Below are 110,567 nucleotides of genomic sequence, written 5' to 3' on the forward strand. Positions count from 1 at the left end.
TGGCTAGGTTGTCCCGCCTCATCAAGAATCGTTGCTTCAAAGGTCTCCTGATTAACTTCCGGCTTTTGCCAGTAACCTGCAGTGACACTCTCACCTGCTAGCCAGATTTCACCGACTTCATGAGCCGCTACCTCTTTACGGGTATGAGGATTAACGATACGACAATCAATATGTTTCGAGATCTTGCCACAACTCACTACTTGCACGGCTGTCTGATCTTGGCTGGTCTGTACCAAATGGGCATTTAACTTGTCACGATCAAGTGAAATTGCATTGAGAGGGCCAGTTACGCCACTGACTAAGAGCGTCACTTCTGCCAAGCCATAACATGGCAAGAAAGTATCAAGTCGGAGCTTCGATTGTGTATTGAACTTCTCCATGAAGCGTTGCATGACATGGGCCTTGATCGGCTCGGCACCATTAAACAGCACACGCACACGGCTTAGATCAAGCGCTGCAGCCTCCTCATCAGTGATGCGATGTAGGCACAATTCATAGGCAAAGTTTGGTCCACCACTAATCGTGACGCCTTTTTCACTAATAAATTGTAGCCATTTAAGAGGTTTTCGAATGAAGTCCAGCGGCGACATGACATAACAAGTCAGTCCCACATATACGGTTTGCAAAACCGAGCCAATCAACCCCATATCGTGGTAAACAGGCAGCCACGTCAGGCCAACATCTTCTGGTTGTGTACCAAAAGCTTCGGCAATCATGACTTCATTGGCCATAATATTTTTATGAGTGACAATTACGCCTTTAGGCCAGCCTGTTGAGCCTGAGGTATATTGAAGGAAGCAGATATCTTTTTCAGTAATAAGCGGAAAATCTTTTTCCACCAAGTCACGCTGCAATTCGGCATCAACAGCATGTAATATCAAATTTTCATTTTGAGCTTTTAGTGTGATAAGACCTGCGAGCTCAAGAATCTTTTTTGTTGTGAGTACAATCTTAGGCTCACAGTCATTCATAATATTCAAAATATTAGAAAAACCATTACGGTTAAACGGTAAGCTGACTGGTACTGCAATAATTTTAGCTTTCAAACAGGCAAAGAACGATACGATAAAGTCCAATCCAGGTTCGAACAGCAATACGGCACGGTCACCACTGTCTACAATATTCATTAATATTTGGGCTTGATGTTGAACTCGCTCATTCAAATCTGCATATGTCAGAGATTGAATACCACCAGACTGGCGTCCCAAATACTCAAAAGCGATCTTATTTCCATTTAATTTTGCGTGGGATTCCAAAGTTGCAATGATATTATCCGTACACATTACAGCCATAACTTACTCCGATTAATTATAATTAACCTTTAAAATCTGCTAATTCAGAAACGACATTTCTTGCTAGGTTTCTTAATAAAAGAATAAATATACTTTTTATTTAAAATATAAATTCACATTATATTTTATGTATGAGTGTTACTTATTACACCTGTAAGTGTTTACAGGTTAGTGGTCTCTTATCGAAAATTAAGAAGCTAAATCCTTTATATGAATCATTTTTTGTTCAGTTATATATTTTTAATTTCTTATCATTATTTTAAATTAATGCCTCATCTATTCCTAATTTAGATACGTATAAGCCAAGATTTTGAAGGTTTTTTACTCTTAAACAGTTTCTTTTTTATTACTTTTAACTATAGAGTAAATATTTTCAAAAAATTTATAAAAAAATATAAATTAAAAATCAAACTATTATATTTATATAGGCACACATAAAAAATAAATATTTAAGAATACAACATAAATATAAAATTTTATTTTAATATTGAGATATACTTATTATATTTCCTTAAATTTAAAACATTTGATTAACTTAAATCAAACATATAAATCTTAAAATTATTTATTCCATTTAATTTTAATATTAAATTCCTATGTTATTTATAATCTCTACAAAAGCCCTAACATTACAGCTCGAATAGCTGCTGAAATTTTATTATTTACATTTAACTTTTGCATGGAGTTACTGAGATGGAAATTTACGGTTCTTTCAGTTACACCAAGAATCTGAGCTATTTCTGCTGACGTTTTGCCTTCAGCAGTCCAACGTAGCGCCTCTTTTTCTCTGTTCGTTAAATAAAGATTGAATTTAGCAAACTCTACATCATTTACTATTTTAGCAATGCTGGAATGCACTGTTTGAGTCAACCAATACATATTCGTATATTGTGCTTTTTGCTCTTTTTCTGATAACTGGTCATTGGATCTTGCCAGTGTTAGCATTCCTCGGGTCCCAATAAAATCACGGCTTGACTGAGCCCAACCGACATTTAAACCATAAGAACGCGCTTCCTCCCAAAAATCTTTTTCTGCCTGTGTCTTTGCAGATTGACTCGACCAAACAAGAGGTTGAAGTGATACCATACAATGCTGCACAGTTGGATCTATCTTCACATATTGCCGTTCCACATAACGTTTCTGCCATGCTTCTGGATAATTATTCAACATAATTGTTTTTGGTTCAGCAATAGATAAGGGTGATTGCATACCATAAGCGCAATAGTCAAATCCGAGCCTTGATGCGGTAGATTTAACGATCTCAAACAACTGGTATTCATTTTTTACCACCAAAAATGCTGATAATAAATCCTCTTGCCAACTTTCCATTTGCTCTCATTAGACTCCATTCACAGACTATTTTTTATTCGGTTGCATATTGTGAATCCAAGCAATCAAATTGAAGTGTAGGTCTAATCTTTTACCGTAATTTCCATAAAGTCCTTCAAAAATCTAAAAGATTCTGAAGTTGCTAAATATATTTTCGGTGCCTACTCTTCTATTAGAGCTCTCAATTAAAGATTTTGAATTCATTATCCAATTAACAACACTTTTAAGCCCGGAATGGTTGCAAATTATTCAGATAAACTAGATGTCTGAAAGCTTTCAAGGTTGTTATATTTCATGCGCAGATTATGCTTTAAAAATTAAAATTTACACGATGCATTTTATTCCAAAATATATATTTTTTTAATTTATAAAGAGGTCGACTACTTAATCTTTATAGTATGCTTTTATTAATTTAATTAAATAATATTGTCTATCAATTATTCGATATCTCCAATTTTCTTATTTTTTATATATAAAAACTAAAAATAATTATAATATTTTAAAAACCAATCAATTACTGTAGAAATCCCTATACTTGTAATTATTATTTGAGTAATAGCAATATTGACTATCTAATAAGCTCCAACGAAGGATTCTCTTTAAAAAAATAACTTTTTACCCGAAAATCTCTCTAATAAGAAGAGCTTAAAGATGTGCTAACAAATTACAGTTAACCTGTTAAATATAACAGTATTTTATTGGCAAAAATTTATGTTATTTATTCATTAAATCTTAATTTAGGGTACTTAAGCAGGTAGCATGGTTAGCATACCCCCTCATTTCTCTATCTCAACAGATGGTTTTATTCGAATGAACGAAAACCAACTCATGAGTTATCCTCTCCAACATATCATCTCTACCGTTGAATCTAGACATACTGAAGCGTCTCAAATTTTCTATTATGGTTTTACTGAATGGGCAACTTCACAAACTCCAGCTTTAAGTACCGGATGGGATTGGGAACTCATTGAGAATAATGGCATCACTACCGTAAAACGAGTGGGGTTACCTCGAAGCAATATCATGATTGTTGACGTATCTGGTATGGATATCGGATTTGATATTAATGAAACATTACTCGAGAAAAAAATAGATACTTTGTTCTGGGAACCGTTTATTTATGCCCAAATCAATACGTCATTAACCAAGTCTTCATTAAGTCAAACCTTCTCTTAGAAACCTGTAAATTCTTACAGTTACCGCCTTTCCAGCTGTTCAGTAAAGTCACTTGAAAAATAAGTGGAAGCACTTGTAATGAATATTATTGCTGGATTTCAAAACAATTTTTCAGAAGGCCTATATACCAAATTTAAAAGTTACCGCTACAGGGTATTTGTTGAATATTTGGGTTGGGAGTTGAACTGTCCAAACAATGAAGAACTAGATCAATTTGATAAAGTCGATACAGCTTATGTCGTGGCTCAAGACAGAGAATCCAATATCATTGGTTGTGCCAGATTACTACCCACCACACAACCCTATTTACTCGGGGAAATATTTCCCCAACTTCTCAATGGAATGCCTATTCCCTGCTCACCAGAAATTTGGGAATTATCAAGGTTTTCAGCCGTAGATTTTTCAAATCCGCCTTCCTCTAGCAGTCAGGCTGTGTCATCACCTGTCTCAATTGCAATTCTGCAAGAAGCAATCAAGTTTGCAAGAGAACAAGGCGCAAAACAACTCATTACGACTTCTCCTCTTGGAGTAGAACGTTTATTACGTGCTGCGGGTTTTCGTGCCCATCGTGCAGGTCCACCAATGACGATTGATGGATATTCGATGTTTGCATGCTTGATTGATATCTAATTTCTTATATAAGACTCATGCCTATCCATGGGGCATGAGTCCTAATTTTTACATAGCAATCTATACATATGACCGAGCAAGATGAGTGCATATCAATCAATCTTGGTTTTTAGATTTAAGTTTGCTTTCTTATAATAAGTCTCATCCTTTTTATAGCTCCAATCGCGCGGCATAAATGATGTCGATATAATCGCAACTACAGCCATACTTCCAATATAAAACATAATTAAATATGGATTGCCTTGCCCAATACTGAGTAGTTTAGTGGCAATCATAGGGGCTAAACCACCACCCAAAACACCTGCCAACTGTACCGAAATCGAAATACCGCTATAACGAATTTCAGCAGGAAATTGACGCGCAAAAAGCTGAGCTTGTGGCGCATACATAATCGGAAACACCACACCAATTGCCAAAACAATTGCCGTCCAGACCAGCACCGGATCTTTGGTATTGAGCATGCTAAAAAATGGATAAGAATAAAGTGCCAATACACATAGACCAAACATAAACATATTGCGTTGACCGACTTTATCAGACAAATGTCCGCATAACGGCGTCATAAATAAAATCACGGCTGCACCGCAAATAGTGGCAAACAAAATGTCTTGTCGTGGAATACCTAATTGTGTGGTGGTGTAAGCTAACGTAAAGGTTGAAGCAATATAGAACCATGCATTTTCGGCAGCGCGAGCCAAAATAATGGTGATAAGTTGTTTTGGATGGTTTTTAAAAACCTGAAAAGCCGGAACTTTGACTTCTTCGGACTGTTGTTTTACTTTTTCAAAGTCTGGTGACTCAGGCACTTTTACACGAATATACCAACCCACTGCCAGTAAAATAATGCTGGCAAGAAATGGTAAACGCCAGCCCCAGCTAAACAATGCTTGCTCAGGTAATAACGACACCAGTCCTAGTGCGATTGAGGCGAGCATTAAGCCCCCACCGGTACTGGCTTGAGGTAAACTTCCCCAAAACCCTTTACCACCTTCGGGTGCATGTTCTACTGCCATAAGCACGGCACCGCCCCACTCACCGCCCATGGCCATACCTTGAATAAATCGCAAGATCACCAAGCCAATTGCCGCCCAATATCCAATTGACTCGTAAGTCGGTAAGAGGCCAATCAGTACGGTTGGAATTCCCATGAGCATCAGCGTTAGCAATAACATTGACTTACGGCCAATCTTGTCACCAAAATGGCCAAAGACTAAACCACCAAGTGGACGGCCAATAAACCCAACAGCATAGGTTGCAAATGCTGCAAGCACACCTGTAAGTGGGTCCAGATTTGGGAAAAATAGTTTGTTAAAAATGAGGGCTGCTGCTGCACCATAAACAAAAAAGTCATACCACTCAATCGTGGTGCCGACCATGCTAGAGATGCCTGCTAATCGATGTGACGACTTTTTAGGATGTGAACCGTTTCCATGTATTGTTTGCATCGTAATGTCCTTTTTAGATTTTCTTGTTTTGTCTTTTTATGCTTATGATCTATCCTGACCATAAGCATGTTCAGGTCTCGCTTGATCTCCTTAAGCTTTTTATGTGTTTGAAAAATGGTTTAGCTTAGTTTTTCTAAAATTTGTTCCAGCTCAGGATTACGTTCTTGCCACCGTGGTTGTTTATCTTTATCAACAATGAGCGCACGAACGCCTTCAATAAAGTCACCATGCTCAAACCAGATATCCTGTAAATCACGCTCAAGCTGCATACACTGCTGTAGTGAAAGTCCACGGCCTAAATGTTGCAGTTTCAAGCTGGTTTGTTTGGCAATAAATGAACGCTGCTGCAAAATACTAAGCATTTTACTCGCCCAAGTCTTTAAGCTCTCATCCTTTTCATTTTCAAGGCTTTGTTCTATCTCATCTAAATGCTGAAATCCAAAATGTTTACGGATGCCTTCGGCAAGTTGTTTAAGCTCACTTTCAGCAGGACGAGTAATAAATCGGGTAATGATGTGTTCAATTCCCTCTTTGCTTAAACTTGGCGCTTCGACGAGAGCGTCTTGTAAAGCTTGTAACTGATCGCTTGGCACATGGTAGTCAATTAAGTCGAGATAGAGCGCATCACTACTGCTGATCTGCTCACCCGTAATTGCCATATAAACGCCAATATCATCAAGGCGAGACAGGAAATGAGTTGCGCCAACGTCCGGGAAAAAACCAATCGCTGTTTCAGGCATGGCAAATCTGGACTTTTCACTGCTTACCACAATGTGACACGCCTGAGCCAAGCCAAAACCACCACCTAATACATAGCCATCAAGCACAACGATGATTGGCTTTTCATATTCGCGCAGTGTATTGAGCATTTTATATTCGGCACTAAAGTAACCTTTGTAATCGGCTGTGCCATTTTTATAACTGTCATAGAGATAGCGAATATCGCCACCTGCACAGAAGGCTTTTGGGCTATTTGATTTAATTAAGATCGCCTGAACAGCAGCATCATTTCGCCACAACTCCAATTGGGCGCCAATTCCTTCAATCATATCTAACGACAATGCATTGAGATGAGTCACACGATCTAAGGTGATCACGCCAAGCTTACCTTGTCGCTCAATCATTAAGTGATTTTCTGTATTCATTTTATTGATCTCTTACTGATTTTTAAAATTTGCCTGCCGTTTTTCAACAAATGCCTGCATGCCTTCTTTTTGGTCCGCAGTTGCAAAAATGGAGTGGAACATGCGACGTTCAAAACGTAAACCTTCGGTAAGGTTCACCTCAAAAGCTCGGTTAATGGTTTCTTTGAGCATCATATTTGCAGTTAAAGACCGTGCTGCGATTTTTTCAGCGGCTTGCAAGGTTTGTTCAAGTAATTCTTCTTTACTAAACACACGTGCAACCAAACCACTTTGTTCTGCCTCTACTGCACCCATTTGACGAGCGGTAAGGCACATTTCCATTGCTTTCGCTTTACCAATGGCATGGGTTAAACGCTGTGTCCCACCAATACCCGGAATTACCCCTAAAGTGACTTCGGGTAAACCAAACTTGGCGTTATCAGCACAATAAATAAAGTCACACATGAGTGCTAATTCACAGCCACCACCCAATGCATAACCACTCACCGCAGCAATTAAAGGTTTACGGCGCTGTGCAATACGGTCTGCAAGATGGAAAAAGTCATCTAAATAAATATCGGGGAAAACCAAATCGGCCATTTCTTTAATGTCAGCCCCTGCGGCAAAAGCTTTTTCTGAGCCTGCCAATACGATGCAGCCAATTTCGCGATCTTTCTCGAGTTGATCTAATGCCTGATTAATTTCACTAATTAATTCACTATTTAAGGCATTGAGCGCTTGAGGGCGATTTAAGGTAATCAATCCAACCCCATTACGCTTTTCTAATAAAATACTTTGCCACTGCATTATTTATTCCTTGTTCTGGTTTTATAGACTACGTGCGATGACTAAACGTTGAATATCACTTGTGCCTTCGTAAATTTGACAAATACGGGCATCACGATAAATACGTTCAATTGGGAAATCTCTGAGATAACCATAGCCACCAAACACTTGTAAGGCATTTGAGCACACACGTTCCGTCATTTCTGAAGCAAATAGTTTGGCCATTGAAGCTTCATTCAAACACGGTTGGCCTGCTTCTTTGAGACGTGCAGCGTAGTGAACCAGTTGTCTCGCTGCTTCAATTTCAGTTGCCATGCTAGCAAGGCGAAACGCGATGGTTTGATGCTCAAAAATTGGTTTTCCAAAAGTAATACGCTCTTTGGCATAACGAGTTGCTTCTTCGAGCGCCGCACGTGCTAGACCGACTGCTTGTGCAGCAATACCAATACGTCCACCTTCTAAATTGGCGAGAGCAATTTTCAGGCCTTCACCTTCTTTACCCAGCATGAGACTTTTATGGATGCGTACATCTGTCAGCGCAATTTGGCAGGTATCTGAAGCATGCAGACCTAACTTTTCTTCTACACGAATCACTTCATAACCCGGTGTCTCGCGTGGGACTAAAAATGCACTAATCCCCTTTTTACCTGCGCTCGGATCGGTCACAGCAAACACGATAATGACACCGGCATTATTACCCGAGGTAATAAACTGCTTGGCACCATTTAAAATGTAATCGTCGCCATCTTTTACCGCACGGGTCTTGATGGCTGCTGCATCTGAGCCAGTATGCGGTTCGGTTAAGGCAAAAGCTCCTATCATTTCACCTTGTGCCAAAGGTTTTAAAAAGCGCTCTTTTTGCTCGTCAGTCCCAAATTTTAAAATAGGCACACAACCAACCGAGTTATGTACACTCATAATGGTCGAGGTTGCCCCATCCGCTGCTGCAACTTCCTCGAGTGCCAGTACATAGGCTAAGTTACCCGTGTCTGAACCACCCCATTCCTCTGAAACAAGCATTCCCATAAAACCGAGTTGTCCCATTTGAGTCAGAGTTTCTTTTGGAAAAGTTCCATCTCGATCCCAATCACTGGCATTAGGCTTGATTTGTTCTTGGGCGAAACTTTTCGCCATATCACGAATGAGTAATTGTTCTTCGGTAAATTGCATTATTATTTCCTTTACCCTGCTTTAGCTTGTTGTTTAGCAATTTCTTGATTACGCAATAAAAAGCGCTGAATTTTGCCACTTGGAGTTTTAGGTAATTCACTCACAAATTCAACTAATCGTGGGTAAGCATGAGCAGAAAGTCGTCTTTTAACAAACTGGCTGAGTTCTTCAGCAAGTGCATCTGAAGGTTGTACGCCCGCAGCTAAAATTACAAAAGCCTTAACCACTTCAGTGCGATCCGGATCAGGCACGCCTATTACTGCGGCTTCAATCACAGCGTCGTGTTCAAGTAGTGCGCTTTCTACATCGAAAGGTCCAATACGATAACCCGATGTGGTGATCACATCATCGCTACGGCCGACAAAGCTCATACTGCCATCGGCATGTAGCTCGGCAGTATCACCCGTTAAATAGTAATGACCAATGAAAGGTGATTTACGACTTTCTTTATAGCCACCAAACCACATCATTGGAGACTGGCTAATGTCGACTGCTAAAATTCCCGGTGTGTCTGGCGGAAGTTCTTCACCTTGTTCATTAACAATTGCAACACGATAGCCCGGACTTGGAAAACCTGCTGAACCAGCATGAATTTCATGTTTTAAACCATGATGATTACACACCACCATGCCCACTTCAGTTTGCCCATAATGGTCATAAATTGGAGCATCAAGGACTTGTTTAAACCAACGAATTACTTCTGGGTTAAGCGGCTCGCCTGCACTACTCACCACACGGAATTGTCCTTTTAACGGCGCCATTTGTGCCGGATCAGCCGCCATCATCATGCGGTAAGCCGTTGGTGCACCTGCCAAGTTGTTAACTTTATAATCTTTCACAATTTGGCATAGGCTATCGGTACTAAAACCGCCTTCATAGAACAAAGTGGCATGGCCTAAAAATAACGGTCCAGTAATCGCATAGTACAGACCATAAGCCCAACCCGGATCGGCAATATTCCAGAATGAATCCTCTTCGGTTAAACCAATGGCATCTTGCATATATCGACCAAAAGCAATCAATGCTTTTAGTGGCACTTCCAATGGTTTCGCTGGTCCTGTAGTGCCTGAAGTAAACATAAGCAAGAAAGGATCTTGGATGCTACGCATCACCAGATCACATTGATCGGACTGCTGCTTCACTTCATTCCAGAAATTAAAATCACCTGCTTTAAGCGGAGTACCTTGTGCGTCGGCCACTGTCATAATTGCAGGGCACTTTTCAATTTCGTCGAGCTTGCTACGGTTGCCCATATCGGTCACCACCAGCTTACTTTGAGCAAGTTGAATACGGTGCTCAATCGCTTTGGGACCAAAGGCAGTAAATAGGGGTTGGTACACCGCACCAATTCGCCAAGCTGCCAAAATGGTCACAATCAGTTCAGGTGTTCTCGGTAATAAGCCTGAAATACGGTCTCCCGCTTTCACACCTTGTGATTTTAAAAAGTTAGCAAACTGACTCGACCATTCTTTTAGTTCACGGAAGGTATATTGTTCTTTGCGACCGTCTTTTCCTTGCCAGTACAGCGCGATCTTGTCGCCATCTGCATGTCTATCACAACATTCATAACATGCGTTCAGTGCATCGAGTGAACCTGACAACATCTGTTTAGCAGTGCTTTCCAAATCGAAAGCCTGTACAGCATTTTGATAATCCATCATATCTTTTCCCTCAGTCCGGATTTGTTGTTATTCACGACAGGGTTTGATTTATTCGTTTAAAGCCATCCTTTGGCTTTACCGTTATGCCTCTTGTGGCAGGTATTGTTGAATAATGCTCGAGAAATCGAGATGAGCATTACCACGCATACACATTTGCTGATAAAGCTGTTGCACCATACCACCTAACAAAACCGGCTGTTTGACTTGGCCTGCGGCTTCTACAGCGAGTCCTAAATCTTTGAGCATTAACTGAGTTGCAAACCCATCTTGATAGCCTCGAGATGCGGGCGCATTTTCATTAATATGTGGCCATGGGTTACACACATCCGAACTCCAGCAACGGCCACTTGAAGTATTAATTACACCTGCCAATGCTTGTGGGTCGATGCCTAGCTTCACACCGAGTGCCATGCCTTCGGCCACCGCAGCCATTGAAATTCCTAAAATCAGGTTATTGCAAATTTTGGCAATTTGGCCTGCACCGACATCACCACAATGAACAATATTTTTGCCCATGTGACTGAGCACAGGTTTCACCTCATTAAAGGTTTGCTCATCGGCACCGACCATGAAGGTTAAGGTTCCTGCTTGAGCACCAATGGTTCCACCAGAAACGGGTGCATCACAAATTTTAATATTTTTGCTATGTGCAACAGCAGCAATGTCTTTAATAGTTTGCGGGTCAATGGTGCTGCTATCAATGCATAAGCTACCTGCTTTTAGCACTTCCAAGACACCATTTTCGCCTAAGTAAACCTCTTTAACATGCTTCGCCGCAGGCAACATGGTAATGACTACATCTGCTTGTTTAGCTGCGTCCTGTGGGCTGTCGCAAACCACACCACCTGCCTCGGCGAAGTGCTGAATCGCGACTTCACTGAGGTCGTAACCATAAACTTTGAGTCCGGCTTTTAGTAGGTTTTGGGCCATTCTGCCGCCCATATTCCCTAGACCGATAAAGGCGATATTCATCCGTGATCCCCTTAACGTAAACTAATGGTTGTATTTACACCACCAACTTCATGGCTATCTTCAAACCAGCGACTGGTAATCGTTTTGGTTTGGGTATAGAACTGCACAGCCTGTTTGCCGTATGGCCCCAAGTCGCCAAGTTTTGAGCCTCTTGAACCGGTAAAACTAAAGAACGGCACTGGTACAGGAATTGGAATGTTGATACCGACTTGACCAATATCAATAACGTTTTGGAAAGTACGTGCAATGGCACCGCTTTGTGTGAATAGACCTACACCGTTACCAAATGGGTTGGCATTGATCAAAGCGATTGCTTCATCGAGTGTATCTACACAAATAATTAAAAGTACCGGGCCAAAGATTTCTTCTTTATAAATACGCATATCGGTATTTACACCACTAAAAATCGTGGCGCCCACAAAGTTACCTGACTCATAATCTTGTACTTGAACATTGCGACCATCGAGTAGTAACTCTGCGCCTTGCTCAACACCGCTATTAATCAAGTCAATTACACGCGCTTTGGCACGTTTTGAAATCACTGGACCAATGTCAGTATTTGGTTCATGGCCTGCATTTACTTTTAGAGTTTTGGCTTTTTCAACTAACTCTTGAATCCACTGTTTACTGTCACCAACCATCACTGCAACCGACAATGCCATACAGCGTTGTCCCGCTGCACCGAATGCTGCACCTACTAAAGCGTTTAAGGTTTGTTCCTTATTGGCATCCGGCATCACAACCACATGGTTTTTTGCACCCATCATGGCTTGCACACGTTTGCCATGCTGCCCTGCAAGGTTATAAACATGTGTTCCAACCGCTGTTGAACCTACAAATGAAATTGCTTTAATGTCTTTATGGGTACACAAACGGTCAACCACTTCTTTACCGCCATGCACAACGTTCAGCACACCTGCCGGAATACCTGCTTGAATCGCAAGCTCAACCAACATCATGGTCGATAATGGATCTTGTTCTGAAGGTTTTAAAACAAAAGTATTGCCGCACACGATTGCCATTGGGAACATCCAAAGCGGGATCATGGCTGGGAAATTAAACGGCGTAATACCTGCACAAACGCCCAAAGGTTGCTGCAAGGTATAGGTGTCGACACCACGTGCTACACCTTCAACATATTCACCCATTTGTAAAGTACCAACTGAGCAGGCATGTTCAACCACTTCTAGACCACGTTGAATATCACCTTCGGCATCTGCCAAAGTTTTACCTTGTTCAGCCGTCAATACTTGTGCAATGTCTTTCATGTTGGCACGGATCAAGTCTTGTAGCTTGAGCATGATGCGCATACGTGCCTGAATTGGGGTCTGGCGCCATGAAGCAAAAGCATCTTGTGCAGCCTGAATAGCAGCGTCGACTTCTTCAACCGTTGCAAAAGGCACGCGGCCAATCACTTCCTGAGTTGCAGGGTTAACAATGTCTTGCCATTCTTGTGTTTTAGATTCGATAAACTGTCCGTTAATAAGTAATTTAGCGGTGTCCAATTCGATTTTCTGGATTGTGTTCATAACCTCTCCGTAGGTCATATTTTTATTGTGTTCAGTTATTAGAAAATACTTTTCTATGTATTTTCTTTATTCAGGTTTTATTTGAGACTAACAAAGAAATCTTTGACCACCAACGCAAATTCATGCACGATTGTTGTGCAAATATGCACAGGGACAATAACAAAAATGAAAGTGGATTGGGATCATCTACAGTTTTTTCTGGTTTTAGCACGCACTAAAACTCTAACCAATGCTGCACGTATTATCGGTGTCGAGCACAGTACGGTGGCTAGACGGATTCAGGCTCTAGAACTTGCTTTAGGTACTACGCTATTTAAACGTGAAGCAACCGGTTATGAGTTAACTCTCGAAGGGATGGCACTTGTCCCTCGAGTTGAACAAATGGAACAAGCTTTCTTACAAATTGAAAAACCGCACCAACCTTTGCAAGGTCGTGTGCGAATTGGCACACCTGAGGGCTTTGGAACCGCATTTTTAGCCCGCTTACTGGCTGAGTTCTCCATCCAGTATCCTCTGCTTACCATCGACCTGATACCCGTACCAAAAATGATTAAGCTCTCGCACCGTGAAGCAGATATTGTGGTGTCGATTGAACGCCCAACCTCAGGGCCTTATATCATTACGCGCTTGTCTGATTACTGTTTAAAAATTTACGGTAGCCAAAACTATCTAGCGCAAAACCCACCAATTCGCCGTCTGGAAGATTTAACCCATCACCGCTTTGTGAACTATATTGATGATCTGGTGTATAGCCCCGAGCTGTATTGTCTAGAACGCTTACCTTTGAAGCTTAACGCAAACTTTCGTAGTAGCAGCATTTTGGCGCAACAAATTGCGGTCAGCGCAGGCGCAGGTCTTGCAATTTTGCCCAAGTTTTTGGCAGATGATAAGCCTGAGCTCGAAGAGGTGTTAGAACAACAAGTTCGTTTTACCCATACCTTCTGGATGCTGACCTTCGTTGATTTACAGCATGAGCCGCGCATTAAACTGGTCTGGGATTACTTGCGTAAACAGGCCGATAAATACCAACATTTACTGGTTGATTAAATAATAAATAAAAAGCCAATCATATGATTGGCTTTCTGGTAAATCGAGACAGGTTAATTAAAAGATTTCTTGACCTAATTTTCTCATACGCGGCTTATAGAACGCATAATAGGTCACACTTAAAACTACTAACCATACTGGGCTAACGTATAACGCTTTTAAGGTATCTGGCTCTAATGCCAAAATCACCAAGGTAAACAAGAAGAATGCAATAACGGCATAAGCCATCAACACACCGCCCGGCATTTTGAAGGTAGATGCTGCATGTAACTCTGGGCGAATTTTACGATAACGTAAATAACACGCCATGATTAAAATCCACACGCTAATGAATAAAATCACACAGAGCGAGCTTGCCAAAGTAAATGCTTCCATCGTGTTTGGAACAAAGTACTGAAGCACCGCTCCGCCCATAATGAAAATACATGAGAAGATTAAGCCATTTGACGGTACAGCACGTTTTGATAAACGTCCCAAGACACTCGGTGCCTGACCATCTTTTGATAAACCAAACAACATACGGCTCGTTGAAAACACGCCACTATTCATCGAAGACATGACCGAAGACAGCACAACCAAGTTCATGATAATTGCTGAAATCGGAATACCTGCATTTAAGAACAATTCAACAAACGGGCTTTTATCTGCACGGATATGATTCCAAGGCGTCACTGACATCACGACAAAAAGTGCCAGCACATAAAACAGAATAATACGTACCGGAATCGCGTTAATTGCTTTTGGTAAGTTAGTTTGCGGATCTTTCGTTTCAGCCGCTGTGGTACCAATCAACTCAACACCAATAAAGGCAAACACTGCAATCTGGAATCCGGCTAAAAATCCACTTACACCTTTTGGAAACAGACCACCATGCGACCAGACATTACTGATGCTGACAACGTCACCATGAGGAGCTTGGAAATGAGTGAGAATCATGTAGCCACCCACACCAATTAAGCCAATAATTGCCAAAATCTTAATGAGTGCGAACCAGAATTCTACTTCACCAAACAACTTGACCGTAAGCAAATTAAGTCCTAAAACGAATAGTACACAGCCCGCACTAATCATGGCCTGTTGCATTGGTGAGAAACTGGCACCCTCGGGCAACCAGAAACTTAAATAATTAATAACTGCTGATAGATCGGCAATACCGACCAATACCCAGCCTAGCCAATAGGTCCAGCCAATATAATAGCCAGCCCATGGGCCGATTAAGTCATATGCCATATCAACAAATGACTTGTAATGTAAATTAGCAAGTAGTAATTCACCTAATGCACGCATAAGGAAAAAGAACATACCGCCAATTAACATGTAAATAACGAGAATCGAAGGACCTGCGAGGGAGATGGTTTTGCCCGAGCCCATAAATAGACCGGTACCGATTGCACCGCCAATTGCAATGAGCTGTAAATGGCGATTACTTAATTTCCGTTGTAAATGATCAGGGGAACTTGCCTCATCTGAATGATGAACCATTGTCATATTAGAAGTCCTTTTTATATTTGCTTAATTTCAATCAGCAACATATAGGGAGAAAACGAACCGTATATCGTGGGTTGCTGAGTCTATACATCGGGACAAGATGTTCAAGTATATTTTTTCCTTAATTGATCTATCTTTTATCCCTATTTTTTTAAATTGCATTATTTATGTACTGCCTTCACGGCAATTTTAATTATCCAATCTCAATTCACCAGATGAGCCGAAGTGTAGCATGCGATATTGTTCAATGTCGCTTTCCCACCCCCTTCAAAACTGCACTGATGACTCAAAAATAAACAATATTATTCCGATAAAAAACCTAAAGAAAATAAAAAAAGCCAATCATGTTAGATTGGCTTTTTAATAAAACTTAATGGTCGTTGACGAGTTCACGTCCTAGTCTTTTCATGCGCGGTTTATACAGCACATGATAAGTCACACCTAAAATGATCAACCATACTGGACTGACATATAGCGCTTTTAAGGTATCAGGCTCTAATGCCAAGATTACCAAAGTGAAAAGCATGAATGCCAAAACAACATAACTCATCCAAATGCCGCCCGGCATTTTGAATGTAGATTTTTCATGTAATTCAGGACGTAATTTACGATAGCGTAAATAGCACACCATAATGAGACTCCACACACTAATGAAGAGAATCACACAGAGTGAACTTGCTAATGTAAATGCCTCCATTGTGTTTGGAACAAAGTACTGAAGCACTGCCCCGCCCATAATGAAAGTACAAGAGAAAATCAAACCATTTGATGGGACTGCGCGTTTTGATAAACGTCCAAATGCTCCCGGTGCCTGACCGTCTTTTGATAAACCGAACAGCATACGACTGGTTGAAAACACACCGCTGTTCATTGAAGACATGACCGAAGATAGCACCACCAAGTTCATGATGATCGCAGAAACCGGAATACCCGCATTTAAGAATAACTCAACAAACGGGCTTTTATCTGCACGAATGTGATCCCACGGTGTTACCGACATCACAATAAATAACGCCAATACATAGAACAAAATAATACGTACAGGAATCGCGTTAATTGCTTTCGGTAAGTTCTTCTGCGGGTCTTTCGTTTCAGCAGCTGTCGTACCAACCAACTCAACCCCGACAAACGCAAAAACGGCAATCTGGAATCCTGCCAAGAAGCCTTCTGTACCTTTCGGGAATAAACCGCCATGTGACCAGACATTACTAATGCTGGCAACAGCGCCTTGCGGAGCTTGGAAATGGCTGAAAATCATGTAGCCACCCACGCCGATCAGGCCAATAATTGCCAGAATCTTAATAAGGGCAAACCAGAATTCAATTTCACCAAATAGACGTACTGTAAGGAGGTTAAGTCCCATCACAAACAACACACAGCCTGCACTAATCATGGCCTGCTGTATTGGTGAGAAGCTTGCACCATCGGGTAGCCAGAAGCTCAAATAGTTAATGACTGCTGAAAGGTCCGCAATACCGACCAGCACCCAACCTAACCAATAGGTCCAACCCAAATAGTAACCAGCCCAAGGACCAATCAGGTCATGAGCCATATCAACAAAAGATTTGTAATGCAGATTTGCAAGGAGTAGTTCACCCATTGCACGCATTAAGAAAAAGAACATGCCTCCAATAATCATATAAATAAAGAGAATTGAAGGACCTGCAAGGGAGATGGTTTTACCTGAGCCCATAAATAGGCCAGTTCCAATTGCACCGCCAATTGCAATCAGTTGTAAATGACGGTTAGACAGTTTTCGTTGCAGATGATCGGGAGAATTTTCCGTATCTGAATGACGAGCCGTTGTCATATTAAAATTCCTTTTTGAATTCCTTTGTTAAGATCAGCAACCTATGGCGAAAATTGAACCGTATGCCATAGGTCACTGAATCTGTTCACCAAAAAACGACTGGTTAAACCGTATCTATCTTCCTTCTGTTAGATACATCATCGTTTTTGGAGTAAAGCCGAATTACTTTTGTGCTGCCGTCACGGCAATTTCAATTAACCAATCTGGATTGACCAAATCGGCCTGAATTGTGGCACGCGATGGAGCAACACACCCTTTTAACCAGTCAACCCAAATTGCATTTACAGTTGAAAAGTCAGAAAGATTTTTCAAATAGAGCTGCGCAGAGAGCAAGCGAGATTTATCGGTATTGGCTAATGCCAAAAGTTCATCAATTGTTGCAAGAATTTCACGGGTTTGACCTGCCACATCTTGCTCGGTATTTTTAGGCACCTGACCTGACAAATAAACCACTTTGTTAAAAACAGTCACGGCGCTCATGACTTCGTTAGTGTTAATCTTTTGTATATCTGAATTAGACATTCGGATTTCCTTATACCTGATTAATAAATTGAACACGGGCGGTGACGGCACACATCAGTTCATAACCCACCGTACCGGATGAAACTGCAACATCGTCAATAGATAGAACGACGCCTGTACTTGACTGACCCCAGAGCACCACTTCACTACCAACTTTGGCACTCTCAATACCCGTTAAATCGACTGCCAACATATCCATACTGACGCGGCCAACTGTACGCGTGCGTACTGAGTCCACTAAAACTGGAGTACCTGTTGGCGAAATACGTTGATAACCATCGGCATAGCCGCAAGCCACAATTCCAATCGTCATGGGTTGCTCTGCGACAAAGTTTGAGCCATAACCTACACTTTCATTCGGCTCCAAATGCTGAACGGAAATAATTTCACTACGTAAGCTCATGGTTGGCTGCAAGCCCCAATCCGCAATACTATGGGTTGGGTAATCTGGCGAGCTGCCATAAAGCATGATGCCGCTACGGACATAATCTGATTTGAGCTGGTCTTGATAACGCAGAATTGCCGCACTATTACTTACCGATCTTTCACCCGGTAAATCCTTCACAATTTCTTCAAAGGCAGTAATTTGATAATCAATACCTTGCTGACCGAAACGATCGCCATCTGCATCCGAAAAATGCATCATGTGGGTAATCTTGGCGACATTTACCAAATTATTTAAACGTTCCCAAGCCTGCACATAATGCTGTGGTTTAAAACCAAGACGGTTCATACCACTGTTCATTTTCAAGAAAACATCAAATTGAGCAGGATAAGGATGCTGTTCTACCCACTCAATTTGCGCTTCACTATGAATGGTGAAACTAAGCTGATACTGCACACAATCAAATAAATCTTGAGGAGAAAAAACTCCTTCGAGCAATAAAATCGGGCCTGTCCAGCCTAGAGCACGAATTCGTTTTGCTTCTTCAATATCCAGTAAGGCAAAGCCATCTGCTGCTTTAAATGCTTCATAGACACGTTCAATTCCATGTCCATAAGCATTGGCTTTGACAACGGCAAAGACCTTACTATTTGGCATAGCTTTGCGTACCACCGCCAAGTTATTTTGTAAGGCTTGACGGTGGATCACTGCGGTAATAGGACGAGGCATGATTACTTTCCTAACGTCCGTTAAGCCGCATGTGCGTGTGAATAACGCTGAATTGAAAGGCCATCGGTACTGATATCAGTCTTATGATTCAATACGATGTCACTGATTAATTTTCCTGAACCGCACGCCATGGTCCAACCTAAAGTGCCATGACCTGTATTCAAGAACAGATTTTTAAAGCGAGTCGCACCAATAATTGGAGTACTGTCTGGTGTCATTGGACGTAAACCTGTCCAGAAAGATGCTTGTTCCATATCACCACCCGGGAACAAGTCTTGAGTCACCATTTGCAAGGTTGCACGGCGGTCTTCGTTTAGACCTAAATTGAAACCACTTAGCTCAGCCATACCACCTACGCGAATACGTTGATCAAAACGAGTAATCGCAATTTTGTAGGTTTCATCAAGTACTGTAGATTGCGGAGCAAAAGCAGGGTCAACAATAGGAATCGTCAACGAGTAACCTTTTACAGGATATACAGGTAACTGTAGATCAAGCGGTTTCAAGAAATCACGTGAATAGCTACCAAAGGCTAGAACATAACGATCTGCGGTTAAAACCTTGCCATTTACCTGTACGCCTTTAATTTGATCGCCTTCGACAATCAATTTTTCTACGTTCTGATTAAACTGGAAGTTAACGCCTAGCTCTTTAGCAATTTGAGCTAAAGCATTGGTAAATAAATAGCAGTCGCCTGTTTCATCATTTGGTAAGTGTAAACCACCCACGAGTTTATCTTGTGCATTTGCTAAAGCTGGTTCTACACGACCAAGCTCGTTGCCATTTAATAATTCGTAGCTTACGCCGCATTCTTCAAGCACGCTAATGTCGCGTTGAACCGCTTCCATTTGTGCTTCTTTACGGAATAACTGCAACGTACCTTTAGCGCGGTTTTCGTAGTGAATACCCGTGTCTTTTCTAAGTTCGCGTAAGCAGTCACGGCTGTATTCAGCCACACGCATCATACGTTCTTTGTTCACAGCATAACTTTGCGGATTACAGTTTTTCAGCATTTGCGCCATCCACTGTAATTGCCACATGCTGCCATCTAAATTAATCGCAAGCGGTGCATGGTGTTGGAACATCCATTTCACAGCTTTAAAAGGAATTCCTGGTGCTGCCCAAGGGGTCGAATACCCAGGCGAAATTTGACCTGCATTACCAAAACTTGTTTCTTCAGCAGGACCTGACTGGCGATCGAGAACAGTAACCTCGGCTCCTTGTCGAGCCAGATAATAGGCACTTGCCACTCCAATAACGCCGCTACCTAGTACAATTACGCGCATTTCCATTCCCTCACGCACACCAGTTTATTTCACTAGTATATTTCTGCTTCAATAGTTTATTTCACTGTTTTTCAGGCTATAATCTAGGTAAATTTATGTTTTTCTCGCGAGAATTTTAAAAAAAGAGGAAATATCTATGCGCCCCTTAGATCGTATAGATCGCATGATTCTGGATATTTTGCAGCGTGAAGGACGAATTGCGATTAGTGAATTGGCATCAAGAGTCAATCTCTCTACCACCCCCTGTTCAGAGCGTGTAAAGCGCCTTGAGCGCGATGGCATTATCATGGGTTATTACGCACGCCTAAACCCAGCCTACGTTGACCGTAACCTGCTTGTCTTTTTAGAAATTAAGTTATCTGCCAAATCTGGCGATGTATTTGATCAGGTGGCTAGAGACTTAGTTGAGATTCCTGAAGTGCTCGAATGTCACCTCATTTCAGGTGAATTTGACTACCTTGTAAAAGCGCGTTTAAAAGAAATGAGTGCATATCGTCGCTTGTTAGGAGATCTATTAAAGAAACTCCCAGCTTCGGCATCTTCACACAGTTATGTCGTCATGGAAGAAGTGAAAGAAACTCTATATCTCGATGTGAGCAAGTAAAGCGAGCATTACTGAACTCGCTTTACTCACCTTTTGAAAATTAGAAATATTTTAAAATCGAAATATGTTTATTTTGATGTTTAAATTTCGAGAACCATTTCACCGCTGGATAGAGTGCAAAAGACAGCACAATCGTAATTAGCCACAACATCCACACATGATTGACCGACAAATAGTTTCCGTAGTTAGCTCCCCACACACTGAGTGCCAACACATACATCAGTTTCAGCACATATAAATGCAATAAATAAAAGAACATCGGCACCGAGCCAAACACGACCAATGGTTTTAAAAACGAGTGCTGCTGCATACGTTCAAAAGCAACGAGCACAAGCAAACCAATTCCAACATTCAGCAAAATAAACAATAAAGACGGTGGATACTTGGTGAGGTTAAAAAAGCTCATGAGGCTCAGTTGTAATGACTCAAAATGTTGCCACTGCTGGTCGCCATAGACATTGATAAAACGGAGTAAAACAAATAACCCGACGCTTGCTAAACCAAGACTGAGTAAAGTGCGGCTTCTTTGCTTTGCTGAATATTTTGAACTAAAGAACTGACCTAATACGTAGCCTAATAAAATCACCCCAATCCAAGGTAAAACAGGGTAACTTGTACGAAGCTTGATACCCGCAAACTCAAGCCAGCCACGTTCATGTAAAACGAACCATATATTCTGTAGGATGCCTTGTGAGAAATACACAGAATCTAATAAGTTGTGTCCAAAAATAATCACCAACGCTACACCAGCAAGAACAGGCAAAGGCAAACTTACACAACAAGCTAGCACCACCATGCTAATACCAATCGCCCAGATCACTTGTAAATAAATGACTTCAGGCGGAAAAGTTGCCGTCCATGCAAAATTCACGAGGGTAAGCTCTAACACAATCAAAAATAAGCCACGCTTTAATAAAAAAGCACGTGTTTGCTGTAAATCTTGTTTTTTTGACTGAAATAAAAAAGCAGAAATACCGGTTAAAAGTACAAAAACCGGAGCACAAATATGGGCCAATAATCGACTGCCAAATAAAGCCGGTTCTGTTACTGTTACGTCCATTGGATCGGTAACCTGTTTATGTAAATAGAAAGTTTCTCTTACATGGTCGAGCAACATAATGATGATCACCAAACCACGCAATGCATCAATCGACTGTAAACGTTCAATATTCTTTTCTAAAGACATAGCAGTAATCAACAAAATAATGTAACGTTATACTATTACATTTAATTCCTTTTGTCTTTTTATGGCTGATTATTTATGCGACACAAATTAGGATTGTTGTCTTCGTTAGGTCTATCATTTATATCGACACTCACTTGGGGAGAGGAAACGTCAACGGTACTTGAAACCATACGTGTTCAGGCCGAAAGTACTCGAGAAGATGTGAGCCAAAATAGCTCGGCAACTAAATTTACTCACGATGTTTTAGATGTCCCTTTTAACCGTGCTTATCTTTCTAAACAAATAATGGAACAGCAAGACGTGCAACGGATTGATGATGCATTAACTTTAGTCAGTGGGGTTTTTCATCAAAATAGCTTTGGTGGTGGTTTTTGGGATAACTACTCATTTCGTGGCTTTAGTACCGACCCCAATTTAGGTGCGGCTATGATCCGTAACGGTTTGAGTGTTAACCGAGGAATTAGCGCTCCAAAAGATGTAGTGAATATTGAATCTTTAGAGTTTTTAAAAGGACCAATGGCGGCGCTATATGGTCGCGGCGAAACAGGAGGTTTGCTGAACCTCAACAGTAAAAAACCACAGTGGGAAAGCGAAAGTGAACTTAACCTACGCGCCAATACCCAAGAACAATATCGCATAAGTCTGGAACACACCGCGCCTATTAACGATGAACTGGCCTATCGTTTAGCAGTGGCTCACGAAGATAATCAAAGCTTTCGTGATCATGTTAGCAGTGAACGCTGGTTCTTTTCACCACAGCTCACATGGAAAATTTCAGACCAAACACAACTCGACTTTGACAGTGAATTTACAGAGCACAAAGGAACCTTTGACCGTGGTGTCAGCACAGTCAATCATCAGTTTGTGATGAACCCGAAAACCTTTACAGGTGAACCTGACGATGGCGACCTGAAAATAAAAGATTACTTTTACCAATTACGTCTGAGTCACGAGTTTAACCCTAACTGGAAACTAAACAGTGCGGTCAGTTATAAAGATGCACAAATGGTCGGCTTTGCAACCGAACCTCGTCGTATGCAAGCCAATGGCCGCACTCTAGAGCGCCAACGCCGCTATCGTGATTATACAAGTGAAGATGTGCTGGCTCAGACAGAGTTACTTGGCAAGATTGATACCTCATGGGCTCGTCATGAAATTTTACTTTCAACCGAGCTTGGTCAACTCGACTATAAACAAAACCAGCTTCGTCGCAACCACAGCACAGACTCACCAAACACAATTGATATTTATCAACCTGAATATGGCAAATATTTACCGAACCTTACTCCGTTTACCGACACCAAAGAGCGCCAGCGTTACTTTGCACTTAATCTACAAGATCAGATCTTTTTCAATGACCAGTGGAGCGTGTTACTCGGTAACCGTTTTGATCAGGTCGAACAAGACTTTAAAAATCATATAAAACAGACCGAAGACAACCAGACACTTCACCAGAATAGTCCACGTTTCGGAGTAAATTTTAAAGCGTCTGAGCAATGGGCGTTTTATACTAACTATGGTCGCTCATTTGCCATGAATAGTGGTATGAACCGAAATGGACAAACCTTCGCTCCTGAAAAAGGCGAAAGCTATGAAGTCGGTACCAAATATAAAATAAACGACCAAAGTGTGCTGAGTCTCGCTCTGTTTAAAATGAAAAAACAGAACGTGCTAACGACAGACCCAATCGACAAAGACTTTCAAACCGCAGCAGGCGAAGTGAGTAGTAAAGGGATTGAGTTTGATTTAAATAGCCAGATCAATGACCGCTGGTTCGTTAATGCCAACTATAGTTATACCGATGCTCAAATTGAAAAAGACCAAGACTTGGCAAAAGGCGCTCGTCTAAGCAATGTTCCAAAACACCAAGGCTCCGTAAGCACCAATTATGAGTTTCTACAAGACGGTGCAAGAAAAGCAGGTGTAGGTGCCAATCTCACTTATGTGGGTGAGCGCAGTGGACATAACCTTGATAATGGCTTTAACTTACCGAGTTATACGCTGGTCAATTTAAATGGCTACTATGCCCCATCTGACCGCTTACGCTATCAGCTGAATATAAATAACCTATTTGATAAGACCTACTATGTCTCAAGCTATAGCGATTTATGGGTTCAACCGGGCGAACCATTGAACGCCTCAATTTCGGCACAGTGGAAGTTTTAATTTATCTATAAAATAAAAAAGCCCGAATGATTTCGGGCTTTTCACTAAAACATACCATTTTCATTAACGAGTGGATCAGGCTGTATTTGCCCAATATCCCAAAACTCCGCAATTTTTCCATTTTCAAAACGGCATATATGAACCACAGCTAAAATTGTTAGCTTGTTATTCATTTGCATTTCCAGTTTCGAATGTACTGCAACTAAAGCGCCATCTTCAATGACATGCTGAACTTCAAGAACTTTGTTTGGAGTTTCAATTGCACTTTCACGCATCCCTTCCTTTAAAGAAATCTTATCACCAGCATAATAAGGATTGTGATGCTTAAAGTTTGGGGCGGTGTAATTGCCGTAGGCTTCATCGACCTCGCCAGCGGCAGCAAGCTCTAAAAAACGTACCGCAATTTCTTTTTGAGATAAGCTCATTGTAGAACCTCCCGGCTATATGTAGGCTTTACTGTAAAATGTCATCTTCTTCTTCGTCGAAGACATAAGCCATGCATCCCCACCCATCATATTCGCCGTTAAATTGCTCAGCGATTGTCGAAAACCACTGCTCCAGATCAACAATATCTGAATACTCTGGTTCCATCGTAACAAAGATGGTAATGATCCATTCATTCGGTTCAACGGAATCATCTTGGAAAAGAGAAATTTTTTGCTCTTGATAGAGTAAATGCATCGCGCATTGCTCTGCATTTTGCTGATCTTGAAATGCAATTGAAAATTCAATTTCATGAAGCTCGGTTAAATCATCCCCGTCTTCAACCATTTGCCAAAGTACATTACCGTTATCATCATCTGGAAATTGTTCGTAATCGCGGTTCATTAGATTGTCCTTGTTGTTGCTCTATTTGTATTATTCGGCATTAAGAATAACCGACTTTTATTGCAGTTTGGATATGTATTCAGTTGCGAATTGCATCAAATTTTAATTTTTTAAAAAGGCACTTGTGACTCAATCACCACATCTGTTCCCTTCAAGGGGTGTTGAAAAGCAAGATATGCAGCGTGTAAAGCCATACGATTCAAATGAAACCGTTTAGGTTCAGGATGATATAACTTGTCCCCCATAATCGGATGCCCAATATGCATCATATGTACACGTAACTGATGCGAACGCCCTGTCACAGGTTCCAGCAACACACGACTTTGATCTGTTGTTGCATCATAAACCAATGGTTGAAACAAGGTTTTAGCATGTTTACCTAATTCAAAATGTACAATTTGTCTTGGGCGATTTTCCCAGTCAGTAATGAGTGGAACTTCAACACTGCCCTCTTGTTTTACTTGGCCTTGCACCAAAGCAATATAATGTTTTTTGACTGTTCTGGCCTGAAACATTTTACTTACCGCAACTTCTGCATCGCGATGTTTGGCAAACATAAGTAAACCTGAGGTTGCCATATCTAAACGGTGCGTAACCTTTGCTAAAGGGAACTTTTCCAATACCCTTAAATACGCACTGTCATGATGTTCAGGTAACCGACCCATGACCGACAACAAACCCGCAGGTTTATCAACCACAATTAAATCGTCATCTTCAAATAAAATTGAAAGCGGATCTTGTGGTGGAGCGTAAACAAAGTTGTCGTTTAAAGGCATGGTCGTAGAAGCAGCAATGGAGCATGGCGGCAAATCATAAAGAAATTTCAGACCTACCGCAAAATAATCTATAGCGCCCTACTTATGTTCCACGTGAAACTCGGAAAATCTTTATCGTTTTTTATTCATTTCAGCTAAAAGATCGAGCTGAATTTCTTGAATATGTGCAAGCCTTTCCCACTGATGCGATAAAAGATGGTCCATTTTTTCATGTAAATGGCGAATCTCAAGCTCGGCTTTTAAATTAATTTGATAGTCATGTTGCGAACGCAAACGGTCTTTTGCTTCTTGGCGGTTTTGACTCATCATAATAATAGGTGCTTGAATTGCAGCTAAACATGACAACACTAAATTCAGCAAAATAAAAGGATAAGGGTCGACGGGACGGACCACCATCACAACCGTATTTAAAACAATCCACCCCGTTAAAAATAAAGCAAAACAAATAAGAAAAGCCCAGCTACCACCAAATGATGCGATTTTATCTGCCAGTTTTTCTCCAAACGTCCAGTTTTGATCAAAATCTGACTCTGTATTTCGGCTAATCAGTTCATGCCGTTGCATACTGCCAATCACTTCATTTTCTAGGTTAGATAACTCGCCCTTTTCCGAGCGTAATAATGACTGCACATATTTAATTCGATAATCTGCCAGATCGGCCCGACAAATAAAGCTTGAGTAGCTCCAATCTGGATGGTCTTTTAAAATTTCATCACTAATCACGTTACGGATGACTTCACCCGATACTAAATCTTTTAAAGGAAAGCTCTTTCCACATACGGCGCATTGGCGACACTGATTTTTATTCTCCATATTATCCAGCTCGCAATTGATCTTAAAATTAGTATATAAACGATTTTGATTGATCGCATCGTAAATAAAAATAGCGCTCTAACCTAAAATCTGTAAAGTCGCTGAAACTATTTTTCGGTGGGCAGAAATCACAGGCTTCATATAATGAGATTTAAATGTCAGGAGTAGCGCAGAAAGATTAGGCTTATTCATAAATTATATTCTTGTAAAATATCATTTTTATTATTGAGAATTTTTTAGGGTGTCAAGGGAAAACATCTATGGTTTACTTCAACAATCATAACTTTGTAAGTTATAACTTTGTGCCTATAAACTTTTGATCTATAGCGTCCTAAGCCGAATCGAGACCTTTTGGGTGAGTACACACTAACGTTATACGTTTCGGTGCATGCTACTCTTTTCGATCCCTATCACACCCTTGAGATATAGTTTAGCCAGCACTCTGCGGGATTGTTTTTCTAAGAAAAGCGAATTTTTATTATTTTTGGGAATTTTTACGCCATTAGGAAAATTTAAAAGAATATATTCCCATTTACCTATAATTAGTTAAATTTAAATTCCACTTTATTTGTATTTTTCGGTTTATTTTACCAGTCAAAAAATTTGTAGACCAAATTGGAAGTTCTTTCAACAGCCTATATTTAGCCGAATAACTCATGTAAAGCTGACTCCCTAATCCCCGCTTTTAAGCATTTTTATTCTTTGGGCACTATTCTTAGAGATAACTTTTGCGCTTGAATACATTATAAAAACATATTATAAACTATTTCTAACCAAATGATTGGTTTTTTGGAACTTTATAATGAATAACAATATTATAATTTTTGGTTATGGAACGGGTATTTCCCAAGCTGTAGCACATAAATTTGGTAAAGAAGGCTATAAAATCGGGTTAGTGGCACGAAACGCCCAAAAACTTGAAAAGGCTATTCTAGAACTTAAGGCACAAGGTATTGAAGCTTACGCTTTTGCATGTGATTTAGCTGTTCTTGAAGATATACCAAATCTTATTAAACGCATTAAAGATCGATTAGGAGAGATTAAAAATATTCATTGGAATGCTTTCCATGATATTGAAGGCAATATCTTAGAAACCCCTCCACTAGAGCTTACCAAAAGCTTTCATATTCGCGTGTCGAGCTATATTGCGACGGTACAGGCTTGTCTAGGCGATTTAGAGAAGAACCATGGTAGCATTTTATCGACAAACGGAATTTTTGCTTTCGATGCAGTGGGCATCGACTTGGTTGCCAAAGAGTATTCATCGTTAGCAACTACTGCTGCCGCTCAATACAAAACCACCAACTTGCTTGCCCATAGTCTTGCTGACTCAAATGTTTATGTGAGCCAAGTGATTGTAAATGGTTTCGTAGATGGCAGACCTGAAGCCAAAGATAAAACCTACACGGTACACCCAGAAACAGTTGCGGAGCAGTTCTGGTACTTACACCAACATAAACAAGAAACAGTTTCTCTTTGTGGAGAAGCCATTCAAGCTGCTTAAACTATTTCTGATGTGAGAAGAAGCGTAATCAGTTACGCTTCTTACAACTTATTGTACATAAGGCCAAATATCTGGGTCTATATAGCTCTCATCTATATGGTAACCCTCTTTTTTCATATTATTTTCTTCAGTTTTACGGGCTTTTTTATTATTAGCAACTTCAGTTTCAAATGCTTGCTTTAACTGCTCTGAATTCATCTTATCTGAATCAGAGATAGCATTTCGCCCTGCATATTTAAAGTTTTCAAAGCTGTACCTCACCATATACTGTTCTTTTTTATCATCTTTATAGGTCCGTCGAAGACTAATACCCAACTCCACATCCCCATTATACAAATTAAATACCAACCTATTTGTTTTCGAAAGCACATCCTGCCATTCTTTAAAATTTAAGATATAAGTTGGATCTATAACCTCCCCCATAGTTTCAGTCATATGCTTTAGATTATCTTGTTTATCAATTCGAGCACTAAAAGGTAAAAAATACTGCTTCCATTGTTTGTCATTAATCTGATGTACTAATTTAGTATAAGCAGTATAAGCCTCTTGGCTCGTAGTATATTCATTTGGATGCAAGCTAGCATTAATGTCCATGATTTGAATACCATCATTGCTTCGTCGAGCTACTTGTGTACCTAGCACACTGATTACATTTTCAATTTCTAAATTACTCTTTTCACTAAATACACGCACTCGACCTAGTTTCGGTGGAGTCCAATCTAATGATAAAAAATTCATCCCTGCAGGCTGACGATCAACTGGTGTAGTACTATTTTTACTAAAATCTTGCATCCCTTGTTCACCAAAATGGAGGGCTATTACATCTTGATTTTGGTTCATTCGGTTATTACTTGCTGGTTTACTACATGCAACTAAAAAGAGACATGTAGTGATCATAAGAAAAATAAATTTCAAAACAATTTTCCATTTATTAGAAAGTGTAATTTGATAGCACTATTAAATGATTGGATTTAATTTATAAAAGAAAATGCCCCGAAGGGCACTTTAGTTATTCTGTTTTATTTGTAACTTCCAAATACCAAATCGTTTCGCCCCAAGGGTTATCTTTAATCTCAGGCATGATTTCACCTTCTGCAAAGTAGCGCTTCTTCATATTATTTGCAGGGCTATACCATTCACCTGTTTTCGGGCAAATTTCACCGCCTAGTACCTTAATTGCATTTTGCTCTAGCAATACCGCATGAATTTTATTGACTCGTTTTCCTTCAGGCCAATGGCTATCCTCATCGAAACGAGCAATCCATTGCGGAGAGTTGTCTATATCAAATCTTGGATTTGGATCATCATCCCATGCATCTAAAGTCGTTAATTTTAAATCATTACAACGAATTGGCTTAATAAGTTCATTTGCCATCACCAGTAAATCTGGAACACCCTCTTCAATTGGATAAAGTGATAATTCTCCAAGTCGAATCCATAGACTGTATTTTTCAGGGTCTGCTGGATCTGGTAATTTGGTAATCTCGATTCGTGGATCATTGAGTTTTAGGCGGATTTGCTCCTCGCTTAACCCTAGCTTTTCTATCCAATAAGGTGAAAGCAAAAAACACCATGTTGGGGTTCTTATTCCTGCAGCTAAAGAAGGGGTATAAATAAGACCACTAGGATCATCATGAGAGAAACTCATATTACTTGGATGATCAATATCCAAACCATAGAAGTAATCACTAAAAATTCGCTCTACTGTTTCAAATTCAGGTGATACACAATTAAAGCTTTGTGGACTACCAATCTCATACCCACTATAAGCCTGAATCGGATTAAGTTTTATTAGACAATTTTCAACAAATGCATACCATTTTTTCTTATTTTCTCTAAACCACTTATCGCCAAATGAAATTTTTAGGCTAGTATATCTTAAGCCATTATCTCGAATAATTGCCTGTAAAGCCCAACGTGCACTTTGCCCCCCCGAATCCCCCGTTGTAGCCCCAATAAAATAAACAAAATACTTTTTATAACTCTCATGCATTTCATCTAACATTACTTGTCTTGACGGTCGCCATTTATTCGCATTTTTCCATACTCCCGTATCTCTGTATCTTAACTTAAAGGGCTTATCAATTATTTCATTTTCAAATTCTTCATACAGATCGATAATTTTATTAGCTACCTCATCTACTTCATTATCTTGATGATAAATATAAAAGGTAATGTATGGACAAATACCAAACTCTTGATCTTCCTCACCATAAATAATTGAAGTATCAAGTGGAATATCCCGTACTAACTCAAAAATCTCTTCATCATTTAAATACGTTTCAGAAGTACTCATGTAATATTCCTTAATTGGTTTTACGCTTTTTATTCATTGTAGCTGGCTTAGAGTCTTTAGCTTCTGTAGTTGATGCATCTTCAGGATAGCGGAACAATGATAGTTTAAAACCCTCACTTCCCGTAATCTTACCCGCATGCTTGACATCAGCACACTGTTTTTTCAAGTCGTTATAATTATTAAATTGTTTTTCATCAATCCGGTCATTCTGAAATTTAATTTCAACCAATGCAAAAATATTAGTCAAAGTTAAAGGCTCACCACGATATTCAGGAATAATAATATCTGCACCAATTACACCTTTACCTTTATAAGGCATTGGCCAAAATGGATTTAATTCTGAACCTACTCTTTTAATACGTGTCTGACCATCTAATTGAGGCGCTAAATATTTCCTAGTTTTTATATCATAACCGAAACATACTTCTGATTTTAAAGGACTACGCCATTTTAAAAGCTCATCCATAAACTCAAACATGAAGTTTACGGCAAGCTGCTTTAATCTAATAATAATATATTCATCAACACTTGCACCTGCTAATTCTTGAGCAGTCATCTTCAATAGCTTTGCGACGATATCCACCTTACTCTTCGGTATAACATCTTTTAATTTTTTACCTTTTTGTTTTCTTAACTGGATCATCGGCAAATGATCTGCTTTTTCACATATTTGACTAATAATAGGCCTAAAGGGAATTTTCTGCTTTATGGCAGCAGTAATTACATTACTTTTTACTTGTGGTCTTCCAGAAGCAGACTTTGTACTGTTAGTTTGTTTATCACCTGTGGTCAAGGTCGTTAATAATACTTTCTCACGTTGCCGATCAATTTTGTCAGTGATCTCCTTATCAAGATTTTTCATTATTTTCTTGATTTCTTCTTTTGCCTTTTTAATATTATCTTGATAGTTTTTGACCTCATCATAAGCATTTGCTGCTGTACGATATAATTCATATGCCGTTATTGCATATCCAGCTAGTTCAATTATTCCAATCACTACAGGAAGCATAATTATTTTCCTACTGAACTCATTTTATTAGCTACCTGTTCTAACTTTGCTTCCCAATTCTCAGTAATACGCTCACTTTCTCTCATTACAGATTTATAACCTATGATTCTTTCTTTACTCTCTGTCACTACTTGTTCAGTAAAACCTTGATTATCAGTAATACCTTGCTTTATTAAATTATTTTTTGAATCATGGATAAAATATTTATATCCTTGGAAATTTCTACCATCTGCTTTAAATAATTGATATTGAGCAGAATACGGAGATTGAGCAAACTCCAATTTAGGCAATGCAGGAACATTAGCATTCGCACTCCCGCCTCCCATAAACACATGCTGTCCAGCCTTCACCTCAAACTTGCCGCTTGTAGTCATAAAAATACCTGAACCAGTAATTTTGACTTGAGAGCCGCCTGCGGTAAGAACAATTTCTTTGGCTGCGGTCGCTTCGATTTTGTCTTCAGTCGAAATCACCTGAACAGCTTTACGGGCAATTAAATCAGCTCCATCGCCTTGCGCCTGTATTTCGACTTTACCTTTGCCTGCATACAGTCTCGCCCCTTGTTGCGCTGCAAAAAGGCTAATCTTATTTTGGGCATGTGCAATCAAGTTCTTTTGAGTAGACAGATTAATGCTATCTCCGGCAGTTTGGTTGAGCTGACCATCTGCACTTAAGTGAATGTCTTCGTTACTGGCTAGAGCAATACTGTTAGGCGCAGTTAAAATCATCAAAGCTTGCTTAAAAGCAGCAGCTTTGTCTTGATCTTTCTCTTCAATTTGCTCTATGAACGTTTTTAAGTTCTCAAGCATTTCCAATGGATCAGTTTGCTGATTTTTAGCAACTTCACTGAGTGCCTTGGCATTATTGAGGCCGCCTTCGATTTGTTCCTTGGCCTCGCTTGCATCAAGGTGTACACCTTGAGCCTGATCCTGTTTGTGGGTACTAACGAGTAAGCCGCTACCAGCTCGAACCGCGCCCCACTGGTCAGTTCTGAGTTCAAAACCTTCCCCACGACCATCGCTTTCCGCCTTGTCTTTTGGATAGCTTAAGTTACCCAAGTTTAGCTGGCTTGCGGCATGGCTACTTTGTAGCTGGGCACTGATTTGCCCTGTCGTGTCATCAAAACGGAGCTGGTTAAAGCCTTTGCCATCGACTTCCTCAGAGCGGATGCCGCTGAGTTTTTTAGTGTCAGGTAGCTGACCTTTCTGGTCAAACTGGGTCGGGTGGCGCTCGGCTTCGTGAATACGCCCCACCACAAACGGGCGGTCAATATTACCGTCAAAGAAGTCGATCACAACGATCTCGCCCACGCGAGGCAAGAAACGTGCGCCATAACCTGCCCCTGCCCATGGGGTCAGCACATCGACCCAAGCGGAGTCAGTGTCATTGTCGTTACTTCCTGCTCCACCATCATGACTGTGGTCATCAGCTCGGGTAAACAGGAAACGGACCTTAATACGTCCCCATTGATCGACATGAATGCTTTCACCCTCTAAACCCACCACTCTAGCGCGCTGTGGGTGAGCGGCTGGTCGGTGCTCTAGCGGGTTATATTCAGGCACAGCTTTGATGTTACGACGAACGACATTCAGCTCAGCAAAGTGGCGCTGCTCAGGGTTTTGACTGTCGAGTTGGGCTGCCTTGAGTTTGCCTTGTGGTAATAAGCGCTCAAGTTGCTGTTGTAATTCTTTCGGTAAATTATTCTGGTTATAGTAGTGTTTGCTTAAGATTAAGAACTCTTTATCAGCACTGTCATGTTGGTCAAGTTCTGGGTGGTCATTGAGTTCAAACCAATAACCTACCTGTGCATCACGGACATTCCCTGCAACGGTAAACTGTTTAGAACTCAAGTGATGGTAAGCATTGATGTGCTGGTTAAGTTGTTCAATCTGGCTATTGCCTGAAGCTGTGGCTTGATCTTCCCCGTTTAAATCCTGCATCCACGCTGGGCTAACATGCCATGCATCTTCAAGGTTCAGGCTTGCATTGTCATAGTGTTCGCTGTGCTTTTGGGTGCCTTGTACGCTGCCGCTACCTTCTTCTTGTTGCAAAGCATCGGCTTGCCAGCGTTGCACATGAACCGAGGTTGGTTGTAAACGACGCTCAGCTTTGACTTGGGTAATGGTATCGAACTGTTCTGTCGCACTGCTGCGTTGATAGCGGATGCTACGGCGTTCAAGTGCCTGATAATTTTGGTTATCGTCAATTAAACGTAAGACTTGTGGCTGGATAGAAGCATTCGGGTCAGCGACAAAAAGCTGTGACTCATCGACCAGCCAGTTAATGCCTTCACTACGCCACAAACGGGTTAAAAAGTCATAATCGCTTTCATTTGACTGCATCACAAATGGACGCACATCGTAGTCTTTGCTTAAACCAGATGTATCGAGCGTTATGCTTGAGGCAAATAACGGGCTTTTTTCCTGCCATTCCTTAAATAGAATTTCACTAATATCGCGCACGCTTTTATTCATAAACACGCGGCTATTACGGCGCTTATGCCAGAGTGCAGTTGGGTCTTTTAAAGTTAAATTATAAATAGTGAGTGAGCCGTCGCTTTGCCCTTGGCTGGCTTCGGTAATAATACCTGTCGTTCTAAAAAACTGGCCTGTATCGGTGACCTGATCGACGGCAACCTGACAACCAATAAACTGTTTTAATGCAATATGGGCGTTTGTCGACAGACACAATAACTCAGCAACGCTGCCCTGATTAAGCGTATGTTCGCCTTCAATACGTTGTAAGAAGACTTGCTGATTTAAAGACTGATTTGAGAATTGGATATGAACAGCACGATTTTGTGAAACAAGGCCTAAACGTTCCAATATACTCGACACACTCATCTGCATTTTTATTATCAATCAAACTTATATTTAAGCCATATTTTAATTAAAAAAAGACTAATCTGTCTATCTATACTCATTTTCAAAATGTAACTAGTCTAAATATGCAGTTTTACGTTAATTTCTTATTAAATAGGTATTTAAACCGTAAAAGTCGAACATTTTAAAGTACTATAAATCATAGAGGTATTATTAAATTTTTTAAATAAAAATCAATAATATAGTAAAAAATAAATTTTAAGATTAATAAAATTCAGGATGAGATATGAAAATAAAAAAGTCTGCTTTTTATATATTTACCATGATTTTTTCGCTTCATTCTTCAGCATTTGCTGAGCCGAGTGTTGCTGATGTTCAATATCGTGCACAGCAAGGACAACCGATTGCGCAATATCATCTTGGCATCATGCTTTTAACTGGTGAACAAGGTGTCGTTAAAAACTATGAACAAGCTTTTAAATGGTTAACTGCTGCTGACCAAAATGGAAGCGTGGGGGCAAAATATAGTTTAGGAATGATGTATTTCACGGGTACAGGCGTAGAAAAAGACATGAAACGCGCTTTTGAATATTTTGCTAAAGCTGCGGATAAGGGCCATGCCAAAGCGCAATATAACTTAGGGGTGTTATATGACAGAGGTGAAGGAACTGTGCAAAATTATGAGCAGGCTTTTGAATGGTATAGTCGTGCTGCAGAGCAGGGCTATCCGCCCGCAGAATATAATTTAGCTCATCTATATAAAAAAGGTCACGGCGTCGCTCAAAGCGATGAGCAAGCCCTTAAGTGGTACACCAAAGCAGCTGAGCATAATGAAAGCGATGCCCAGTACAACTTGGCCCAGATGTATTTAAATGGTGAAGGCTCGCCGAAAAACCTACAACTGGCAAAGAAATGGTTCCAGCAAGCTGCCGATGCAGGTGATTCGGATGCGAAAGAAATGCTTAAAAGTTTAGATTAAATAAGGCAGTCATTCCCACTTTCTAAAAACCAGACAAGTATTTACGCCACCAAAACCAAAGCTATTGCTCATCACTGTTTTTAGTTCGGTTTCTCGGCTTGTTTGAACAATATCAAACTTTTTAGCTTCTTCGCGCAGTTCGGTAATATTAATGCTCGGCGCGATAAAGCTATTTTGCAGCATTAAAATAGAATAAATGGCTTCGTGTACCCCTGCGGCCCCCAAACTATGGCCAGTCATCGACTTGGTTGAACTGAGCGGCGGGACTTTTTCACTACCAAAAGCTCGCTCTATGGCCAATAGTTCGGGAATGTCCCCTGCTGGCGTTGAAGTGCCATGCGTGTTGATATAGTCGATGGTGTCTGAACCGTTTTGCTTGGCTTCTGCGAGTGCCAGTTTAATGCACCGGGTCGCACCTTCACCGCTCGGGGCTACCATATCGACACCATCACTATTGGCAGCGTACCCAACCACTTCGGCCAAAATTTTTGCTCCGCGCTTTTGGGCATGGCTTAAAGACTCCAAAACCACCATGCCACCGCCGCCAGCGATCACAAAGCCATCGTTATCGACAGAATATGGGCGTGAAGCGGTTTCAGGCGCATCGTTATATTTAGAACATAAGGCGCCCATCGCATCGAATATTGCGGTTTGGGACCAATGGTCTTCTTCGCCGCCACCTGCCAGCATGAGATCCTGTTTGCCAGCGGCAATAAGGTGATATGCATAGCCAATTGCGTCGGCTGAAGTCGCGCAGGCACTTGCGATCGATTGGGATACGCCTTTTAGATTGAAAGCGCGTGATAAGTTAGAGCTAATGGTGCTGGTGAGGTAGCGTGGTGCTAAATCGGGTGATACCTCACTTGTGCCTTTTTCTTTTAGGGTATGCAGCATGTCGATGATAGATGCTGTTGAGGTGCCCCCTGTTCCCCCAATCACGCCATATTTTGAGTTGTTGGCAATGTCAGTTACATCAAGCTCGGCGTGTTGTAGCGCATCGAGTGCCGAGTTATAGGCATACATCGCGCAAACGCCCATGTGTTTTTTTAGCTCAGGATCAATATTTTCAAAATTCATTTCGGCAGTGGCGCTCACATGACTTCGAAAGTTTAGTTTTGCATAGACTTCGTTATAACGAATGCCAGAGCGGCCTGCTTTTAAGGACTCGGTTACTTTCTCTAATGTATTTCCAATACAAGAATTAATTCCCATACCTGTGATGACAACACGTTCCATTCTTATCTCTATAAAAACGACATAAATAGATCTTAACAACCAAGTTCTCTTTTGGAACTGGCAAAATATTTCTATATTTATTATTTTTCTCATCAAATATAAATAAAAAGTTAATAATAAAATTTTTATTTTAAAATCTATTTAGTTTTATTATTAAATCAAAAATATTTTAAATATTAAATTGACGTATTTAAAATCACCGATTATTATTCCGTTGCTGGCCTACATTGCCAGACGGTTTTGACAGACCGTAAGTCCATAGCGGGTTATAGTTCTACTATAAGTCGTTAGACCCTTGCGTCCCCTTTCTTTGCGGTAGGACGGAAGGGGGACGCCCCGTGCGTGCTGGTCTCTATGGACTCCAGTCTGTCAACCCTCTTTCGTTCTACCACCCTAATTAATTCGCGGTAATCTGGTGGTAGAACTCCATTTTTTAAGGAGTTGACTATGCCATTTTTCAAACTCATTTTCTCTCTTATTTAACTATTTTATTGATTTAAAATTTAGGTTTTTACGCCTTAATTTTTTAAATTTATAAACTATTTTTATTTTAAAATTTTAATTATTTTATTTTCCTGTATGCATTGGAGGATTAATTATTACCTAAAAAATTATTTTAATTTTTAAACAAATTATATTTTTTATTCTACTCATAGATACAAATCATTATGAGAATAATATGACAATTTATAAACCTTTTTTGGCTTTAAGTTTTGTTCTAGTGAGCTTGGGTATTTCAGGCTGTAACCTCCACACTCAGCAAGAATTTGAAAAAATTTGCCTATCGGGTGGGCATAGCAAGACCAGTTGCGAATGTATTTACCAGCAACTCGAACAAACCTACTCCCCAAAGCTTATGCAGCGCCTAGAACATGTCAGTTTGCAAAGTCCTGTTCTCCCACGGGACTTTGCCCCTACTTTTTTAAGCACCATGCAGCGATGTGACAAAAGTAGTCTGGGCTAAGCGTTGGCTTAGCGCTTTATCTCTGTGTTGCAATGGTTTATTACTTTAAATCAGCGCAAAAAATTAAAGTCTGTTGTGGAACAGAGACCTAAGCCGAATTCAAAATAAATAAACAGCGATCTTGTACGTTTTATCCTACAAACTTTTAAGGATTTTGCGGATTGGCGACACCCCTCTTTTTTCCTAATATGAAGTCATACAGGAACAGGATGTTCCGGAACACAAAACAACAATAATATGTTCAAGCACCAGGAGCGTGAGATACGACAGGAGTCATATCTAATCACCAAATACGAAAAAGCCCGACAGGATGTCGGGCTTTTTTTATTTACGTTAAAAATAATCTAAAAGAAAATTCTTATAGAGTTTTATACACCACATATCTTTGAACCACTTGATCGAGAGTAATTTCAGAATGAAGGTGGCCATTGTTTGCTTGAATGGTTTTTGCAGAAGCTAAATTAGATTTATAGCAATGTATATGTAACTCTGTTAAGCCTAATTTCCATGCTTCCTGAATTGTAAGCTCTAACAATTTCGAGCCAAAATTCTGTCCACGTTTAGAGGGACGAATACCTAAACCAATATGTCCACCACAATATTCAATCTGCTCATTGAGTTTAAGTCGCAAGTTAGACGCGCCAATAATTTCATTACCTTCTACTAACCAATATGTAATGTTGGGAACATGCCCTTCTTCTAGGAATTCCCCTTTTTCATAATCTCTCAGTTTATTCAAAAATAATTCAAAATTTGTATGGTCAAACTCCGTTGTCAAAGGGTGACGATCTTCATCTGCTAATTCATTAATATAGTTGTTATAGCTTTCTTTAAACTTTAAATGAGGTTTTACCAACATAACGGTCATTTATTTATTACTCCCGATAAAATTGTTCTTTTTACAACCAAACTTAAACATAACATATTGTTATCAATAACAACTCTTATTCTTCTCTCGACTCTAAATGGATAGATATAAAAGTGAAGCCACTCAACTATCACAACTACAAAATACCCCACACCACATTTCTAATGTACGTTTTATCCTACAAACTTTTAAGGGTTTTGCGGATTGGCGACACTCTGCTTTTTTCCTAATATGAACTCATACAGGAACAGGACGTTCCGGAACATAAAACAACAATAATACGTTCAAGCACCAGGAGCGTGAGATACGACAGGAGTCATATCTAATCACCAAATACAAGAAAGCCCGACAGGATGTCGGGCTTTTTTTATAGTCATTTAAAAATGATATTTACACTCACCTATAGCGGGGTATGCGCCTGTTCTTGCTTTTTATGGCGAATCCAACGCACCACCCAAATAACCGCAATCAGCACCACTATTGCAACAAGCGCAGGCACCAGCATAGCTGAAACCGAAAGTAAGATTGCTCCAATCCACTCACCTGTTGCCACAATAAAGTTCCCTAAGCCACCCGTGGTTGCTGTTGAAACACCACGTGCAGCGACAGTACTCATTTGCACCACACCTGCCGTACCACCACCGACAATAATGGCTGCTGCCCAACTGGCAAACTGAGACATTTCTCCACTACTGACCGCCATTGTCGCTAACGTACCCGCGATCATGGCCGCAGGGGTTGCGACTGTGTCTAAGGCATTATCGACCCACGGGATATAGTAAGCTGCAACTTCACACACCGTTGCCACACCTAAAGCCAAACACACCGATGGCAGAGCTAACCATTCAAAACCTTTGGATGGCTCAAACCAACCCATCATGGTGGCAATGCTCATAACCAGTAGCGGCACAAACACGCGAAAACCGCAGGCAGCGCTCAGGCCCACACCAATACATAAACCCAATATTGTTTCCATAACGGTTTCCTTCTTCACGCCCATCACGGGTCTTGTTATGTAAGTCTTATTTTTAAATTAACAAAAAGCCCCATCGGGTGACAGGGCTTTTTGTTAAATGCGAACGCAAATATTATTTCATTCTTAACGTTTAAATTGCGTGCAGTAGCATTTCGTGCAAGGTGGTAAAGGGTCGGTATTAATTTCTAAAAACACTCTATGTCCGCACTGAGCACAGAAATAGAAGCCTGTTCCGGGTTTTTCGCCAGCTGTTACCATGATTACATTCCTATAATCGTATATATATTAAACAGGAATATAACCCAGTTAGAATGAATGTCAATTGTCCATTTCGCCCGATGATGATGGCATAAATGCAAAAAATGTTATTTGTACGATTTATCTTACACAGATTTAGGGATTTAGCGGATTGGCTGTCCCCTGCTTTTTTTCTAATATGAACTCATACAGGAACAGGATGTTCCGGAACATAAAACAACAATAATACGTTCATGCATCAGGATCGTGAGATACGACAGGAGTCATATCTAGCAACCAAATATGAAAAAGCCCGACAGGATGTCGGGCTTTTTTTATTCTTATTTTTTCTTTTATATAAGCTCTAGTCTATTAATGGTTAATAACTATTTTAATCTTTTCTAAATTCATATTTTTTGATAAGAAGAGTTGATTTTAGTTAAATTATAAAATGGATGTTTTGCAAATACTTTCACTCTGAATAGCCCCCTATAGAAAATAAAACTCCTAAGTTTCTATTATTTTCCCATCAAATTAACTATATTTATAATTAATTTGATGTAAATATTTAATATAGTGAAAAACAAATAAACAAGAGGTAAGAATTTCAGCTATTTCAATTTGGGATGGTATCTTTTTTATTTTACCATTATGAGCATACTCATTACGTAACTTTCTCAATCTATTCAAATTACCTATAATCTGGTCAGAGATTTCTTCCATTCCTTTAAAACTTAAAAACATTGGTAATAAAATACTTAGTTGATATCCATAAGTAGCATTATTAGTTAAAAACTCCTCTACCTTTTTATTACTTGAGAATTCCTTCAAAAATTCATTCATTAAACGATATATTGTTGTTTCGATCGCAACATTAGCAGGAATAATCACTCCTAAATAATTACCATGGATATATTCTTCAAAAGCCTCAAATAAGTTTATGAAGGCATCATCAAAATCACTTGGTAAAAACCAACTAACTAAAACATTAACGATTGTGGATTTTGCCTCTGGCTCAAAAGAAGGAATAGGATAGATAAGTACTTTATTCTTTTTAAACCTTAATGTGGAAGTATTCCCATGCATTTCTACTGGGAATAAATTACCATCCTGCGGTGTATAGTTAATGTATAAAATTTCTGCATTTTGAGGAATTCCATAATTTTCAAAATTCAACTCAAAGGTGGTATTAGGTTCCATTGTAAAATTTAAAATAGAACTTTTGCATCCTATAAATCCTAGAGCAGCATTCTTCATAAAATTATCAAAGATTCCATTTTTAACAGTTTCAAACCAGTTAATATCATTTTGACATGATTCACATTTCATAGTTTTTTTTTGTATAAAATCTAGAATATTTGAAGTACTGAAATTAAGAAAATTATTACAATCTAGGCATAAAACAAATGGTGCTAATAAACCCTGCATTCTGTCACTCTAAAATTTTAAAAACCCCACTCTAAAGTAGGGTCTTTATTAAATAAAATCAACAGCTTTCAACTAAAGTATCAAGCCACTTGGCCTTCTAAAAAGTCTTGCGCAAAACGCTGTAATACACCGCCCGCTTCATATACAGAAACTTCTTCTTCTGTATCTAAACGGCAAGTCACAGGCACTTCAAGAATCTCTTCTTTACCATCCGCTGTGGCACGTTCAATCACTAAAGTTAAAGTCGAACGCGGCGCAATATTACCAATCACGCTATAAAGCTCCGTACCATCTAGCTTTAAAGTTTTGCGATTTACACCCGGTTTAAACTCAAGTGGTAATACGCCCATACCCACCAAGTTAGTACGGTGAATACGCTCAAAACCTTCTGCCACAATCGCTTCAACACCTGCAAGGCGTACACCTTTTGCAGCCCAGTCACGGCTTGAACCCTGGCCGTAGTCAGCACCCGCAATAATAATTAACGGCTGTTTACGGTTCATGTAGGTTTCAATTGCTTCCCACATACGCATCACTTCGCCTTCTGGCTCTACACGCGCTTTTGAACCTTGCTTAATGGTACCGTCTGAACGGCGAACCATTTCGTTATAGAGTTTCGGGTTGGCAAATGTTGCACGTTGTGCAGTCAAGTGGTCACCACGGTGCGTTGCGTATGAGTTGAAGTCTTCTTCTGGTACGCCCATTTTGTGAAGGTATTCACCCGCAGCCGAGTCCATCAAAATCGCGTTTGAAGGCGATAAGTGGTCGGTAGTGATGTTATCACCCAAAATCGCAAGCGGACGCATGTTCGCCAAAGTACGTGGTGCAGCCAACGCCCCTTCCCAATATGGTGGACGGCGGATGTAAGTACTTTGCGGACGCCAATCGTAAAGTGGGCTCTTCGCTTGTTCAACTTCGCCCAAGTCAAACATTGGAATGTAGACTTTACGGAACTGTTCAGGCTTCACGGCTTGCTTAACTAACGCATCAATTTCAGCGTCAGATGGCCAGATGTCTTTGAGGTAAATCGGGTTACCTTCTTTGTCATAACCTAACGCATCTTTTTCGATATCAAAACGAATCGTACCTGCAATTGCATATGCCACAACAAGCGGTGGAGATGCCAAGAACGCTTGTTTTGCATAAGGATGGATACGGCCATCGAAGTTACGGTTACCAGAGAGTACTGCGGTTGCGTACAAGTCACGGTCAATAATTTCTTGCTGGATAGCTGGATCTAACGCACCAGACATACCGTTACACGTTGTACAAGCATAAGCCACAATACCAAAACCAAGTTTCTCTAAGTCTTTTAGAACACCTGCTTCTTCAAGGTAAAGTGCAGCCGCTTTTGAACCCGGTGCAAATGATGATTTCACCCAAGGTTTACGAACTAAACCTAGCTCATTTGCCTTACGTGCCAACAAACCTGCCGCCACGGTGTTACGTGGGTTAGAAGTGTTGGTACATGAAGTAATTGCAGCAATAATGATTGCGCCATCTGGCATTAAGCCATCAGAACGGTTTTCAACTACACCCGCAATGCCTTTTTCTTTTAGGTCACTGGTTGAAACACGTGCATGCGGGTTTGATGGACCAGCAATATTACGTGTGACTGTCGATAGATCAAAACGTAGTACACGTGGGTACTCTGCTTTGGTCATTTCAGATGCCCAAAGGCCAATTTCTTTTGCGTACTGTTCAACCAATGCCACTTGAGCATCTTCACGGCCTGTTAGGCGTAAGTAGTCGATTGTGTTTTGGTCGATATAGAACATCGCAGCCGTAGCGCCATATTCTGGTGTCATGTTCGAAATGGTTGCACGGTCACCCACAGACATGCTGTCAGCGCCTTCACCAAAGAACTCAAGGTAAGCACCAACCACACGCTCTTTACGCAAGAATTCAGTTAGAGCCAACACGATATCTGTTGCAGTAATGCCTGCCTGACGTTGACCAACCAACTCAACACCAATAATGTCTGGCAGACGCATCCAAGATGCACGGCCCAACATTACGTTTTCAGCTTCTAAACCACCAACACCCACAGAAATTACGCCCAAAGCGTCTGTATGTGGTGTATGTGAGTCTGTACCGACACATGTGTCTGGGAATGCTACGCCATCACGCGCCTGAATCACCGGAGACATTTTCTCTAGGTTAATCTGGTGCATAATACCGTTCCCCGCAGGGATCACATCGACATTTTTAAATGCAGTTTTGGTCCACTCAATAAAGTGGAAACGGTCTTCATTACGGCGGTCTTCAACAGCACGGTTTTTTGCAAAAGCGTCTGGGTCAGCACCACCATATTCCACTGCTAAAGAGTGGTCGACAATGAGCTGTGTTGGTACAACTGGGTTAACTTTAGATGGGTCGCCGCCCTTCTCAGCAATCGCATCACGCAAACCTGCAAGGTCAACCAATGCAGTTTGTCCCAAAATGTCATGACACACCACGCGTGCAGGATACCAAGGAAAGTCCAAGTCCTGACGGCGTTCAATCAACTGCGTTAAATAAGCAGTTAAGTTCTCGGCATCGGCACGGCGTACCAATTGCTCAGCGAGTACTTTAGAGGTGTAAGGCAGTTTTTCGTATGCGCCTGGCTGAATATCTTCAACGGCTTGACGCACGTCGTAATATTCAAGCTGGGTACCTGCCAGCGGTTTACGGTATTTTGTGTTCATTAACCACGCTCCGCCAATGGTTTAAATTCGAGGTTTTCAGGGCCCGTATAGTTCGCGCTTGGACGAATGATTTTGCCGTCTTGGCGTTGTTCAATCACGTGCGCTGACCAACCTGCTGTACGTGCAATCACAAACAATGGTGTGAACATTGCAGTTGGAACGCCCATTAAGTGATAGCTTACTGCACTGAACCAGTCGAGGTTCGGGAACATGTTTTTCACTTCTTTCATCACTGCTTCTAAACGCTCAGCGATGAGGTACATTTTGGTGTTCTCTTGTGCTTGCGCTAAGTCATGCGCCACTTTTTTGATCACTTCGTTACGTGGGTCAGAAACTGTATATACAGGGTGACCAAAACCAATCACGACTTCTTTATTTTCAACACGTTTACGGATGTCCGCTTCTGCTTCGTCTGGATTGTCGTAACGTTGTTGAATCACGAATGCAACTTCGTTTGCACCACCGTGCTTAGGTCCGCGAAGTGCACCAATACCGCCTGTAATTGCCGAGTACATGTCAGAACCTGTACCTGCAACCACGCGTGACGTAAATGTAGATGCGTTGAACTCATGCTCAGCATACAAAATAAGTGATGTATGCATCGCTTGAATCCACTCTTCACATGGTTTTTCGCCATGAAGTAAATGTAAGAAATGCGCTGCAATTGAGTCGTCATCTGTTTCAACTTCAATGCGACGACCGTTGTTGCTGAAGTGATACCAATAAAGCAGCATTGAACCTAAGCTTGCCATTAATTTGTCAGCAATGTCTTTTGCGCCAGCTTCGTTGTGGTCTTCATGTTCTGGAGTTAAACAACCTAGAACTGAAACACCTGTACGCATCACGTCCATTGGATGTGCAGATGGTGGTAATTGCTCAAGTGCAGTTTTAAGTGCTGCCGGTAAACCACGAAGCGCTTTTAATTTTGCTTTATATGCTTTGAGTTCAGCTTTGTTTGGTAATTTGCCATGTACGAGCAAGTGAGCAACTTCTTCAAACTCGCTACCTGCCGCAAGGTCAAGAATGTCATAGCCACGATAGTGCAAGTCGTTACCGCTACGTCCTACGGTACAAAGTGCTGTGTTGCCTGCAACTTGTCCACTAAGTGCAACTGATTTTTTTGGTTTGAAGCCTGTTGTTGTTTCATTTGAGCTCATAAGATTTTCCTTTCCTATCTATCTGAATTTATTTATTAAGCACGACGGAGTCGTACCATTTTCACTTCTTATTTCAGGATTAACCTTCGGTTCGACCTACTTTTGTTTTGGCAAAAGTAGGCAAAACCATTGTCATCTGCAAAACTCGTTCACAACCATCGAATATCTTATCTATCGCAGAACCAATTTTAAAAAATGTAGTCCTGTCTCAAACACTTGCAGATGACGCCTTCGAGTATCAGATTCCAATTAATCAACTTTTTAATTTATTACTTCTTTTTAGCAAATGCGTTGTCTAAGTAGTCTTCAAACGCGTAGTAGTTAATGCGTTCATATAACTCTTTACGCGTTTGCATAATATCAACCACATTCTTTTGCGTGCCTTCTTTACGCAAGGTTTCATACACAGTTTCGGCTGCCTTGTTCATGGCACGGAAAGCAGAAAGTGGATAAAGCGCAAGGCTTACATCGGCAGATGCCAACTCTTCAGTAGTAAACAGTGGTGTAGAACCAAATTCGGTAATGTTTGCCAAAATTGGTACGCCTGTCTTCTGAGCAAATTGCTTGTACATATCAAGCTCGGTAATTGCTTCAGGGAACAACATATCTGCACCTGCCTCAATGTAGGCACCCGCACGGTCAATTGCAGCTTGTAAGCCTTCAACCGCTAACGCATCGGTACGCGCCATAATCACGAAGCTGTCATCACCACGCGCATCAACCGCAGCTTTAATACGGTCAACCATTTCTTCTTGAGTCACAATGGCTTTGTTCGGACGGTGACCACAACGTTTTGCACCCACTTGGTCTTCAATATGCATTGCCGCAGCACCAAACTTGATCAGTGATTTTGTAGTACGTGCAATGTTAAATGCAGAAGCACCAAAGCCTGTGTCCGCATCGACCAATAATGGAAGATCACATACATCAGTAATACGGCGTACGTCGGTCAACACATCATCAAGGTTACTGATTCCCAAATCAGGTAAACCTAAAGAACCAGCTGCTACACCACCACCTGATAAGTAAATCGCTTTATAACCTGCACGTTTTGCCAAAAGTGCATGATTGGCATTGATGGTTCCAACCACTTGTAATGGCTTTTCTTGGGCTACGGCATCGCGAAATAGCTGACCTGCGGATTGTTTAGCCATTGTTATGTTCTCCTTGTGCTTGTAGCAGTGTTTGCTCAATAATTTTGTAAGAAGCATTGATATGTCGATGCATGAGCAGCTCGGCAAGTTCACCATCGCCTTCTGCAATCGCATCTAAAATACGGATATGTTCGTCCCAAGCTTTGCTTGGACGATCGGGTGTGTTTGAAAACTGAATTCGGTACATACGGATGAGGTGATAAAGCTCATCACATAGCATTTTTTCTAGGGTTTTATTGCCACTACTTTTGATAATGCAGTAGTGAAAATCGTCCTGCCCTTCTTGCAAGTAATATCCTTTACCTGCTTTAAAGTTTTCATCTTCAGCATGCATACGCAAGACATCACGCAACGCCAAGATTTGCTTTTTATCAATATGCTGTGCAGCAAGTTTGCAAGCCAAACCTTCTAATGACGCACGAATCTGGTAAAGCTCTTTAAACTGTTGCAGTGAAAGCGAAACCACGCGCGCGCCCACGTGTGCAGTACGCTCAACCAAACGTTGCCCTTCAAGGCGATGAATCGCTTCACGTAAAGGCCCACGGCTAATGCCATAAGTACGTGCCAGCTCAGGCTCGGAAATTTTGCTACCTGCCGGAATTTGACCCAAAACAATCGCCGTCTGTATTTGTTTAAATACATGCTCGGTCAGTGTTCTTCCCTGACTTTGTAGTGGCTCTGGTGCGAAGGTCAAATCTTGCATATTGTCGACAATTTTTAATCAATTATGAGTTTTATAGCGGTATGAATGAAAAAATCAAGGTGATTGTTGACACTTTTCAGAACGTATCAGGTCAATTTTTATAGCCTGACCGCTTATATCACCTTATATTTAAACAATTAAACCACTTGCAAATTAATATATATAAAACAGTTACTTAATATTAATTTACCTATAGATTTATGGCACTTTTTTAGTTGCTTTTCGGCCTCTAATCTTTTGTTTCAAACTTTAGTCTACAACCAATGTATTACAGCAAGATTGTAGACAATCTGCTTGAATGAAAGCATGAGTTAGAAATTAGTTTCTATTTACCGTAATTTCTTTTAAATCTTTTTATCATTTTCATCCAGAAAATATCGATATTAGTGAAATTATCAGGTGCTTCACGGTAGCTTTATTGATACATTATTGAGCATCGACATAGTTGTGGCGTATTTTTCGAGACAGAAAAAACCCAGCACTATGCATATTGTTGAATGAAAGGACTTTTTTGATGTTTCAACATATCCCCCCATACGCAGGCGATCCAATTCTCTCTTTAATGGAACAGTTCAATGCTGATACTCGTTCTGAAAAAGTAAACTTGAGTATTGGTCTTTATTATAACGAAGACAGCATTGTTCCTCAGTTAGAGACCATTATCGAGGCGCAAAAGCGTATTGAGCCTAAGAACGGTAAAACCAAACTTTATTTGCCAATGGAAGGCTTCAAACCTTACCGTGAAGCAATTCAAGCACTTTTATTTGGTGCAAACAGCCCAGCAGTTAAAGCTGGCCGTGCTGTAACTATCCAAACACTTGGTGGTTCAGGTGCATTAAAAGTTGGTGCAGATTTCTTAAAAACTTATTTCCCAAATTCAGACGTTTGGGTAAGCCAACCAACTTGGGATAACCACGTTGCCATTTTCAATGGCGCTGGCATTAAGACTCATTTCTACCCATATTTCGATGCAGAAACGCGTGGTGTAGATTTTGACGGTATGCTTTCTACACTTAAAACTTTGCCTGAGCAAAGCATTGTGTTGTTGCACCCATGCTGCCATAACCCAACTGGTGCTGATTTAAACCCAGCGCAATGGGACCAAGTAATTGCAGTATTAAAAGACCGTAACCTTATTCCATTCCTAGACATTGCTTACCAAGGTTTTGGTGATGGTATGGAAGAAGATGCGTATGCAATTCGTGCTTTAGACCAAGCGGGTCTAAACTTCATTGTGAGCAACTCGTTCTCTAAAATCTTCTCTTTATATGGCGAACGCGTTGGCGGCTTAACTTTCGTATGTGACGATGCAGAAGCTGCTCAGTGCACATTCGGTCAGTTAAAAGCGACTGTACGCCGTATTTACTCTAGCCCTCCTACTACAGGCGCTTGGTTAGTTGATGAAGTGTTAAATGACGCTGAACTTAACCAAAAATGGCAAGGTGAAGTAAAAGAGATGCGTGAGCGTATTATTAAAATGCGTAGCATCTTGAAAGACGAACTTACTAAAGCACTACCAGACCGTGACTTTAGCTACCTTGTAAACCAAAAAGGTATGTTCAGTTACACAGGTTTAACTGCTGAGCAAGTGGACATCTTGCGTGAAGAATATGCAATCTACTTAGTACGTAGTGGTCGTATTTGTGTAGCAGGTTTAAACATGAACAATGTTTACACTGTTGCTAAAGCGATGGCTGAAGTGCTTGCTAAATCAGTAGAAGTAGCATAAATCATCTATTAAAAAAGGCGCTTCGGCGCCTTTTTTTATGTCTCGATATTAAGATTTAGCCTTACCCCAATATTTCAGTTTTGAGGTATGGCCAATACCTACATTAAAGCTATTGGTTGGGTCGAGTTTTTGATAGAAATTGGCTAATGCAGGTTTGGCAATGTAAAGGTGCCCAACATTATGCTCTGCCGGATATTCAGCACGGCGCGCATCGAGTAATTTCCACATTTGATGTTCCATTTCTAACGGGTCATTGCCCTTTTTAAGAATATAGTCCTGATGGAACACATGACAAAAGAAATGCCCATAATAGAGTTTATGGATGATTTTCTTTTCCATCTCGGCTGGCAATTGCTCTACCCATTCACGGTCATTACGACGTAACGCAATATCAAGCGCTACAATATCTTCAACTTCACTACGGTGCGTATCACGATAACGAATTGCTGCCCCCGCAATCGCAAAACGGTGTAAGAACGCCTTTCGACCTTCCTCTTCACTGCATACAAAATAGTGACCTGACTGATGTACTGCAAAATATTCTTTTAAAAACTGCTCGGTCTGTACTTTTGAATTATTTTCGACACGCAGCACTAAATGGTGCTCATAACGATCTCGATATTCGGTCATACGCTTCGGCAAATGACTCGGTAAAAAGAAGGTAATCGCCTGTAAAATCTGGTCTGTTAAGCCTTTAATTTTAAATTTTTCTAAAAAGCCATCGACTTTATCTTTCATCGCGAAAGCTTTTGGAACATTGGCTGTACCAAACTTTTCAATAAATAAGAAGGTGTCTTTTCCGTACTTTTCACCAATCAAGTAAGCGTCACGGTGAATATATTCGCCTGCAATCGGTAGGCTTGGCAGAGAGGTCAGTAAGTAACGACGAATGGCCGTTAAATCATCAGCATCATTACTACCAATATAAAAAACACTGCTCTCTACTTTTTCATAGGTATCAAGGCGTACAGCAAACACACAGACTTTACCTGCCGAACCTGATGCTTCAAACAATCGTGACGGGTCTGCATTAAAACGAGCAGGCGTATCTTCATCGACCTGTTTCACATCATGTGCATAGCGATGATCTGATGCCTGCTTTTCACTATCATCTAAAATATCTACGGCTTGGTATTGCTGCTTCTCTAAACGAGTCAAAATTTCTTCGGGTGTCGAGCCTAAATTCACCCCTAAATGGTTCACCAGCTCTAATTGACCAGCAGCATTGACCTGAGCATATAACGCCAGTTCCGTATACGCAGGACCACGGCGTACCAAGGCACCACCAGAGTTATTACATACACCACCAAGTACTGATGCACCAATACAAGATGAACCAATCACCGAATGTGGTTCACGATTATAGCCTTTTAAAATTTGCTCTAAATTATCTAAGGTCGCACCCGGTAAACAAATGACCTGCTTGCCATCATGGATGACTTGAATACCCTTTAATCGGCGCGTACTCATAACCAAAACAGGACGGTCATAATCATCACCATACGGAGTTGAACCACCGGTGAGTCCTGTATTTGCTGCCTGCATAATGACAATACAGTCTGCCTCAATTGCAGCCTGCAACACTTGCCATTGCTCTAGCAAGGTCCCTGGTACAACCACTGCAAGCACTTTCCCCTCACCAAAACGACGACCTTGACGGTACTGACGCGTACTTTGATCATCGGTCAAAACATAAGAACGCCCTACAATATTCTGTAAATGTTCGATTACTGCTTGAGGAGAAAATGTTTGCATGATGGTTTCCTTTTGGTCATCCATACCACATAGTTTTTTTAAATTTAGAGCAACACGACGTAGTCTTACAGGGAAAACTTCGATGTAAGCAGCTCATTGACGCTTAGCACCAGCAGCTAATCTCTAGGTATTAGATTTAATGCAAATTGGCGACGCATTGGCGGCAGGGATGCCGCCTGTTGAGCAACCGTACAAGGAAGTACGGTTTGCTCAACAAAAGGTTTTTGGTTACTTTTGACCTTTCAAAAGTGACAAATGCCTATACGTAAAACATCAGCAAATCACCAAATTTTGAGGCTGTGCTTACTGCTTCACTTACTATGTTTTAAAGTCCTTGTTTAATCGCCTGTACTAAACAATCCGTATTAATATCCGAAATCGACTTAGCACCCGTTAAGGTCATCGCAACACGCATTTCCTTATCAATTAAATCAAGTAAGTTCGACACACCTTGTCCACCTGCTGCTGCCAAGGCATAAACAAACGCACGGCCAAGTAAAACCGTATCCGCACCAAGCGCCAACATGCGCACCACGTCTAAACCATTACGAATGCCTGAGTCAGCCAAAATTGCTAAGTCACCTTTGACTGCATCAGCAATTGCAGGCAATGCACGAGCAGAAGACATCACGCCATCTAACTGACGACCGCCGTGATTCGACACTACAATCCCATCTGCACCAAAACGCACAGCATCTTTGGCATCTTCAGGATCTAAAATACCTTTAATCACCATTGGGCCATCCCAAAACTCACGAATCCACTCAAGGTCTTTCCATGAAATGGATGGGTCAAAGTTCGAGCCTAACCAACCAATATAATCTTCAAGCCCAGTCGGCTTACCTAAATATTTAGAGATATTTCCCAAGTCGTGCGGACGACCCATTAAGCCCACATTCCATGACCAGTGCGGATGAAACACTGACTGCATATAACGGCGCATCGCAGCATTTGGCCCACTCATACCCGAATGGGCATCACGATAACGTGCACCCGGCACAGGCATATCTACGGTAAACACCAGTGTTGAACAACCCGCCGCTTTTGCACGTTCCAAAGCATTACGCATAAAACCGCGGTCACGTAACACATAAAGCTGGAACCACATCGGACGGTTAATTGCAGGTGCAACTTCCTCAATCGGGCAAACAGAAACCGTTGAAAGCGTAAATGGAATACCTTTTTTATCGGCTGCCATTGCGGCTTGTACTTCACCACGGCGTGCATACATACCTGTTAAACCCACAGGCGCCAAGGCAACTGGCATCGATAGCGTTTCATTAAACAGTTTTGTCTCTAAACTCAACGCGGACATGTCATTCAGCACACGCTGACGCAATGCAATTTCTGACAAATCTTGTACGTTACGCTTTAAGGTATATTCCGCATACGCTCCACCATCAATATAGTGAAATAAAAATGGGGGTAAGCGACGTTGTGCCGCAGCACGATAATCATTGCCAGAAGAAATAATCATTTTGAATCAACTCTATTTAAACGGTTTGCACGTTTCTGGCGAGCTTCGTCTTCATCCAGAGAACGCACATGATTAATCACAAATTCAATATGACCGCAGACAGCTTGGCGTGCGGCCTCGGGATCTTTACGATCAATAGCATCCATCACCTGAAAATGCTGCTCGCTCAGCAAGTCACCATTTACGGGGTCGTTATAAACTTTCTTACGCCCTAACAAGACGTTGTATTGCAGCAAATCAAATAGACTTCGCATCATTTGAATCAGCACCACATTGTGAGATGCTTCAGCAATCGCTAAGTGGAATTCAGCATCCGCGACCGCAGCCTGTGCTGAGTCACCCGCATTTTGATGGCGGCTAATTTCATTAAAATAATGATGAATTTTGGCGCGATCTTCTGGGGTCGAACGTAACGCGGCATACCATGCCGTCCCCCCTTCAAGCACCAAACGCGCCTCTTGCACATCAAAACGGTATAACGGATCTTCTTCAATCAGGTTGCTGATTGGGTTCACAATCAATTGCTGTGGCCATTGTTCAGGTAATTGCTGAATATAAGTTCCATCGCCACGGCGACTAATCAGTACACCTTGACTATTGAGCTGTTGAATTGCTTCACGCAAAGACGGACGAGAAACTCCTAAGCTAGTTGCAAGCTGGCGCTCGGCAGGCAAACGATCACCTTTTTTCATGTGACGCTCTTCAATTAATGCCTGCAATTTCATGACCACTTGATCGGAGATTCTCATCGCGTTTCCTTCACTGGAGTTATGGAATCATCCACGGCACCAGATAAGCCTGAACCGTAATAATGATGCCAACAAAGACAGTGAATATGATGCTATGTTTTACCGTGAAACGGAACAAGTCAGATTCTTTTCCAACTAACCCTACCGCTGCACAAGCAATGGCAATCGACTGAGGAGAAATCATTTTACCTGTCACACCACCGCTGGTATTAGCAGCGACCAATAACACTTCCGGAATACCAATTTGCTGAGCTGTAGTTGCCTGTAGTGCCGAGAACAAAGCATTTGAAGAAGTGTCTGAACCAGTAAGGAACACACCAAGCCAACCCAAAAATGGCGAGAAGAAAGTAAACGCATGACCCGTATGCGATAGAGCCAAAGCCAAAGTTGCAGATAAACCTGAATAGTTCGCAATAAAAGCAAATGCCAACACCATACCAATCGAGTAAATCGGTGTTTTTAACTCATTGAGCGTTTCACCGAAGGTTGTTACTGCCTCACTTGCTTTCATTTTTAAGAAAATAACTGTGATGATTGCAGCAATAAAAATTGCAGTACCTGTTGCAGAGAACCAGTCAAACTTATAAATCGCTTCGTATGGTTTCATCTCGGACACAATCGGTGGCATTTTCTCGACCAATTTGTGTAAATACGGCACTTCAAGTTTAAAAATCCAGTGTTCAAGAGCACCATCTTTTGCAAATAATGCTTTAAATGGCTTAACGCTCCAGATCGTGACCATTACCGTTAAAATAGCAAATGGAGACCATGCCTTTGCAATTTTCCCAATGCTATAACGTTGAACTGTTGTAGGTTGCTGAGTCAAAGTCTGGCCTGCTTCAGGTTCAAAACGGAAAATATGTTTTGGTTTCCAAACACGGAATAACAACGTCAGGCTGACCAATGAAGCAATTGCTGCGGTAATGTCTGGTAACTCAGGGCCAATAAAGTTAGAGGTGAGATACTGAGCAATCGCAAAAGCACCACCACCGACCAATACCGCAGGCCAAGTTTCCTTAACACCACGCCAGCCATCCATAATCGCCATAATCCAGAACAGCACAATAATGGTTAAAAATGGCAACTGACGACCCACCATCTGGCTAATTTCCATAGTGTCTACACCGGAAACCTGTCCCGCCACAATAATTGGAATACCCATTGCACCGAATGCAACTGGTGCTGTATTTACGATCAAACATAAACCAGCAGCGTAAAGTGGCTTAAACCCTAAACCGACAAGTAGTGCAGCGGTAATTGCGACAGGAGCACCAAAGCCCGCAGCTCCTTCAAGGAAAGTACCAAATGCAAAACCAACAAGTAACATTTGCAGACGTTGGTCTTCGGTAATAGATAGAATGCTTGAGCGGATAACTTCAAACTGGCCTGTTTTTACCGAAATCTTGTATAGAAAAACTGCCCCGATAATGATCCATGAAATTGGCCATAGACCGTAGAAGAAACCGTAAATGATTGACGCAAAGGCCATTTGACCAGGCATTTGATAGAAAAATAGCGCAATCAGTAATGCAATAATAACTGTGCCCGTACCCGCGATACTGCCTTTTAAACGAAAAACAGCCAAGGCCAAAAAGAAGAAAATAATCGGGATTAATGCAACCGCACTAGACAGCCAAATATTATTTAAAGGGTCATAAAGTTGTTGCCACATATTGAGCATTGTCATCTCCTTGAAATGCCGGGGCGAATTTTTGTACCTTAAAATCTCAACATTTACACAAATTGGTATGACCAATTAAAAATTTAAATGCAAATGTTTTTCCTTAAATCACAATGTGCATCATAAACACAGTTATTGGTAAGATCAATGATTAAATAATCACCGAAATTGGTATTACCAATAGTGCTAAGTAAAATCAAGCTCTTTCTAATTTAGAAATTTTCATATTAGACTAAAGTCTTAAAAATACTTTCTTATAAACTTAAATATGACCTACAGAAATGAAGTGCAAAATTTGAATATAAAAACTATAAACGTACCAATTTGATGATCTATGTATAATGTGCACACAACTCAAACCACATGTATTGAATTGAATAATGACTACTTTAACGTGTTTTAAAGCTTATGATATCCGAGGCAAACTCGGCACCGAATTGAATGAAGAAATCGCCTATAAAATTGGCCGCGCTTACGGACAAATCTATAAACCAAAAACTGTGGTTGTAGGTTGTGATATTCGTCTAAGCAGTGAGGCTTTAAAACAAGCGACCATCCGCGGTTTAAATGATGCGGGTGTGAATGTGCTTGATTTAGGCATGACGGGTACTGAAGAAGTGTACTTTGCAGCTTTTCATTTAGACGTACAAGGTGGTATAGAAGTAACTGCGAGTCATAACCCAATGGACTATAACGGTATGAAATTGGTTCGAGAAAATGCTCGTCCAATTAGTGCCGATACTGGTTTAAAAGAAATACAGACTTTAGCCGAAACCAATAACTTTGAAGAAGTTAGCCAAAAAGGTACAACGCAAAGCTATAACATTTTGCCTGAGTTCGTTGATCACTTAATTACCTATATTGAACCAGCAAAAATCCGCCCACTTAAGTTAGTGGTAAACGCGGGTAATGGTGCAGCTGGACACGTGATTGATGCCATTGAAGAAAAATTTAAGGCGCTTAATGTACCGGTTGAATTTATTAAAATTCATCATGAAGCAGATGGCACTTTCCCAAATGGCATCCCTAACCCAATTTTAATTGAAAACCGTGACAGTACCCGAAATGCTGTTCTTGAGCATAAAGCAGATATGGGTATTGCATGGGACGGCGACTTTGACCGCTGTTTCTTGTTCGATGAAAAAGGTCAGTTTATTGAAGGCTATTATATTGTTGGTTTATTGGCTCAAGCTTTCTTAATCAAACAGTCAGGCGAAAAAATTGTGCATGACCCACGTTTAGTGTGGAACACATTTGATATCGTCGACGAATATAAAGGTGTTGCTGTACAGTCAAAATCGGGGCATGCATTTATTAAAGATGTTATGCGTGAACACAATGCCGTATACGGCGGTGAAATGAGTGCCCACCACTATTTCCGTGATTTTGCTTACTGTGACAGTGGTATGATTCCTTGGTTACTCACCATTGCTCTACTCTCTGAAACAGGACAATCTCTCTCAACACTCGTTGAAAATATGATTGTCAAGTTCCCTTGTAGTGGTGAAATCAACTTTAAAGTAGCCGATACGCAAACTACGATTCAAAAGATTTTCGACTTCTATGCCGATCAAAATCCACAAATTGACCGTACCGATGGTGTAAGCCTCGACTTTGGCGCATGGCGCTTTAACGTCCGTGCTTCAAATACTGAGCCTTTGTTACGTCTTAATATTGAAAGCCGTGCAGATCGTCAAGCTCAGCCAATGCAATATTATGTAGATGAGTTGACTGGATTAATTCAGAACTAATTAAAAATAAAAAAGGAGCAAATCGCTCCTTTTTTATCCGAATTTAATTGTAGCCATTAGGATTCTGCTTTTGCCAATTCCAGCTATCCTTAAGCATATCTTCTAAGCCATATTGAGGTTTCCAACCCAACTCAGCAACTGCGCGAGCATTGTCCGCAAAAGAAGTCGCAACATCCCCTGCTCTACGTGGAGCGAACTCAAAAGCAACAGGTACACCATTCACTTGTTCAAAGGTATTTTTGACTTGTAAAACAGATGAACCATTACCTGTACCAATATTCCATGCACGGCAACCTTGCGCCTGTAAGCGGTTATTTAAAGCGCATAAATGTGCATTCGCCAAGTCAACAACATGGATATAATCTCGCACACCTGTACCATCTATTGTATCGTAATCATTACCATAAATAGATAGTTTCTCACGGCGGCCCACAGCAACTTGAGTCACATAAGGCATTAAATTATTTGGAATACCTTGCGGGTCTTCACCAATACGCCCACTCTTATGTGCACCTACTGGGTTAAAATAACGTAGTAAGGCAATAGACCATTTAGAGTCAGCTACTGAAAGTTTTTGTAATAATTGCTCAACAATTAGTTTTGTATATCCATAGTTATTACTTGGCATACCTGTTGGCATTTCTTCATTTAAAGGAGAGGTATTTGCTTCATCATATACTGTCGCAGAAGAGCTAAATACAAGTGTATAGACACCTGCCTTTTCCATCGATTTAACCAGTTGAATACTGCCCGCAATATTATTATCAAAATAAATAAGCGGTTTTTCCTGGCTTTCACCTACTGCTTTTAAACCTGCAAAATGAATAACCGCATCAATTGCGTGCTCTTGAAACACTTGGTCAAGCTCACCAGAATTCCGAATATCACCCTCCACAAAAGTTAAACTTTTTTGTGTGATCTCTTGAACTCTATTTAAAGATTCTTTTGAGCTATTTGAAAGGTTATCAAATACAATAACTTCATGGCCTGCTTCTAAAAGCTCTACACAAGTGTGTGAACCAATATAACCTGCACCACCTGTAACTAAAATTTTAGCCATCGACTTTTCCTAATAAAATTTTAATCAAACCACGTGTTGAAGCATCAAGTGCTGAAAGATCATTTTGAGCACCATTTAAAATTGGAAGTAATTGATCAGCAATCTGCTTACCTTTTTCAACACCCCATTGATCAAACGGATTAATATTCCAAATTACCGACTGAACAAATACCTTATGTTCATATAAAGCAATTAACATCCCTAAACTATATGGATTAAGTTCTTTTAAAAGTAATGTCGAACTTGGCTGATTACCTTCATATTGTTTATAAATTGGTAAATTCTTTAATTCAGCTGAATCCAAAGCTTCATTACCAAAAGCCAATAAACGTGATTGGGCCAAACAATTTGATAATGCGAGGTGATGTTGTTCAATCAATGCCTCAGCATTCTCTACATAGGTAAAGTGATCTGCATTATAACGTTGGATCGGTGCTATGAAATCACAGCTTACTGCCTGAGTTCCTTGGTGGAGTAACTGGTAAAATGCATGTTGTGCATTTGGGCCAACCTCACCCCATACAATCGGACAAGTATCTAATTCAACTTTCTGACCATCACGTTGTACCGACTTACCATTAGACTCCATTTCAAGCTGCTGCAAATAGGCAGCAAAATACTTTAATCTTCCGTCATAAGGTAATACTGCATGGGTCTGAATATTTAAAAAATTATTATTCCAAATACCGAGTAATGCCATGAGAACCGGTATATTTTGCTCAAAGCTTGTATTTCGAAAGTGTTCATCGACAGCATGTGCACCAGCTAAAAGCTGTTGGAAGCCCTCTATACCAATCGTTAGCGCTATAGGGAAACCAATACAAGACCAAAGAGAATAACGTCCACCTACCCAGTCCCAAAGCAACAACTGATTTTCAGGAGCAATACCCCACTCAGTCATTTTTTCAGCTTTTGTAGATACACCAATGAAGTGACTTTTTACAACGCGGTCATGCTTTCCTAAAGCTTTTTCAAGCCATTGTCGAACTGTTTGTGCATTTGATAAGGTATCAATAGTACCAAAGGACTTCGAAGAAATAATAAATAAAGTCGTTTCCGGACGCAGTTGATGGAGCAAATCTGATAACTGGCTACCATCCATAGTCGAAACGAAGTGTACATTAAGAGGTTTGGCAGTTTTTACTTTAAAATCGCATAGTGCATGGGTCACCATTTGAGGTCCTAAATCGGAACCACCTACACCAATATTAACAACATCCTGAATCACTTCACCCGTAGCACCGCGGTATTGCCCAGCATGGATTTTTTCAACCAAAGCGTACATACGCTGTAATTGAGTATGAACCTGTTTTGTGAGTTCAGGAAATTTAGAATATTCCGATGGTAAACGTAAGGCCCAGTGCATAGCTGCACGCTGCTCAGTACAATTGACTTTGTCTTGGGAAAATAAGCGCTCAATCCAGTGAGTCAATTGTTTCGTCTTTGCTAAAGCAAACAATTGTTCTAAAACACTTTTAGTTATACGGTGTTTACTATAATCAAAAACCAATTGATCGAACTTTACCGAATAGTTTTGAAAGCGGTCTTGCTCGGCTGCAAATAATTCTTTGATATGTAATTTTGAATTCTTTTCAACTAATGAATGAAGCTGCGCTATAGGCGAGACTAACTCTTTAGGAAACTTCTCGATAAATTTACTCATAATCGACCTACTCCTTCATAAGCGAAACCTTTTGCTTTCACATATGCCGGATCGTAAATATTACGCCCATCCAAAATAAGAGGATGCTGCATTACTTGTTGTAACTGTTTAAAATCAGGGCTCCAATATTGTTTCCATGCTGTCACTAAGCATAAAGCATGGGCACCCTGTACGGCTTCATATTGGTCAGCACATAAAACCAGATCTTCACGGTCTCCATAAGTTGTTGCGATCTCATCTAAGGCTTGTGGGTCATGTAAACGTACTTTTACCCCTTGTGCCCATAATGCAGCTAACAAAATATGAATAGGTGAGTTATGAGTGCTAGAGGTGTTTTCCTTAAATGAAGCCCCCCAGATCGCAACAGTTTTACCGCTCAAATCACAGTGATAATAATTCCATAATTTACGGAATAAAATTTCTTTTTGTTGCTCATTAATCGCCCACACTTGCTCTAGCAACCGACTTTTAGCCCCTGTTCCAGATACAGTACTCGAAAGCGTTAAAATATCATGTGAAAAGTTTTCACCACCAAATCCAACACCTGCCGACAAATAGGCTGCACCAATACGTGTATCTGCAGCAATACCATGTTTTACATTAGCAATATCAATACCGAGTTTTTCGGCCACCATCGCCAAATCATTCATGTAGCTAATACGGGTTGCCAACATTCCCGAAATGCTGAGCTTTGTAAATTCAGCATCTAAAATTGGCATAAATAAATATTGATAGCTAAAACGGAAAAAAGGACGTAACAGCTCTTGCATAGTGTCTTGAGCATAACTCGATTCAACACCAACAATTACATGTTTTACGTTCAGCACGCTATTAATCGCATTTCCTTCTTGAATCACATCAGGAAAATAAACCCACTCATCTTTTGGCAAATGTTGTTTTAATTGATTCGTACCATGTAGACCAAAAGTAGAGCCATTGATCATTAAACGTGGATGAACTATCGGGCGCTCACTCAACTTTTCCACTGTTTTTAAAGCAAGCTCGATTTGTGTTGGGCTAAAACAAAATAAATAAACTTCAATATCTAAAGGAATTTCAGAAAAAGGACTTTCTTTTAAAAAACCTGCTTTTCTCTGTTTATTTAAATAATGATTAACTTCTTGATCTTGATAAGAAAGTATAGAAATATTTTCTTCGCAGGTGACACTTGTACACCAATAGATCTGATTACCATATTCAGCTAATAATGCTGCCATTACTCCAGCATGTAAGGTGGTTCCAAATACCGCGATTTTCATTGTACACCTGATTTTAATATTCTATAAAATTCTCTTCCCTTTACAGGAAGAGAATATATTGCTCTGCTCATATATTCATTCGTTTTTACAAATAGTTAAGCAGAGCTACAAAATTTTATAATTTAAGTTCCTGAATTAACTGTTTAAAATCATTTCCTAACTTAGGGTGTTCAACCCCATAGTGTAGTACAGCTTTTAAATAGCCAAGCTTACTACCACAGTCAAAGGTTTGCCCCTGCATACGATAAGCTTCAACAGTATCTGTGTCTTGAAGCATTGCAATCGCATCAGTTAACTGAATTTCATTACCTGCACCTTTCGGTGTGCTCTCAAGTAATTGCATAATCTTTGCAGGTAGCACATAGCGGCCAACCACCGATAAGTTTGATGGTGCAGAACCTACTGGGGGTTTTTCAACAATACCCTGCATGGCAATACTTTCGCCTTCATTTGGGCTTTGCTTTACATCCACAATCCCATATTGATCTACTAAATGGTCTGGCACTGCTTCAACCATGATTTGTGCAGCTTGGCTTGAGTTATAGCGAGAAATCATACGAGATAAATCATTTTGTCCAGAGCTATCTTTCACCAATACATCTGGTAATAGCACAGCAAAATCATCTTGTCCCACTACACTTTTCGCACATAAAACAGCATGCCCTAAACCTAAAGGTTGAGGTTGTCTTACACTGATAACACTTACATGCTTGGGCACAATTTGAGTAATCTCTGCAAGCAAGTCAAATTTTTTCTTTTGTTCTAGAGTGGTTTCCAACTCAAAGTTTCGGTCGAAATAATTTTCAATTGATGCTTTCGATGAGTGAGTGACTAAAATAATTTGTTCAATTCCAGCCTCTACCGCCTCGCGTACTACATATTCAATTGCAGGACGATCAACGACCGTTACCATTTCCTTTGGAATAGACTTACTTGCTGGTAGAAAACGTGTACCTAAACCGGCTACTGGTAAAACTGCTTTTTTGATCATAAGAAATATTTCAAGATATAAAATTTACTTTACAGATGAGTCGACATTTTCTTGGACGTTATTCCCTTTAAATAAAGATGGTCCTACATGTCCTGGTGCATTAATACCTTCGCGTCTTAACATTACTTTGACTGTTTTAAACATGATTTTAAAGTCGACCCAAATGTTGTGGTTATCTACATACCATACATCACATTTAAATCGTTCCTCATAATCGAGTTCGTTACGCCCACTTACCTGAGCCAAGCCTGTCATACCTGGGCGAACTTCTAAACGACGTGCTTGTTCCGGTGAATATAAGGCAACAAAGTCTTTTAGCATTGGACGCGGGCCGACTACACTCATGTCACCTTTTAATACATTAATGAGCTGTGGCATTTCATCCAGGCTAGTTGAACGCAATTTTTGACCAAATGGAGTAATACGAGCTTCATCTGGCAATGGATTCCCATTAGCGTCAAAAGCATCTTTCATTGAACGGAACTTAATCATTTTAAATAATTTTCCGTCTTTACCTGGTCTTTCTTGGTAAAAGAATATTGGTGAACCTAAATTTTTACGGACTTTATAAGCAACGATCAGAAATATTGGCGACAGAACAGTTAAAGCTATTAAAGAAATGACTATGTCTACTAAACGCTTCATATTTTCATTCACTCATTTTTTAATATCTTTACGAAGAAAGGTATTATAAATTTTACCTAATAAATTTGCTGGTAGTAGTCTAAACGCAGAACGTACCATAAACAGCATGTTAGCATATAGAGGATTTTGTAACTTTAGTTGTTTTTTTAAATCTAGTAACTGTTTTTCACTTTTAATATATTCGAAACCTTTACGACGTGCATGCATGCCATTACCAACACGAGCATATAAAAGTACATCTGGAAGATTTGCAACTTGGTAGCCATTGCCAATCACACGTAGCCACAAATTGTAGTCTTCCATAAATAAATGATGCTGGTAACCACCTAAACCTAAAATTACATCTCGTTTATAAGCCACGGTCATATGGTTAAATGGACAACGCTTTTGTGCAAATTCTTTAATTTCTTCATGTGTCACTGGCACAGATTTAAGAACATTCGCATCAGAAATGTCTTGATCAAACTCCATCACTTGCCCACTAAATAAAACAACCTCAGGATTCTGCTTTATAAAAGTAAGCTGCTTTTCAAAACGATCTGGAGTACAAATATCATCCGTATCCATACGGAAAACCCATTCATAACTGCACTGTTTCAAACCTTCATTTAATGCTTTTCCTAGCCCAACATTTTGAGGTAGTGCAACTACTTTTAAATAATCTCCAATCTTTAACTGCCACTTTTGTACACATGCGTTAAGCTCATCGCCAACTGGACCATCTAAAACTAATACAATTTCGCTAGGTTTTAAGTTTTGCTTATTCCAAATACTTTCAAAACATTTTTCCAGATATTCAGGCTTTTCTTTATGATATAAAGATAATAATGTAGAAAAATTCATCATAAACAGCCTACTAAATTCTTCCATTCATTTAAAATAGAAGTTGTTGTGAATCTCTGAGCACTTTTTTTCGCGCTTTTTGAATACTCAAGCCGTACCTCTGGCTGATCGATCAATCTTTGAATTGCTTTCGCTAAAGCCTCACTATTCTGGTTTTCAACAAGTAAGCCATTTTCTTCATGGTCAATAACTTCCGATGGACCATGAGGACAATCATAAGAAACTATAGGTAAGCCGAAAGTTTGGGCTTCTATCAATACCATCGGCAATCCCTCAAATCTTGATGACATTACAAAAAAAGCCGCTTTTTTATATATTTCATCAATATTGCTAGCAGCTCCCATTAGCTTTACATTTTTCAATTTCCGCTCAGTAATAATTTTCGTTAAATCATCCAGATTCTCACCCGTTCCATAAATCTTCAGATTCCACTCGGGACTTTTATTGCTGATAATTTCCCAACTTTCTAATAAGGATTCATAATTTTTTTGATATGTTAAACGCCCTACAGCAATAATATCTTTACTATTAGTATTATAGATATGGTTTTCATCTAAATCATAAGGAGAAATATTATTTATTTTTATAATATTTTTATGAAATGAACTATAGGACTTCTTATCTTGTTCGGTCAGTACTACCACCTGATCTATCCTTTTGTATAAGATATTAGAGAATAATCTAACTAGTTTAGGTCTTACACTGAATGCTACATGCTCAAGACTGATTAGCTTTGCATGTCCTCTGCTGAGAAATGTAAGTAACAATGATAATTTCCCCATATTATGGGAAATAATAAAATCAGGTTGTATACTATTTAAAAGTTTTCCACTATCTAAAAAAAAATTAGAATAACTACCCGACACCTTATAAACTTTAACTTTATCATTCAATGGGTAAGCTACTGATGAAAAGTCGGTATCTCGATTAATAATGGAAATATCACAATTCATTTTTTCCACAAACAAATTAGCCAGCACACAGGCAACTCGCTCTGTACCCGATTTATACTTTAATGAGTTTATAAAAAATAATATTTTCACTTTAGCGCCCTCTTTGTTTCAAACTATTAATTTCTACCCAAACTGCTGCCGACAAAACAAATAAAAATGCTGAATATGCGCTAAAAAGAGAAAAACCTCCAACTAAGACTGGCATTAATATATATAGTACTGCCCCTTTTGTTCTAAAATAAAGATATATAAAAAAAGATACAAATAATAAAGAACCCAAAACACCCAATTCAAAAATAAATGTTACTACTATATTATGAGCAAAAATACCAGCATACTTAGAAAAATTTGCTAGACCTATACCAAAAAATTTCAACAAAAATGGTAGGTCTCCATATAAATCTATAGCCTGAGATATAATATAAAATTTAGAATTAAAACTTCCATCTATATCTACAAAGCTGTCACCAGACAAATATATATTAACCATCTTAAAAGACAAATAAGATAAGACTGCCATTATCAAGATAGCAAAATACTTAAAATACCTACCAAATAGCACCACACAAACATAAGATACACAAAAAGCTACTATTGAAGCTCTAGAAATAGTTAAGAACAAAAATAAAATATAGGCACAAAAACTAAAATTACCAATATTATATATTTTATATTTTCGCAAAAAAACAAAAAACATTAAAAAAACACATAAAACTATACCAGTAAAATTAGAGTCATAATACAATACGCTATCCTTATACTTATAAAATGAGATTTCCGAATAATCAGGATTCATTAATCTTGTAATTAACTCTAAGAGCATGAAGATCATTAGAGCTCTATTTATTAAAAAATAAACCCGCTTTCTCTGTTCAAGATTTGTTCGTAAACCAACCTCATAAAACAGCGTCCCTAGCAAAATAGAATATCCAAAAAGGATACTTGACACATAAAGAGGAGAAATTTCTTTGTAATAAAAATCCTGAAAATAAAAACCTAAAATAAAATTAAATGAAATGAGAGTAAAAAATAAAAAACTATATAAAGTCAGTTTATTCACTGCACTAAATTTAATAAATGGAATTGTCAAAAAAACACATAAGACACCAAGTATATAAACTGGATTAATTACTAAATCATTTATACTAAAAAAAGCTAAAAATAATAAAAGAAAATAAAGAGATCCAGTATTAATCATAGTTTAAACTCAACTTCTAAATTAGGAATTCCTTTCTTACTAAAAATATCATATAATCTACGATACCTAATCAAAAGATCACTATCCCCTAAAGTAAAAACTTTAACTCGCTTATAATCTGCAACATTTAATGCTGCACTACTTAAAAAAGTGTAAATACTAACTTCTAAATTAGAGTTTTCCTTTAATAGATCAAGAATATAATCCTCAAATATAAAGTGAGTTTTTATGTATTCATACCCATTATAAACAACACTTTCTCTAGGATGTGGAAAATAGTACTTTATATTATATAAATTTAAAATTTCATTAAGCTGACTAAAATCAAAATCCTCCCCCATAAATTCCTTATAAGGTTGACCTAAAAAAATAGAAATCTTATTTGTAGTACCATTATTAGTAATTTCAGAATCATTAAATGAAATCAATTTAAGCTTATTTGCCTCAACTATATTTTCAAGATCTTTGTAAATTGTGTAATGAGAGATTATTCTATCTTTAATATAATTAATTATATTATTGTCTTCATCAAAATAGACTCCATCTTTATAAACGTTCCCAATCCCATCATCAAACGTGATAATCTTTTTTAAATTAAAAAAACGCAATAAAATATAAATATGCTTATCATTAATCGTAGAAAGATAAACAGTATCAAATTTTGATGAAACAAAATAAAGTTTAATTAAAAAACAAATATAAAAATAAAGTTTCAAAAAACCATTGCTTTTGCAAACATTATACTTATAGGCGGCACTAACCTTTTCTGACAACAAGTTAAAATAATAATTATTTTTCTCATTTTCACTATGTTCTATAAAAAGCAAAGTATATTTACCAGCATCTCTGCTAATTATTTTTTCAGCTAGAAACATTTGAAAAGGAGTTAAGCAAACTATAAGTTTATTATTTTCTAGCATAATTAATCAAAACCCATAACAACATCACACAAACAACATTACTTAAAAGTAATGCATAAGGTATTAATGAAAGAGAAAGGTTTATTAAACCTATTAAGCTCACTAAATAAATCAAGGCGGAGAAAAATGTAACTTTTGAAATTAACAAATTTTTGCCATAATAAAAAAAATAATTTACCACTATGAGATAAGGAAGATTTGCTCCAAAGCCCAGTAAATACATCACAACATAATACTTTGTACCCACATAACTTTGCCCTAAAAACCACAGATACACTTGTTCAGGTAAAAGCCAACCGACTACTGCAGGTAGTATACTTAAAGACAAGCTGTACAATGTGTATTTTTTTATCTTTGCTATGGTTAACGAGTTATCTTTAAGCCCTTGATAATAATACGGTACAATTGCTTTATTGAGTGCCATAAGCACAATCGGTAATACAGCTGCTATTTGTACACCTGCTGAGTACACACCTAGTTCTGCTTTCGAGTATTGTTGGTAAATAAAAATACGATCTAGTTGTCCTTTAACAAAGAAACTAGATTGATGCAAAATGAGTGGCAGCCCAAATGAAAAAATATAAAATAGACCAAGACGTAATCTGTGCCATGTAAAGCGGTAGCTATCTTTAAACAGATCCCCCAAAACTAAACTTGCAATCAAGAATGTAGTCAAGTTTGCTATAACAATTGCCAATATTCGATAGGCTACTAGCTCTTGGCTAAAGTATTCAAGTGCAGCAACCGTAAATAGTACATTAGTTAAAGATAATATAATTTGAATGATAATATATTTAAGTGGCTGCTTCTGGCACTGTCGCAATGCAAGTTGGACATTAACAAAAGACTGAAACATAGTAGCTAGTACAACATAGGCCATAATTTCAGCTTTAAACCACCAACAGCCAAGCAATAATAAAGTAGAAATAGCAATATTAAATAAATATCCCGCCTTAACCACAGTATTTAACGCTTTTTTTCCATAAAAATAGAAGTATCGCGTAACTGCTCCATCTTGGCTTAAACCAACAAAGATACCAAATAACGATAGCATGGTTAAATAGTAAGACAACTCACCAAAGCCATCTGGTCCAAGCTTTCTTGTTAGGTAAGGCAACATCAGAAAAGGGAGACTTTTTGCAAAAAGCTCCCCAATCAAATAAATAAAGCTATCTTTTAATACCCGCATTTAGCCAATAACATCCATCGTTACTGGTGTGTTTAAACTAATATTCTGCGTTACTTTTTTCCCTAGAATCTCATCATAAAATTTAGGTGGTAAACCGAACCCTGGACGGACACTACGGATACTTGATTCGTCAATCACATCACCTGCTTTTAAGTCTTTTACAAAGTAAAGTGAACGTCTAAATTTAACATTACCTTGTTCACTTGATTTTCTACCGTAGTCTACACGACCAAGTGCCTGCCATGCAGTTTTTGCAGATTGACACAAGTGTTGTAATTCTATGGGTTCCAAAGAGAAACTATCGTCTGGTCCGCCACCATTGCGGTCGAGTGTAAAATGCTTTTCAATAACACATGCACCTAATGTAACCGCTGCAATTGCTGTTGTATTATCTAAGGTATGATCAGATAATCCTACTTGAACATTAAAAGATTTTGCCATATCAACCATGGTTAGCAAATTATAATCTTCCGCTGGAGCAGGGTAACCACTTACACAATGCAAAACTACAAGCTCTTTGCAACCACCATCATAAGCAGCTTGAATTGCTTCCCCAATTTCTTCTTTGTCCGCCATACCTGTTGAAATAATCATTGGTTTGCCGGTTGAAGCTACATATTTAATTAATGGCAAATCGACCGCTTCAAAAGAGGCAATTTTATATGCTGGCGCATTAAGGTCTTCGAGTAAATCAACTGCAGTCCGATCAAATGGTGAGCTAAAAATCGTAATATCTAAAGCGCGCGCGTGGTCAAAAAGCGGTTTATGCCACTCCCATGGCATTTGTGCTTTTTGATAGAGCTCATATAGAGACTGCCCATCCCATAAACCACCACGAATCATAAATTCTTCGTTTTGGCTGTTTAATGTAATAGTATCCGCACTGTAAGTTTGTAACTTAACAGCATCTGCACCACAGCGCTTAGCTTCTTCAATAATTTTAAGTGCAGTTTCCAAATGCCCATTATGGTTTGCAGAAAGCTCAGCTATCACATAAGGTGGATACTGTATACCAATATTTCTATGATTTATTTGCATTTACTTCACCTATCTTATGGATAATACTAGCTTAATAAAAACTCGGATTCGCCTTGAGCTATAAGTTTTTCTTCCTGATAAACGCCATACTCAATAATGACATAACGTCCTATTTGTGTTTTTAACTTCGCCTTTCCGGTAAGCTCTACATTTGGATAAATCGGAGCTTTAAAATCAAGGTTTTGTCCTAAATAAATTGCATTTCTACTTGGATAGTCCATAGCTGCAACTTTTGATATCTCAGCAACAAGTAAAGCGCCATGGGCGATTCTATTTTCAAAACCCAGTGAAATCGCAGCCTCTTTATCCAAATGAACAGGATTTTTATCGCCAGACAAGGTAGCAAACTGATCAATTTTTTCCTCTGGAATAGAAAAACTCCATACATAGCTTTTTTCTATTGGGCTATAAGCTTGCGACTGTATTTTTTGATAATCTTTTTTGAACAGAGCTAACTGATAGATATCATAAAATTTACCGTCTCTATAGTAATCCTGCTTCTTAATGCCTTCCATTTTAAAACCAAATTTGCGATGGAAATTAACAACAGCAAAATTAAACTCTAAAACTTCACAACATAATTTATTTAAATCTAATTCATTAAAAGCATACTCTAATGCCAGTTGCTCCATCTCAGAACCAATACCTCGTACCGTGGTATCTCCAGAGTAAAAAGCCCAAGATGCTTTCTTATTTTTGAAATCGATATCATTGAAGGAGAGCACACCTAATGGTGTATTATTTTGTTCATAAATAAAATAACGACAAGTATCATTTACCAAAATAGAATTAAACCACTTCAGATGAGCATCTAATTCAATAATATCATGGTTATACATATTCATACGGACAGAATCTTGATTACGCCATGTTAAAATCATTTCTGCGTCTTTCAGTTGGACTGGTCTTATTTTTCCTTTAAACATTACTTAACTCCAAGATTTTTTCACATGTTCTGACAACACCAAGTCCATCAACAAGTTCCATTATTTTGATTCTTCTTTGACGGTAAGAAACACTGGTGAAATCTAATTTACTTAAAAATTCGAATAATCGATCTTCTGTTAAATCGTTACAATCGCCTAAATTATCAATTAAATCTTCCTCAGCCAAATAACTTAATAAGATACGCTGGTTATCTGCTACCTGTACTAACGCTGCATTTAACCCTAAACAAAAACGCTCCCAAACCGTTGAACCACAAGCCCCTATAGCAAAGCTTGAACTATTCATTAATTCAGCCATATTTGATGATGATTGCATAATTTTGATATTTGATTTATCAGTAACTAAACTCTCTAAATACTGAAATTGCTCTTTCTCCAACATTCCCGTAATTAAAATATAATCATACTTATCCACACGTTTAATTACAGATATAACTTTTTGCAAAAGTGTAAAATTACCTACACCACCAAAGTTAATCAAAATCTTATTACTATTAATTTGTTCTTGATTTCTCAATGATCTAAACAGACTAAACTCTTTCTTAAGAAGGCAGTATTCCGGCCCCAACAACTTAATAGTTGTTAATGGCGTTGTAAGATCATAGCGCTGCTTATAATATGGGAAAAAGTTTTGATCTAATAGAATTTCACATTCATGTTCACGAGCTAAATCGTCTATAACAATTAACTTCGAAACATGCTTCCGAATAATCCGTTCCCAATTAACATTTAATGCATAATGATCAACGATACAGATATCTATCGTTTTCTCTTTTATTTTTTCAATAAAGTCTTCACTGTCTTGTTCTATACTTATGCCTAACCAGTCTTTTTCCGACTTTGGCAAACTGCCAATTGTTGTTTGGCCTATAATTTCAAGTTGGAAGCCTGCATTCAATACTAAATTATAAAAAGCTTGCCCATAGTCTCTACAATAGAAAATACATTGATGCCCCTTTGCCTTTAAATAATTAGCAAGAGTTAAACAGCGCTGTAGGTGACCAGTTCCAATATGTTTAGCAGCATCAACTCTAAAGCCTATCCGCATTATCATAATTTCAAAGCCCCAAATAACATCTCTGCTAATTGCCAATCCTCTAGGGTATCAATATCCTGCACACGTGTTCTAGGGAGCTCGACAATTCGAGACTTACTTGAGAAAACTGGATATTTTTCCTGCCATGCCTGTGCCGTTCCCCAGTAGAACTGCCCCGCGTCATGCCACGCTTCTTCTAAATCCTGAGAACGCTTATTAAAGTTTGCTGGTTGGAACATCTCAACATTACCCTCCTTATTCAATTTAATAGCTCTTTGAATCGGGAAAGCAAAAGTCGTTGCACTAAAAGCATAATCTAGCGGGTGAGATTGTAATAGCTGTAACCCAGTTTTCAGATCATCAACCTGTACAAACGGTGCTGTCGCATATAAACAGCAAACAAAGTCTGGCGATTGACCCCGTAATTGTGCAAAAGCTTGTATCGCATGCTGCATGACATCTGCTGTAGTTGCATAATCATCAGACAAATGAGCTGGTCGCAGGAATGGAACTTTCGCTCCAAACTTAACTGCAATATCTGCAATTTCTTGATCATCAGTCGAGACCCAGACCTCATCAAAACATTCACTTTTCAGTGCTGCTTCTATAGACCATGCAATCATGGGCTTACCGTAGAAGTCTTTAATGTTTTTACGAGGAATTCTTTTGCTTCCACCTCGCGCAGGAATAACCGCCAGTTGCATTATTATACCAACACCTCTTTTAGTGTCTGGTAAATGTACTGAATTTGCTCATCAGTCAAATCAGGGAACATTGGTAAGCTAATAGCTGCTTCATAATAAGCTTCTGCTTCAGGGAAATCGCCTTGTTTGAAGCCTAATTGTTGATAATAAGGTTGGGTATGCACTGGAATATAATGCACATTTACTCCAATACCCTTTTCTCTCAATATTTCAAAAATTTCTTTACGCCCTTTACTCAATTCATCTAGCTTTAAACGAATGACATATAAGTGCAAACCAGAATATGTTTCCGGTAATTGGTATGGAGTAATTAATGGTAAATCTTTTAAAAGCTCATTATATTTTTTAGCAATCTCATGTCGTTTAGCTACAAATGTTTCTAAGCGAGTCAACTGTGTAACCCCTAATGCAGCTTGTAACTCGGTCATGCGATAGTTATAACCTAACTCAACCTGTTGGTAGTACCAAGGGCCTTCAGATGGTTTGGTCATAAATTCCGGGTTTCTTGTAACACCATGGCTACGCAATAAATCGATTTTCTTAGCTAAATCTTCATTATTGGTAAGCGCCATTCCACCTTCAGCTGTTGTAATAATTTTGACTGGATGAAAACTAAAAATTGTAATATCAGAATACTGGTTAGAACCAATATAACTTTCTTTATATTTACCCCCAATTGCATGGGAGGCATCTTCAATAACACTAAAGCCATATTCTTTCGAAAGTGCATGGATTTTTTCCATATCGCATGGCTGACCACATAAATGCACAGGCACTACAATTTTTGGTAATTTATTATTTTGCTTTGCAATTTCTAATTTGGCTTTTAGAGCATTAACCGAAAGATTATAGGTATTTGGGTCAATATCGACGAAATCAACATCTGCTTCACAGTACAATGCACAATTAGCCGATGCAACAAAAGTAATCGGAGATGTCCAAAGGACATCTCCTTTTTTCAATCCCAATGCCAAACAAGCTACATGTAAAGCTGATGTTGCACTATTCATAGCAAAGGCATATTTTGCCCCAACCAATTCTGCTACTGATTTTTCAAATAAAGGAACTTGAGGACCTTGTGTTAAAAAGTCAGATTGGAGAACTTGAACCACTGCATCAACATCAGCCTGATTTATATTTTGTTTGCCATATGGGATAAACATGTTAGATATTTCCTACTTTCTCAGCGTTTTCAATTAACCATTTTTGTAAATCTTCTGGACTCATCCATTCAGTATTATTATCACTAGAATAGTGGAAACCTTCTGGAACTCGTTTACCGTCTTTAATACGTTCTTGTGTTTCCGCCCAATCATTAATTACAGGCAAGATTTTATAATGTTCTGGGTATTCATAAGTATAATAAGCGTCTTCGACACTGATCATTTGCTCATGTAATTTTTCGCCTGGACGAATACCTACAACTTCTTGTTTAGCTTCAGGAGCAACCACTGCAGCAAGATCGGTGACTTTCATTGATGGAATTTTTTTCACATAAATTTCACCACCAACCATATCTTCAAATGCATGCCAAACAAGCTCTACACCTTGTTCTAACGAGATCATAAAGCGAGTCATACGGTCATCTGTAATTGGCAGCACGCCTTTATCTTTAATTGACATAAAGAAAGGAATAACTGACCCACGAGATCCCATTACATTACCGTAACGCACAACAGAGAATTTTGTACCATGTTCACCAGAGTATGCATTACCAGCAACAAATAATTTGTCAGATGCAAGTTTTGTTGCACCATACAAATTAATTGGACTACTTGCTTTATCAGTTGAAAGAGCAACAACACCTTTTACTTTTTTATCAATACATGCATCAATCAGGTTCATTGCACCATTAATATTAGTCTTGATACATTCAAAAGGGTTGTATTCAGCAGTTGGTACAATTTTTGTTGCAGCAGCATGTACAACATAATCAACCCCATCTAAAGCGCGATATAAACGTTCTTTATCACGCACATCACCAATGAAAAACCGAACACGTTTATCATCTTTAAATTTCTTCGCCATTTCCCATTGTTTCATTTCATCGCGAGAAAAAATAATTATTTTTTTAGGATTATATTTTTCCAATGTCATTGGAACAAATGTATTACCAAAAGAACCTGTTCCACCAGTTACTAATATTGTTGAGCCTTGTAACATCTCTTCCTCATTTTTAAACAAATTAAAATTATTAGCCTAAATAATATCAAAGTCTGATATCGGTCTCTGATTTATCTAAAACATACTTCAAATCATAAAGTACATGCTTTTCTTTACCTAATGCATGAAACTCATGTGCACTCATTGATCTAAACTGATTATGGGCAACGGCAATAACGATCGCATCATACAAGCCTTGTTGTAATTCTTTAATTGGCGCTAAACCATATTCGTGTTGTACTTCTGTATCATCTACCCACGGGTCATAGATATCTAAATCTAAATCGTATTCTTTCAACGCTTTAATAAAATCGACAATTTTTGTATTACGAATATCAGGACAATTTTCTTTAAAACTAAGTCCCATAACTAAAATACGAGCACCAACAACTTGTATTCGCTGTTTCACCATTTCTTTAATGAGCTGAGTTGCTACATGCTCACCCATACGATCATTTAAACGGCGAGCTGCTAAAATAATTTCAGGATGCAAGCCGATAGACTGGGCTTTATGAGTAAGATAATAGGGATCTACACCTATACAATGTCCTCCAACCAATCCAGGTCGGAATGGTAGAAAGTTCCATTTCGTGCCAGCAGCCTTGAGTACATCTTCGGTATCAATATCTAATTTATTAAAAATAAGAGCCAATTCATTAATCAGAGCAATATTGACATCACGTTGTGTGTTTTCGATTACTTTAGCTGCTTCTGCTACTTTTATATTCGGGGCCTTATGAGTGCCCGCCTCAATAATTAAATTATAAACTTCATCAATATAATCAGCTACCTCAGGTGTGGAGCCCGATGTGATTTTTAAAATATTAGTTACACGGTGCTGCTTATCACCGGGGTTAATGCGCTCTGGACTATAACCTGCAAAGAAATCTTGATTAAACTTGAGTCCAGATACTTTTTCCAAAACCGGAATACATACTTCTTCTGTTGCGCCTGGATATACGGTGGACTCATATACCACTACATCACCTTTTTTTAAAACCTGCCCAATACTCGTCGAGGCTTTAATTAAAGGAGTTAAATCAGGCTGCTTAAAGTCATCAATTGGTGTAGGCACTGTGACTATGAAAAAATTAGAGTCCTTTAAATCATCTAAATGAGCAGTATAGTTGAGGTGAACAGCTTGCTTTAATTCTTCAGGTGAAACTTCTAAGGTATGATCTTGACCATTCTTAAGCTCATCTATACGTTTTTGATAAATATCAAAGCCGACAACTGGTACCTTTTTTCCAAACTCAACTGCCAACGGCAAGCCAACATAGCCTAACCCAATAATTGCTATTTTTAATTTGGCAATTTGCATATAAACGAGCCTTTTTCCTTAGAGTTTATATCTAATAAATCATGCTTTTGGCACTAACAGTGCAGCGTACTATATCAGATTTTCATTCAGCGCCGTACGTCAATTGTATAAATGTGTTTACAACGTTTATAAGCTACCTTTTTAATGTAGCCAAAATTATACATTTTTAATATTTCTACACTGTGACCACTGCTTAACAGCCCGTTCCAGATAAACTAAACATACAAAGCCTTGCGATTTTTCTATGTTTTTTCATTTCTTTTCAGCTAGAATCAGTTCAGCCTGCGTTTAATAGACACTTGTCGCTATGCAGTGGACAATATCAATTAAAGATAAATACACAAAGGGTCGCGTGTGAAGTATTGCCAGTTTTTCTCTGTTCTTGCCTTAAGTTTAAGTGCTGCCAGCTGTGCGGTTACTTCCGGTTTACAAACTTATGATATTCCGAATGAGGGAGTTTATAAAACGGACCTCGGAACTACGGTTAATGTAGTTAAAATTTCTCAAGAAACATTACCTGCAATTCAGCCTGCTCAAATTGACTATCAACGCGACTACGCATCATTATTTAAAAATCAACAAACTATTTATCGTTTAAGTTCAGGGGATGTTCTCTCTATTCAGCTATGGGCTTATCCGGAAATTACCCCTCCTGTAAACAATATTAGTAATGAACAATCTATTCAAGCGAATGGCTATCCAATCGATCAGAGTGGTTATATTCAGTTTCCATTAGTTGGCCGCTATAAAGCAGCCGGAAAAACACTTGCTCAAGTCAACCGAGAGTTACATAGTCAGCTGGCTCGCTTTCTAAAAAATCCCGATGTTGTTGTTCGCGTGCTTTCATATGAAGGACAGCGCTTCTCTGTTCAAGGTAGTGTTACTAAAGGTGGTCAATTTTATTTAAGCGACCAACCCGTGAGTATTTATACTGCCTTGGGTATGGCAGGTGGCGTAACTACAACAGGAGATAACACTTATATTCAACTGATTCGGAATGGCCGAACTTATAACCTAAATACGATTGATTTAGAAAAAGCTGGCTATTCACTGCACAAACTTTTGGTTCAGCCAAACGATACTATTTATGTCAGTACCCGTGAGAACCAAAAAATTTATGTGATGGGTGAATCGGGTAAAAATCAAGCGCTACCAATGCGCGATCAAGGCATGACATTGACTGATGCTCTAGGTGAAAGCTTGGGCATTAATCCAAATTCAGCCAGCGCTAGCCGCATATATGTAGTACGGACAAACCCAAATGACCGCACAACCGAAATTTATCATTTAAATTTAATGAGTATTGGAGATTTTGGATTAGCGAATCAATTTAGGTTACGTAGTAATGATATTGTTTATGTCGATGCGACTGGCTTAACACGCTGGCAACGTGTGGTTAATCAGATTATCCCGTTCTCAAATGCTTTATATAACATAGACCGTTTGGGACAATAATATTATGCAAATTAAAAATATTTTGGTGGTGTGTATTGGAAATATTTGCCGTAGCCCTATGGCAGAATATTTTTTAAAACAGCAATATCCTCAACTCAATATTGAATCTGCGGGTATTTCAGGATTGACTGGGCATCAAGCCGATGAAAAGGCCCAGCTCTGTATGCAGCGTTTAGGCATTGATATGCAGCCTCATATTGCAAGAAAGCTCAATGCCGAGCTCATCAAAAAAGCTGATCTTATTCTAGTGATGAGCAGTAACCAACAGAAACATATAGAACAATCTTGGCCCTTTGCAAAAGGAAAAACTTTCCGTTTAGGTCATTGGCAAAATAAAAATGTGCCCGATCCCTACCAGCATGAGCAAGCTGTATTTGATGAAACTTGCCAACTCATTCAGCAATGCGTGGCTGACTGGAAACCTTATATTTAATGTATAGATTTTTAAGCATATGAACCAACAGAATACTAATACCGAAGATACAATTGACTTAAAAGAATTGTTTTTTTCACTGATTGCTCAGTGGAAACTCATTGCTCTATGCGTTATTTTAAGCGTTGTATGTGCCCTACTCTATTTACGTGTAACGCCAAATACCTATTCGGTAGATGCGTTGGTTCAGGTTGAGGACAGTAAAGGGGCTTCTGCTGCACTTTTAGGTGATCTATCACAAATGATTGAGCAAAAATCACCAGCTCAGGCAGAAATAGAAATTTTAAAATCACGTCTGGTTTTAGGTTCTGTTATTAAAGATTTACATCTGAATATACAGGTCTCTAGCACTGAAAATACGCTTACCCATCGCTTATTGAGTGATACCGATTATAAAACTGAATACACTAAAAAATCGGTTTTATTTAAAGATGACTTAAAAAGTTTTGAAGTACGTGAATTTGAAGTTCCAGCTTACTATCTTGACAAAAATTTACTTCTTAATTTCGATAAACAGTCTTTACGTTTAACAGACCCAGATACTGAAGAAGTTATCTTAACTGTTCCACTAAACCAAGTTAACCATGTTGCAGGCCCTCATGGTTTATGGAAAGTCGCCATCTTTACAAAAGACCAATTTGATGCCACTTATAACATTACTAATTTATCTTTACCTGCTGCAGTAAATGTACTGAGTGCTAATTATTCAGTGGCTGAACGCGGTAAGCTTACAGGAGTTTTAGGTCTTAACTATCAAGGTCAAGACAAAGAGCATATTACCAAAGTTCTCAATGCTATTTTAGCGACTTATAGTGCGCAAAATATTGAACGCCGTTCGGCAGAATCTGCTCAAACCTTAAAATTTTTAGATGAACAACTACCTGACCTGAAAAAACAGCTAGATGATGCAGAGCGTCAATTTAATAAATTCCGTCAACAGTATAACACCGTTGATGTGACTAAAGAATCTGAGCTTTACTTAACCCAAAGTATTACTTTGGAAACTAAAAAAGCAGAGCTTGAACAAAAACAAGCTGAAATGGCAGCTAAATATACGGCTGAACATCCAGCAATGCGAGAAATTAATGGCCAGCTCGCTGCGATCAATAAGCAAATTGGTGAACTCAATAGTACTTTAAAACAATTACCCGATGTTCAGCGCCAGTATTTACAGCTTTATCGTGAAGTTGAAGTTAAAACACAGCTCTATACAGCTCTTTTAAATTCATACCAACAACTTCGTATTGCCAAAGCCGGTGAAATTGGTAATGTACGTATTGTCGACACTGCTGTTGAACCTGTTGAACCTATTAAGCCTAGAAAACTGTTAGTTCTTATTTTATCGATATTTGTGGGCGGCTTTATTGGAGCTCTACTAGCCCTATTACGTAATATGTTACGTACAGGTATTAAAGATTCTGGCCAAATTGAAAATGAATTGGATTTACCGGTTTATGCAACTGTCCCTCGTTCTCCAATTCAAGAAAGCCGCATCAAGATTTTAAAGAAGAAGAAGAGCATTCCTATTCTTGCGGTTAAAAATAGTGATGATATTGCGATTGAAAGCTTACGCAGTATCCGTACAGCTATTCACTTTGCATTAGCAAATGCAAAAAATAATATCATTATGATTGCAGGTCCCTCTCCTGAAGTAGGTAAATCGTTTATTTCGACCAACCTTGCAACTATTTTTGCTCAAAGTGACAAGCGTGTATTACTCATTGATGCAGACATGCGTCGTGGCTATATGCATAAATATTTTGATGTTGATGTGAAGCCTGGTCTATCAGAATTTCTAAGTGGACAAGCTGATTTACAAAAAGTCTTGCACAAAACTCAGGTAGCCAATCTTGATGTGATCACTCGTGGTAAGAGCCCAACAAATCCTTCAGAGATTTTAAGCTCAAACCAGTTTAAGGAATTACTTGAGCAGCTCCAAAGTCAATATGACCACATCATTATTGATACTCCACCAGTGCTTGCGGTAACCGATGGTATTATTATTTCGCAATATACTGGTGTGAACTTAATTGTTGCACGCTACGCCAAGTCACAAATGAAAGAGCTTGAACTAACTGTTAATCGTTTTGAACAAGCGGGTGTTAAAGTCAACGGCTTTATTCTCAATGATATTCAACGTGCTAGCGCTGGCTATGGTTATGGCTATAACTATGCTTATGCCTATAAGGCACAAAAAGAAGACTAATTAAAACTCTTCATAAAAACCGGATTAAATGATCCGGTTTTTTTATTTGCTTTTTAAGTTTTTCCACATTAAAACTAACTAAAATATATAAAAAACCACTCGTTTTTTTTGTTAAGCATTCTATGCTTAAGTCGAAGCATGCTAAGATCGAAGCAGCCTTTTAGACTCAAATGATTATTTTTGGAACCTTTTATGAGTAAAGCCTTACCCATTGCTGTCGCTGTAGTTTTAGGCGGTGCTGCACTTGTACCTGTATATTATGCAACTCAACATCCGACCACAGAAGTCGGACGTAAAGCAGACAAAAATGCTTCTCCAATTCAAAAAATCAGTTATGTTCTTGGGTATGAAGTTGCTCAACAAACTCCTCCTGAACTGGATACGAAAGCATTTGTTCAAGGGATCCATGATGCGCGCAATAAGCAGCCTAGTGCTTATACTCAAGAAGATTTAAAAGCTGCCGTTGCTGCTTATGAAAAAGAGTTACAACAAAAAATGCAGCATCAAGACAAACCTGAGCAAGCAGGTACGGCTGCTGACTCTGCAGATGCACAGTTCCTTGCAGAAAACAAAACGAAAGCTGGCGTAAAAACCACTGCATCAGGTTTGCAATATATCATTACTAAAGAAGGTACTGGTAAACAGCCAACTGCTCAGTCTATTGTTAAAGTACATTATGAAGGCCGCTTAATTAATGGACAGGTTTTCGATAGTTCTTATAAGCGTGGTCAACCAGTAGAATTCCCACTTAACCAGGTCATTCCGGGTTGGACTGAAGGTCTTCAACTCATGAAAGAAGGTGGAAAAGCGACTTTCTTCATACCATCAAATCTTGCATATGGCCCACAAGAGCTTCCTGGAATTCCAGCAAACAGTACACTGATTTTTGATGTAGAACTCATTTCAGTGAAATAATAACAATCCAGGAGAGTCGTTATACTCTCCTGTTTTTTTTGGAAAATGACATGAAAAAAATCAGTTTGGTTATTGCAGCGTCAACGATGAGTTTATCTGTTTTTGCTGCTGCACCGATAACAAATAAAAGCCCGGCAAAAGATCAATTTAGTTATAGTTATGGTTATTTAATGGGCCGTAATAATACTGATGCGTTAACAGATTTAAATCTTGATATTTTTTACCAAGGTTTACAAGAAGGTGCTCAAAATAAGACAGCACGCCTAACTGATGAAGAAATGGCGAAAGCAATTAATGATTATAAAAAAACATTAGAAGCTAAACAGCTAGTCGAATTTCAAAAACAAGGTCAACAAAACGCTCAGGCTGGTGCAGCTTTTCTGGCAGAAAATGCTAAAAAATCTGGTGTGATTACGACTAAATCAGGTCTGCAATATCAGGTATTAAAAGAAGGCACTGGTAAAACACCTAAAGCCACCTCTCGTGTAAAAGTAAACTATGAAGGACGTTTACTCGACGGAACTGTATTTGATAGCTCAATTGCACGTAATCACCCTGTTGATTTCCAGTTAAATCAAGTGATCGCCGGATGGACCGAAGGCTTACAAACTATGAAAGAAGGCGGTAAAACCCGTTTCTTCATTCCAGCAAAACTTGCTTATGGTGAAGTTGGTGCTGGGGATAGTATCGGTCCAAATAGTACTTTAATTTTTGATATTGAGTTGCTACAAGTTTTGCCAAAATAATTTTCGAAGATAAAAAAAGCGATCTAAATTGATCGCTTTTTATTTTAGTGTTTTAAATCTCTCGGTCTAAAGCCTGTCAGTAATAAGCCAATTAAGTAAGCGATCACACCTATAACGCATAAACCGACTACCTCTGCAACACGAATCCATTGAGAGAGTTCACCGTTATACCAATTTAACCCGAACCAAAGCGCTGCAATCATCGCGAGGTTAGCCAAACCATATTGAAGTGCCAGTTTTTTCCAATGTGCACCAAATCGGAAAATATTACGCTTATGTAGATAAAAATAGAGCAAACCTGCATTTACTAAAGCTGAACCAGAAGAGGCTAATGCAAGCGCCATATGCTCTGCATGCCAATTGATTAGTTTAAAAAATCCAATAAATACAACGTTTAGAATCGCATTAGCAGCAACCGACATTAAACCCACACGGACTGGTGTTTTTGTATCTTGCTGCGCATAGAAACCTGGTGCAAATACTTTAATTAACATAAAGGAAATTACGCCTGCACTCATACATTGCAATGCAAGTGCTGTCATTTGTGTATCGCGTAAATCAAACTCACCACGCTGGAACAATGCCTGAATAATCGGTGTTGAAAGCATAAATAAAGCAATACTTGCTGGCAAACCAACCAACACAATCACTTTTGCTGCCCAATCAATCATGCTACGAAACTTCGCCTGATCTTGCTCTGCATGACGTGCTGACAGTGAAGGCAAAATCACTGTACCAATCGCAACACCGATTAATCCTAAAGGTAGCTCAGTCATACGTTCGGCACTGTAGAGCCAAGACACTGAACCATCTTGCATGAAAGATGCCCAAATCGTATTTAGCAATAGGTTAATCTGAGTCACAGAGACACCAAATAATGCAGGAAGCATTAATTTTAAAATACGTTCTACACCTTCATGTTTAAAATCAACTTTCGGTGGGATCAGTAAGTTTTTACGCCATAACTCAGGAATTTGTATAGCTAACTGTAAAATACCAGCTGCAACAACTGACCAACCTAAAGCTTTGATTGGCTCAGCCATATACGGTGTAAGCCACCAAGCCCCTGCAATCATTGCTACGTTCAGTAAAACAGGCGAAAAAGCTGGCGAGGCAAACGAGCCATAACTGTTTAAGATGCTACTGGCAAAAGCCGTAAGCGACATAAACATTAAATAGGGAATGGTCAGACGGAACATACTGACCGCTAAATCAAACTTTTCAGGGTCATTATGGAAGCCCGGCGCATACATATAGATAATTGCTGGAGCTAAAACCATAGCCACAAAAGTCAGTAAAGTCATGACTGTCAGCAAACAGCCAAATACTCGACTAATCAGGATTTGAACTTCTGCATGCGCACGACCTGTTTTATATTCGGTCAATACCGGAATAAAAGCCTGTGAAAAAGCCCCTTCGGCAAACAACCGTCGAAAGAAGTTGGGAATACGAAAAGCCACAACGAAGGTATCGAAATCTTTACCCGCACCAAACACGTTGAGCAATACGACATCTCGTACTAAGCCCAATACCCGTGACAACATCGTCATCGCACTGACAATAAAAGTCGATCGCCATAATGCCATCGTACTCACCTACAGCTATATTCGAAAGTCGCTATTGTAATGAAACTAGAAAATCTTTTCGTTGTGAAATGATGAATGAACTCAAGTTTTTTTCTGTGCTAACAACTGCCTAAAGTGCTGCCATTTAAAATAAGGTCCCGGATCAGTTTTTCGGCCCGGTGCAATGTCTGAATGCCCTGCAATATGGTTTTTAATTTCAGGATAGGCCTGACGGATAGCAGTAACTACATCGGTTAGTACGCTGTACTGTACTTCTTCGAAAGGCAGGTCATCACTTCCTTCAAGCTCAATACCAATTGAATAATCATTACATTCAACTTTGGCTAAGTAGCTTGAACGCCCTGCATGCCATGCACGATCATTAAAGTTAACAAACTGTAGGACTTCACCTGTTCGTAAAATTAACAGGTGTGTAGAGACTTGCATACCTTCAATAGTCTGAAAATAGGGATGAACGGACCAATCTAATTTATTCTGGAAAAACTGTTCAATATAGCCTCCCCCAAACTGAGAAGGCGGCAAGCTAATATTATGAACCACAATCATTTGTATTTCGGTACTAGCGGGACGCTGGTTAAAATTTGGAGAAGGTACTTGTCTCGCCCCTTTTAATTGTCCATTTATAACTTCATACGGTGTGATTTGCTTCATTGAGATGCCAATAAATTGCTTGCAAATTGTTTTAGTTTAAAACAGTTAATTGCTTTTCAGAGTAGTCAGCATGATTGTTTATCGCGATTAATCTGATAAAACAGCTTATTTTTAAAGTCGACGGTGCTAATATATCGCAAGTTTTAGGGTCATCGACAAAATGGAAACCGTATGAGCATACCTCAGTCTTTGCTTGAACAGTCAATTCAAATCAATATTCAACAAGCATTACAAGAAGATATTGGGGACGGTGACATTACCGCCATGCTCACACCTGAAGATGAACAGGCTACTGCAACTATCATTAGCCGTGAAGATATGGTTTTAGCTGGACAGCCTTGGGTGAATGCGCTCATCTCAGCGTATGACAACACTGTACAGGTGACTTGGTTAAAACAAGAAGGTGACCGTGTTGCTGCAAATGAAGCCTTTTTAAAGCTTGCTGGTTCTGCACGTAGCTTACTGACTGTAGAGCGCCCTGCTTTAAACTTTATTCAAACATTATCAGCTGTGGCTACAAAAACTGCTGAATATGTTCAGCATCTTGAAGGTTTAAACACAAAACTTCTCGATACACGTAAAACTTTACCGGGCTTACGTATTGCACAAAAATACGCCGTAAACGTCGGCGGCGGACAAAATCACCGCCTCGGTTTATTTGATGCGTTCTTAATTAAAGAAAATCATATTATGGCAGCGGGCGGTATTGCCCAAGCGATTGCAAAAGCACATCAAATTGCGCCAGGTAAACCTGTTGAAGTCGAAGTTGAAACTTGGGATGAGCTAAACCAAGCGCTTGAAGCAGGTGCAGACATTGTCATGCTCGACAATTTTAGCCAACAACAAATGATTGATGCTGTAAAACACGTGGCGGGACGCTGTAAACTCGAAGCTTCGGGCAATATCACTATTGAAAACTTACGCGAAGTAGCGACTACTGGTGTCGACTATATTTCTATGGGCGTGTTGACTAAAGATGTCAAAGCCGTTGATTTATCAATGCGTTTTAATGCCTAAATAAAATCAGCATCATTATTGGTATTTTTTTGCGACTTGGTCATGTCTGCCGCTTGTGTTTTTTGCCATGCTGACTGAGTCGCTTGTGCCCCACTATCCCGTGGATCGGCAGCCATTAAAACAAAAGTAACTACTGCTAATAATACAATAAAACCTTGTAGCATAAGTTTTCCCCATCACTTTTAAAAAATTTAGGGTTTCAAGGTAAAAGATAAATATGACCAGGCTTAGGAGATTCTGTTACAAAAGGTAAGCCTTTATTTTTATTATTCATCTATACGATAAGTTATTACCTGTCTTCATTTATATTTCCCAACATTAGATTGTGCGAGATGACATCTACAACCTGAGCAAGACAAAGCGATTATAGCTTTGTCGAAGCGCAAGAATGTTATTAAGCCAACTGTTGTCTTTCGATACGTAATAAAGATTAATTAATCTTTATTACGTACTTTACTTTGGGCGAAACCAAAGTAACGAATTAGCTACTTCCACTGGATGAATAAACGATAAGACTCCGTCGTGCTAACTAATTTAAAATAATTATTAACTAAGACTTCAGCTTAATATTTATGTATTACAGCAACTTAAGACTCTAAATATCCCATATATGGATCAGAAATTGAATCTTCTTGAGTTTCTATACGTCCTGCAAAACGGCGACTAAACGTCGCATCGTCCGCTAATGTCACCGTAAAATCATACCAACCACCAAATTCAGACATATCCCAAACCAGTTCTTTTTCAGAACTATTGGTTTCTATCGCCCATGTCTTGTTTGGCAGATAAGCATTTGCCTTGACAGTGAGCTTGACTGTCTTATTACCATCATGACGCACTTTTAAATATAAATTCGCATCACATTCTTCCACACATACTCTAATTTCCGGTAAAGCTTGGGTCTGATTAGCTTGACTTAAATTACCTTTAAACGCACGGTGAAAACCATTTGGTCCAAGTACCCATAAATCATATTGCCCATTGATAGTATTCCACACGTCATCAAGCTGTTTACCCGCCTCAACCATATAACGGCGTGGAATTGCCATAAGATCTAAACGGTTATAGACATGGAAAACGGCTGCCTGTTTACCCGTATTGGAGAACATCAGCTTAACCGTTTTTTGAGTGGCATCGACTTTGGCACTAGTGTGCAAAATATAAGGTAAAGCACGCGAAGGTCGAATTCCTATTTCCTGCTGAGGAAATTGTTGCTGGCTCGGAACAGAAACTTGCGGCAATAGTTCTTGAGCGACACGAATCGCATCGGCTTCGGCTTTTGTTTTCTTCCCATCTAGTTCAGCAACAGGCAAAAGATTCGGTGTTTTAAAATTAAATGCCGTTGTTAAATCACCACATACAGCACGGCGGTATGGGCTAATGTTAGGTTCTTGCACACCAAAACGTTTTTCTAAGAATTGTAAAATAGAAGTATGATCAAAGACTTGAGAATTTACCCATCCTCCACGGCTCCACGGCGAAATCACATACATTGGAACGCGTACACCTGGGCCATACACCCGTCCGTCTGTTTCGGGTTGAGATTTTGAAGTCGCCACTGCTGGATGATTAAAGTATTCATAAGATACTTGTTGGTCCATTAAAGTGGTTTTTCCATATACAACACCGTTTATATCTTTAGAAGGTGCGCTTGGTGAAGGAACATGGTCAAAGAAACCGTCATTTTCATCGAAGTTCACCAATAAAACGGTTTGGCTCCACACTTGAGTGTTTTCAGTTAATGCATTTAATACTTCCTGAATATACCAAGCGCCTTGTACAGGACTAGATGGCCCTGGATGTTCACTGTAAGTTGCCGGAGCAACTAACCAACTCACTTGCGGTAATTTACCTTGCGCAATATCAGCTTTAAAAGCTCCTAGAAAACCACCGTCCGGCATGGTATTGGCAATACCTTTGTAAAGTGGTTGAGTCACATCAATCTTTTCATCATATGCTGGACACGTTAGTGTGTCGTTACTGACAGGTTGACCAGATTGCTCATTTGCACGGCGATATTGCTTGAAACCAGCTAAAGGGTTATCAGTAAAGTTATCCGGCATGTTTTGATAAACTTTCCATGTCACGCCAGCCTGCTGTAAACGCTCAGGATATGTCATCCATTCATAACCTTCTGTTGATGGACCAATTCCATCAAATTCGTTGACCACACTCGCAACACCTGCGCCTGTAGGTCCATTGGTTCCCGTCCAGATAAATTTACGGTTCGGGTTAGTTCCCGCGTGCATGGCACAGTGGTAGGCATCACAAATCGTAAAAGCATTCGCTAAGGCAAATTGATATTCAACTTCTTGTTTTTTGTAATAGCCCATCGACTGCGGTTGTTTATGCGCTACCCAATCACTCATACGCCCATTATCCCAAGCACCTTGACCATCTGACCATGAATGATTTGTACCAGTAACACGCTGAGCATTGCCTAAACGACTATCTAAGTGGTATGGCAATACTTTCTTTTTGTTGGCGTCATATTGTTCCCAAACCTTTCGGCCTTCTGTCATAGGAATGGTAAAACGGTCACCGAAACCACGTACACCTTTGAGTGTTCCAAAATAATTATCAAATGAACGGTTTTCCTGAGTCAAAATCACAATGTGTTTAACATCTTGAATAGTTCCACTTTCAACTTTGGCGTCAATTGCTAACGCTTTTTGAATACTCAGCGGGAAACTCGCCAGAGCAGCGGTCCCAAACATTGTTTTTGTAGAATTTAAAAGAAATTCGCGACGATTCATTAGTTTCTATCCTGAGTTCTTATTATGGTGCACAGTGCATTTTGCAATTACTGGTAGGCGGTGTTGTTGGCGATGAATTAACTGAGTCGTTATCATCGTTACAAGCACTGAGCATGAGTGCTAAAGATGTAATTAATAAAATTGAAAGTTTTCGCATTGGTTTTTTCCAAACGGTTTAAATGCGAACTACTAATAAAGCGAAAAGGTGACAGGCAAGTGATGTTTTTATGTCGATTTGATGAAGGCATAAAAAAACGCATCCGAAGATGCGTTTTTTAGAAAACTTAAACTTACCAGCCTAAAGCTTCTTGTTGCTTTTTAATGAGCTCGGCAATTCCTTTTTCGGCCATTTCTAACATGGCATTGCTTTGAGCACGGGTAAATGGTTTATCTTCAGCTGTACCTTGAATTTCAATAAACTCGCCTGCTTGTGTCATCACGACATTTAAGTCAGTTTGACAGTTCGAGTCTTCTTCATAACAAAGATCAAGTAATACTTCATCTTGATACATACCTACAGAAATTGCAGCAACTAAGCCTTTAAGTGGATCTTGCTTAATTTTTTTCTGTGCAAGTAGAACATTCATCGCATCAACCAATGCTACAGCAGCACCAGTGATTGAAGCAGTACGTGTACCGCCATCTGCCTGAATGACATCACAGTCGATCGTAATCGTGTTTTCACCAAGCTTTTTCAAATCAACCATCGCACGTAGGCTACGACCAATCAGGCGTTGGATTTCTTGAGTACGACCAGTTTGTTTACCACGAGCAGCTTCACGGTCACAACGTGAGTGTGTTGAGCGCGGTAACATGCCATATTCTGCTGTTACCCAGCCTTGACCTTGGCCTTTTAGAAAGCGTGGCACTGAGTTATCAATGCTTGCAGTACAAAGGACTTTGGTGTGACCAAATTCGACCAGCACAGAACCTTCAGCATAACGGGTGTAGTTTCGTGTAATTTTCACTTCACGTAATTGGTCTAATGCACGTTGGTCAATACGCATAATCCTTCCTAACTTCTCTTAAATACAAACTTGGGCATAGTATAGCAAAGGATTTTGACAGGTTGAGTTTATTCCCTACTTTCAAATGTAAGTCTGCAAGTTTCATAACTCAAAAATAAAAATAGCCCCTAAAAAGGAGCTATTTTGGATTAACTAAGATTACGCAAATTTAAATTTTGCTTTTAACTTTTCCAATGTCTGCATGACTTTTCCTGTGGTATGGTTTGGCAGTGAACATTTTGCTAAACGTACCCATACACTCCAGAACTGGCGCATAAAGTTCTCCTCGTTGTAGTTAATACCATATTCAGCGCAAAGTGCCTTAATTTTCGGTGCTACTTCTTTATAGCGGTTGGCAGGCATATCTGGGAATAAATGGTGTTCGATTTGATGGCTTAAATTACCACTCATAAAATGAAGCCATTCTGTACCACTAAAATTACTTGAACCACGAATCTGACGTAAATACCACTCTGCCTTAGTTTCAGTATCGGTATTATCCGGCTCAAACGTTTCTGCATCTTCAGTAAAGTGACCATTAAAAATCACAGCAGAAGACCACAAGTTACGAATAATATTAGCAACTACATTGCCTGCAAAAACCGGTAAAAACATAGGACCAGAGATCACAGGGAAAAACACATAATCTTTTAAAACTTGGCGCATTGCTTTTTTACGGACCTTAGCCGCATCTTTCCACACCTGTTTCCAGCTTTTGGTTTTATAAACTAATGCATCTTCAAGATGTAGATTTTGTACACCTACATACCATTCAAAGAAAAACATTAACTGTAGAGCCAAAGGAATATTAAATAGGTGACGAGGTTCCCACTTCTGTTGATCACTTACTCGCAAAATACCATATCCGACATCATGATCTTTACCGACAATATTGGTATAGGTGTGATGTACATAGTTGTGTGTTTCACGCCAGTCATCACCAGAGGCGATGGTATCCCAATCATAGGTATTACCATTCAGACTTGGTTCATTTAACCAGTCAAACTGACCGTGCATAACGTTATGACCAAGTTCCATGTTTTCTACAATTTTAGAAATACCCAGTAAACCTGTACCCAATAACCAGACAGGAGGAATCCAGCCACAAAACATCAACATGCCACGTGATGCGATTTCGGTATAGCGAACGAAGTTACGCACTTTGTAGATATATTTTGCATCTTGCTCACCAAGACTTTGCATAACATCTTGACGAATCTGTTCAACACGGCGGCCAAATTCTTCAATTTGCTCAGGGGTTAAATGAGCAGATTTAGAAGCCATAGAAACTTTTAATGCCATATTCATAGGGTTAATCCTCTGTAATTCTTTTTATAGATCAATTGTGACTGGGCTTAATGCCTGGCTCACGCATAGTTTAATTGGACGGTTCGGTTGGTCTTCAATTTCACCTGTTAACAGGTTTTGAGTAACTCCGCTCACTTTGGTACAACTGCATTTATTACAAACACCCATACGGCAGCCATGTTGCGGGCGTAGTCCCGCCTGCTCTGCACTGCTCAGTAAATTTGTTTCAGCTAAAAATTCGTGTTGAGCACGGCGGAAAATAACAGGCTGTGCTGCATGTGTACCAGTCACTTGAAGTGGTTGGAAATATTCTTGGTGAAGCTGAGACTGAGCACCTTTTTGCGCATAAATTTCATTCGTCTGCTGCATCATGCCGTGGTGTCCACATATATAGGTCGCAGTCTGCGCAAAATCTGGAACCAGCTTTTGTAGTAAGCTTTCCGTTAAATGTTGTTTTTGCTCGGTGGTATTAAAAAAATGATATTGAAGCTGTGGATGCTGTTCTGCCAAAGCTTTTAATTCGGCATGAAAAATTTCTGCACGATTAAAATAAATGACATGGATTTGTTCAAGCTGCTGTTTTAAAGCTTGCTGCAAGAGTGAATAAATTGCAGTAATACCACTTCCTGAGGCAATTAAAATTGCAGGCCGCTGACCTTGATGCAAAGTAAAATCACCTTGGGGCTGTGAAATCTCAACACACTCGCCTACATGTAATAGTTGAGCTGCACGAGACACTAAGCCTTGTACTTTAATACCTAAAGCGATTTCACCTTGAGTGGTTACTTCAATAATCGAATAGCTACGTTGTTGGTAAACGCCATCGATAAGCAACGTCAGTAGAATGCTTTGTCCCGCTCGAACTTGATCGAAATTAAAATTACGATTTGGTTTAAGCTTGATCAGTACCATATCGGTATGAAGCGGCTGAACAGCGGTAACTTCTGCAAGTACCCTTTTCCAAGCCCAAGTCGCGTTAATTTTCTGCAAAACAAAATCAACGAAATCTTCTCGTACCCAATGTGGTTGATAGTTAAGTGTTGCGTTCATACGTTCCTCTTTTGTTTCTGGCTATTTATTTGAGTGAACACATGTTCGTATAGTGAACATATGTACACTATATTTATAAGTGTTCACTCAGTCAACACTTGTTCACTATTTTTTTTATGAAAGTTTGCTCTTTTTTGTTAGACTTTGGCTCACGGTTTAAATAGGTTTTTTTAATGTCGATACGGGATGAACGAAAACAGCAAAGTCGTCAGGCACTTCTCGATGCAGCCTTGCATCTGAGCACGTCTGGGCGTTCGTTCAGTAGTATCAGTTTGCGTGAAGTTGCACGTGAAGTGGGTTTAGTGCCAACAGCGTTCTATCGTCATTTTCAAGACATGGATGAACTCGGGAAAGAGTTGGTTGACCAAGTTGCCCTACATTTAAAAAGCGTTTTACATCAACTCGGCCAGAGTTATTTACAGCACAAGTCTGCAAAAACCCAAACCAGTATTGAGCTATTTGTGCAGGCAGTGAATCATAGCCCTAAACAGTGGCAATTTATGATTGCTGAACGTTGGGGTGGTTCAGAAACGGTCCGTGCAGCCATTGCTAGAGAAATTGAATTTTTGATTGAAGATCTCACAACAGATCTGACTAAACTCGAAAATTTTAAACATATTCAAAATCCTCAAGACTTAAATGTCTTATCTACCATTTTGACCAATATGTCATTTACATGGGCAATGACGTGGCTCAACCTCGCCAAACAATATCAAGGTGAGCAACTTAAACAGCAACAAACTGCATTTATTGAAAATGCGTCTACACAAGTTCGCTTACTGTTTAGAGGCATTGCTAACTGGGAACGGTAAAACTGGCAAATGACAAAAAACAGGTTATGTGTTAATACGTAAAGAGTGAAAGAAAAAGGCGAAAATTTCGAGAAAAGTCTTTTTCTTTTTACAGGAAGTAAACTATTCGTTAGGCCAAACTGGTGTGGGAATACCTATGAATCTTGATCGTCATACACAGTTTTTGATGCGCAAAGAAAAAATTCTAAGCGTTGCAGAAAAATTGTTACTAGAAAACAATCAGGAAATTACTCTAGATGAATTAGTGGCCGAGCTAGATATTGCAAAAGGTACGCTTTATAAGCACTTTAGAAGTAAAAATGAACTTCTGCTTGAATTGATTATTCAAAATGAAAAACAAATTTTAGAAATTTCTCAAAAATATAATACTGATTTTAAAGAGTATGCACCACGGTACATGCTCCACCATTTGCTCACACCGGGAAAAACGATTTTATTGCATCAACTTGAAGAAAATCTGACGATGACAGAGTCTAAGTTGAAGCATCTTTTTGAAGAGCTTTATGAAGTTCGTCAACAACGTATTCTAGCGATTAAAGACATTACAGAAAGTTATTTAAAATCATTAAATTATGATATGTCGATTCGTGACTATTTATCTTATATCTGGTCACTCACTTACGGTGCATCGTTGCTTTTAAACTCAACTTATTATCAGCGCTCGATTGGTTCTCGCCAAAAATTAATTAATTTATATATTAACCAAGCCTTATCACTACCTACCCAAACCACCAATTTTGATGCGCTAAATTTTCAGATAGAAGACGAGAATTCTCAAAATTAATTGAATTATTTCGTGATTATGAAATAAATTTTATAAAAAAGGGCTTCATAAGAAGCCCTTTTTAAAGCAATAAACTTTTATTTTGCCTTACGTTCTTTTTCAATTAAGTAATTAAGGACTTGGGTAACTTTACCATCTTCACCCTGTACAACATATTTACCATTAACGACAACTGCTGGAACACCTGTTAATTGGTACTGTTGAGCAAGTTTATTTGACTCGGCAACTTTTGCAGTTACAGCAAATGAGTTGTAAGTGCTATTAAATTTTTGTTCAGGCACACCGTAACGAGTAAAGAATTTAGCCGCAGAAGCCTGGTCAAAAATCTGCTGACCATTCACTTGAATTGCATGGAATAATGGTAAATGCGTGCGCTTACGTACACCTAATGCCTCAGATGTATAGTAAGTACGTGCCCCTTGTTCCCATACTTTGTTCATGGCTGCTGGCGTACGCACAAAACGTACATCACTCGGAATTTGTTTTAACCACGTTTGCATATGTGGTTCAAGTTTAAAACAGTGCGGACAGCCATACCAAAAGAACTCACGAACTTCGATTTTCCCCGGTACTTCCACTTTGCCTGGATTGGCGATTACGGTGTAGTCTTTACCAGCAACAAAATCTGCTGCCATTGCACTACCCGATACGGCCATAATTGCTGCACTCAAACCACCCAAAACCAATTTTTTCATTGTTACAGCTTTTCCTCTAAGTTGTTATGCATTAGCTTATGCCCTAAATATAAAACAAATATGCTAAATTCGTTTTGCTTCTGTGAAGTTTTTTATTGGGTTTATCGCTTTTTTCCCAATAATCGCTACACTAACGGCGAACTACATCAAAAAGATAACCCAAGTTTAGAGGTGACACCATGTCGCAATTGAATGTTGATTTACAAGAAATCGCAAAATTTGAAGCACTTGCTGCCAAATGGTGGGATCAACATTCTGAATTTCGCCCACTTCATCAAATCAATCCTTTACGCTTGAACTGGATTGATGAACGTGCAGGTGGCCTTGCCGGTAAAAAAGTACTTGATGTCGGCTGTGGCGGCGGTATTTTGGCTGAAAGCATGGCACGTCGTGGAGCAGATGTACTGGGCATTGATATGGGTGAAGCACCTTTAGCCGTAGGTCGTTTGCATGCTCAACAAGAAAATGTTCAAAATATTGAATATCGTCAAATTCCAGTTGAAGAGTTGGCGCAAGAACAAGCAGGCCAATATGATGTGGTCACTTGTATGGAAATGATGGAACATGTTCCAGACCCGGCATCCATTGTGAAAGCATGTCAGACTTTGGTTAAACCAGGTGGCCATGTGTTCTTCTCGACCATCAACCGTAACCCGAAATCTTATTTATTCGCCATTATTGGTGCTGAATATGTGCTGCGCATGCTGCCAAAAGGTACGCATGATTATCACAAGTTTATTCGCCCATCTGAAATGGCACATGACATTCGTAATGCAGGCTTAACTTTAAAAGAAATGACAGGCTTGCACTACAACCCAATTACGAAGCGTTATTGGTTAGCACCAAATGTTGATGTTAACTATATGGTTCACACAATAAAGACAGGTGCATGATGAAAGCTGTTTTATTTGATTTAGACGGCACTCTCATCGATACGGCTGCCGACTTTATTCGTATTATTCAACAAATGTGCCGTGATGCAAGACGCCCTGTTGTAGAAGCCGATCTTATTCGTACACAAGTGTCTGAAGGTGCCCGTGCCATGGTCAAATTGGTCTACCCAGAGCTGGATGTGACCAATCCAATTTTCTTGGCACATCGACAAAATTTTTTAGATTTGTATGGCAATAATATAGTTGTCGATACTGACCTGTTTGAAGGAATGTATCCACTTTTAGAAGAGTTAGAAGCTCAGCGAATTCCGTGGGGTATTGTCACCAATAAACCACGTGGTTTAAGTGAATCTCTTCTAGAAAAGTTAAACCTGACAGAACGCTGTGCGGTTTTGGTATGTCCGGAAGATGTTTCTAAAACCAAGCCAGACCCGGAACCTATGTATTTGGCTGCAAAGCAGTTAAATATCCCGGCAAATGAAATCATTTATGTGGGGGATCACCCACGTGATATCGATGCTGGCCGCAATGCTGATATGTATACCATCTTGGCAGCTTATGGCTATTTACCTGTCGAACATCGGGATGATTTAAACGCTTGGCAAGCCGATTCGATTGTAAATACGGTGACAGAATTACACGAGTTGTTACGTCAAAAGCTTCCTGCTCTACAGGAAAATCAGCGTATGATAAGTTAACACAAGAGTTTTATAAGCTTTTTTAACGGTTACTTATATCAATATAAAAAGAAGGAGGTTTACCAATGAAATATTCAGAATATCAACCTCGTCCGGATCTACTCAAAGATCGAATTATTTTAATCACTGGTGCCGGTGATGGAATTGGGCGAGCTGCGGCCCTCAGTTATGCTTTACATGGTGCAACTGTCGTCTTGCATGGTAGAACCTTAAATAAACTTGAAGTAATTTATGATGAAATTGAAGGTTTAGGCGCACCTCAGCCTGCTATTTTACCCCTCCAGCTTTCGAGTGCTTCCGATCGCGATTATGACTTTTTAGTAAGTACGCTAGAAAAACAATTTGGTCGTCTGGATGGCATTTTGCACAATGCGGGTATTTTGGGTGAGCGGGTAGAACTTGCACATTATCCAGCAGAAGTATGGGATGATGTGATGGCCGTCAATTTACGTGCACCTTTTGCTTTAACCCAAGCTTTATTACCGCTATTACAAAAGTCAGAAAACGCTTCTGTCGTATTTACCAGCTCAGGTGTAGGCCGTGAGGCACGCGCGCTCTGGGGGGCATATTCTGTCTCGAAAGTCGCGATAGAAGCGGTGAGCAAGATTTTTGCGGCTGAGCATACTTATCCAAATATTCGCTTTAATTGTATTAACCCAGGGGCTACACGTACTGCCATGCGTGCTAAAGCTTATCCTGAAGAAGATCCGAAAACATTACCAACACCGGAGTCCATCATGCCGGCTTATCTTTATTTAATGGGTGAAGATAGCTTAACGCTCAATGGACAAAGTATTGATGCACAGGATTAAATAATTACAGATGAAAAGCTAAAATAATTTATAGCCGATCATCACATCTGGCTTGGCTATACCTGAAAAGATATATACAAGCCTTTTTTATTATTGAGAAAAACGCTGGATTTATCCGTAATTTTAATTGAAGCATTAAATGATCTTCACAGTTTCTCTGCATTTTGCGCGTACAGTATTCAACATGAGAGACATCAGATGTAAACGAGGATGCATCATGAAAAAGTTGTTCACCATCTTAGCCCTTTGCATCACTGTACTGACCACCAGTATGGCAAGCTTTGCTGATCCTCCTTTTGACCGAGGACATGGCCCGAAAGGTCCTAAAGGCGGACCTCGTGGTGAATGGAATGATCGTGGGCATAAATTTGACCGTGACGATAATGGTGATCGTGTTCGCGATGAACGCCGTATGCGTGAGGAACGTGGCTTTGAGCGTCTGAAACAACATCGTTGGCAGCCAGGTTATGTGATGCCACAGCACTATCGTGGTAATGGTTATAAAGTCGACTATAAAGACAATAACTTACCTAAACCCGATCGTAACCAGCAGTGGTACAAAATTAACAATGACTATATTTTAGTCGACACGGACTCTAACAGTATTGTGAGTATTCGCGGTTTCTAAGATAGATAGCTCCTCACTATCGCTTAGTAGGAAAGGATGAAGCTGATCGGCTTTATCCTTTTTTTATTTTTATATCAACATGATATAGAAATTTAAATCTTCTAAATTTCTTCTTATTTCATAGAAAATTTTCACATTTATTATTCTTCGCCTTCACGATTTATCTGTAATTTTTCACTAATCTTCAATTATCGAAATTTAATAGATCATTCGAGGTTTACGATGAAAAAGATAACAACAGCAATTGTTCTTTCAATGAGTGGTTTAATCGCAACAACAGCAATGGCTGCGCCTCACGACCATTATCACCACCAAGGATATGAGACAAAAACCGTTAAAGTCATTCATAAAGATGACCATGCGAATATCTGGCGTACAGGCCAAGTCGTACCGCATCAATACCAACATCCACGTTATGTCATTGACTACCGCTCACACCAGAAATTGACTAAGCCAGGTCGTTATCAAAAATGGTATAAGGTGAACGGAAATTATGTACTCGTAAATGAGCAAAGCCATAAAATTATTAAAGTAATTCGTTAAGTTCATAAAACATCTAACACCCAAATCTAATTTGGGTGTTTTTTTATCTAAAACATGCGGCTTTAATCTTTTTTGTTTAGAATCCTCTTTATATCTTTTTGCTGTTGATTCGAGATCGGTATGCCAACTAAGTCTTTAGAGAAATCACATAATAATACCCAGCATTATGTACATTGGTTCCGACATTCAGCACCCTACATCAATGCGCATCGTGATAAAACTTTTGTTTTAATGTTTGGCGGTGAAGCAGTCCGCGATCCTAATTTCGAACATATTATTCACGATATTGCCTTATTACATTCTCTTGGCATCCGCTTAATCTTAGTGCATGGCGCACGTCCACAAATTAATCACAACCTTAAAGAAAAAGGGATTGAAACCCCTTTTTATGATAACTGCCGTATTACTACACGCGAATCTTTAAGCTGTATCATGAGTGCTGTAGGATCTATTCGATTAGAAATCGAAGCATTGTTATCTATGGGTTTAGCCAACTCTCCAATGTATGGCGCTCGAATAGATGTCGTATCAGGTAATTTTGTAACCGCTAAACCTTATGGTATTCGTGAAGGAATGGATTTTCAGCTTACAGGCGAAGTTCGTTCAATAGATACTGACGCGATTGAACGTCATCTTGATAACAATAATATTGTTTTACTTGGCCCAACGGGCTATTCAACCACAGGTGAAGTATTTAATTTAAGAGCTGAAGAAGTTGCAACCAAAACTGCGACTTATTTAAAGGCAGATAAATTAATCTTTTTAGGTGAGCAACAAGGTTTACCTAACGAAGATGGGCAATTACTGCGTGAATTAAGCCCACACCAGCTTGATTACTATATTCAACAATACCAAACCACACACCCAACTCTAACCCTACATTTGCAAGAAGCAAAAAAAGCATCTTTATCGGGTGTACATCGTGTCCATCTAATTTCTTATTCTTATGATGGCGCGCTTATTGAAGAACTCTTTACGCGTGATGGTGTGGGTACCATGATTACCGATGCGCATTATGAAGAAGTTCGTATGGCGCATATTCAAGATGTCGGCGGATTAATGAACCTTTTACGCCCATTAGAAGAAGAAGGCATTTTGGTGTATCGCTCACGTGAGCGTTTAGAACAAGAAATTAACCAGTTCGCTGTCATTGAACGAGATGGTATGATTTTGGCCTGCGCTGCCCTTTATCCGATTCCGACTGAGTTTAATGAAACACGTTCAGCAGAAATTGCTTGTGTGGCAGTACACCCGAGCTATCGTAAATCAAACCGTGGCAGCCAAATTCTGCAATTTCTCGAAGAAAAGGCCAAACAACAAGGTATTCGTCAATTGTTCGTTTTAACCACCCGTACCGCGCACTGGTTCTTAGAACACGGTTTCCATCAGGTGAGTGTGGATGACTTACCAAATGCCCGTCAGGCACTTTATAACTATCAAAGAAATTCTTTAGTCTTTAAAAAATTGCTTCCCTAGACTATGCATTTTTTAAGATATTCTTATTTCAGATAAGCTTAGTCTAAAAAGTACAACCATAAAGGTAATTAATGTATGGTTGTACTTTTTTTAAATCTTTAAATTTTGCTATTTTAATAATTTTTATTTTATTTACATATACTTAAATATCTTTTTATAAATATTATTCTGTTCAATAAATCATTTTTTTGCATAAGTTTATCGCCGAAAGTTTTTAGCTTTTTTTTGCATAAATAAAGACTGAATATTTATTTTTTACGAAATAAAAATCCCTTTAGGGTATCTGCTCATCCAATTATTTTTCTTTTTCTCTTTCGGGGAGCACGAAACCACATGGCACTTTTTAATTCCACTTCATGGGCAAAATATTCAGTCATTGCTGCCAGCCTTACGGGAGTGATGATGCTAGGTGGTTGTGACAAAAAAGAGGAGCACACCACGACAACTTTAAATATCGGCTATCAAAAATATGGCATCCTTCCTATTCTAAAAGCACGTGGTGACTTGGAAAAAGCACTCAAAGATCAAGGCGTACAAGTGAAATGGGTCGAGTTTCCTGCGGGACCTCAATTACTTGAAGGCCTAAATGTAGGAAGTGTTTCGTTAGGCGAAGCAGGTGAAGCACCACCTATTTTTGCTCAAGCAGCCAATCCAAATTTAGTCTATGTCGCAAATCAACCTGCTGCACCAAAAGCAGAAGCGTTATTGGTACAAAAAGATTCTCCAATCCAGTCTATTAAAGACTTAAAAGGAAAACGTGTCGCACTGAATAAAGGTTCGAATGTTCACTACCTTTTATTAAAAGTCTTAGAAGCAAATCACTTGAGCTTAAGTGATATTCAACCTGTTTATTTACCACCATCAGATGCGCGTGCAGCCTTTGAAAAAGGAGCTGTCGACGCATGGGTGATTTGGGATCCGTTCTTTGCAGCAGCTGAGCATCAAATTCAGGCGCGCGTTCTGGCAACAGGTGAAAACTTGGTAAGCAATCATCAGTTCTACTTAGCTGATCGTAAATTTGCAGAAAATAATCCAAAAGTTCTGAACACGGTTGTACAAACGCTAAACCAGACAACTGAATGGGTCAGCACACACCAAGATGAGGCTGCCAAGCTACTCGAAAAACCTACGGCACTTGAGTTTGATGTACTTAAAACATCCATTTCACGTATGGGTTTTGGAGTTCAGCCAATATCTGACAAGGTAGCTCAAGAACAACAATATGTAGCTGATGCCTTCTACGCGCAAAAGCTCATTCCCAACAAGCTCACCATTCAAGAAGCCATTTTAAAACTGAAATAAACCCAGCTTGGGCACAGCTTAAATAACGATATAAATGCTGTGCCTTGTGTTAAGGGAACAAGGATATCAATATGCAACATCAGTCATTATTTAATAAGAGTCAGTGGACCCAATTAGTTAAGCGCTTTAGCGCGGTCGCTGTATTAGGTTTAACAATCGCAGCACCTGCTTGGGCAATTGACCCAACAGTGAAAGAACTTCGTATTGGTTTTCAAAAAAGTTCGATTAACTTCGCGATTGCCAAACAGCAAAAACTATTTGAACAAGAATTTCCAAATGCCAAAATCACTTGGAATGAGTTCCCCGCTGGCCCTCAAATTTTAGAAGCCTTAGCTGTTGGCTCACTCGATGTTGGCGTTACTGGAGACACACCCCCGGTCTACGCTCAAGCCGCTGGCAAGCCTTTATATTACATTGCTTATGAAGCAGCCAAACCATTGGCCTCAGCAATTTTAGTTCCCAAAAACTCACAACTAAAACAGCTTAAGGATCTAAAAGGTAAACGTATTGCGCTACAGAAAGGTTCTAGCTCACATTACCTACTTGTACAGGCCGTACGTAAAGCAGGCTTAAAATGGAGCGACATTACCCCAATTTGGCTCACACCTGCCGATGCTCGCGCTGCATTCCAAAAGGGTGCTGTTGATGCATGGGCAATATGGGATCCGTACTACGCTTCAGCACAACTAGAAGACCAAGCTCGTGTTCTTGCATCTGGTAAAGGCCTAAGCCCGAACTATACCTTTTACTTAGCCGCTCCAAATTTTGTTAAGCAATATCCAAAAGCTGTTCCAGGACTCATCAAACAGATCAATCAAGCTGACAAATGGGTTCAAAGCCATCAAGCAGAAACTGCAAGTGCGATTGGCCAAAGTACAGGCCTAAAACCTGCGACCAGTGACTTATTTATTAAACGCCGTCCACGTCCATCATCGGCAGCTCCACTTAACAGCAAAGTCATTGCTGAACAACAGCAGCTTGCAGACATCTTTACTCAACAAGGCATCATCCCTAAACCAATCAGCATTAAACAAGCTGTTTGGGGTGCCAAGTAATTTCAATAGATATATAGGTAATGCACATGAAAATTTTCTGGTTTATTCCTACCCACGGTGATAGTCGCTATTTAGGTACAAGTAAAGGCGCTCGTCAGGTTGACCATGCCTATATGAAGCAAATTGCTGGGGCAGTAGATAACTTGGGTTACGAAGGTGTACTTATTCCAACGGGCCGTTCATGTGAAGACCCATGGATTACGGCGGCAAGCCTAATCGATGCAACTCAACACCTTAAGTTTTTAGTTGCGTTACGTCCGGGGGTAACAACACCAGCGTTGGCAGCTCGTATGGCTGCAACATTTGACCGCTTGTCGAATGGTCGTGTTCTACTCAACTTAGTGACTGGTGGTGATGAAGCAGAACTACGTGGTGATGGTTTATATGAAGATCACTCAACGCGTTATCAAACAGCCAATGAATACGTAAAAATCTGGCGTGAAATTTTGACACGCTCACATACGGGTGAAGCTTTTACATTCCACGGTGAACGCTTACAAGTAGATGATGCAAAACTACTTTACCCACCTGTACAAAAGCCTTATCCACCACTTTGGTTCGGCGGTTCTTCAGATGTCGCTGTTGAACTCGCGGCTGAGCAAGTTGACACCTACCTGACTTGGGGTGAACCACCAGCAGCCGTGAAAGAAAAGATCGAACATGTCCGTGCCAAAGCTGAGGCTAAGGGCCGTAAATTAACTTATGGCATTCGTTTGCATGTCATTGTTCGTGAAACCAATGAACAAGCATGGGCAGCAGCTAACGAGCTTATCCAATATCTGGATGATGCAACTATTGCTGCAGCACAGAAAAAATTTGCACAAATGGACTCAGTGGGTCAGCAACGTATGGCTGCTCTACACGGCGGTAATCGAGACAAACTTGAAGTATCTCCAAATCTTTGGGCAGGTATCGGTCTAGTCCGCGGTGGTGCAGGTACAGCACTTGTCGGTGATCCTGAAACCGTTGCTGCACGTATTCAGGAATATGCAGATTTAGGTATCGATACCTTTATTTTCTCAGGCTATCCACACCTTGAAGAGTCAATCCGTTTTGCAGAGTTAGTATTCCCATTATTACCAATCGAGACCCGAGCTAAACTTACTCAACCAAACTTAACCGGTCCATTCGGTGAAATCATTGCCAACAACTATGTTCCAGACGAGAAGAAACAAAATAGTTCCGTCAAGGAGCCTGCATGAGCAAAGATATAAATATTGTTTCACGTGGAACGAAGCAAGTCGGGCAGCGTCTGCTGCCTTGGATTTTTCCGATTGTTCTATTGGTTGTTTGGCAAATTGCGTCAAGTTCAGGCCTTTTAGAAAATCGTATTCTGCCGGCTCCTACGGCTGTCGTTTCTGCTTTTTGGCATCTACTCATTAGCGGCGAGCTTTGGCAGCACGTTAAAGTCAGTGCAGGACGGGCCTTACTCGGATTATTTATTGGTGGTGGTTTAGGTTTGTTATTGGGTCTGCTCAATGGGTCTTCGCGTTTCGCCTCTACCCTGCTCGATACAACCTTGCAAATGATTCGTAACATCCCAGCATTAGCACTTATTCCACTGGTTATCTTGTGGTTCGGTATTGATGAAACAGCCAAATTATTTTTGGTGGCGGTCGGAGTCTTTTTCCCTATTTATATCAACACCTATCACGGTATCCGTTCAGTCGATCCACAATTAATTGAGATGGGTAAAAGCTATGGTCTTTCACGTTGGCAGCTTTACAAAGAAATTATTCTACCGGGTGCGATGCCCTCTATTTTAGTTGGTTTACGTTTTGCTTTAGGTCTGGTTTGGGTGTTGCTCATTGTAGCTGAGACTATTTCAGCACAAGCAGGTATTGGCTATATGACTATGAATGCACGAGAATTTTTGCAAACAGATGTGGTTCTGGTCGGTATTCTTCTTTATGCCCTATTAGGCAAATTAGCCGATGTTCTAGCGCAACTTTTGGAACGTTATTTACTACGCTGGCATGCCGGTTATCAAAAATAAAGGAGCTTAGAATATGACAAATCTGAATTTAAATATTAATCAGAATGACGTAGAGCTCATTCCAGAAAACCATTCAGAGTCACAAGAACCTGTGGTAGGCGCAGAGATTCTGATTGAACAGCTTTATAAGTTTTATAGTGAAGTTAAAGTTCTTGAAGATCTTAACCTTCATATTCAACCGGGCGAATTTTTAGCTATTGTTGGTCGTAGTGGCTGCGGTAAAAGTACTTTATTGCGCTTAATTGCCCAACTTGAAAAAGCCAGTTTTGGAGAAATCAAATTTAAATCTGCCCGACATTTGCGTGAAGGTATTACTAACGATGACATACGGGTTATGTTTCAAGACCCACGGTTACTGCCTTGGAGAAATATTCTTCAGAACGTTCAACTTGGGCTACCAAAATCGCAACATGCTTTGGCAGAAGAATTATTAGAGAAAGTAGGTTTAAAAGAAAAAGCGGGACAATGGCCTTCACAGCTCTCTGGTGGACAACGACAACGTACCGCCCTAGCCCGTGCGTTATCTCATACTCCCCGTATTTTATTGTTAGATGAACCTTTGGGTGCATTAGACGCGTTAACTCGTCTTGAGATGCAAAGTTTGATTGAACGTTTATGGAAAGAGCAAGGTTTTACTGCCATTTTAGTTACACACGATGTAAGTGAAGCAGTGCAACTGGCTGACCGCATTATATTGTTAGATAAAGGTCAGATTGCTCAAAGTTTTCAAGTTAATTTGCCGCGTCCACGGAAAAAGAGCATTACTTTTGCTCAGCTTGAACAACAAGTACTCGATGCCGTTTTAGCCACTTAAGGTTGAGATGAGTAATGAGAACCATTCAACCGAAAAATGCCCAATTAACGAGCAATAAAACTGATGATTTATTGCTCTTTTTTAGGGCGAAGATTAAAAAATATTTTTAAGAATAACAATAAACTAGTGAATCTCTCTATTTTTTGCACAATAGTATATCTATTGCTCAAATAACTATCCGTTTTTTCACTAAAAAAGTGAGACACCTGTGCACAAATCAAACGATTTACCTTACAATGGGAACACTATCTTTTTAATTTATGCAGCAAATGGAACAAAAGAAGAGTACCCAAAAGCGCAATCAGCTTCTTGCTGCCGCCCTTGATGTGTTTTCACTATATGGGTTCAGTGGCGCAAGTCTGGATGAAATTGCCCAACTCGCTGACATGCATAAGTCGAATATTTTCTATTACTATGAAAATAAAGAGTCTTTATATGTGGAAGTGCTGACCACAGTTTTACAAAAATGGCTAGCTCCCTTACAAACCTTAGAAGCTGAGTTAGAACCAGCCGAAGCCTTGTCTCATTATTTAATTCAAAAAATCGAACTTTCTCGTAGCCAACCAAAAGCTTCGCGACTATTTGCTTTAGAAATTATTCAAGGGGCACCGCATATTTTGCCTATACTGAAAGGGCCCTTGAAAAAGCTATTTAAGCGCAAAGCTAAGGTCATTCAAACTTGGCAAGAGCAAGGAAAAATTTCACCAGATATCGACCCGGAACTTTTAATTCTCAATATTTGGGGTCTTACGCAAAACTATGCCGATTTTGCGACTCAAATGGAAATGGTAACCGGGAAAACGCTTCGTAACCGCAGTATGTTCCAGCGCTCGATTGAGCATACGGTACATATGATGCTCTACGGCGTATTACCTCGCTAAAATAAAAAAGATCGGCAAATTTGCCGATCTTTTTTTAGAAATGATTTTGATAAAGTGCTAAAAGCTTTTGTGCACCCAATAATAAGTTTTCTTCCCAATCCAAATGGGCCGTATCATCTGCCCCATCAGTAATATATTTCACCGAAATTAAACGTACACCTAACTTGTGGCAAACTTTTGCTAACGCATAGCCTTCCATATCGACCACATCACAAGCGACCTTCGGCTGACCCGTTTCAAATGAGTCCCCTGTCCCACAAATTCCTTTTGGTAAATCCGCAAAATGCGTTTGGAGATGAATTTCAGCCGCCAAGTGGTCATCTAACGGCGTTACCCCAACTTCAAATCCTAAAGGTGAAACGTCCATATCACGTTGTACAAAAGTTTTTATTTCTACTAAATCGTGCCGATTAAAAGATGAACTTCCTGCTGTACCTAAGTTAATTAAAGTTTTACAGCCTGTTTTTTGAATAACTTCAAACGCTTTAAAAGCAGCGTTGATCTTACCAATACCACTGTAATGGACTTCGATACCTGCTTGCTCGAATAAACCTTTAGACTCGTTGGGAAGTGCCATAATTAAAGCGGTATCTGTGTTCATTCAAAAAGCTCAAATCAGAATTAACAAAATTAGAAAGTAAGTATAAATCAGGTGCAAAAGCTTTTTGCACCTTTTCACCTTTACTGCATTCTTTGTTGTAAAGCCACTAAACATGGAGAGAAGAATAGCTTGCCACTGTATGCTCCGGCTAAGGTTTTCTTCATTACCACGCTCCACATCACTAATAATAAAATACTGAATGCCACAGCGACGTATTGTAAAAATACAACTTCAATCTGATGACCTAAATTAAATAAAGCCAAAATAAACACACCAAATGGGAAGGTTAAACCCCACCAACCCAAGTTAAACGGAATACCTGTCTTTGCATGACGAAGTGTTGTTAAAATCGCAAGGCCAAGCCACCATAACCCAAAGCCTAAAAGTACCAGACTACCCACAACGCCCAAGGCTTGAAATACATGGGCCAACTCAGGAAAGCCAACATTTACAAATACTCTTTGTGCCTGCTCACCTAGCAACAATAGACCTAAAGCACCTGTCCCAATCGGACCTAAAGAAAGCCAGCTAGAAATCGCGACTTCTTTTTCTGGTAACTGATGCAAAGCCATACGCAACATTAAAATCGTTAAAATGGCAAATGCAGGTAAAACAGAGATTCCCCAAAGTACGTAACCCGCTAACAATAAATGAAAGCTATGCACATCTGCTGGTAAATGTGCAACCAACATGCCCGCAGAACTTGCTGCGACTTCACATGCAACCACCGGTAAAAGCCAAATTGCAGTCATGGTATGTAGTTGATGATTCTGACGGCTAAACATACAAAATGGTACGATCCACGCAATAGCCAGTGCTAAAAAGACGTCGATATACCATAAAGCTTGGGCGATATGAACTGCCACTTCGCCGTAAAGCCCGATTCCGAAGCTTAAAAAGCCATTTAGTATGGTTGCAAGCCCCATCGGTATAGCACCTAAAAACAAGCTCATATTTGGATGATTAAATATTTGCTTCGCTTCATGCGAGAAAAGTAACCACCGCAATAAATAGAGAACTGAAAAAACACTAAATAGAACAATATTAAATTGCCATAACAGCGTAGCCAGCATAAATAAAAATGATTTGGCAAATGGAAGCTGAATTAAAATCATACTGACCACGCCAGTACCCATAGTTGCTGTAAACCAATTTGGGGTAAAATGCCGTATAACATCTTTACTTTGATTTAATTGGTAAAAGGGTCTTTTCATCTTAAGTCTCTAATCAAAGAGTGGATGAGGCTATAGTAGGATAAACCAATAATAAGAAAAATTGATTTATTTTTATTTAATTCATCAATTTTTTAGATATAAAAAGTATTCGTATTGAAAAATACCTGAGTAAAAACACAACAACAAGACGAATCTGTGAGATTATGGCAATATATAGCCCTTGCAAAAATAGCCATATTTTAAGTTCATGAAACTGCTTCGTCTTAATGCGTTATCGCCCAATTTCCAGTTACCACAAACAGCGGTAACTATTGGTAATTTTGATGGTGTCCATTTAGGTCACCAAGCGATGATTGCTCAACTCAAAAAAATTGCTGCAGCACAAGGCTTAAAAACATTGGTCATGATTTTTGAGCCCCAACCGCTTGAGTTCTTTAAAGGCTATGATGCCCCACCTCGTATTAATTCATTACGGGAAAAAGTTGAATATCTAGCTGAACTTGGGGTGGATTACATCGCGGTTGCCAAGTTTGACCAGCATTTCCGTAGCATGAGTGCTTCTGAGTTTGCAGATTTATTAAAAGACAAATTAAATGCTCAAGCTTTGGTTTTAGGAGATGACTTTCATTTCGGCAAAGACCGTCAAGGCAATAGCGAATTTTTAAAGAATTACGGCTTTCAAGTCACAAATTTACATACGATTGAACTCGAAGGTGAACGCGTCAGTTCAACCCGTATTCGCCAAGTGCTTCAAGTGGGTAATCTCGCTTTAGCAGCTAAATTATTAGGCCGTCCGTACAGTATTACCGGTCGTGTTCAATATGGCGACCAAATTGGACGAACTTTAGATTTCCCAACGATTAATGTTCGTCTCAACCGTCATAAGCCTTGTTTAAATGGTATTTATGGCGTTGAAGTCATTTGCGAAACAACTTCGCTAACTCAAAAAGTGCTTCAGGATAATCCTGAAAAGCCAGGAATTGCCGGATATCATGAAAACAGCCTCTATGGTGCAGGTCATGTCGGTACTCGTCCAGCCATTCAGCAAGAACATCCAGAGTGGAGATTAGAAGTACATTTCCCTGATGTTTCTGCTAATCTGTATGGCTTATTTATGCGGGTGACTTTTCTTCACTATCTTCATGGTGAATTGAACTACCCTTCGCTTGAAGCACTTAAGGCAGGAATTGATAATGACGTGCAGCAATTACGACAATATCGTAACGACACGACACAATTTCCTTTTTAATTCGAATTTTGATTGTAAAACATGTCGGCTCCCAAGCTGATTAAACTGGAAGACAACTTGCATGAGCGATAAGCAAACTACTGAAAATGCAGTGGACTACAAAGCCACGCTAAACCTGCCGGATACTCAATTTGCAATGAAAGCAAATTTGGCAGTACGTGAAGTGAAATGGTTAGAAGAGTGGTATACCGACAACATTTATCAGCAGATTCGTGCATCGCGTATTGGCAAGAAAAAATATATTTTGCATGATGGCCCTCCATATGCGAACGGTACAATTCACTTGGGCCATGCGGTTAACAAAGTACTTAAGGACATCATCGTAAAAAGCCGTACTTTGGCAGGTTTCGATGCGCCATATGTACCAGGTTGGGACTGTCACGGTTTGCCAATCGAACTAAAAGTTGAAGAAAAAGTAGGTAAAGTGGGTGAAAAAGTTGATGCAGCCACTTTCCGTAAACACTGCCGTGAATATGCGCTAAAGCAAATTGATTTACAGCGTACTGACTTTAAACGTCTTGGTATTTTAGGTGACTGGGATAATCCTTACCTCACCATGAACTACAAACAAGAAGCCGATATCGTTCGTGCTTTAGGTTTAATCCAAAAAAATGGCCATATCCAGCCGGGCTTAAAGCCAGTGAACTGGTGTATGGACTGTGGCTCAGCACTTGCTGAAGCTGAAGTTGAATACGAAGATAAAAAATCAGACGCAATTGACGTTGGTTTTGGCGTTGTAGATTTAAAAGACTTAAGTGCTCGTGTAAATGTAGACGTTCAAGATCCAACGGATATCGTGATCTGGACCACTACACCTTGGACGTTACCAGCGAACCAAGCAGTTGCATTGCATGCCGAAATTGAATATCAATTGGTACAAGTGACTACTGAACGTGGTAAGCAAAACTTTATTCTTGCTAAAGACTTAGTTGCTTCTGCAATCGAGCGTTACAAGCTTGAAAATCCAGTTATTTTAGCTGACTTTACTGGTTCAGCTCTTGAAAATCTTACCCTACAACACCCTTTACTTACCGATCGCCAAGTTCCGGTAATTTTAGGTGAACACGTTATCGCAACAAGCGGTACAGGTGCTGTACACACTGCTCCTGGCCACGGTGCAGATGACTATAAAGTAGGTCTTCAATACAACCTTAAAGTTGAAAACCCAGTGGGTGGTAACGGTGTTTACTTACCAACCGCACCAATCTTTGCTGGCGAGCACATCTATAAAGCCAATCCAAAGATTATTGAAGCTTTAGGTGCTGTAGGCCGCTTATGGGCTCATCAACCGATTAAACACAGCTACCCACACTGCTGGCGTCATAAGACTCCGATTATTTTCCGTGCTACACCACAATGGTTTATCAGCATGGATCAAAAAGGTTTACGTGACGGTGCGCTTAATGCCATTGAAAACGATATCGAGTTTGTACCGAACTGGGGTAAAAACCGTATTGAATCAATGATCGAAGGCCGTCCGGACTGGTGTATCTCACGTCAACGTACTTGGGGTGTACCAATTCCTTTCTTCGTTCATAAAGATACGAACGAATTGCACCCTCGTACGCCTGAGCTCATCGAAGAAGTTGCCAAACTTATCGAGAAAGAAGGTATTGATGCATGGTTTAACCGTGATGCGAAAGACTTCATTGGTGAAGATGCTGAACAGTACAATGCTGTTCGCGATACGCTTGATGTATGGTTTGACTCAGGTACAACGCATTATGCTGTACTTGAGCAACGTGAAGAATTAGAAAGCCCTGCTGACTTATATTTAGAAGGTTCAGACCAACACCGTGGCTGGTTCCAATCTTCTTTATTAACGTCTATGGCGATTCATAACCGCGCGCCATACAAAGCCTTGTTAACACATGGTTTCACAGTGGATGAAAATGGCCGCAAATTGTCGAAATCTTTAGGCAACTATATTCCGCTTGAAGAAATCATCAAACAACTTGGTGCTGACGGTTTACGTTTATATGTAGCATCTAGCGACTATCGCTATGAAATTGCAGCATCGAAAGAAATCTTTAGCCGTGTAAGTGATAGCTACCGTCGTATTCGTAATACGCTACGCTTCTTACTTGCAAACTTAAATGGTTTCAAACCAAGTACTGATGCTCTGGCAGTAGATGATCTTATTGCTCTTGATCAATACATCTTGCAACGTGCTAATGAAGTACAACAGACCATTATCGCGGCCTATGAAGAAATGAACTTCCACGTCGTGTGTAGTGCGTTAACAAGCTTCTGTATTAATGACTTAGGTGGTTTCTATCTAGACATCATCAAAGACCGTCAATACACCACTAAGGCTGACTCACAAGCACGTCGTTCCGCACAAACAGCGCTTTACCATATCGTACAAGCATTTGTTCGCTGGATGAGCCCGATTCTAAGCTTCACAGCTCAAGAAGCGTGGCCACTTATTCCTGAACAAACTGAGAAGTATGTATTTACAGCTGAATGGTATGACTTACCTGTTTCATCAAAAGCAAACTTGCTTTCTGAAGCAGACTGGCAAACATTGATTAGCGTAAAATCTGCAGTAAATAAACAGATTGAAGCAGCTCGTAACGCTAAACTTGTCGGTAGTAATCTTTCAGCCAAAGTTGAACTTTGGGCAAATGAATCATTACAAACAGTTTTAAACCAACTGGCTGATGAACTCCGTTTTGTTCTTATTACTTCACAAGTAGTAGTACATCCATTTGCTGAACATGGTGAAGCAACTGAAATGGAAGGCTTACGTGTACAAGTATCTGCAGCTGAAGGTGAAAAATGTGCACGTTGCTGGCATGTCCTTCCGGATGTAAATACACATGCCGATCATCCTGGTTTATGTGGTCGTTGTATTGTGAACGTCACTGGTCGTGGCGAAGTGAGAAAATATGCCTAATTCACAAGCTAAAAAAGGCTTATTCCAGTTTTATCCTCACAACCTCATTTGGCTTGGACTTTCTGTCCTTGCCATTGTGTTGGATCAATGGACAAAATGGATTGCAAGTACACATCTGAACTACGCAGATCCTGTACCTGTGCTTCCATTTTTAAACTGGACACTATTACATAACTATGGTGCAGCTTTTAGCTTTTTATCTGATGCTGGAGGATGGCAACGCTATTTCTTCACATCTTTGGCAGGCTTAGTTTCAATACTTTTTGTATTTTGGTTGCTACGTATGCCTAAAAAAATGGTGGTGCTACCTGTAGCTATCGCTTTAATTTTAGGTGGAGCACTTGGTAATCTAATTGACCGTATTACTTTAGGGTATGTGGTCGATTTTATTCATGTTTATTACCAAAATCATCACTTTCCAGCTTTTAATATTGCGGACAGTGCCATTACTCTAGGTACCATTTTGCTACTCATCGATACATTCTTCCTTGAGAAGCAAAGACCTAAAAATTCGGATGCATAATATGACCGAAATTATTCAACCTAATGAAGAAATTCGTATTACTGACGGTTCTAAAGTTGACCTACACTTTTCTGTTGCTATTGAAAATGGTGTAGAAATTGACAATACACGTAGCCGTGAAGAACCTGTTAGCTTAACTATTGGCGACGGTAACTTGTTACCAGGCTTTGAGAAAGCGCTTCTTGGCTTACGTGCAGGCGATCGACGTACAGTACATCTACCACCAGAAGATGCTTTTGGTCCGTGGAATCCTGAAAATATACAAACTTTTGATACGGTTAAATTCGAACAACGGCCTATTCCTGGTCATATGATCGAGTTTGAAGATAAAGCAAAAGCAACTTTATTTGGTGTTGTGAAGTCAGTAAATGATGATATTACTGAAATTGATTTCAACCATCCTCTAGCCGGCAAAAATATTACTTTTGAAGTAGAAATATTTAAAGTGACTCCAGCTGGTCAGCAAGGCATTAAGATCATGTAAAAAAAGCCCTCGATTGAGGGCTTTTTTATGTTTCAATTTTTATTAGTGACATAAGAATCCTTACAAATTCTATATTCTCACGCACCTATATAATGAATTAAGTTATAAAGATAAAAATCCTTAGGAAAAACATATGCTGGTCTATATTATCGTCGGAAGTGTTCGCGAAGGGCGCACAGCTATTAAAATTGCCAATTGGTTAGAAACAACAATACCCTCATTTAATCTAAAAGATTTTCAAACAGAAGTAATTGATTTAAAAGAATGGAATCTACCCTTATTTTCAGGTTCTCACCCACCTGCTACAGGTATTTATGATCAACCTAAACAACAAGAATGGGCTGATAAAATTGCCCAAGCTGATGCATTTATCTTTATTAGCCCAGAATACAACCACGGTTACAGCCCAGCTTTAAAAAATGCACTGGACTATGTTGGTAAGGAATGGAGCGGTAAACCAGCCGCATTTATAGGTTATGGCTCAACAAATGGTTCTCGTTCTATTAGCCAAATACGCCAAGTCACTTCAAGTTTAAGTATTGTTGACCCAAATGCTGTGATCGAAATACGAGATATCTTCAAACGCAATAAAGATGAAAAATTTGAAGCCAATGAATTTGAATTAAAAGGGCTTCAATCAATTGTTGAGAAACTACAGAAATATCATTTGTCTTAAATTGAACAAAAAGCCTCTTTTTCAAATAAAAGGGGCTTTTTAATTTTATAAACTTTTTAAATAATTCACTATATCAGTATTACCCGCCATTTCTGCAAGCTGTAGTGCTGTATATTCACTTTTATAAGTGACATGCGCTCCTTTTTCAACTAATAGCTTCACTATCTCTAAATGATCATTCTCAGCCGCTGCTTGCAAAGCACTATACCCTTCATTATCAGTCTGATTAGGATCTTCTCCATCTATTAATAATTGTTTTACTTGCTCTAGATCACCTAAAGATGCCCAATAAATCAGTTCTGGAAGAGAGAGTTCTTCATCGTCTTCAGGTATGGGAGAGAAAGAATTAATTTTCACGGGGACACCAAAAATAAAAAACTTCCTCATTATATCCATAGAATCGAGCAAGCATCCAAAAATGATTTGTAGCTCTATATTTAAATAATTCTTTTCTGATTGATTTCTTGCTATAAAAAAACACCCCAACCTCTTTTGAGATTGGGGTGTTTAGAATAATGAGCTGGCGATGACTTACTCTCACATGGGTAATCCCACACTACCATCAGCGCTAAGAGGTTTCACTTCTGAGTTCGGG

Annotated in this window: 100 protein-coding genes and 1 pseudogene (1 of these 101 only partly in view); 37 read left to right on the top strand and 64 right to left on the bottom strand. The window is 39.5% G+C overall.

What is annotated here, in order from left to right:
* Together NQ782_RS14745 and abaR are read right to left on the bottom strand one after the other, a co-directional pair.
* Positions 1-1,292, bottom strand: the 5' portion of a protein-coding gene (locus tag NQ782_RS14745; protein WP_057094395.1) for a fatty acyl-AMP ligase. It extends 598 nt beyond the left edge of the window; the window shows 1,292 of its 1,890 coding nt (coding positions 1-1,292); its start codon is at positions 1,290-1,292; the stop codon falls past the left edge of the window.
* 612 nt (positions 1,293-1,904) lie between these two features.
* Entirely contained in the window at positions 1,905-2,621 is a 717-nt protein-coding gene (abaR, locus tag NQ782_RS14750) for a LuxR family transcriptional regulator AbaR (protein ID WP_000446790.1), read from the bottom strand.
* A 759-nt stretch (positions 2,622-3,380) separates the two neighbouring features.
* Between abaR and NQ782_RS14755 the strand changes: the two genes are divergently transcribed.
* Both NQ782_RS14755 and abaI read left to right on the top strand, forming a co-directional pair.
* The gene (locus NQ782_RS14755) at positions 3,381-3,797 is read left to right on the top strand and encodes a DUF4902 domain-containing protein (protein ID WP_000253662.1); all 417 of its coding nucleotides are present in this window, start codon (positions 3,381-3,383) and stop codon (positions 3,795-3,797) included.
* A gap of 63 nt (positions 3,798-3,860) precedes the next feature.
* Positions 3,861-4,427 carry an acyl-homoserine-lactone synthase AbaI gene (gene abaI / locus NQ782_RS14760; RefSeq protein ID WP_086231060.1) on the top strand — a complete coding sequence of 189 codons (567 nt, stop codon included), beginning with the start codon at positions 3,861-3,863 and terminating at the stop codon, positions 4,425-4,427.
* Between the two features lie 92 nt (positions 4,428-4,519).
* Here abaI and NQ782_RS14765 read toward each other — a convergent pair whose 3' ends face one another.
* The 7 genes from NQ782_RS14765 to NQ782_RS14795 form a co-directional block, all read right to left on the bottom strand.
* Complete coding sequence (locus NQ782_RS14765) at positions 4,520-5,872, bottom strand: MFS transporter (protein ID WP_001193289.1); 1,353 nt, start codon at positions 5,870-5,872, stop codon at positions 4,520-4,522.
* 119 nt (positions 5,873-5,991) lie between these two features.
* On the bottom strand, positions 5,992-7,017 hold the full coding sequence (locus NQ782_RS14770; RefSeq protein WP_001091033.1) for an enoyl-CoA hydratase/isomerase family protein: 1,026 nt from the start codon (positions 7,015-7,017) through the stop codon (positions 5,992-5,994).
* Between the two features lie 12 nt (positions 7,018-7,029).
* Positions 7,030-7,803, bottom strand: a complete 774-nt coding sequence (locus NQ782_RS14775) for an enoyl-CoA hydratase (RefSeq protein ID WP_001198690.1) — start codon at positions 7,801-7,803, stop codon at positions 7,030-7,032.
* Positions 7,804-7,824: 21 nt separating this feature from the next.
* Positions 7,825-8,952 (bottom strand): acyl-CoA dehydrogenase family protein, encoded by a 1,128-nt coding sequence (locus NQ782_RS14780; RefSeq protein WP_001160765.1) that lies wholly within the window; start codon positions 8,950-8,952, stop codon positions 7,825-7,827.
* Positions 8,953-8,963: 11 nt separating this feature from the next.
* Complete coding sequence (locus tag NQ782_RS14785) at positions 8,964-10,613, bottom strand: AMP-binding protein (RefSeq protein ID WP_000969580.1); 1,650 nt, start codon at positions 10,611-10,613, stop codon at positions 8,964-8,966.
* 81 nt (positions 10,614-10,694) lie between these two features.
* A complete protein-coding gene (mmsB, locus tag NQ782_RS14790) occupies positions 10,695-11,585 on the bottom strand; it encodes a 3-hydroxyisobutyrate dehydrogenase (RefSeq protein ID WP_001017299.1) in 891 nt (296 codons plus the stop codon).
* Positions 11,586-11,596: 11 nt separating this feature from the next.
* Complete coding sequence (locus tag NQ782_RS14795) at positions 11,597-13,114, bottom strand: CoA-acylating methylmalonate-semialdehyde dehydrogenase (protein WP_057093670.1); 1,518 nt, start codon at positions 13,112-13,114, stop codon at positions 11,597-11,599.
* Positions 13,115-13,279: 165 nt separating this feature from the next.
* Between NQ782_RS14795 and NQ782_RS14800 the strand changes: the two genes are divergently transcribed.
* On the top strand, positions 13,280-14,161 hold the full coding sequence (locus tag NQ782_RS14800) for a LysR family transcriptional regulator (RefSeq protein WP_086231059.1): 882 nt from the start codon (positions 13,280-13,282) through the stop codon (positions 14,159-14,161).
* Between the two features lie 57 nt (positions 14,162-14,218).
* Here NQ782_RS14800 and NQ782_RS14805 read toward each other — a convergent pair whose 3' ends face one another.
* The 5 genes from NQ782_RS14805 to NQ782_RS14825 form a co-directional block, all read right to left on the bottom strand.
* Complete coding sequence (locus NQ782_RS14805) at positions 14,219-15,649, bottom strand: amino acid permease (protein WP_000178999.1); 1,431 nt, start codon at positions 15,647-15,649, stop codon at positions 14,219-14,221.
* 370 nt (positions 15,650-16,019) lie between these two features.
* Entirely contained in the window at positions 16,020-17,459 is a 1,440-nt protein-coding gene (locus NQ782_RS14810; protein ID WP_000205436.1) for an amino acid permease, read from the bottom strand.
* A 162-nt stretch (positions 17,460-17,621) separates the two neighbouring features.
* Positions 17,622-17,981: a RidA family protein gene (locus tag NQ782_RS14815; protein WP_000071347.1), complete on the bottom strand. Its 360-nt coding sequence runs from the start codon at positions 17,979-17,981 to the stop codon at positions 17,622-17,624.
* A gap of 10 nt (positions 17,982-17,991) precedes the next feature.
* The gene (gene alr, locus NQ782_RS14820; RefSeq protein WP_057093669.1) at positions 17,992-19,095 is read right to left on the bottom strand and encodes an alanine racemase; all 1,104 of its coding nucleotides are present in this window, start codon (positions 19,093-19,095) and stop codon (positions 17,992-17,994) included.
* Positions 19,096-19,115: 20 nt separating this feature from the next.
* Complete coding sequence (locus NQ782_RS14825) at positions 19,116-20,381, bottom strand: D-amino acid dehydrogenase (protein ID WP_001263981.1); 1,266 nt, start codon at positions 20,379-20,381, stop codon at positions 19,116-19,118.
* A gap of 136 nt (positions 20,382-20,517) precedes the next feature.
* Between NQ782_RS14825 and NQ782_RS14830 the strand changes: the two genes are divergently transcribed.
* On the top strand, positions 20,518-20,985 hold the full coding sequence (locus NQ782_RS14830) for an Lrp/AsnC ligand binding domain-containing protein (protein WP_001247568.1): 468 nt from the start codon (positions 20,518-20,520) through the stop codon (positions 20,983-20,985).
* Between the two features lie 40 nt (positions 20,986-21,025).
* Here NQ782_RS14830 and NQ782_RS14835 read toward each other — a convergent pair whose 3' ends face one another.
* Positions 21,026-22,171 carry a DUF1624 domain-containing protein gene (locus NQ782_RS14835; RefSeq protein WP_000051114.1) on the bottom strand — a complete coding sequence of 382 codons (1,146 nt, stop codon included), beginning with the start codon at positions 22,169-22,171 and terminating at the stop codon, positions 21,026-21,028.
* Between the two features lie 75 nt (positions 22,172-22,246).
* On the opposite strand from NQ782_RS14835, the gene NQ782_RS14840 reads away from it, so the two are divergent.
* Positions 22,247-24,337 carry a TonB-dependent siderophore receptor gene (locus NQ782_RS14840; RefSeq protein WP_057093667.1) on the top strand — a complete coding sequence of 697 codons (2,091 nt, stop codon included), beginning with the start codon at positions 22,247-22,249 and terminating at the stop codon, positions 24,335-24,337.
* Between the two features lie 44 nt (positions 24,338-24,381).
* Here NQ782_RS14840 and NQ782_RS14845 read toward each other — a convergent pair whose 3' ends face one another.
* From NQ782_RS14845 to NQ782_RS14860, 4 genes are all read right to left on the bottom strand, one after another.
* Positions 24,382-24,762 (bottom strand): nuclear transport factor 2 family protein, encoded by a 381-nt coding sequence (locus tag NQ782_RS14845; protein ID WP_032031009.1) that lies wholly within the window; start codon positions 24,760-24,762, stop codon positions 24,382-24,384.
* A gap of 28 nt (positions 24,763-24,790) precedes the next feature.
* Entirely contained in the window at positions 24,791-25,165 is a 375-nt protein-coding gene (locus tag NQ782_RS14850; protein ID WP_001078193.1) for a ribonuclease E inhibitor RraB, read from the bottom strand.
* Positions 25,166-25,275: 110 nt separating this feature from the next.
* Positions 25,276-25,941, bottom strand: coding sequence for an RluA family pseudouridine synthase (locus NQ782_RS14855; RefSeq protein ID WP_001130507.1), 666 nt, complete (start codon positions 25,939-25,941; stop codon positions 25,276-25,278).
* A gap of 111 nt (positions 25,942-26,052) precedes the next feature.
* On the bottom strand, positions 26,053-26,754 hold the full coding sequence (locus NQ782_RS14860; protein WP_000428563.1) for a DUF1003 domain-containing protein: 702 nt from the start codon (positions 26,752-26,754) through the stop codon (positions 26,053-26,055).
* Positions 26,755-27,556: 802 nt separating this feature from the next.
* Here NQ782_RS14860 and NQ782_RS14865 point away from each other — a divergent pair.
* Complete coding sequence (locus tag NQ782_RS14865) at positions 27,557-28,258, top strand: SDR family oxidoreductase (protein ID WP_057093824.1); 702 nt, start codon at positions 27,557-27,559, stop codon at positions 28,256-28,258.
* Positions 28,259-28,306: 48 nt separating this feature from the next.
* On the opposite strand, the gene NQ782_RS14870 is transcribed toward NQ782_RS14865, so the two are convergent.
* The 4 genes from NQ782_RS14870 to NQ782_RS14885 all read right to left on the bottom strand — a co-directional run bounded on the left by NQ782_RS14870 (position 28,307) and on the right by NQ782_RS14885 (position 34,412).
* Positions 28,307-29,155 (bottom strand): hypothetical protein, encoded by an 849-nt coding sequence (locus tag NQ782_RS14870; protein ID WP_000633325.1) that lies wholly within the window; start codon positions 29,153-29,155, stop codon positions 28,307-28,309.
* A gap of 112 nt (positions 29,156-29,267) precedes the next feature.
* Positions 29,268-30,554 (bottom strand): type VI immunity family protein, encoded by a 1,287-nt coding sequence (locus tag NQ782_RS14875; protein WP_000107748.1) that lies wholly within the window; start codon positions 30,552-30,554, stop codon positions 29,268-29,270.
* 10 nt (positions 30,555-30,564) lie between these two features.
* Positions 30,565-31,563, bottom strand: a complete 999-nt coding sequence (locus NQ782_RS14880; RefSeq protein WP_000938194.1) for a hypothetical protein — start codon at positions 31,561-31,563, stop codon at positions 30,565-30,567.
* A gap of 2 nt (positions 31,564-31,565) precedes the next feature.
* Complete coding sequence (locus tag NQ782_RS14885; RefSeq protein WP_261484941.1) at positions 31,566-34,412, bottom strand: type VI secretion system Vgr family protein; 2,847 nt, start codon at positions 34,410-34,412, stop codon at positions 31,566-31,568.
* 259 nt (positions 34,413-34,671) lie between these two features.
* Here NQ782_RS14885 and NQ782_RS14890 point away from each other — a divergent pair, with 259 nt between their 5' ends.
* Positions 34,672-35,364, top strand: a complete 693-nt coding sequence (locus NQ782_RS14890; protein ID WP_057094322.1) for a tetratricopeptide repeat protein — start codon at positions 34,672-34,674, stop codon at positions 35,362-35,364.
* 9 nt (positions 35,365-35,373) lie between these two features.
* On the opposite strand, the gene NQ782_RS14895 is transcribed toward NQ782_RS14890, so the two are convergent.
* Positions 35,374-36,600, bottom strand: a complete 1,227-nt coding sequence (locus NQ782_RS14895) for a beta-ketoacyl synthase N-terminal-like domain-containing protein (RefSeq protein ID WP_057094324.1) — start codon at positions 36,598-36,600, stop codon at positions 35,374-35,376.
* Between the two features lie 679 nt (positions 36,601-37,279).
* Between NQ782_RS14895 and NQ782_RS14900 the strand changes: the two genes are divergently transcribed.
* Positions 37,280-37,564: a hypothetical protein gene (locus tag NQ782_RS14900; RefSeq protein ID WP_000158326.1), complete on the top strand. Its 285-nt coding sequence runs from the start codon at positions 37,280-37,282 to the stop codon at positions 37,562-37,564.
* A gap of 358 nt (positions 37,565-37,922) precedes the next feature.
* Here the strand turns inward: NQ782_RS14900 and NQ782_RS14905 are convergent, their stop codons facing one another.
* The 8 genes from NQ782_RS14905 to NQ782_RS14940 form a co-directional block, all read right to left on the bottom strand.
* Positions 37,923-38,432 carry a GNAT family N-acetyltransferase gene (locus NQ782_RS14905; RefSeq protein ID WP_057094328.1) on the bottom strand — a complete coding sequence of 170 codons (510 nt, stop codon included), beginning with the start codon at positions 38,430-38,432 and terminating at the stop codon, positions 37,923-37,925.
* Positions 38,433-38,832: 400 nt separating this feature from the next.
* Positions 38,833-39,408 (bottom strand): DUF4126 domain-containing protein, encoded by a 576-nt coding sequence (locus NQ782_RS14910; RefSeq protein ID WP_000447800.1) that lies wholly within the window; start codon positions 39,406-39,408, stop codon positions 38,833-38,835.
* 123 nt (positions 39,409-39,531) lie between these two features.
* On the bottom strand, positions 39,532-39,666 hold the full coding sequence (locus tag NQ782_RS14915) for a zinc ribbon-containing protein (RefSeq protein ID WP_001983336.1): 135 nt from the start codon (positions 39,664-39,666) through the stop codon (positions 39,532-39,534).
* A 513-nt stretch (positions 39,667-40,179) separates the two neighbouring features.
* On the bottom strand, positions 40,180-41,073 hold the full coding sequence (locus NQ782_RS14920; RefSeq protein ID WP_001161763.1) for a hypothetical protein: 894 nt from the start codon (positions 41,071-41,073) through the stop codon (positions 40,180-40,182).
* An 80-nt stretch (positions 41,074-41,153) separates the two neighbouring features.
* Positions 41,154-43,760, bottom strand: a complete 2,607-nt coding sequence (gene acnD, locus NQ782_RS14925) for a Fe/S-dependent 2-methylisocitrate dehydratase AcnD (RefSeq protein WP_001093602.1) — start codon at positions 43,758-43,760, stop codon at positions 41,154-41,156.
* Positions 43,760-44,917, bottom strand: coding sequence for a 2-methylcitrate synthase (gene prpC / locus NQ782_RS14930; protein WP_000097515.1), 1,158 nt, complete (start codon positions 44,915-44,917; stop codon positions 43,760-43,762). The genes acnD and prpC overlap by 1 nt, the downstream gene beginning before the upstream one ends.
* Positions 44,918-45,186: 269 nt before the next feature.
* The gene (prpB, locus tag NQ782_RS14935; RefSeq protein ID WP_001118924.1) at positions 45,187-46,071 is read right to left on the bottom strand and encodes a methylisocitrate lyase; all 885 of its coding nucleotides are present in this window, start codon (positions 46,069-46,071) and stop codon (positions 45,187-45,189) included.
* A complete protein-coding gene (locus tag NQ782_RS14940; RefSeq protein WP_001153625.1) occupies positions 46,064-46,774 on the bottom strand; it encodes a GntR family transcriptional regulator in 711 nt (236 codons plus the stop codon). The genes prpB and NQ782_RS14940 overlap by 8 nt, the downstream gene beginning before the upstream one ends.
* Before the next feature lie 41 nt (positions 46,775-46,815).
* Between NQ782_RS14940 and NQ782_RS14945 the strand changes: the two are divergent.
* Both NQ782_RS14945 and NQ782_RS14950 read left to right on the top strand, forming a co-directional pair.
* Positions 46,816-46,953: pseudogene (locus NQ782_RS14945) on the top strand (hypothetical protein).
* A gap of 335 nt (positions 46,954-47,288) precedes the next feature.
* The gene (locus tag NQ782_RS14950; RefSeq protein WP_032009671.1) at positions 47,289-48,503 is read left to right on the top strand and encodes an amino acid aminotransferase; all 1,215 of its coding nucleotides are present in this window, start codon (positions 47,289-47,291) and stop codon (positions 48,501-48,503) included.
* A gap of 48 nt (positions 48,504-48,551) precedes the next feature.
* Here NQ782_RS14950 and dld read toward each other — a convergent pair whose 3' ends face one another.
* The 4 genes from dld to lldP all read right to left on the bottom strand — a co-directional run bounded on the left by dld (position 48,552) and on the right by lldP (position 54,171).
* Positions 48,552-50,258, bottom strand: a complete 1,707-nt coding sequence (gene dld, locus NQ782_RS14955) for a D-lactate dehydrogenase (RefSeq protein ID WP_199983558.1) — start codon at positions 50,256-50,258, stop codon at positions 48,552-48,554.
* A gap of 325 nt (positions 50,259-50,583) precedes the next feature.
* Positions 50,584-51,735, bottom strand: a complete 1,152-nt coding sequence (gene lldD, locus NQ782_RS14960; protein WP_000587286.1) for an FMN-dependent L-lactate dehydrogenase LldD — start codon at positions 51,733-51,735, stop codon at positions 50,584-50,586.
* A complete protein-coding gene (gene lldR, locus NQ782_RS14965) occupies positions 51,732-52,484 on the bottom strand; it encodes a transcriptional regulator LldR (protein ID WP_001222772.1) in 753 nt (250 codons plus the stop codon). The genes lldD and lldR overlap by 4 nt, the downstream gene beginning before the upstream one ends.
* Positions 52,485-52,503: 19 nt before the next feature.
* On the bottom strand, positions 52,504-54,171 hold the full coding sequence (lldP, locus tag NQ782_RS14970) for an L-lactate permease (protein WP_011857993.1): 1,668 nt from the start codon (positions 54,169-54,171) through the stop codon (positions 52,504-52,506).
* 374 nt (positions 54,172-54,545) lie between these two features.
* Here lldP and NQ782_RS14975 point away from each other — a divergent pair, with 374 nt between their 5' ends.
* Entirely contained in the window at positions 54,546-55,916 is a 1,371-nt protein-coding gene (locus NQ782_RS14975; protein ID WP_000209965.1) for a phosphomannomutase/phosphoglucomutase, read from the top strand.
* A gap of 43 nt (positions 55,917-55,959) precedes the next feature.
* Here the strand turns inward: NQ782_RS14975 and galE are convergent, their stop codons facing one another.
* From galE to tviB, 17 genes are all read right to left on the bottom strand, one after another.
* Complete coding sequence (galE, locus tag NQ782_RS14980; RefSeq protein ID WP_001062913.1) at positions 55,960-56,976, bottom strand: UDP-glucose 4-epimerase GalE; 1,017 nt, start codon at positions 56,974-56,976, stop codon at positions 55,960-55,962.
* On the bottom strand, positions 56,969-58,639 hold the full coding sequence (gene pgi, locus NQ782_RS14985; RefSeq protein WP_000032723.1) for a glucose-6-phosphate isomerase: 1,671 nt from the start codon (positions 58,637-58,639) through the stop codon (positions 56,969-56,971). Before pgi ends, galE begins: the two co-directional genes overlap by 8 nt.
* Positions 58,636-59,898, bottom strand: coding sequence for a nucleotide sugar dehydrogenase (locus NQ782_RS14990; protein WP_000686137.1), 1,263 nt, complete (start codon positions 59,896-59,898; stop codon positions 58,636-58,638). Before NQ782_RS14990 ends, pgi begins: the two co-directional genes overlap by 4 nt.
* A gap of 115 nt (positions 59,899-60,013) precedes the next feature.
* On the bottom strand, positions 60,014-60,889 hold the full coding sequence (gene galU / locus NQ782_RS14995) for a UTP--glucose-1-phosphate uridylyltransferase GalU (protein ID WP_000591442.1): 876 nt from the start codon (positions 60,887-60,889) through the stop codon (positions 60,014-60,016).
* A 24-nt stretch (positions 60,890-60,913) separates the two neighbouring features.
* On the bottom strand, positions 60,914-61,534 hold the full coding sequence (locus NQ782_RS15000) for a sugar transferase (RefSeq protein WP_000826954.1): 621 nt from the start codon (positions 61,532-61,534) through the stop codon (positions 60,914-60,916).
* A 12-nt stretch (positions 61,535-61,546) separates the two neighbouring features.
* Complete coding sequence (locus NQ782_RS15005) at positions 61,547-62,380, bottom strand: glycosyltransferase (RefSeq protein ID WP_025466902.1); 834 nt, start codon at positions 62,378-62,380, stop codon at positions 61,547-61,549.
* Complete coding sequence (locus NQ782_RS15010) at positions 62,377-63,420, bottom strand: glycosyltransferase family 4 protein (protein ID WP_000697169.1); 1,044 nt, start codon at positions 63,418-63,420, stop codon at positions 62,377-62,379. Before NQ782_RS15010 ends, NQ782_RS15005 begins: the two co-directional genes overlap by 4 nt.
* A 1-nt stretch (position 63,421) precedes the next feature.
* Positions 63,422-64,528, bottom strand: a complete 1,107-nt coding sequence (locus NQ782_RS15015; protein WP_000610985.1) for a hypothetical protein — start codon at positions 64,526-64,528, stop codon at positions 63,422-63,424.
* A complete protein-coding gene (locus NQ782_RS15020; RefSeq protein ID WP_000892396.1) occupies positions 64,525-65,448 on the bottom strand; it encodes a glycosyltransferase family 52 in 924 nt (307 codons plus the stop codon). The genes NQ782_RS15015 and NQ782_RS15020 overlap by 4 nt, the downstream gene beginning before the upstream one ends.
* Entirely contained in the window at positions 65,435-66,637 is a 1,203-nt protein-coding gene (locus NQ782_RS15025) for an oligosaccharide flippase family protein (RefSeq protein WP_001264634.1), read from the bottom strand. Before NQ782_RS15025 ends, NQ782_RS15020 begins: the two co-directional genes overlap by 14 nt.
* Complete coding sequence (gene pseI / locus NQ782_RS15030; protein ID WP_001166640.1) at positions 66,638-67,675, bottom strand: pseudaminic acid synthase; 1,038 nt, start codon at positions 67,673-67,675, stop codon at positions 66,638-66,640.
* Positions 67,676-67,701: 26 nt separating this feature from the next.
* Complete coding sequence (gene pseH / locus NQ782_RS15035; RefSeq protein ID WP_000472379.1) at positions 67,702-68,601, bottom strand: UDP-4-amino-4,6-dideoxy-N-acetyl-beta-L-altrosamine N-acetyltransferase; 900 nt, start codon at positions 68,599-68,601, stop codon at positions 67,702-67,704.
* Positions 68,594-69,715 (bottom strand): UDP-2,4-diacetamido-2,4,6-trideoxy-beta-L-altropyranose hydrolase, encoded by a 1,122-nt coding sequence (gene pseG / locus NQ782_RS15040; RefSeq protein WP_227502018.1) that lies wholly within the window; start codon positions 69,713-69,715, stop codon positions 68,594-68,596. The genes pseH and pseG overlap by 8 nt, the downstream gene beginning before the upstream one ends.
* On the bottom strand, positions 69,673-70,362 hold the full coding sequence (pseF, locus tag NQ782_RS15045; protein ID WP_001175205.1) for a pseudaminic acid cytidylyltransferase: 690 nt from the start codon (positions 70,360-70,362) through the stop codon (positions 69,673-69,675). Before pseF ends, pseG begins: the two co-directional genes overlap by 43 nt.
* 2 nt (positions 70,363-70,364) lie before the next feature.
* Positions 70,365-71,525, bottom strand: a complete 1,161-nt coding sequence (gene pseC, locus NQ782_RS15050; RefSeq protein WP_057093662.1) for a UDP-4-amino-4,6-dideoxy-N-acetyl-beta-L-altrosamine transaminase — start codon at positions 71,523-71,525, stop codon at positions 70,365-70,367.
* 1 nt (position 71,526) lies between these two features.
* Positions 71,527-72,525 carry a UDP-N-acetylglucosamine 4,6-dehydratase (inverting) gene (gene pseB, locus NQ782_RS15055; RefSeq protein WP_031981007.1) on the bottom strand — a complete coding sequence of 333 codons (999 nt, stop codon included), beginning with the start codon at positions 72,523-72,525 and terminating at the stop codon, positions 71,527-71,529.
* 46 nt (positions 72,526-72,571) lie between these two features.
* Complete coding sequence (gene tviB, locus NQ782_RS15060; protein WP_057093660.1) at positions 72,572-73,846, bottom strand: Vi polysaccharide biosynthesis UDP-N-acetylglucosamine C-6 dehydrogenase TviB; 1,275 nt, start codon at positions 73,844-73,846, stop codon at positions 72,572-72,574.
* 354 nt (positions 73,847-74,200) lie between these two features.
* On the opposite strand from tviB, the gene NQ782_RS15065 reads away from it, so the two are divergent.
* The 5 genes from NQ782_RS15065 (at position 74,201) to NQ782_RS15085 (ending at position 79,601) form a co-directional block, all read left to right on the top strand.
* Positions 74,201-75,301 carry a polysaccharide biosynthesis/export family protein gene (locus NQ782_RS15065; protein WP_057093658.1) on the top strand — a complete coding sequence of 367 codons (1,101 nt, stop codon included), beginning with the start codon at positions 74,201-74,203 and terminating at the stop codon, positions 75,299-75,301.
* 4 nt (positions 75,302-75,305) lie between these two features.
* Positions 75,306-75,734, top strand: coding sequence for a low molecular weight protein-tyrosine-phosphatase (locus NQ782_RS15070; RefSeq protein WP_057093655.1), 429 nt, complete (start codon positions 75,306-75,308; stop codon positions 75,732-75,734).
* Positions 75,735-75,753: 19 nt separating this feature from the next.
* Positions 75,754-77,940, top strand: coding sequence for a polysaccharide biosynthesis tyrosine autokinase (locus NQ782_RS15075; protein ID WP_057093654.1), 2,187 nt, complete (start codon positions 75,754-75,756; stop codon positions 77,938-77,940).
* 192 nt (positions 77,941-78,132) lie between these two features.
* Positions 78,133-78,855 (top strand): FKBP-type peptidyl-prolyl cis-trans isomerase, encoded by a 723-nt coding sequence (locus NQ782_RS15080; RefSeq protein ID WP_000030395.1) that lies wholly within the window; start codon positions 78,133-78,135, stop codon positions 78,853-78,855.
* 50 nt (positions 78,856-78,905) lie between these two features.
* Positions 78,906-79,601: an FKBP-type peptidyl-prolyl cis-trans isomerase gene (locus NQ782_RS15085; RefSeq protein ID WP_000724220.1), complete on the top strand. Its 696-nt coding sequence runs from the start codon at positions 78,906-78,908 to the stop codon at positions 79,599-79,601.
* Between the two features lie 44 nt (positions 79,602-79,645).
* Here NQ782_RS15085 and murJ read toward each other — a convergent pair whose 3' ends face one another.
* Both murJ and ampD read right to left on the bottom strand, forming a co-directional pair.
* A complete protein-coding gene (gene murJ / locus NQ782_RS15090) occupies positions 79,646-81,196 on the bottom strand; it encodes a murein biosynthesis integral membrane protein MurJ (RefSeq protein ID WP_014465999.1) in 1,551 nt (516 codons plus the stop codon).
* 72 nt (positions 81,197-81,268) lie between these two features.
* Complete coding sequence (gene ampD / locus NQ782_RS15095) at positions 81,269-81,838, bottom strand: 1,6-anhydro-N-acetylmuramyl-L-alanine amidase AmpD (RefSeq protein ID WP_057093652.1); 570 nt, start codon at positions 81,836-81,838, stop codon at positions 81,269-81,271.
* Positions 81,839-82,009: 171 nt separating this feature from the next.
* Between ampD and nadC the strand changes: the two genes are divergently transcribed.
* The gene (nadC, locus tag NQ782_RS15100) at positions 82,010-82,855 is read left to right on the top strand and encodes a carboxylating nicotinate-nucleotide diphosphorylase (protein ID WP_000026922.1); all 846 of its coding nucleotides are present in this window, start codon (positions 82,010-82,012) and stop codon (positions 82,853-82,855) included.
* Here nadC and NQ782_RS15105 read toward each other — a convergent pair.
* Together NQ782_RS15105 and NQ782_RS15110 are read right to left on the bottom strand one after the other, a co-directional pair.
* On the bottom strand, positions 82,852-83,019 hold the full coding sequence (locus NQ782_RS15105) for a hypothetical protein (RefSeq protein ID WP_000938939.1): 168 nt from the start codon (positions 83,017-83,019) through the stop codon (positions 82,852-82,854). The genes nadC and NQ782_RS15105 overlap by 4 nt on opposite strands.
* 423 nt (positions 83,020-83,442) lie before the next feature.
* Positions 83,443-85,611 (bottom strand): phosphocholine-specific phospholipase C, encoded by a 2,169-nt coding sequence (locus NQ782_RS15110; RefSeq protein ID WP_057093650.1) that lies wholly within the window; start codon positions 85,609-85,611, stop codon positions 83,443-83,445.
* 41 nt (positions 85,612-85,652) lie between these two features.
* Here NQ782_RS15110 and NQ782_RS15115 point away from each other — a divergent pair, with 41 nt between their 5' ends.
* Positions 85,653-85,790 carry a hypothetical protein gene (locus NQ782_RS15115; protein WP_086231006.1) on the top strand — a complete coding sequence of 46 codons (138 nt, stop codon included), beginning with the start codon at positions 85,653-85,655 and terminating at the stop codon, positions 85,788-85,790.
* A 111-nt stretch (positions 85,791-85,901) separates the two neighbouring features.
* On the opposite strand, the gene rph is transcribed toward NQ782_RS15115, so the two are convergent.
* From rph to NQ782_RS15130, 3 genes are all read right to left on the bottom strand, one after another.
* Positions 85,902-86,618, bottom strand: a complete 717-nt coding sequence (rph, locus tag NQ782_RS15120) for a ribonuclease PH (protein ID WP_001217232.1) — start codon at positions 86,616-86,618, stop codon at positions 85,902-85,904.
* A gap of 159 nt (positions 86,619-86,777) precedes the next feature.
* Positions 86,778-87,920, bottom strand: coding sequence for an acyl-CoA desaturase (locus NQ782_RS15125; RefSeq protein WP_086231015.1), 1,143 nt, complete (start codon positions 87,918-87,920; stop codon positions 86,778-86,780).
* A gap of 30 nt (positions 87,921-87,950) precedes the next feature.
* A complete protein-coding gene (locus NQ782_RS15130; protein ID WP_057093646.1) occupies positions 87,951-88,976 on the bottom strand; it encodes a ferredoxin reductase in 1,026 nt (341 codons plus the stop codon).
* A 173-nt stretch (positions 88,977-89,149) separates the two neighbouring features.
* Between NQ782_RS15130 and NQ782_RS15135 the strand changes: the two genes are divergently transcribed.
* Positions 89,150-89,788, top strand: coding sequence for a TetR family transcriptional regulator (locus tag NQ782_RS15135; RefSeq protein WP_000027529.1), 639 nt, complete (start codon positions 89,150-89,152; stop codon positions 89,786-89,788).
* Between the two features lie 136 nt (positions 89,789-89,924).
* The gene (locus NQ782_RS15140; RefSeq protein WP_001047027.1) at positions 89,925-90,572 is read left to right on the top strand and encodes a TetR/AcrR family transcriptional regulator; all 648 of its coding nucleotides are present in this window, start codon (positions 89,925-89,927) and stop codon (positions 90,570-90,572) included.
* 77 nt (positions 90,573-90,649) lie between these two features.
* On the opposite strand, the gene NQ782_RS15145 is transcribed toward NQ782_RS15140, so the two are convergent.
* Positions 90,650-91,267: a thiol:disulfide interchange protein DsbA/DsbL gene (locus NQ782_RS15145; RefSeq protein ID WP_000737567.1), complete on the bottom strand. Its 618-nt coding sequence runs from the start codon at positions 91,265-91,267 to the stop codon at positions 90,650-90,652.
* A 179-nt stretch (positions 91,268-91,446) separates the two neighbouring features.
* Here NQ782_RS15145 and ubiG point away from each other — a divergent pair, with 179 nt between their 5' ends.
* The 12 genes from ubiG (at position 91,447) to NQ782_RS15205 (ending at position 102,365) form a co-directional block, all read left to right on the top strand.
* Positions 91,447-92,160, top strand: coding sequence for a bifunctional 2-polyprenyl-6-hydroxyphenol methylase/3-demethylubiquinol 3-O-methyltransferase UbiG (ubiG, locus tag NQ782_RS15150; RefSeq protein WP_000080757.1), 714 nt, complete (start codon positions 91,447-91,449; stop codon positions 92,158-92,160).
* Positions 92,157-92,858: an HAD family hydrolase gene (locus tag NQ782_RS15155; RefSeq protein WP_000973876.1), complete on the top strand. Its 702-nt coding sequence runs from the start codon at positions 92,157-92,159 to the stop codon at positions 92,856-92,858. Before ubiG ends, NQ782_RS15155 begins: the two co-directional genes overlap by 4 nt.
* A gap of 65 nt (positions 92,859-92,923) precedes the next feature.
* Positions 92,924-93,670: a YciK family oxidoreductase gene (locus tag NQ782_RS15160; protein WP_000877608.1), complete on the top strand. Its 747-nt coding sequence runs from the start codon at positions 92,924-92,926 to the stop codon at positions 93,668-93,670.
* A gap of 217 nt (positions 93,671-93,887) precedes the next feature.
* A complete protein-coding gene (locus NQ782_RS15165; protein WP_000732887.1) occupies positions 93,888-94,298 on the top strand; it encodes an RcnB family protein in 411 nt (136 codons plus the stop codon).
* A gap of 222 nt (positions 94,299-94,520) precedes the next feature.
* The gene (locus NQ782_RS15170) at positions 94,521-94,841 is read left to right on the top strand and encodes an RcnB family protein (RefSeq protein ID WP_017897150.1); all 321 of its coding nucleotides are present in this window, start codon (positions 94,521-94,523) and stop codon (positions 94,839-94,841) included.
* Positions 94,842-94,961: 120 nt separating this feature from the next.
* Positions 94,962-96,317: an amino-acid N-acetyltransferase gene (argA, locus tag NQ782_RS15175; protein WP_057093643.1), complete on the top strand. Its 1,356-nt coding sequence runs from the start codon at positions 94,962-94,964 to the stop codon at positions 96,315-96,317.
* Between the two features lie 333 nt (positions 96,318-96,650).
* Complete coding sequence (locus NQ782_RS15180; RefSeq protein ID WP_057093727.1) at positions 96,651-97,619, top strand: sulfonate ABC transporter substrate-binding protein; 969 nt, start codon at positions 96,651-96,653, stop codon at positions 97,617-97,619.
* Positions 97,620-97,690: 71 nt separating this feature from the next.
* Positions 97,691-98,674: a sulfonate ABC transporter substrate-binding protein gene (locus tag NQ782_RS15185; RefSeq protein WP_001164677.1), complete on the top strand. Its 984-nt coding sequence runs from the start codon at positions 97,691-97,693 to the stop codon at positions 98,672-98,674.
* A gap of 26 nt (positions 98,675-98,700) precedes the next feature.
* Complete coding sequence (gene ssuD / locus NQ782_RS15190) at positions 98,701-99,876, top strand: FMNH2-dependent alkanesulfonate monooxygenase (protein ID WP_057093725.1); 1,176 nt, start codon at positions 98,701-98,703, stop codon at positions 99,874-99,876.
* Positions 99,873-100,670 (top strand): aliphatic sulfonate ABC transporter permease SsuC, encoded by a 798-nt coding sequence (gene ssuC, locus NQ782_RS15195; RefSeq protein ID WP_000031022.1) that lies wholly within the window; start codon positions 99,873-99,875, stop codon positions 100,668-100,670. Before ssuD ends, ssuC begins: the two co-directional genes overlap by 4 nt.
* A 13-nt stretch (positions 100,671-100,683) precedes the next feature.
* Complete coding sequence (locus NQ782_RS15200; protein WP_057093723.1) at positions 100,684-101,484, top strand: ABC transporter ATP-binding protein; 801 nt, start codon at positions 100,684-100,686, stop codon at positions 101,482-101,484.
* Between the two features lie 260 nt (positions 101,485-101,744).
* On the top strand, positions 101,745-102,365 hold the full coding sequence (locus NQ782_RS15205) for a TetR/AcrR family transcriptional regulator (protein ID WP_001186827.1): 621 nt from the start codon (positions 101,745-101,747) through the stop codon (positions 102,363-102,365).
* 34 nt (positions 102,366-102,399) lie between these two features.
* On the opposite strand, the gene NQ782_RS15210 is transcribed toward NQ782_RS15205, so the two are convergent.
* Both NQ782_RS15210 and NQ782_RS15215 read right to left on the bottom strand, forming a co-directional pair.
* Positions 102,400-102,966 (bottom strand): 5'-nucleosidase, encoded by a 567-nt coding sequence (locus NQ782_RS15210; protein WP_001090743.1) that lies wholly within the window; start codon positions 102,964-102,966, stop codon positions 102,400-102,402.
* Positions 102,967-103,046: 80 nt separating this feature from the next.
* Positions 103,047-104,180 (bottom strand): TDT family transporter, encoded by a 1,134-nt coding sequence (locus NQ782_RS15215; RefSeq protein WP_000828380.1) that lies wholly within the window; start codon positions 104,178-104,180, stop codon positions 103,047-103,049.
* A 208-nt stretch (positions 104,181-104,388) separates the two neighbouring features.
* Between NQ782_RS15215 and ribF the strand changes: the two genes are divergently transcribed.
* The 5 genes from ribF (at position 104,389) to NQ782_RS15240 (ending at position 109,972) form a co-directional block, all read left to right on the top strand.
* The gene (ribF, locus tag NQ782_RS15220; RefSeq protein WP_000771825.1) at positions 104,389-105,390 is read left to right on the top strand and encodes a bifunctional riboflavin kinase/FAD synthetase; all 1,002 of its coding nucleotides are present in this window, start codon (positions 104,389-104,391) and stop codon (positions 105,388-105,390) included.
* 61 nt (positions 105,391-105,451) lie between these two features.
* Positions 105,452-108,289, top strand: coding sequence for an isoleucine--tRNA ligase (gene ileS, locus NQ782_RS15225; protein ID WP_024438286.1), 2,838 nt, complete (start codon positions 105,452-105,454; stop codon positions 108,287-108,289).
* Entirely contained in the window at positions 108,282-108,812 is a 531-nt protein-coding gene (gene lspA / locus NQ782_RS15230) for a signal peptidase II (RefSeq protein WP_001133879.1), read from the top strand. Before ileS ends, lspA begins: the two co-directional genes overlap by 8 nt.
* A gap of 1 nt (position 108,813) precedes the next feature.
* On the top strand, positions 108,814-109,296 hold the full coding sequence (locus NQ782_RS15235) for a peptidylprolyl isomerase (RefSeq protein ID WP_000136002.1): 483 nt from the start codon (positions 108,814-108,816) through the stop codon (positions 109,294-109,296).
* A gap of 133 nt (positions 109,297-109,429) precedes the next feature.
* Entirely contained in the window at positions 109,430-109,972 is a 543-nt protein-coding gene (locus tag NQ782_RS15240) for an NADPH-dependent FMN reductase (protein WP_009519270.1), read from the top strand.
* 45 nt (positions 109,973-110,017) lie between these two features.
* Here the strand turns inward: NQ782_RS15240 and NQ782_RS15245 are convergent, their stop codons facing one another.
* On the bottom strand, positions 110,018-110,368 hold the full coding sequence (locus tag NQ782_RS15245; RefSeq protein ID WP_038347126.1) for an ankyrin repeat domain-containing protein: 351 nt from the start codon (positions 110,366-110,368) through the stop codon (positions 110,018-110,020).
* Positions 110,369-110,567: the final 199 nt, after the last annotated feature.

Origin of the sequence: Acinetobacter sp. BD54 (genome assembly GCF_044778325.1) — a bacterium.
In the GTDB taxonomy this organism is placed as follows: Bacteria; Pseudomonadota; Gammaproteobacteria; order Pseudomonadales; family Moraxellaceae; genus Acinetobacter; species Acinetobacter baumannii.

Excerpts from the sequence above, each read along its gene's own strand:
- NQ782_RS14905 (WP_057094328.1), bottom strand. The coding sequence starts at position 38,432 with ATGACCGTTATGTTGGTAAAACCTCATTTAAAGTTTAAAGAAAGCTAT.
- NQ782_RS14885 (WP_261484941.1), bottom strand. The coding sequence starts at position 34,412 with ATGCAGATGAGTGTGTCGAGTATATTGGAACGTTTAGGCCTTGTTTCA.
- NQ782_RS15105 (WP_000938939.1), bottom strand. The coding sequence starts at position 83,019 with ATGCTACAAGGTTTTATTGTATTATTAGCAGTAGTTACTTTTGTTTTA.
- NQ782_RS15160 (WP_000877608.1), top strand. The coding sequence starts at position 92,924 with ATGAAATATTCAGAATATCAACCTCGTCCGGATCTACTCAAAGATCGA.
- NQ782_RS14830 (WP_001247568.1), top strand. The coding sequence starts at position 20,518 with ATGCGCCCCTTAGATCGTATAGATCGCATGATTCTGGATATTTTGCAG.
- NQ782_RS14950 (WP_032009671.1), top strand. The coding sequence starts at position 47,289 with ATGTTTCAACATATCCCCCCATACGCAGGCGATCCAATTCTCTCTTTA.
- NQ782_RS14815 (WP_000071347.1), bottom strand. The coding sequence starts at position 17,981 with ATGTCTAATTCAGATATACAAAAGATTAACACTAACGAAGTCATGAGC.
- NQ782_RS14940 (WP_001153625.1), bottom strand. The coding sequence starts at position 46,774 with ATGCAAGATTTGACCTTCGCACCAGAGCCACTACAAAGTCAGGGAAGA.
- lldP (WP_011857993.1), bottom strand. The coding sequence starts at position 54,171 with ATGACAATGCTCAATATGTGGCAACAACTTTATGACCCTTTAAATAAT.
- NQ782_RS14770 (WP_001091033.1), bottom strand. The coding sequence starts at position 7,017 with ATGAATACAGAAAATCACTTAATGATTGAGCGACAAGGTAAGCTTGGC.
- NQ782_RS15205 (WP_001186827.1), top strand. The coding sequence starts at position 101,745 with ATGCAGCAAATGGAACAAAAGAAGAGTACCCAAAAGCGCAATCAGCTT.
- NQ782_RS15005 (WP_025466902.1), bottom strand. The coding sequence starts at position 62,380 with ATGATGAATTTTTCTACATTATTATCTTTATATCATAAAGAAAAGCCT.
- NQ782_RS15130 (WP_057093646.1), bottom strand. The coding sequence starts at position 88,976 with ATGAACGCAACACTTAACTATCAACCACATTGGGTACGAGAAGATTTC.
- nadC (WP_000026922.1), top strand. The coding sequence starts at position 82,010 with ATGAGCATACCTCAGTCTTTGCTTGAACAGTCAATTCAAATCAATATT.
- NQ782_RS15020 (WP_000892396.1), bottom strand. The coding sequence starts at position 65,448 with ATGCTAGAAAATAATAAACTTATAGTTTGCTTAACTCCTTTTCAAATG.
- NQ782_RS14865 (WP_057093824.1), top strand. The coding sequence starts at position 27,557 with ATGAATAACAATATTATAATTTTTGGTTATGGAACGGGTATTTCCCAA.
- NQ782_RS14895 (WP_057094324.1), bottom strand. The coding sequence starts at position 36,600 with ATGGAACGTGTTGTCATCACAGGTATGGGAATTAATTCTTGTATTGGA.
- NQ782_RS14875 (WP_000107748.1), bottom strand. The coding sequence starts at position 30,554 with ATGAGTACTTCTGAAACGTATTTAAATGATGAAGAGATTTTTGAGTTA.
- NQ782_RS14835 (WP_000051114.1), bottom strand. The coding sequence starts at position 22,171 with ATGTCTTTAGAAAAGAATATTGAACGTTTACAGTCGATTGATGCATTG.
- NQ782_RS15185 (WP_001164677.1), top strand. The coding sequence starts at position 97,691 with ATGCAACATCAGTCATTATTTAATAAGAGTCAGTGGACCCAATTAGTT.
- tviB (WP_057093660.1), bottom strand. The coding sequence starts at position 73,846 with ATGCAAATTGCCAAATTAAAAATAGCAATTATTGGGTTAGGCTATGTT.
- galE (WP_001062913.1), bottom strand. The coding sequence starts at position 56,976 with ATGGCTAAAATTTTAGTTACAGGTGGTGCAGGTTATATTGGTTCACAC.
- galU (WP_000591442.1), bottom strand. The coding sequence starts at position 60,889 with ATGATCAAAAAAGCAGTTTTACCAGTAGCCGGTTTAGGTACACGTTTT.
- NQ782_RS14755 (WP_000253662.1), top strand. The coding sequence starts at position 3,381 with ATGGTTAGCATACCCCCTCATTTCTCTATCTCAACAGATGGTTTTATT.
- lldD (WP_000587286.1), bottom strand. The coding sequence starts at position 51,735 with ATGATTATTTCTTCTGGCAATGATTATCGTGCTGCGGCACAACGTCGC.
- lspA (WP_001133879.1), top strand. The coding sequence starts at position 108,282 with ATGCCTAATTCACAAGCTAAAAAAGGCTTATTCCAGTTTTATCCTCAC.
- NQ782_RS15210 (WP_001090743.1), bottom strand. The coding sequence starts at position 102,966 with ATGAACACAGATACCGCTTTAATTATGGCACTTCCCAACGAGTCTAAA.
- pseB (WP_031981007.1), bottom strand. The coding sequence starts at position 72,525 with ATGTTACAAGGCTCAACAATATTAGTAACTGGTGGAACAGGTTCTTTT.
- NQ782_RS15135 (WP_000027529.1), top strand. The coding sequence starts at position 89,150 with ATGTCGATACGGGATGAACGAAAACAGCAAAGTCGTCAGGCACTTCTC.
- NQ782_RS15145 (WP_000737567.1), bottom strand. The coding sequence starts at position 91,267 with ATGAAAAAATTGGTTTTGGGTGGTTTGAGTGCAGCAATTATGGCCGTA.
- NQ782_RS14800 (WP_086231059.1), top strand. The coding sequence starts at position 13,280 with ATGAAAGTGGATTGGGATCATCTACAGTTTTTTCTGGTTTTAGCACGC.
- NQ782_RS15075 (WP_057093654.1), top strand. The coding sequence starts at position 75,754 with ATGAACCAACAGAATACTAATACCGAAGATACAATTGACTTAAAAGAA.
- pseH (WP_000472379.1), bottom strand. The coding sequence starts at position 68,601 with ATGTTTAAAGGAAAAATAAGACCAGTCCAACTGAAAGACGCAGAAATG.
- NQ782_RS14780 (WP_001160765.1), bottom strand. The coding sequence starts at position 8,952 with ATGCAATTTACCGAAGAACAATTACTCATTCGTGATATGGCGAAAAGT.
- NQ782_RS15215 (WP_000828380.1), bottom strand. The coding sequence starts at position 104,180 with ATGAAAAGACCCTTTTACCAATTAAATCAAAGTAAAGATGTTATACGG.
- NQ782_RS15180 (WP_057093727.1), top strand. The coding sequence starts at position 96,651 with ATGGCACTTTTTAATTCCACTTCATGGGCAAAATATTCAGTCATTGCT.
- NQ782_RS14975 (WP_000209965.1), top strand. The coding sequence starts at position 54,546 with ATGACTACTTTAACGTGTTTTAAAGCTTATGATATCCGAGGCAAACTC.
- NQ782_RS14810 (WP_000205436.1), bottom strand. The coding sequence starts at position 17,459 with ATGACAACGGCTCGTCATTCAGATACGGAAAATTCTCCCGATCATCTG.
- pgi (WP_000032723.1), bottom strand. The coding sequence starts at position 58,639 with ATGAGTAAATTTATCGAGAAGTTTCCTAAAGAGTTAGTCTCGCCTATA.
- NQ782_RS15025 (WP_001264634.1), bottom strand. The coding sequence starts at position 66,637 with ATGCGGGTATTAAAAGATAGCTTTATTTATTTGATTGGGGAGCTTTTT.
- NQ782_RS15070 (WP_057093655.1), top strand. The coding sequence starts at position 75,306 with ATGCAAATTAAAAATATTTTGGTGGTGTGTATTGGAAATATTTGCCGT.
- ssuD (WP_057093725.1), top strand. The coding sequence starts at position 98,701 with ATGAAAATTTTCTGGTTTATTCCTACCCACGGTGATAGTCGCTATTTA.
- lldR (WP_001222772.1), bottom strand. The coding sequence starts at position 52,484 with ATGAGAATCTCCGATCAAGTGGTCATGAAATTGCAGGCATTAATTGAA.
- NQ782_RS14840 (WP_057093667.1), top strand. The coding sequence starts at position 22,247 with ATGCGACACAAATTAGGATTGTTGTCTTCGTTAGGTCTATCATTTATA.
- pseF (WP_001175205.1), bottom strand. The coding sequence starts at position 70,362 with ATGCAACTGGCGGTTATTCCTGCGCGAGGTGGAAGCAAAAGAATTCCT.
- NQ782_RS14805 (WP_000178999.1), bottom strand. The coding sequence starts at position 15,649 with ATGACAATGGTTCATCATTCAGATGAGGCAAGTTCCCCTGATCATTTA.
- ssuC (WP_000031022.1), top strand. The coding sequence starts at position 99,873 with ATGAGCAAAGATATAAATATTGTTTCACGTGGAACGAAGCAAGTCGGG.
- NQ782_RS15170 (WP_017897150.1), top strand. The coding sequence starts at position 94,521 with ATGAAAAAGATAACAACAGCAATTGTTCTTTCAATGAGTGGTTTAATC.
- NQ782_RS14845 (WP_032031009.1), bottom strand. The coding sequence starts at position 24,762 with ATGAGCTTATCTCAAAAAGAAATTGCGGTACGTTTTTTAGAGCTTGCT.
- NQ782_RS14990 (WP_000686137.1), bottom strand. The coding sequence starts at position 59,898 with ATGAAAATCGCGGTATTTGGAACCACCTTACATGCTGGAGTAATGGCA.
- NQ782_RS15155 (WP_000973876.1), top strand. The coding sequence starts at position 92,157 with ATGATGAAAGCTGTTTTATTTGATTTAGACGGCACTCTCATCGATACG.
- NQ782_RS15080 (WP_000030395.1), top strand. The coding sequence starts at position 78,133 with ATGAGTAAAGCCTTACCCATTGCTGTCGCTGTAGTTTTAGGCGGTGCT.
- NQ782_RS14900 (WP_000158326.1), top strand. The coding sequence starts at position 37,280 with ATGACAATTTATAAACCTTTTTTGGCTTTAAGTTTTGTTCTAGTGAGC.
- prpC (WP_000097515.1), bottom strand. The coding sequence starts at position 44,917 with ATGAGCTCAAATGAAACAACAACAGGCTTCAAACCAAAAAAATCAGTT.
- argA (WP_057093643.1), top strand. The coding sequence starts at position 94,962 with ATGCCAACTAAGTCTTTAGAGAAATCACATAATAATACCCAGCATTAT.
- NQ782_RS14920 (WP_001161763.1), bottom strand. The coding sequence starts at position 41,073 with ATGCAGGGTTTATTAGCACCATTTGTTTTATGCCTAGATTGTAATAAT.
- NQ782_RS15200 (WP_057093723.1), top strand. The coding sequence starts at position 100,684 with ATGACAAATCTGAATTTAAATATTAATCAGAATGACGTAGAGCTCATT.
- pseC (WP_057093662.1), bottom strand. The coding sequence starts at position 71,525 with ATGTTTATCCCATATGGCAAACAAAATATAAATCAGGCTGATGTTGAT.
- NQ782_RS15000 (WP_000826954.1), bottom strand. The coding sequence starts at position 61,534 with ATGAAGCGTTTAGTAGACATAGTCATTTCTTTAATAGCTTTAACTGTT.
- dld (WP_199983558.1), bottom strand. The coding sequence starts at position 50,258 with ATGCAAACATTTTCTCCTCAAGCAGTAATCGAACATTTACAGAATATT.
- NQ782_RS15125 (WP_086231015.1), bottom strand. The coding sequence starts at position 87,920 with ATGGCATTAAAAGTTTCTATGGCTTCTAAATCTGCTCATTTAACCCCT.
- NQ782_RS15165 (WP_000732887.1), top strand. The coding sequence starts at position 93,888 with ATGAAAAAGTTGTTCACCATCTTAGCCCTTTGCATCACTGTACTGACC.
- NQ782_RS14850 (WP_001078193.1), bottom strand. The coding sequence starts at position 25,165 with ATGAACCGCGATTACGAACAATTTCCAGATGATGATAACGGTAATGTA.
- abaR (WP_000446790.1), bottom strand. The coding sequence starts at position 2,621 with ATGGAAAGTTGGCAAGAGGATTTATTATCAGCATTTTTGGTGGTAAAA.
- acnD (WP_001093602.1), bottom strand. The coding sequence starts at position 43,760 with ATGAACACAAAATACCGTAAACCGCTGGCAGGTACCCAGCTTGAATAT.
- alr (WP_057093669.1), bottom strand. The coding sequence starts at position 19,095 with ATGCCTCGTCCTATTACCGCAGTGATCCACCGTCAAGCCTTACAAAAT.
- NQ782_RS14860 (WP_000428563.1), bottom strand. The coding sequence starts at position 26,754 with ATGGAGAATAAAAATCAGTGTCGCCAATGCGCCGTATGTGGAAAGAGC.
- mmsB (WP_001017299.1), bottom strand. The coding sequence starts at position 11,585 with ATGAATATCGCCTTTATCGGTCTAGGGAATATGGGCGGCAGAATGGCC.
- NQ782_RS15085 (WP_000724220.1), top strand. The coding sequence starts at position 78,906 with ATGAAAAAAATCAGTTTGGTTATTGCAGCGTCAACGATGAGTTTATCT.
- NQ782_RS14855 (WP_001130507.1), bottom strand. The coding sequence starts at position 25,941 with ATGCCTTTAAACGACAACTTTGTTTACGCTCCACCACAAGATCCGCTT.
- pseI (WP_001166640.1), bottom strand. The coding sequence starts at position 67,675 with ATGCAAATAAATCATAGAAATATTGGTATACAGTATCCACCTTATGTG.
- NQ782_RS14915 (WP_001983336.1), bottom strand. The coding sequence starts at position 39,666 with ATGGTAACAGCTGGCGAAAAACCCGGAACAGGCTTCTATTTCTGTGCT.
- NQ782_RS14880 (WP_000938194.1), bottom strand. The coding sequence starts at position 31,563 with ATGCTTCCTGTAGTGATTGGAATAATTGAACTAGCTGGATATGCAATA.
- NQ782_RS14870 (WP_000633325.1), bottom strand. The coding sequence starts at position 29,155 with ATGATCACTACATGTCTCTTTTTAGTTGCATGTAGTAAACCAGCAAGT.
- NQ782_RS14910 (WP_000447800.1), bottom strand. The coding sequence starts at position 39,408 with ATGGAAACAATATTGGGTTTATGTATTGGTGTGGGCCTGAGCGCTGCC.
- ubiG (WP_000080757.1), top strand. The coding sequence starts at position 91,447 with ATGTCGCAATTGAATGTTGATTTACAAGAAATCGCAAAATTTGAAGCA.
- NQ782_RS15110 (WP_057093650.1), bottom strand. The coding sequence starts at position 85,611 with ATGAATCGTCGCGAATTTCTTTTAAATTCTACAAAAACAATGTTTGGG.
- NQ782_RS14765 (WP_001193289.1), bottom strand. The coding sequence starts at position 5,872 with ATGCAAACAATACATGGAAACGGTTCACATCCTAAAAAGTCGTCACAT.
- ampD (WP_057093652.1), bottom strand. The coding sequence starts at position 81,838 with ATGAAGCAAATCACACCGTATGAAGTTATAAATGGACAATTAAAAGGG.
- NQ782_RS15240 (WP_009519270.1), top strand. The coding sequence starts at position 109,430 with ATGCTGGTCTATATTATCGTCGGAAGTGTTCGCGAAGGGCGCACAGCT.
- NQ782_RS14890 (WP_057094322.1), top strand. The coding sequence starts at position 34,672 with ATGAAAATAAAAAAGTCTGCTTTTTATATATTTACCATGATTTTTTCG.
- NQ782_RS15140 (WP_001047027.1), top strand. The coding sequence starts at position 89,925 with ATGAATCTTGATCGTCATACACAGTTTTTGATGCGCAAAGAAAAAATT.
- NQ782_RS14775 (WP_001198690.1), bottom strand. The coding sequence starts at position 7,803 with ATGCAGTGGCAAAGTATTTTATTAGAAAAGCGTAATGGGGTTGGATTG.
- ileS (WP_024438286.1), top strand. The coding sequence starts at position 105,452 with ATGAGCGATAAGCAAACTACTGAAAATGCAGTGGACTACAAAGCCACG.
- NQ782_RS15235 (WP_000136002.1), top strand. The coding sequence starts at position 108,814 with ATGACCGAAATTATTCAACCTAATGAAGAAATTCGTATTACTGACGGT.
- NQ782_RS15245 (WP_038347126.1), bottom strand. The coding sequence starts at position 110,368 with ATGGATATAATGAGGAAGTTTTTTATTTTTGGTGTCCCCGTGAAAATT.
- NQ782_RS14785 (WP_000969580.1), bottom strand. The coding sequence starts at position 10,613 with ATGATGGATTATCAAAATGCTGTACAGGCTTTCGATTTGGAAAGCACT.
- NQ782_RS14825 (WP_001263981.1), bottom strand. The coding sequence starts at position 20,381 with ATGCGCGTAATTGTACTAGGTAGCGGCGTTATTGGAGTGGCAAGTGCC.
- NQ782_RS15015 (WP_000610985.1), bottom strand. The coding sequence starts at position 64,528 with ATGATTAATACTGGATCTCTTTATTTTCTTTTATTATTTTTAGCTTTT.
- rph (WP_001217232.1), bottom strand. The coding sequence starts at position 86,618 with ATGCGTATTGACCAACGTGCATTAGACCAATTACGTGAAGTGAAAATT.
- prpB (WP_001118924.1), bottom strand. The coding sequence starts at position 46,071 with ATGGCTAAACAATCCGCAGGTCAGCTATTTCGCGATGCCGTAGCCCAA.
- NQ782_RS14795 (WP_057093670.1), bottom strand. The coding sequence starts at position 13,114 with ATGAACACAATCCAGAAAATCGAATTGGACACCGCTAAATTACTTATT.
- ribF (WP_000771825.1), top strand. The coding sequence starts at position 104,389 with ATGAAACTGCTTCGTCTTAATGCGTTATCGCCCAATTTCCAGTTACCA.